Raw genomic sequence first — 115,343 nt, forward strand, 5'->3', positions numbered from 1 at the left:
TAGGGTATAGATTTCTTATAAAAATAGTATGAAGAATCTTTTTTTTTATACTTTTTATAGTAGATACCTTTTCTCTGATATGCTTTACCTATGTAAAGAGAATCATTATTCTTTTTTGATAATGCTAAATATTCGTCTAAAAATTTTAAGACACTATCTTTTTGTTTTATTTCATCATAAAGTTTTATTTTTTTAAAAATGCTCTTATACTCATTAGGTTTATTTTGGCATAACAACTTATTCGGAGCAAAAACTAAAAACAGAATGATTAGATTTTTTTTCATTCTACTAATATAAAAAAAGGCGCATTATATAATGCGCTTTTTTCTTTAATCTTCTTCATCATCCTCCACTGGTGTCGGATCTTCCTCCCCACCTGTATCAGTTGTTGTTGTCTCCGTAGAGTTAGTTTCTGGTACTACAGTTGTTGAATTTGTATTTATAGTATATAATCCATTTGTTACTAAAAATGTTATGATTAATAAAACCTTGTTCATTTTATTTTCTTTTAAAAATTGATAAAATTTATCCTGTCCAAGCACTTTGCTTAGGTACAGTTACACCTTGTGGGTGTAGAATTTTTAAAAGAGGTGCGCATCTCTTTTGCGGGAAGTGAAGATGAACATCGGTGTTTTTTAGTAGCTCCCCCTCTAAGAAAATCCACTAATGTTTATCTTATAATTAGAACCAATCAATTGTTTTGTTTTTTCTCTCTCGATTAATTCTGATGCAAATATTGGCAATGAAAAAGGTTTAAAATGAACCATTATTTAACCAATTTTTCTCCATATTGTATTTGTGCACATTATGGTTAACCGTAACCAAAAAGTGACCACTTTGGATACTTTTGGCCAAACACCAAATAACCATGATTAAACAACTTATAACCGATTTTTTTAATGCTATAGAGAAAAATGAGTATAAAACCAATAAAAATGCGAAGGCTGTTTTTTGGGCTAATGAGTTACAAGAAGTAGGCTATAATGATGAAAACTATATTAGTGAACGAAAGGCTAAACGTTATTATGAAAAGTATGTGGAAGAAAAAGAAAGAGTAAGTGTTAGTTTACCTAATAGCTACCAAAGAGATTTCATGGCTAACTACCTAAACTATGAGGGGTATGAAGATTATGTTAATAAACATACTTCCTCTAATAAGAAATCTTCTAAAAAAAATAATACGTTTGATAATAACGTTGGGGATACTTCTAGTAAAGGGAAAGTAAAAAAGCAAAAATCTATTATTGTCGTGGGGATTATTATAATTGTCCCTTTTTTATTTATTTATAGAGAATCATTCCTTGATAGTGGTAATTGTTTCGTTTGGAAAAAAAACCATTATAAAAAAACTTCTTGCACTACTGAAAATTCCATAAACAATAATATATTTTCTATAAATATTAATTCTTTTAAGAAAGTAATTCTTACTAAGGATATGGAGTTTTTTACTAACGGTAAGCCGAATTTTTGGTATGGAAATAATACGAAAGGAAAACGAGAGTTCTTTACGGCTAGGGGTGTACATCCTGAAACTTTAAAGGAATTAAAACCCATTACTGAATATATTTTAGAAAGTGAAGGGTTTACTATAACAAAAAGCGCTGTTGAATAGCTATTCAACAGCGCTTTTTTTATTCTTTAGCTTATTTAATTGATTAATATCTTCTGAATTATTCTCTGCTCTTTTGTTTCTGTTAATACAAAATATACTCCTGGTATTAAGTTCAAATTATAATCAACCTTATATTCATTAGATCCGTTCATAATTTTAGCATCTACTAAATTACCGCCTAACATTTCTAAAATCTTTATACTAACTAAATTTTCTTCTTTTAATTTAATATCAACCCTAAATTTACCTGAAGAAGGATTTGGGTATATCACCAATTCTCTAATCATTGGCGATACATTATTTTTTTCTTCTCCATCAACTTCTACCTCCCTATCAATAACAATTATTTTCTTTGTTTTTAGTGCTTCACAATTTCCTATTCTAGTTAACATTGTTATTTCGTATTCTCCTTCTTTTTCAAACTTTATTTCTGTATAACTATCATTACTTTCATTAATAATTGCTTCACTTGGTAATATCCATTCTACCTCATCTGGTGTTACATCACTAATATTTACTGCTACAAAATATTCGTTTGTAAACACCTGTGTTGATACTGCAAAGTCTGAAGAAATTTCTTGTTTTGAACGTTTAATCTCAATACTATCTTCTATCTCACATCCTTTGCTATCTTTTGCTATTACCGTGTAAACTCCTTCTTCTTGAACTTCTACAATAGCTTTATTACTTGTAAACCCACTTGTTGAACTCCAACTATATTCAACCCCATCTATTATAGTAGCATCTAAAATATAAGTTTGGTCTACACATAATGTTACATCATCACCTAAATCTAACGCTATCTGCTCTGGATCTTCAACTGTAAAAGATTTTGTTATAAAGCACCCCTTACTATCTTTTATTTCAACACTATACTCTCCTGAAGTTAGTCCAGTGACTACCTTACCTGTTTTAGAATTGCTCCAAGTGTATTCATAAGGTGGTGCTCCTCCAATAACCTCTAGTGCAATGCTACCATCATTACCTTGAAAACAAGTTGGTTTTGTTATAGTTTCACTTACTATTGATATCGCTTGTGGTAATGTTAACTTGATTGTCTCTGATGCTCTACAACCATTTGCGTCAACAACAGTTACATTATATTCTCCTATAACTACATCTTGTAACATAGCTTCGTTACTTCCTGTATTCCATAAATAGCTATATGGTGCAGTTCCTCCAGTCACTATTGTATTGACAGTCCAATCATTTCCTGTTCCGCATAAAGTATAATCTGAACTTAATTGTAATGCTAATACTTCTGGTTCTTTTAAATTATATAAAGCACTTTTTACCTTATTTCCATTTGAGTCTTCTACCTCAACATAATACGTTCCGTATCCTAATCCTGAGACTGATGATAATGTTCCTATCTGTAAAGGACTACTTAATTCCTTATACCATTTATACGTGTATCTTCCTACTCCTCCTGTAACTTTGGCTGTTAAAGCTCCGTCTTCTTCTCCTTTACAACTAATCACTGAAGTTCTTACTATATCTACTTCTAGTTTTAATGGTTGATTTACTATATAATCTTTGATTAAAACACATCCTTTATTATCTGTTGTAATTAATTGATAATTACCTGCTGGTATAGATGTTATTTGATTAGTTCCTCTTAAAATTGTTGTTCCTGAACCTTCTTTCCATTCATAGATATAAGGTGGAGTTCCTCCTACTACATCTACAGAAATTGATCCGTTTGATAATCCAAACCCTGTAACATCTTCTACCAATTCATTTGAAACTGACAATGGTAATGGTTGAGTGATTTCTATTGTAAAGTCTGAACTACCATCTGTATTTAATGCTAAACAGTTGTTCGCATCCCTTACTTGAAGTGTATAGACATTCTTCTCTAAATTATTAACCCTTATAATGTTACCTCCTACACTTGTCCAATCGCTAAAGCTTGATACATCTCGATATCTAAATTCATAGTTCCCTGTACCTCCTTGAACTTCTACTTCAAAACTTCCATCATTAGCATTGAAACAATTTAAATCTATTTCTTTAATTGCTAACTGAATTTCTGTAGGCTGCGAAACTATAAAAACGGAACTTCTTTCCTCTATTCCTTCTGCATTACTAACAACTACATAATAATTACCTGCTGAAATGTTTTTAAGCTGTTTTTCTATGCCTAGAAGCTCATTATTGTCTGCATTATACCATGCATAATTGTTTCCTCCTACTCCTCCTACAGTAATCACATCTAAAATACCATTTGAAGCATTATGACATTTTACTTCTTGTACCTGTGTTATTTCAACTAATAATTCTCCTGGACTTGCTAAATTGTATGTTTCTTCAATTACACAGCCTTCAGCATCTTTTATTTTAATTGTATATATACCTTCGGGTAGATTTTCTATTTTATCAGACAAATCACTTGACAATTTTGTAGAAACTATATCTCCTTTTTCATTCTTCCATTCAAATGAATAAGGTGCTACTCCTCCGACGAAAATAACTTCAATACTACCATCATCTACTAAATTTGATGAAGGTCTTATTAATTTTACATTCGTTATATCATACTTTTCTGGTTGATTGATTGTTATCTCTTTTGCTGTCGTACATCCATTCTTATCAGTAACTACAACTGAGTATGTACCTGAAGATAAGTTTTCCACTTTTCGAGCGTCTAAACTTGTATGATTCCAACTATATGTATAAGGTGCTACTCCTCCTGAAACAGTTATGTCTATATATCCGTCCGTACCTCCATAGCATGCAACATCAACTTTATTTATTCCTGTAATTTCAAGTAATGATGGTTCGGTTAATTCATATTCTTTAGTGGCTGTATTTCCGTTTTTATCTGTAATTGTTACTACATAAATTCCTGCTCCTATATCCTGAAGTACATTAGTAGTACTTAATACTGTTGAATTTCCTTTTAACTTCCATGAATACATATATGGTGTTACTCCCCCATTAACTTCGGCAGTTAGTATTCCTACTCCATTTTTACATAAAATTGAAGTCTCACTTACATTTACTGTCAACAATTCTGGTTCATTAACTGTATATGCTGTTTCTACTAAACATCCTTTAGCATCCATTACTTTTACCGAATATTCTCCTGCTTTAACTCCCGATAATTTAGAGGTTGTACTGCCTTGTACAATTCCACTTGAATTTTTCCATTCATAAGTATAGTTTGGCGTTCCTCCAACAACATTTATGCTTATTTCTCCATTTGATAATCCAAAACCTGTAACATCTTTTATTACTGAATTATCTATAGCTAAAACTGTTGGTTCTTGAATTGTAACTTTTCTTGTTACTTCACATAAGTTTTTATCTCTAACAACCACTTCATATATCCCAGCTTGTAAAGAGTTTAAACTACTACCTATTGTTCCATGCTTCCAACTATATGTATATGGTGCAGTTCCTCCTGAAACACTTACGTCCAAGGAACCATCTGCTCCTCCATTACAAGACACGTCTACTTTAGTTATTCCTGTAATTTCTAATTGTAGTGGTTCTGTAACTTCATACTCTTTCGTAGCAATATTACCGTTTTTATCTGTTACTGTTATTACATAAATTCCTGCACCTATATTACTAAATGTATTATTGGTACTCAGTTCTACTGCGCCTCCTTTTAATTTCCATGAATAACTATATGGAAGCACTCCACCACTAGCTTCAACTGTTAAACTTACAGTGTTATCTCCATAACAAAGAATATTACCTTGTTGATTTATGGCATCAATTACTAATAACTTTGGTTCTGTTACTGTATAACTTCCAGTTGTAATACAACCATTAGTATCTTTAACAGTTAATTCATATTCTCCTGCCGCTATATTTTCAAATGGATTGGTTGTTCCTAAAATAGTAGTACTTCCTTTTTGTCTCCATTCATATGTATAGCTTGGTGTTCCTCCAACAACATCAATAGATATACTTCCATTTTTTGTTTCAAAACCTGTTAAGTTATTTACCACATAATTAGATATCTCTAACACTGCTAAAGGCTGTTCTATCGTAAAGTTATTTGAAGTAAATGTACATCCATTACTATCAGTAACTTCTACGTAATAAGCCCCTTCTCTTAAATCTGTAATATCTTCCGTAGTTTTATTAAATGTTGTGTTATTGGTACTCTTCCAAGAAAAACTGTAGGGTTTAGTTCCTCCTAAAATAGTAACATCAATACTTCCATCTCCTCCTCCAAAACAACTCACATTTGTACTCGACGCTAAATTGACTTCAATTTTAGCTGGTTGATTAATTGTGATCTCTTTTTGTGTAGTAGCTCCTTTTATATCATTTACTACCACTCTATAACTTCCTGCTTTTAGGTTGTTTATTTTATTTTGTTTTAGATCTGAATTTAATAAAACCGGTGTCCCTGAAGTTATATCGTACCATTTATAATCAAAATCAATTGGAGTTGAATATATTGGATATCCTCCTGATACCTCCGCTAGCAGTTCTCCAGTTTCATCACCATTACATAAAATAGGTTTTGTTAGTTTTATGTCCACTTGAATAGGTTGTGGTTCCTTTACTTCATATGACTGGGTTATTTCACAACCTTTTGCATCTCTTATAACTACATGATAAATTCCTGCGAAAAGACTATTTATGTCTTTAGTATTACTAGTAAAAGAAGCATCTCCTTCTTTTGTCCATTTATAACTATGCGCTCCTTCACCTCCTGAAGTTTCAATTGTTATAGCTCCTTCATTATTCCCTGCTACTTCACAGTTTGTTATAGAAAAGCTATTAATAATTATTTGTGTTGGCTGTTTTATCGTGGTGGTCGCTGGTGTATTAACTATACATCCATTACTATCTTTAATCCAAACAGTAAAACTTCCAACTGTCAATCCATCAATAGTATTATCAACTAAGCTATTTACTGCTTGAAATGATGTTTGATCATCAATAGAATATTGATATGGTGGAGTTCCTCCTCCAATGGCAAGTTTTATTTTTCCATCCTCAGCTCCATAACATGAGATATCTGTTTTAGTTATGTTTAACGTAATAGCACTAGGCTCTGTTAATGTTATATTTTTAGAAATAGTGGTAAACCCATCATTAATGGTAACTGAATAACTACCTTGACTAATATTAGTCAATTGATTGGCTGTTTTTCCTATTAATTCTGTTCCTCCCCTAAACCATTTATATGAATAACTATTTGATCCTCCTGATGGATTTACTATTAATGAACCTACTCCTCCTTTACAGGCTATCATTTTACTAATAGTCAGTGAGGCTAATAATTGTGGATTTTCTCTTACTTCTATTTCATTAGAAGTTATCGTGCATCCATTGTTATCCCTAATAGTAGCTATATAAAACCCTGCTCTTAGCCCTGTAATTAGGCTTCCTGTCCTAGAAAAAGAAGTATCATATTTCTTTCTCCACGTTACAGTGTAGTTTGGAACTCCTCCATCTATGGTTAATGATATTTCTCCTTTAGCTTCTCCGAATACATTATTATGTTTTACAGAATTACCAATAATTTCAATTGGCAAAGGCTCTGTTATTGTTATTGACGAGGAAACTCTAGATCTACAAGTTGTTATATTTCTATCTCTTACTATAAACCTATACCCTATACTACTTGCTGGTAACGAAAACACATTACTATCTTGCCATAAAATTCCTGAGCTCTTATATATCGCATATTGATATACATTTGATTTTCCTCCAGTAGCCGTAATACTTACAGAAGCCCTACCTCCACTACATTTTATTGGAGTTGCTAAACTTACTCTTGAAATAGTTACCTCTGATTGTTGTATTACTGCTATAGATTTTTCTAAACTACCTTGTTTACTGTCTTTAACCAAAACAGTATAGTTTCCTGCTTCTATATTAAAAGAAGCACTATTTGTTCTTCCCGTCAATGTGCTTAGTACTGTTGAGCCTCTTTTTAAAATAACAGTATAGTTAGGATACCCTCCTGCAATACTTGTTACATTTATTGTCCCTTTACCTTGATAACAATCTGGTTTTACTGAACTAACAGAAAATGTAATTGGTTTTGGGTCTATAATCTTTGGTAGTGTATACTCTTGTGTACAATTATTTTTATCTGTATACCTAATTTTGTGAGTTCCTGCTGGTAAGTTAGGTATTACAAAACCACTTACATAAGCTCTACCACTTTTAATATTAGTAGTGCTTCCATTCAATAAAACTGTATAATTGTAATAATTACTAAAAGGCGTACCTCCACTTACACTATTAATTTTTATAGACGCATCATTGCTTCCTACTGCGCTAGGATGCGTAACTGCATTGGAAGGTAAAATATGTGTTATTTTATTTTTTCCACTTATTGTTATTGATTGTGAAGTCTTATTTTTATCTATACAACCTTTAGTATCTTTTATTCTTACTACATAATTAGCTGGTGATAATCCGCTAATTGTAATTTGACCTGAAAACGTTGAAGAACTCCAAGTAGATCCATTATTTAAACTATAGTAAAAACTACCTGACCCACCAGATCCCGTAATTTTTATTTTTCCATCTTTACTACTATAGCATGTTTCATCTTGTATCTTTGATGCACTAAAAACTACTTTTGGAGGTGACTTTATTTGAAAATCATACGAGTATTTTTCACACAAAGGAGAACCTGTACTTCTATTAAATCCAGTTACCTCAACCCTATAATCTCCCGATGTTAAAGTTCCTGATGTTGGTCTCCAATCATACATCCAGTATCCTCCTGAACTTACAAATGAGGTAATTCCTGTATTGTTATCAACAGCAACATATTCATTTGTTAATGTTTTCTTCAGAAGATTAAAATCTATTTTCTCATGACTAAAAATTTGCCTCGTAAAATACAGTTTAAAGTCTGCATCTGTACTATAAGAACAAGTAGGTTGTTTTATTGTTGGCGCTTTTGCTATCTGGGGTGCATCGGGTAAAAATTGTACTGTAACAGTATTTGTTGTAAAGGAGTTGTTACAACTTGGCTTTACACGTATGTTAATATTTTTAGTTAATGCTTTATTTCTATCTGTAGCGGAAGAGTACAAATTAGCTAACTTTAAATCAATTGTAGCTTGCCCCGTTTTATTCGTGATAGTTCTCCAAACACTTACTTGTATAGTTTTAGGGCCTGTGTAATTATTTAAATTCCTTTTTGCCTCAAATACAGCCATCATAAACCCTTCACATCTATCAAAATCCCCCGTTCTTCTAACACAACTATCATAAGCTGACTCTGCAGACGATACTGCGTTTAACAAAGCTTGATAGTCAGGATGTGTTCTAGTCTCTGTATTTACAGGGTCATAGAATTCCCATACATACACACTTGATGTAGGCATAAAACCTGAAGTTGCTTTAATTCTAACCGAACTACTTGCACAAACCGTTTTTACTCTTGAAGTACTTGACCCATCAGGATACGATAGAGAAGCATTTGGTTTTATAGAGATTCGTGCCCAACCTCTATTTATGTCACTTCTATATACTTCGTCTTTCTGATATTGTTTATAAAAACATGGTGAAGCTATATCTACCTTAATCTCAGATTCTTTAGAGCTTTCACATCCAAAAGTTCCATTTCTTCTAGTGATTGTATGAAACTCTACTTTCGTTACTTTTTTAGATACATTAAAAGTGTCTTCATGTGAATAGCTTTGATTAATAAAGCGTAATCCATAAATCGCAGGATCTCTTAAATATTTTGTCGTTCCATCAGAGAAAAACATTTTTATTCCTCCTAAACCATTTTTGTTAGAACCACAAGAAGACCTTCCTTGACCTATATACCCTTCAACTTTTATGGTATACGTTTGAGCTTGTGATATAATTGAAAAAAATAAGAATAAAATTAAGAGTATATTTCTTTTCATATAGCTTTCTTTTAATAGTTTATTCCAATTTTGTTAAGCGGAGATTTTGCTCCTGACTCAAAAATTGCTTGAATTAAAAATGTATATTTTGTATTTATTAATAAGTTTCTATCTTTAAACTTATTAGTATCTGCTTTAAAGACTTTATACATTGTTGGCTTTTTTCCCTCTTCAGCTTTGTATAAAACAAACTCTTTAGTATTTGTTTCTTTATAATTCCAATTCAGCTCAATATACCTCTCTTCTCTATTTACATACCCTGTAAATCTTTCTATACTTGGTTTAGGCGAATTATCTAAAACTGTTATTTTTAAAGGTGTTATAGGTTCCGATTCAAGTCCCGATTCATCTATAGTTAAAGCCGTGTACAAATACGTTTTTCCAATAACTCCTGTTTCATCTATAAACTTATTTTGTAATAATGGTAAACTCTTTAACATTTGCCATGGCTCTTTCACTCCTTTTTCTTTTCTATAAATTACTGTAGATTGAGCATCATTACTAGTACTTGATATCCACTTTATCTCAACTCTTCCTTTATCTGATTTGAACGAAGTGAAAACGGGTGCAGTTGGTGGTACTATATCGGGCCTATTTAATTCTAAAACCTCAGAAAATTCTGATGGATTATATCTTTTATCAAAAGCTTGAACTTTATAATAAATCTTTTTATTTAATGTCTTAATGTTAATGGTATCAATAAAAGCACTATTAGGTGTAGGTTCAAATGTTACTTGAGTAAATTCATCTGTTTTCAAATTAGCTTTAAATATCCTATATCCTAAAAAATCTATTTCAGTGTTTTGTTTCCATTGTAATCTAACTACTCCAAGGGAATCTATAGTTCCTTTTAACATAATTGGTACTGCAGGAGGAGTACTATCATCAGGTTGTACCATTTTTGGAAAAGATTCTCGGGTACCTCCATCGTTACCCACAGCTACAATTTTATAATAATTTATAGCTTGTAAACTTTCTAGTTTAACACTTCGTTTATTCTTTGATATGTTGTCTTTTACAGTAATATATTTACCTTTTGGGGTATTAGATCTAACTAGTTTAAACTCACTAAGCGTGCTAATACCTTCTGATGGAAACTCCCAACTTAAAACTCCTTCTTGATTATTCAATTTTATATCTGTAATAAATGGAGTATGGGTTAATGGCTTTATTCCTTTACCTGAAACAACTTTTGAGTATGGTCCTTCAATGCCGAAAGGAGATATTCCTTTAATTCTATAAGAATAGGTTTTATTGTTTTGTGAAAGGCTATCTATATACATCATTCTATTTGATGGATTCTTTTCTTTTTCTCCTAAAGTAGCTACTGGTGTACCTAGTAGTTTTTTAAAAGTTTTTCCTTCATCCTCAGATTTTTCAATAATGTAATTGGTATAGTACCTTTTTAAAATCGCTTGATTCCAACTTAGAATAACTGTTTTATCTTTAAAAACCCCAACAAATTCTTGTGGCTCAGGTAGCGGTTTTTTATCTAGTAATCCTAAATATACCCCTCCTGATTTGATCAAGTCTTTTTTCTCTTGTGGTAAAGCTACTCGTATGGTATATAAATAGCGTTCTGTAGGTTTTACCGTATCGTCGATAAAAGCCAATCCTGAAAACTTAGCTACTTTAAAGTCTTGATCGGCTGCATACAGAGCAAAAGTAAACCTCTGTTCTATTACTTGTGCCTTATTTATAATACTCAGTAATCCATCTCCTCCTTCATTCATTTCTACATCAAACTCCTCTCCATATAAGGCTTGCGCAGCTAATGCAGCATAATTATTTTCCTCTGAAAACTCTTTCCATTCCATCATTGGATAAGGCTTCAAAGGAATGGGAGTTAATTGCTTTATTACAGGCGTGGATAGTATCTCTTTATCAACTGCTATTGTTTTTCTTTCAATTATATAGCCGTATTTATTAGCATATTTCCAAGCTGTTGGGGTCGTTACTCCCCAACGTAATAATATTTTATTTTCAGATACTGTTGCAATTGCTTTTACCTCTGCTTTAATATTACCTATTTCTTTTTGGGCATAGGTTTTTACTGTAATACCCAACATCAGAAGCATAAAGATGATAGGTGTACTCTTCTTCTTAATCATTTAATGGGTTTAAATATTTTAATGAATTTATTCTGCTCTTTTTTACCTGACCTGGTAATACGTATTGTAACGTTGCTTTATATTTTCCTTGACGCATGTAAGGAAAAGCTTCCGTAATTAATTTTATATACTGTGACTTTGCATTCCAATTAATATTTGAACTAACTAATTGATATCTCAAATCTTCGTAATCTTCTAAATAATAATACGTGAGATTATACCTGTATGGGTTATATAAATTTATTTCTCCCGAATAATTATTCTCTAAATAGGTTACATACCAAGTCATCGGTTCCACTCCTTCTACTGGTGGTACTCCCACTTCATCAATTTCTCTACTTACCGAAATATCTCCTTCATATGGATAGTTGTTATAGATTAATGGATAAATCTGATTTCTATAGTAACTATCATCTAAAGTTGCTCTTGATACTACTAAAGGTTGATGTCCTGTATATTCATTTCCTCTCAACTCTGCTAGATCAAATGCTTCTTGGTAGTCAATACTTGATAGTAATGTTAATCCATAAGGATAAACAATGTGTTGATATAAATCTTTATTCTTATTCATATCTCGCATTTTACCGCTAAATGTTTCGTACTTACTTGTTCTGAAATTATAAACTAACAATTCTTTTTCTCCTTCTTTACTTACATTTCCTTCTGCTTTCCTTGATTTTACTTCAACTGTATTTTCAGAACTACCTCCAATATTTTTAGAAGTATATGTTTCTGATACATTATCATCCAAATCACTTGCTTCTGATGTTAGTTTTAAGCTTACATCATATTGTGTTTGTGTTTGCATTTGATTTACTGGCAGCGAATAAACTAATTGCTTTTTAGCAGAGTTATATGTGAATTGTTTGTATAAATTTTCTCCAGATGCACTGGTCATTATCATTTCTTTTTTCCAATCTGGGGCAGCGTCAAACAAGTATGTTTGACCTCTTTTTAATTTTACATAAGCTGTGCTATACTCATCAATAAAGAAGTTTTTTTGCCCTAGTACAGGGTACATATAATCTATATTTGTTAATGGTATTGTTTCTGGTGCTTCTCCTGTTGTAAAGTTTACTTCTTTTACTTCTGTAGCTACCTTTCCACCTGATTTAATTTTTTGCCAGCTTCCTCCTTTGTATTCTTCAAAATGTAATTGAACTTTAGCTTTTAATTGAGCGTATGGTGGTAAAATTTCATGTGAATAAAATACTGCTACATCATTTCTATCATTCCATTTTATCTCTCCTACAATATTTTGTCCATTCTTTGTTACAGAAAAATCATCTAATAAAATTTTATACTTTCTATCTCCCGTATCATCAGGAATTTCAAAAATTTTATTAATCTGTAAGTTGAATACTGCCTGAGGAGCTGCAAATACATCTACATCTGTACTTCCTTCTTTTGGTGTTAAATCACTAATTACAACAATACCATCTATAGGACTTCCTCCTATTATTTCACATTTATCTCCAAACTCAATTTTAAACCTAAACCTTCCTTTAATTAAGCCTCCTAACAAGTTATATTTTCCCGCTAAATATCCTCTAAACCATGCAGGGTTTGGCAACCTTGCTTGTAATAATACAGCTCCACCTCCTGCTATGATGGGTATCTTCTTTTTAATTCCAAAGAGTTTGAACTTTACCCCTAAAACACCTTGTAAATACGCATATGCTTGTCCGTTAGCGTACCACCCATTCATTCCTATAACTTCTGAAGATCCTTTACAATAAGCTTCTCCATAATCTTTTAGCATAATATCAAAACCTATTCCTGCATCAAATCGAGCATAGAAAATTAAAAACTTTAAATCTCCTGTTGAAACACTCATACTAGAACCAAAAGCCAATCCTTTTCCTGATTCTAACATATTAGCATCTCTCATATAGTTGAGTTCAGCAACATCAACTCCTAAGATATCAGCAACAATTGGAGGTGGTGGCGGACTTCCTGGTAAGTTTTCTCCAGTCATGAAGTAACTATCCATTTTTATCTTTAGGATTCCCAAATCAATTTTTACTCCTACTCTATCATCAGGTGTTCCAATGAGCATATGCCATTCATCAGGAGCTACATAAAAATCTAACCACCCCGCTCTACCAGAAGGCCCTACTCCTTTTAAAACTCCAAAGTTTATGTATACTTCAGAAGTAGAATGAAAAATATCATTGACAAAATCAAAACCAATAAAAACATTTGCTGAAATAGCTGCCGTAGGACTTTGTGCAGGAATTCCTTGTCCCCCAGCTGCTGCTATGCTAGACAAATTGCTGTTTACTGTATCGAAAAAGTCACCAGGCAAAGAGCTTATCAACTCTCCAAATCCTTTCATATATATTTCTTGTAGTCCTCCTGACTTTCTAAATGCCATACCAAACTCTACTGTGGCATGAAATAAATCTTCTGAGTTTTGGGTAATGATTCCTACTGATGCTTTCATCCCAAATGAGTTTTGCTCATATGGCTCATAAATTACTCCTGAAGTTGAAGCTCCAATTTCTGTAAAGGCAGCATCTTTTGCATTTGAATTACCTGCCATACGCATTTTATTGTAGAAACCTCCACCAAAAGCATTCAATGCAAAACCAGGGAAAATTGGAATTCCTTGTGGCAAAGTTACTTTGGCGTCTGCATACCAATATCTAAATGAATCTGTTCTTCCAAAAAGAGCTTTTGCTTCTACTTCTAGCTTTATTCCTGTAGAAAACTTAGCCCCAACAGCACCTGCAAACCCAGTTCCATAGGTTGGATCATCTTCAAAAATGAAAATTGCTCCTTTTAATTGCATACCAGCAACATCCATTCTTATGTACAGATGCTCTAATCTTATACCATCAAATTTCCATTTACCTTTAGCATCATCCATTTTAGCTTTAAAAGCTAATTTTGAAGCTCCTCCATTTCCTCCATCTGACTCTGAAGTTAAATTCACTGCAAAATCAAAAACTAATTCCGCTTTATTATCTGCAGGAGTTCTTAATCCTATTTCATTAATTACTATTGGAAAATTTGCAAGTTGTAACTTACCTTTAACTCCAAAATAATCAACTGAAAACTTAGGTGATTCGGTTTGTAAAACCATTTTTTGGAATGTTATTCCTTTAAATTGTATGATACTTTTTGATGTGTCGTTAGATGAGTTTTCATCCTTTTTCAACCCAGAAGCAAGACTCATTGATCCGTTTAAATTTGCTTTAGGTCTAAACTTTCCATCTTTAACCTTCATTTCTACATAAGAATCTTTGGTTAAATGAACATTTGCCTTCCAAACATTAAACTTGATATCTTTTTCTGTTTTTACTGCTAATTTATACTCTCCTGGCTGGAAAACAGCATTGTATTGCAGACTGTCTAATTGAGAAACTGGGAGTACTAGTTTTCCGTCAAACTCTCCTGCTTTTAAGTGATTTGTTTCTATATCTAACAAAAAGTAGTCTAATGAAAAATCCCATCCCGAAGCGGTTCCTTCATTTAAATCGATTACATTTTCTCCTGTAAACTTACCAGTTACTCCTTGCCCATCTATAATTAAATCTGTAGCACCAAAAGCAACTCTTTTATCATCATTTTTCTTTTTAAATTCAGGAGGTAAAACTACTTGAAGTGACTTTACATATACTCCTCTCCACAAATTTGGTTCAACACTATAAAACTTATCTAAATAGGCTTTTGGTGTTTCCTCATCATTTCTTAAATCACTAAAATCAAATACGGCTGTATTTAATTTGAACGTAGTTCCTTCTATACCTTTAATTCCGAATTCAGGTAACGATATATTCACAACCATATCATTCCAATCAGAAATCGAGGTTTTAAAATCTGCTTCTACATAGCCTATTTTCTTTTTACCTTTTTCATCAACAGGATGTAATAAGCCATTGGCAAATTTCACATTTGCATCTAAGCCCATTTCTTTAAAACCCGAGCAATCAATAATTGCATAGGTTCCTGGTTCTTCCATACTTCCATTTAAGGTAAGTAGTAATGTTCCACTATTGAAATTAACAGTAAATTGCGATATTAAATGTAGTTTTGCATCACCTATAATTCCTCCTTCATGAGATAATTTTACATTCGATGCTCCTAAAATTAAAACCTGTTCTCCCCTATCAGGATTTGTATTAGGCAATTCAACTTTTAAAAAAACTGTTAGTTCAGAATAAGCTGGTTTAAATACTGCTTTTGCTATTCCTACCGTATACTTTACATTACTAATACTTACAGGTTTTATGGCTACAGGAAGCTCACTTAATCCGTCTTTTGTTAAAACATCGATATAGTTTTCTGACTCTTCAATACTTTTAAATGTATTGGTAGCCATATCTAACCATTTTTTATTGACTAACGAATCGGCTGTGTTAAACTGAAAACCTTGCTGTGTAAACCGTTGTTTTATTTCTGGTCCTAAAGCTTCTTCTAGCTCATCAAATTTATCAAGCGAAGAAAAATTACGAAGTGTTTTACTTTTTGCTGTTAAGGTTGTTTTATCTACACGTTTACTTGCTGTAGTTATACTGTCTCGTTCTATAAAATTTGGTGTAGCGAACAACGAAACACTTATAAATAATAGTATTAAAAAACTTAGGGGTAATTTTTTATTCATTTAGTTTGGTTGGTTAATTGTTTCTTCTTCTAATATTGTATTTTTCCTTTATTTAATTATTATTCCTCTTTTTGATAAATAATTTTTTTCTCTTTTATTTCTTCAGGCAATGGTAAATCAAACTCACTCTTAGTTCTCTCTTCCCATATTTTTTCTATCTCACTTGGAGATACTTCTTTAATGTAACTATCTGATAACTTAATGAAATCATACTTTTTAGCTATTTCTTCATTATAAGTTATTAAACCTATTACATCTCGTTTTTCATTATAACCCCAGAGCAAAAATTCATCACCTTTATAAATCCCTTTAGTATCTACCCGATAAGCATTATTCAACTTATCAACTCTAATATCTTTAAAAAACCTATCCGAGTTATTATCTAATTCAAAACCTTTTAACTTTCCTAGTTCTTTAGAATATGATATTTCTCTGTGGTTTTCAATTTCAGGGTTTAAAATACCATGTCCGTAGTATTCGGTTATTACCATTTCTATTCCTTTATAAACAGTATATGTTCCTTTTCTTATCTTCATCATGGTAACTCTATAAATCTATTTTCTTTCGAATTAAATACTGCTCTTAATATCTCTGTTCCATCAGAATTAACCTCCCAAAGCTCTGCTCCTTCGTTAGGTGTATTGTAAGGTGTTTTCCACTCAGGTACTCCCAACCTACCATTATTCCCTCCTGTAAATCCATTTCCTGTATATGGTGCTTGCCCATTAGTAGTTGGTAGTTTAGGAACAGAAGCATTTGGTGTAAGTGTTTTGTATCTTATAACACCAAAACTTCCATCAGAAAGGTTAAAAAGAGTACCATTATAATCAAGTCTCATCCCATAAAAAACATCTTCAAAATTAGATAAGTGCTTTGCATCTTTGGCTGTGGTTACAAACCCACCTACAGCACTATAGTCTCCATCTAAGTATTTTTGAATATCTTTTTTGGGTAGCACTTTTTGCAAAATAGTATTACCATCTGGCAATGGTATTTCATTCCTTATAGCATCTATTTTAGACATCTCTACAGCTGACATTTCAGACAAATCATATCTTTTTTGTTGAAGTAATTTAAAATCATCAACACTTAAATTATGCTTACTTGCTAGTGAAGCAATATTGTCAGAAAAACCTGTTAAAGAATTTACATAAGATCTATTGAATTTAGCATTTTCCCCTAACCTATCTATACTTCTAAACCCTATTTCATCTCCTTTTTGTAAAATATCATTTTCTGGTATATCTCCTTTTTGTACAATTTGTGCACCATCTTCTTCAGGTATAACTTTCTTTTTCTCTAAAACACCATCAACATATCTTGCTACTTCATCTCCTCTACCATATTGATCAATTACTTTTGCATATTCTTCCTTTAAGTTTACTGTAACATCTCCTTTTTGTATCCCACTAAAAGAGACTGGAAGGTTTATATCGAAAAGCTTATCTGCTTCTTCTAATCCATTTATCAGCTTTTGTTTGCTCTCTGCTCCTGTAAATAATTTCTTTAATCCTTGATAAGAAGCTTCTCCTTTGTATGAAAACCTAGGGCTAACTTTAGCTAAAACTTCAAGGTTACTCTCTACGATTCTTATTTTTGGAAAATCTTCTAATACTTTCCATGCTTCTATTAAGTCTTGTCTTTGGAAATTCGTAGCTTTTTTAAAGAGGTCCTCTAACAGTTTATTTTCTGCCAAGTCATTTTTTAACTTACTAGGAAGATTCTCTAACCAGTTTGTTGAAACATTAATAGCAAAATGTTCATCTAATACTTTTTTTATCTCATCAGCATCATCTAAATCTCCTCTAGCTGATTCATATAATTCTTTGGTTTTAATTCTACTAGCTGTGATTTTGGCATCAATAATACCTCCTCCCATAAGTCCTAGCTGGAGATATGTACTATACTCTAGAAAAGTATTACAGAACTCTTTATTTTTTTGGCAATATTCTAAATCTCCATACTTAACCATCATAGAGAGGAAACTATTAGTTATATCAACTGTTCCCATTGTAACTCTTCCTACTTTATGTAAAGTGGATAAGTGCCTTAGTTTTGTAAAATTTCCTACTGCTGTTAGCGTAAGTGCTACATCAAACACTAACCCTGCCTGATCTAAACTTTTTGATAAATTATCTTTCTTTATAGTTCCTCCAAAGAAAATTGCAGGTATCTTTTTTGTTATTTTAGAAGTACCACTTCCTTCAAAAGTTACCTGAACAGGTTGAAAATAATTAAACTTTAAGTTAGCAATAATCTTACTTCCTCTCTTTTGTTTAATAGTAAAACCATCTGATAAAAAAACAGGATCTTCATAAGATACTTTTGGAAACCATGAGTTACCATCATAGTGTATCCAATATGGAGTTAAACTAGATTCTGTATCGGTTATTCTTTCTACATACTTAAAAGTATTAAGGCTTTCGTACTTACTTCCAATCCATAATTTATATATAGCCTCTATGAACCTTGTAAAGTTATCTTCATTTCCAACCCATAAGTTACCTGCAGTGTCATCACTTAATTGCATGAATAATTTTTGGAACACTTCTATGTCTTCTAATAAATACCCCAAAAACTCATTTGAGTAAGATGTTACATCTCCTTTTGGAGCTGTTTCTATGAGATCTAAAAATAAATCTTCATAATATTCGGTAACCCATTTCTTTTCTCTGTTAAGGTATTTTATAGTTCTTGCTATGATTTCAAACCTTTCTTTAGCAGTAAAATATTGTACGCCACAATTAGCTATACTTTTTATTTTTTCAAAGTCTTCCTCAGTAAACTCTTGCTTATTTTCATTTAATATTTCTACTAAAATTTGTTTTGATTCTTTCTCTATTTCAGACTTGTCTTCTGGAAATAAATATTTTCTTAATCTATTTAATGTTTCTGGAGAAGCTCCTGAATCATACCTTGGTGTATAGATTTCTACATTTTTATACAATAAACTAAAACGATCTCCTGGATTATGATTGTCTATTACAGCCTCTGTTAAACGTACTGGTTCATATACTGACTGTCCTTCAAAAGTTCCTTCTCCTATTATTATACCTACAAGACTACCTTTCCACCTAAAGGAATACTTTCCTTTCTTGCCAAATATATTGGTGTTAAATTTCATATATCCATCTTCTGAATTGATATATGCACATCTTATTATTTGGATAACCTTGTCTGTAAACTCTTCATCATTATACTCTCCATCTTCATCTCCTTGGAACCAATACAATTGTACATCTGGAGCATGCATTTTTTTCCAATCTAAATGATTTAGAACAGTTCCGCTACCATAATCCATTAAGAAGTTAGTTGCTCCCTGACCAAATTGATATTCATCCCAAGTATGTTCTAATCCAAAAATTCCGTGTCCTAATTCGTGTGCTAAAGTTCTTGATTGTTTTGCTACAGTAGTTGCATTTTGAGTAAACACAAAACCAAATTGTCTTTTTAACGGCATAAAACCTAACACATTAGCATCACTTATAGATAAATTGGTTACAAAAACATAGTATGTTTTGTCTGTATAATAGCTTTGCTGTTTTACATAGTTGTTAAACACCAATTGTTCATCTGTGTAATGTGATAAAACAGAACTATCCCCAATTTTTAAACTTCTATTTCCATCTATATCCCAACCATACACTTCATCTGGTAAAATACTTTGTCCTGTTTGAATATTTAATCGAACTCCTGCTTTTCTATATACTTCTGCTGCTTTTTCTTTTAATGCTTCGCTAATTTCAACACCTTCTCCAACTGGTATTAAAGTTATATTTATGCGTTCTAATTCTTTAGATGCTAAATGTGTTGTTATTAAGCTACCTGCTACATCATACTTCTCATTATCTTCTTTAGACTTTACGACCGCAAAAATTTCTTCATCTGCGTAATCGAACTTTCTCTTTAGTTTTAATGTTGCTTCAGTGTTATTATCATTCCAAGTAACTTCAACTTTAGCTCCATCTTTCGTTTTAAAAATGATGTCTTCTTTTGAAATGCCAGTATCATTAATAGTCACTTTAGCTGTAATAAAATCTTCGCCTTGTATATCTGATACTGCTTTATATGGTACTTTATACTTTGTACCGTTAGCTTCTAAAACTTTATACTCTTTTTCAAAAGTTACAGAAGTGTTTTCTGGTAATACATCAAAATAATATTCTCCAGATTTCTGAAAAACAACTGTAACTCCTGTTGCTGTTATTGAATTAACATTACCTTCTTCATCAATACCATTTGTTGTATTCTCTGTAACAACTCCTCCTTCAGCTCCTTCTTCTTTTGTAACAGTTCCATCTTCTCCTACCGACCATACATCTCCATTGGCGCTTTTTATACTTATATCATCATCACCTGGTATGATAGCTTCTTCTCCATTTGTTCCAGTAACGACGATTGCCCCGTTTGCATCTATTTTTACTTTATCTATTACAAAATCTACTTCTACTAAATCGTCCTTTATTCCATCATCTCCATTAATTCCATCAGAAATATCCACATCTACATCCACATCAGCTGATGCTCCTTTACCAAACTCTGGATCATACAATGTTACTATTTCTCCCTCAGCGAGTTGATTAGCTGTGTTTATTAAAATATTTGAAAATGTTACACCGAACTTAGCAAACTTTAAATAAGGTATTGCTACATAACCTTTTCCTGAAATTCTTCCATTTGATTGGCTTTGAATTTCACTTATAGTAATCTTAAAATCTCCTGCTGTAATTTCATCTCCTATATTTAACCCAGCATGTGGATTTCTATTTGAAATAGCAACCTCATCAGGTACTATACCGCAATTATAATTTGAGTCTTCATTTTGTATCAAATCTGTTGTTACGTATTGTAACTCTGAATAGTCACTAAACTGATAACTACATTTTCCTTTTACTTTGTACTCATAAGTAGTTCCTGGTTTTAAATTCCATATAGTTGCCCAACTACTGTTAGTTCTTTTGGTAAACCAATTAGCATTCGCCTTTCCGTTTTCTCTATATGCTATGATATATTCTGAAAAAACTGTTGGGTCTTGTTCCCAGAAAACATTGATCTTTGAAGTTCCTTTAGATTCAGCTGTTATATTTTCTGGTACCTGACATGGTGCTGTTCTTGAAAACCAAAAAACCTCACTATATCCTTGGTTTTTAAATAGCCCTATCTCTTCTAAACCTTGCAATGCTTTTGCTCTAACTCTCCATGCATATCTTCTTCCTGGCAATAGCAAAGGCTTGTCTGGTCCATAAATTAAGCTCGTTCTTCTAGTTGTTTCCTCATAGATAGGAATTTGTGACAAAAATGCTGTTTGAGGGTTTACTAAATTATCCCAAACTTCAACAATACTAAATTCGTACTCTACATTGCTAACATTAATATGACGGGGTGTCCATTGAAAAAAGATATTTTCAAAATCTTTAGGCTCAATATTACTTCCAGTTACCGGTGTATTAAGTATGGGCGGTTCATTTTTAAATACAAATACAACAGCACATTTCTTGGCTGATAATTTGGCTCCTGATATATAATCATACACCTCAAAACAAAAATTATAACTTCCTTCAGGTATTGTTTGCCCATAAACTGAAGAACTTATTCCTTGTATATTTTCAATTTTGTAATATGGTGCTAACTCTGTATTTCTTAACGTTAAAGGTATTCCTCCTTCTAAAAATAAATCTTGAGCACCAATAACAAAGTCTTTGCTTGAAAAACTTATATTACCTCCTTCAAAGTACGTTTTTAATCTTATTTGACGATTTGGTATTGTTAAATCATTTAAAAAAATTTGTACTGTTATCGGACTATTTAAACTAGTATCATCTGCATAATTATAAAAGTTAACTGGTGCAGGAGCTTTTACTCTTGGTATAATACTAACAGGAAACTGTTGAGCAAAAATGCTTTTTAAAAAAAACAATAAAAATGAGATAAGGAGTAGCTTTCTTTTCATACAATAAGGCAAAGGGTTAGTCTGTATATTTTAATTCATATTGACTCTCATCAATATGTTTTTCTGATTCTTTAGCAAAAAATTCTATTACAAAACCTTGCAAATATAATTTTATTTTCTTCTTTTTCTCATTCATTTTAAACATCTTATAAACTTTTGGTGCGTTTGACTCTCTAAACTCTTTGAGTACGTTTGAATCTTCTTCTACCATCTTAAAAGTTTTATATTCTTCTATTTTTGAAACAATCCATCTATGAACAAGTAACTTTTTGTGAGACCTTCTTAGTACTTGATTCATTTTGTTAAACTCAGCTTGTACGTCTTTTGGGTAAGAAGCTCTTTCTTTTGGAGTTTTATACCATAAAATATGTTTTCTTATTTCTTTCTTATTTTTCAAATAGTCTTGTTCAGTTGGATAATCTAAATAAATGGCGCTTTTATAAACATCTGTTAAAGCTTGATATATAAGTTCGTTATAATCTTTTAAATATTCTTTAGATTTATATATATCATCCAGTAATTGAATCACCTTTATCTTATATACTCTATTGTTTTTTTCTTTAGCTATTTTTATTCTTTCCTCTTGAAATCTCTTCTTTATTTCTTTAGGAATATTTTTAAAGTTTTTAGACTCTAATAATATATTAACTCTCGAACTTATCTCAGAAATTGTTCCTTCATATAGAGAGTCTTTATAAACAAACCTAATAGGCTTTTTAACCTTCTTTTCCTTTTTCTCTTTTTTTGTCTTTTCTCTTCTTTTAAATTTTAAATCCTTTGAATTAAAAATTCCAAAATTATAAGTATAACCAAATGTCATAGTTATACTTTTATTAGAGATATTAGTTGAATTTCTTAACTGAAAAAGTCCGTTTAAATTAAAATTATGTCTTTTGCGGTATACATACCTTCCTCCTACTCTTAAATTAGTTACTTGTCCTTCTCTATTTCCATTATGAATACTCTCATTATAACTTAATGAACTATTAAATTTTAACTTTTTTTCTAAAAACCCCTTAGATACTGATAGTGTTGGTCCAAAAATTAAATTTTCTTCTGATATACCTAATTCACTATAACTAGCATTAATAGCTCCTGAGACTATTAAATCTGAATCTGGATATCCCACTGTATACGCACCTGTTAAATTATAAAACGAAGAGGCATCTTCTTCTCTAACCTTATCTCCAATCTTATTTACAGCATCTTGAAAAGACAGACTTAAGTTTAAATTTTGTCTAATACTTGGTGTTTCTTTTAAAATATAATTTACATTCACATTTGCATTTTGCGAAACTTGGCTTATATTATCTTGATCTAACTCTTCTTCTATTTGAGATACACCATTAATAAAATCAAATTGATTTTTAATATTAGTAAAAGATTGAAAGTTAGAGTATCCTACATTAATATTTAATTTTTCACTCGCTATATACCCTAAGTTTAAAGAGCTTACCAATCTACTTAACTGAGTGGCTTTTTTATTATCAATATCATCATTTTGTAAACCGGCATTTAAATTTATAGATAGTTTATCTTTAAATATAGTTTGAGATGCATTTACTGTTAAATTCTCTAAATCATTATTAAAAAAATACCCTCCCAGTGTCCTGTAATTGGGGTCTATTAATTCATATCCTAACCCTACTGCTCCTCTTCCTACTTTATAAACTAAATTTAAATTATACGCTTTATAATATTGAGTTGTTGGATTACTTGACAATAAAAAAGATGCAAAATGATTACTTTCTCCTTCAACTCGAATATCTTCAGTTAAAGCTGATAAAGCCACTTCTCCTTTGAATTTTAAATCTTTTAAAAAATTTAGTTCTGTATTAAAACTTATTACCGTATTATCTTTAGGTAAAACTTCTTTTTCTATTGGGATTGGGTTATTTAGCGACTCCGTATCATCTTTCGCTCTAAAAAAAATAACTCCTGCTGTTAACTTATCAAACTTATATGAAGCTTTAATTCCATAGCCAATTCTCTTATAATTTGCTTCTCCATTTAAATTCTCTTCATTAAATTCTCTTTCTTTTAAGAACCTACCATACATTAAACTTATTTTTAGTTTGTCTTTAGGCGACAAATCAAAACCAACACCTGTAAACTGATGTCCGTTTAATGTATAAGGAGAAAAACTCATATTTATATCACCAATGTGTGCTGTTACCCATTTATAGCTTGGGTGAAGACTTAACCTATTAAAAGTAAATGGTGTATTTGCTTGAAATTTGCTGTTTGAATACGAAAAAGAAACTGGAATATTATAAACATCACTAATGTTTAGATTAACATTTCCAGACAAAAAATAGGTAAAAGGTTCTCTATTAGAGTTTCCATTATAATATATTGTATTTACCCCAACACCTCCTGTTACTTTAAATAATGACGACTTGCCTATCTTATCTAAATTTTGACTATAGATAAAAAGGGGAAACAATAAAAAAAATAGTAATGTATTTTTCTCTCTATTCAAACAATTTTAATTGGATAACAAAAGAAAGATTTTTTAATTCAAAAAACAATTTTACTCCTCACTTTTTAAAATATAATTAAAATACAACAAAAAACGCTGTAGAATTGACATTCAACAGCGTTTAAGTTTTTAGGTTATTTCCTCCCAAAATAGGGGTCGTAATAACTCTATAATTTATCTCCTACTATAGTTAGGTGCTTCTTTAGTAATCGCAACATCGTGTGGATGACTTTCGTTGATTCCACTTGCTGTGATACGAACAAACTTTCCTGTACTTTTTAAAGTTTCAATATCTTTTGCTCCACAGTATCCCATTCCCGCACGTAAACCACCTACAAATTGATGAATACTTTCTTGTAATTCTCCTTTGTAAGGTACACGTCCAACAATTCCTTCTGGAACTAATTTTTTAATATCATCTTCAACATCTTGAAAATAACGATCTTTAGAACCTTGTTTCATGGCTTCAACCGATCCCATTCCTCGATATGACTTGAATTTTCTTCCGTCATAAATAATAGTTTCTCCTGGAGATTCTTTAGTTCCTGCTAATAACGAACCTAACATTACACTGTCAGCTCCTGCAGCAATTGCTTTAGGTATATCTCCTGTGTAACGAATACCTCCATCAGCAATAACAGGTACACCTGTTCCTTTAATTGCTGCTGCAACTTCTACTACAGCAGAGAATTGTGGGAATCCAACTCCTGCAACCACACGTGTTGTACAGATTGACCCTGGTCCAATTCCTACTTTTACAGCATCAGCTCCAGCCTCTACTAAATATTTTGCTGCTTCTGGTGTAGCAATATTTCCTACCACAACATCTAATTGCGGAAATTTTGCTTTAACTGCTTTTAATACAGAAACCACTCCTTTGGTATGTCCGTGAGCCGTATCAATAATCACTGCATCTACTCCTGCATTTACTAAGGCTTCTGCTCTATCAACAGCATCATGTGTTACTCCTAAAGCTGCAGCCACACGTAAACGTCCATATGAATCTTTATTAGCTATCGGCTTTTGTGTCAATTTCGTGATATCTCTAAAGGTAATTAACCCAACTAATTTATCATCATCATTAACAACTGGCAATTTTTCAATCTTATTTTCTTGTAAAATAACTTCAGCATCTTTTAATGAAGTTCCTTCTGCCACTGTTACTAAATTCTCAGAAGTCATTACCTCAACGATTGGTCGTTCGTTATTTTTTTCAAAACGTAAGTCACGATTAGTTACAATTCCTATTAATTTCCCTCCTTCATCAACAATAGGTATACCTCCAATTTTATGCTCACGCATTGCTTGTTTAGCGTCTAACACTATTGAGTTTAACGATAAGGTTATCGGATCGATAATCATACCACTTTCGGCACGTTTTACTTTACGTACTTCAAGAGCTTGTTGCTCAATCGTCATATTTTTATGCAACACTCCAATTCCTCCTTCTCTTGCAATAGCAATTGCCATAGCAGATTCGGTAACAGTATCCATGGCTGCAGATACTATTGGAACATTGATTATTATGTTTCTTGTAAATTTTGTTTGGATTGAAACTTCTCTCGGAAGCACTTCTGAGTAGGCTGGAACTAATAAAACGTCATCATACGTTAATCCTTCTCCTACAAATTTAGATTGATGAGCTTGCATATGCAATCAATTTAGTGTGTTGTTAATTAATTGCATGCAAATATACTACAAATAATACAAAATAACCCTAAGTTATAGATTATATAAATGAATTTAACAAAAAAATAAAGAAACAGCTCTTTAAATAATTTTTAGCGAAATCCTTTTTTACTTCACTCTTTTATTTGATACGCTAATAACCAACTTTTATACGCTTATGGATTACACCTAATACCTTATTTAAAACATATTTAAATTTAATTATGCAAATGATTAATTATGGAAAATAGTGCTCCTGTAAAAGAAATAAAAAAGATACCCAATACAAACGATGTATATCCTAAAGTATCAAAAGAATTGATTACTGAAATTAACAATATGCTATCGTATGCTATATACAATGGTATCATAATCAACACAGAGGTTAACTCATTAATAGAAAGTAAAAGTTTAAATGATTTAATTAACGCTCATAATTTACTTGTTAAAAACATTGCCCCAGCAACTCCAAAATCTATTGAATATACTAAAACATTACGTTCTGAAGGAAACGGGAAATCTATTTTTAATAAACTTCCAGTGGTAAGGAATCTTATATTTTTAACTATTTTCTTTCTGGCTTTATTTATTATCACAGCACTTTCTCCTGAGGTTAACAATAGCTCATTAGATAAAGGTGTGATGGACAACTCTGGCCTTCCTTTACTATTAAATCTTTCTTTTTTAGCATCTATTTCAGGTTTGGGTGTTGTTTTTCATTTGTTAAAAAAAGTGAGCGATTCTATTAAAAAATCCACTATGGTTTCGGAAGAATCTATTTCATATATAGCACACATTATACTTGGTATCGTGGCGGGACTTATTATGTCAGAAATTATTTCTGTTTATACCTCCAATCCAGAAAGTATTGATCTTTTTAACAAGGGAGCTCTGGCTCTTATTGGCGGTTTTTCTTCCGAAGCTATTTTTAGTATTCTTCAAGGGGTTATAGATCGTGTTGAGTCTGTATTTATTTTACCAAAAAATCAAACGTGATAAAAACATATTAAATTGGGGAGAGAGAGGTTGAAACACCTATTGAGTAATATTTTCTAAAAGAAAATTATACTTATTTACAACTATACTAACCGAACTTAGGGTGTTACCAACCTCTCTTCATTTAAAAAAATTAAACCTATGAAACATTTTTATATAGTTATTTGTGCCTTCCTATTTTTCTCTTGTGCCAGTGTTCCTAGTTCTACGGCTACTCTTACGAAAGAAATTATTCAAGAAAGTGATAATATGCATCAATTAAATATATCATTGATTAATCAACTTTTTGAAGAACGCAAAGAGCGTATTAATTCTTTTATTGACAATAAATATACTCCTGCTCTATTAAAAAATTATGAAAAGCTACTTCCTGATTCTTTGGACTATAAGAAGGAACTTCCTAATATTTTAAACAGCATAATTCCTGTAATTAGTCATAAAAAAGATTCGCTTCAAAATGTATTGTACTTACAAAAACAGGACGTTTTAAATCAATTAGCTAATAATTATACAAATTATAACAAAGCGACTACTTCACTTCAAAATTTAATTAACTCTTTGGTCAAAATAAAAACAACAGAAAGTGATGCTCTATTAGCTATTGACAAGTTAACTGGAGATAAAGTTAATTTTAAAAAAGTTGAAAATACAATTACAAATAGCATTGATAAAACAGGAGATAGCTTAGATAAATTGATACAAATTGAAAAAGTAATTAATCAAAAATAACACATTTATGGATTCAATAAACTGGAATAATATAGCGCAGCAAGCTACATCACAAACCGATAATGAATTTAATCAGCAATTAGCTAACCTAACTAATTTGAAAGTGAGTGAAGTTGATGCTTTAATTAAGGAAAGTAAAATTACTAATGCTAATGCTGTTAAAACTTTAAAATTAATTGATGATGCCACAGCTTCTAACAACGAAAAAGCCAAGGCCTTATCAAATATTGAAAATGGCATTGGCTTTGTAATAAGTTTAGTTTCAAAACTAGTATAACACTATCTTACCTAAAGATAGTGTTTGTTTTAATAAATGCATTTTTATATCGTTCGCTAAAAAGTATTTTCTCTCCTTTCTCTAAGACAATCAAATTATCTTCAAAATAAATTTCTTTTATCCTTTTCATGTTTACTAAGAAATTTCTGTGTACTTGTTTAAAATCTGGGTTCGCCAGCATTTCTTTCAGCTTTACTAAAGATAATTTTATTAAGTAATTACCAGAATCGCATATTAAATTACAATATTTTTCTTTAACCTCCACGTAGTTTATCGAAGCTACATCAACTTTAACGACACTTCTTTTTTTCTTAATAAACAAATACGACGGACTTAATACTCCATTTTCTGATGTTAAACTAATGCTATTACCTTGTTGATAACACGACTCGATTGCTAACTCTAACGAGAAAAGTAATTCTAATTTATTATATGGTTTTAAAAGATAAATAAGTGGGTTGGTAAGTTTTGCTTCGTCAAAAACATCTTTTCCTTGCATACTCGTTAAAAACAAAAACGGAATATTAATTCCTTCTTTATTTAACCTCTGAGCCAAAGTTATTCCATCAGGTTTACCTTTAATCATTATATCTAATACAATGACATCAAAAAAACGATTTTTAATTAACTTTTCTGCTTCTTCTGCATTTTCTGCAACAGATACTTCATATTCATTTTCTTCTAAAAAAGAGGATAACTCAATAGCTTCTTCTTCTAAATCTTCTAACAATAATAATTGCAATTTTTTCATAATTCTATGCTTTTTGCATTAGGTAACAAAATTCTTATTGTAGTCCCCATATCCAACTCACTTTCTATGAGTAATGTTCCATGGTTTTTCTTTACCAGTGTTTGACATAATAACATCCCAAGCCCCACACCTTCGGATCTGTTTATTTTGTCAATACTAAGATTTTCTAATCTTTTTATTTTTTCTAATTTTTCTTTTGATATTCCATAACCAGTATCTTTTATTTCAATTACACTAAATTCTTCTGATTCTTTATAAGTACTTACATTAATTTGTCCGTTCTCTCCAGTATACTTTAAAGCATTGTCTAACAAATTTCGCAATACAATTTTTAACGATTCTTTATCTGCTTTCACTAAAATTGAAGCTTCAAACCTTGTTGTTAGCTCAATATTTTTAGCTTCTGCTATATTTTCAAAATTATAAACGGCTTGTTCAACTAAAGGTTTCAAAGGATACACTTCTGTATTGAACGATAGTTGATTATTTTGCTCTAACGACCAATGTAACACATTATTTAATAAATGACTTGTACTTTCTGTTAATGCAATAGCTTTATTGGTAGTTTCATCTATAGCATCATATTCTTTATTCTTTAATTGCCTTTTTAACTTTTCGTGTTGACGTTTAATCGTATTGATTGGTGAGCGCAAATCGTGAGATACTACGGAAAATAGATAGTCTTTCGTTTTATTAGCTACGTTAAGTTCTTCTTTTTGTTGAGTTATAAATTTATTTTTACTTTTTAGCTCTCTATAAATATAACTCAAAATTCCCAGAAAAACTAATAATCCAGAAGCTCCAATTACTAAACTCTTCTGTACTACTGCCTGACGTTTTAATTGTTCGTCTTGCAGTGCTATTTCTTTTTGCTTTTGTGCTACCGCTAATTGTTTGTCTTTTTCAGTAAGCTCCCAAATTTTATCGCGATTCCAAATAGAATCTTTCCAACGACCATATTCCATGTAATACTCTACACTTTTTTGGTAGTTCTTTCTATTCTTCTCTACAACCGCCATGTTTCTGGCAGAATTTTGCTTGAGCTCTAAATCAGAAAACTTTTTCGCTAAATCATATGCCTCTTTGAACAAGGGAATTGCTTCATCATCTAAATATTGATTATAATAAACATTAGCTAAATCCATTTTGGCAATTATAAATCTTGATGTATCCTTAAAATCAATAAACTTTAATGATTTTTCAAAATATATTTTTGCTTTATTAAATTCTCTTTTATGTAAATAACATAATCCTAAATTATGATATGCGTTTTCCTTTAAGTTTGAATTTTCTTTATTATTTGTTTTTTCCCATCTTAAATAATGCTCTATAGCTTTATTATATTCTTTCGTACTAAGGTAAATTAATCCTAACTTAGATTCCTTTACACCTCTAAACAACTCTAAATCAGATATATTATTTAAATTTTTTATTGCTTTTTTGTAAAATGATTTTTTTATTGCAGAAACTCCCTGAATATAGTTTAATATATCTCTCTTCATAAGATTTGTCTCAACCATCAATGTTTTGCCACTGAAAATATAACAAGAGTCATATTCTTTATTTTGATAAAACTTAAAAGATTTGCAAAACATGGATGATTTATTTTTCTTACATAAACTATCCACTTTTACTTTCAATAAATCTAGTTGAGACTGAGATTGAACTTGAAGATTAATATTAAAAACACTAAATACAATTAGCAGCAAACTTCTACTCATCGTCTTTAATAGGTGTAGTCACAGTACCTCTATCCGTTTCTGGATCATCATTTTCACTACGCACTAAAATAGCATCTACTGAAGGAGTTCCTTCATCTAATTGATAGGCAAATTGTACATAGTATAAATCGTATTGGCTTGCTACTTCAGCACAATTAAATTCTACTCTAAAGTCTCTACAGCTTACAGTATCATATCCACCATCTTTGTTTACAATTTGAGTTGGAGTAACTCCGTAGTAGTTTAAATACACTTCGTCTCCTTGTAGTTGTAATCCACTTGTGTTATCTACTGGATTTAATGTATTGTCTGGTAAATATGCTAAAACCGTTACGATATTTGGAGTTGCATTGTTTCCTGTTTCGACTCTAGACATGTTTACTAAAGGTCCTGTTGGTACATTATCTGCACTGATATTGGTATCAAACTTTCTAAAGTACTTTAACTCTAATGTAACTCCGTTAACGTTTACTGGGTTTTCCATGTTATTTTTTGTTTGGTTATTTGCTAAATTTACAATTATAAAAAGAAAAAAAAAATAGTTATTGATAAATTATCGGCCTATTAGATTGAAAATAGAATTTCCTATAACAATCACACCTCCTTATACTTTACCTATCAATAACTTACACATAAAAACATTTTACGACAACAACAAGAAAAACAATTTTTGCACCTAATATTTACGTTATACATTTTAGTTTACACTAAAAAATAAAAGGTGGGAGTAAATATTTACTCCCACCTTTTATTTTTTATCTTTTATCAATAACTTTAAAGTTATACACTTCCTTTCTAGTGTAAAAACATGTAGAATAAGCTCTATTCGATACTTCTTCTATTAAAGAATAACTGTTGTATTATAACAATTATTGAAACAGCATACACAGAAGTCATTAAAAAACCTGATATTATTACCACATACTTCATCCATGTAATACCAGTCCACATCAAATAAATTCCTCCAAACGTACAAATAATTGACACGAAAGGTTCTAACATTAAAAAAAGCTTGAGCTTCGTATGAACACCTGTAGTCACTAAAATAAGTGCCATTAAAAAGAATATAACAGACAATGATAAAATATGATTGTGTACTAATGTTTTTATTTCACCTGAAGATTTTTTAAACATCATTTTAGTAGCCTCTTCATCATTTTCATTTCCTAAATAACGTTCTTCTATCCCTTTTGGATTTGCATTTGTGGTATCTTTAACAAAAGAAATTCCTCCAAAAAAGCCAATACTTAATGTAGAGACAAAAACTAAAATTAAAAGTTTTAATTCTCTAGGAAACTGATGAATAACTCCGTGAATCTGCATTTACAGTACTTTATTTTGATGAAGAATAGTCAAATTTTGTAAAAATGTATTAATAGCAATTGTCATTGAAGAAGCTGAAATAGTTGCTCCTGAAATTGCTACAATATCTTTTTCATATTGCAATTTATCATTTAACGTTTTACCATTAAATTGTTTTAACCAACGTTTGCTTCCAATTTCTCCTCCGTAATCTTCACGGTAAATTAATACTTTTGCCTTAGCTACAATTAAATTCTTATCTAATAAAATTAAATAATCAAATTCATCTGTTTTACTAGGTGCTTTATCTATATAAACATACCCTATTAAATCATTAGTATCAGCAGTAATTTTAAACAACCTATCTCCTTCTATTTTACGAACCAATAAGTTGTTAACATCATCTGAAATCTCTATTTCATCTAATTTAAAGTTTTCAATATCAAAAGTTTTATTGATTTCTTTAGTTACTTTTTTTTGTAGTTTTTTAGGAATTGTAAATGATAATGTTCCTAAAATGGCTACAGCGCATAAAAAAGGAAAAAGTTTATGTATTTTCATGCTACAAAAATATTAGAATTGGTCTAAATAAAAAAACAAAAACGAACCAAATTAAAATAACTTGATTCGTTTTTATGAATTAACAAACTTCTAATTATACTAGAACCATACTCCGAAACCTAAGTTTAGTTGTTTTGTTGTCGTGCTTCCAGCTGCTGCGTTGTTTTTAAATTGGTAATCCGCTTTAAATGCTGCTCCTGGTGCTACTTTATATGTTAAACCAAATGTCCATTCATCACGATCATACTTAAGGTTCTTTACAGTTCCTTCAGCTACAGAAGCGTGTGTATTATAATCTTCATAGCGCGCGAAAGCAAATAATTGTTGCTTTTTATCAATTGGCAGTAAGTTATATGCTGCTTCTAAGTACCATCCTTGTAAAGCGCTTCCTAAATCAGCTGAATATAATGCATTATATTCTTTAGCGTCAGATATGTTAGCATGAATAAACTGACCACGAGCGGTAAAGCCTTGGTATGCATAACGAGCATCTAAACCTACCATAGCAATTCCTACGTCTGCACCTTCCATATCTTCAATCGCATTATCTGATTGCGTTCTACCAAAATATCCAGATAACCCTAAACGTAACCCTGGTAAGCCGTAATAATCTAATTTACCTGCAAAATTGATATTATTCATCATTGATTCAGCACCTTTTTGACGTCCACCACGTAAACCATCTTTCCCTCCTAATTTAGCAGTAAATCTATCAGCTACATCAACTGCATCAGGATTATATGTTCCTGAGTTAAATCCATTAAACATATATGCTTGATAACGTAATGAAGCTGCATCCCATTTACCAGAAACTCCTAAACCTAGTTCTCTCCATGTAGAAGGAATGATTGATTTATCCATACTTGGTCTTTCTACTCCGTTAAAAGTAGTTGGTTCATGATATTCGTTTACAATACCCATTGGTACTAACATTAAACCAGCTCTTAAGTTTACATTATCTGCCACCGTATACTGTAAGAAAGCTTGCTCAACATAAACCTCTTTTACGTGTTCAAATTCGATTTCTGTAACAAACTGTGTACGTTCATTAAATTTATATCCGAAAAGCATTACCAATCTATGAACGTCAAGCTTTGCATTTTCACCTGTTGCTCTGTTTAAATGAGCTTCAGCATAACCACCAACCGTTAAACCTTGTTGGTTTAAGTTTGAAGATAAAATACGTTGTGCTGCATTTTGCTGAGTTTGTGGGTTAGTTGGAATACTATCTCTTTGAGCTGTTTGCGCTGATGCAAATAATGATGCTCCTGCTAATAAACCGAAAAATATTTTTTTCATTTTATTTAGATTAATTTTAAATTACTTTTATTTTACGAGTGCAAAAGTAGTAGAGATAATTAATCTAACAAATTTTATTAAGATTTATTTTAAATAAATTTTAACATAAAAACGTATTCTTTTGTTTTACAGGAAATTACACCTATTTTTCTTCTAAATAATTGACTACTGCCTTACGAATATCATATGCCACTTCCTCTAATTCAGGTTTATAAACACTGAGAACTTCAGGTTTTTTATCTGATAAAATTGGAATATCTAATCCTCTTAATAAATAATCAGAAAAAGCAACAGTATACGTTTTATCTTCTTGAATTTTTTGCTTTTTTATCACCCACACACCATTAACTTTACTAGCATTATAACGCTGCAAATAGGCTCCTGTTCCAGCTGCTGCTTCTCCAAAATCTAAAACCCTTTTCAATAAACTTCCTTTAATGTCTACTTTTAAAACTTTACCTCCATAAGGAAGCACTCTAAAAATATCTATTGCGTTTACTTCTCCTTTTAAGATATCGTCAATTCTTACAGAACCACCATTTACTAAAGCACAATCAACTTTGTTATTATACGCAAAACTCATAGATGTTGCTATAATCTCCCCCATATTTGTTTGAATACTTCTAATCGTATTTTCTCTAGCATCTAACGGTTCTGTAGCTTTATACACTACTTTGTATGGTTCTGGTACAATCTCTTTGATTTTATCTTGTAAAACCACGCTCCATTTATTAACCACAGTCTCAACTTTTTTATCAAAGGGTATTTTATTGTTAATTTCTTTTAATTCTGATTTGAATTGAACTTCTTTTGTTTTTGAATCGTATTCAAAACGGTGGATATAGACTGTTTTTGCATTCGCATCAGCTTTAGTAATTACCACATTACCTACTTTATTGTAGCTATTTGTATGCTCGTGTCCTCCCATTATTAAAGGCACATTAGGTAAAATTTCTGCTATTTGTTTATCTTGAGTTAACGATGCATGGGTAATCCCAATAACAATATCTACCTTATCTTTAATTTCATTGTACGATCGCTTAATTTCTTCATACATATCACCATAATACACATAGCTCTTTGGATTTGATGGTATACAAACACTTATAAATCCTACTTTTAATTTTGTGCCCTCTGGGGTTTCAAACTCTTTTATATAAGCATCTTGTAAACTTTTTTTCTTTCCATCTACAACTTTGTAAAAATAGGAATGCTTTCCATTTTTATTGTGCAAGACGTTAGCTGAAATCCATTCAAACTTGCTTTCATTTAACCTGTCTTGTAAATGCGTATAACTTAAATCAAATTCATGGTTACCAAAAGCTACAACATCAAAATTCATTGCATTCATAACTTCTACCATTTGTTTTCCTCGAACACGTTCTCCGTTATATTTTATTGTTCCTAATAGAGACGGAGATAAGAAATCTCCTGCTAATATTAGCATGGTATTTTTATTTTCTTTTAGTAATTCTTGATGAACACTTTCTACCCTTGCCATTCCTCCATATTTTCCTCCTTGAATTGGTGCTATTTCATACACATCATTCAGTTGAATAATTGTAAAGTATGTTTTACTATTAGAATTAGATTGATTTGAAACTCCACAGCTAATAAAAAAAGCTGTGATAATAAGTAGTGATAGAACTCTAAACTGTTTCATTAAATTAAGTTTTTAACGAAACAAATCTACAAATTCTAATGAAGATATTGACGAGTGTTTTGACGTATCATTTTACGATACTCTACCAGTTCAGGGAATTGATAAAAGAAGTTTATTTTTTTGTGAGCAATGGTTCTTGGCTTTCTTATTCTAGGTCTTAAAACAAAAGCAGTCCAACTTTCAACAATATCTTCTTCAGGACTTTCAGCAGCATAATCTGTTAGAAATTCTGAGCGATTATTTTGATACAAATCATATAGTTTCTCTACACAATTTGCTTCTGTATAACAATACTCTCTTTGTATATAATCCCAGCGGTTTAATAACGCTCCTTTCCAAAATAAGTTAACAAACTTATTAATGTAACTTTTCTTGTAAGCTTCTCCTTCTTGGGTTAAATACAACTCACCTTCATTCTGTAAGTTTTTGTCTGTAGGTCTTATTTGAGTTCTATTTAATGTAAGTAGATGTCCAAATTCATGAACCAACGTATAAACAGACTCGTGTAATCTTCTCTTATCCTTTGTTTTAAAGTTTACATCTTTGATATCGATCTCTAACTGCCATTTGTCATTTTTTGAACTTAAGGCTACTAAAGCTCCTGTTTTTTCGTCAATCCCATCTGTCATTAAAACAATACGCTTAATATACTTCTGAGTCAACTCTTGCGGAAAAATTCTATTAAATTCATTCCAATAATAGGCTGCTAGCTTATCATTCTTCGATTGTTTTTTTTCTACTACTCCATTATTTATACGCCAAGAACCTATCCTCTCTCCTTCAGTTGATTGAAAAAAGGTAGATAAAAAGAAAAAAAGAGATATAATTTTTAACTTCATCACGTATTAAAAAACTTCTAGTGCTTTGTTATAGGCACTCTCAAAACTCATCGGTTTAATATTGGTTTCTACTTTCTTTGCTGTAAAATAAGACAGTAGTTTTTCGGTTGGCATATTACCTGTTAGCTCATCTTTTGCCATTGGGCAACCTCCATATCCTTTTATTGCCCCATCAAAACGACGACAACCAGCGTTAAAAGCACTATCGACTTTTTCATACCATTTGGTGGGTGTTGTATGCAAGTGAGCTCCAAACTCTATTTGAGGATAACTAGGTATTAAGTTAGAAAATAAATAATTAATATCTTCTGGTGTTGAACTCCCTATTGTATCTGACAAAGATAATATTTTAACTCCTAATTTAGATAATTTCTCTGTCCACTCTCCTACTATCTCAACATTCCAAGGATCTCCATACGGATTTCCAAATCCCATTGACAAATAAGCTACTACTTCTTTATTCGTTCTACTAGCAATAGCAAGAACTTCTTTTAACGTATCAATAGACTGTTCTATTGTTTTATGTGTGTTACGCATTTGAAAATTTTCAGAAATTGAAAAAGGATACCCTAAATAATCAATTTCCTCAAATTGAGATGCATCATTAGCTCCTCTAACATTGGCCACAATTGCTAAAAGTTTACTTGTAGTAGACGACAAATCTAGTTTAGACAAAACCTCTGCAGTATCTCTCATTTGAGGAATTGCTTTGGGCGATACAAAACTTCCAAAATCTATCGTATCAAATCCCACTCTTAACAGTGAATTGATATATGTCGCCTTAGCCTCAGTAGGAATAAAATGGCTTTTAATTCCTTGCATTGCATCCCTTGGGCATTCAATAATTTTAACACTGTTAACCATTGTGCCAAATATACATATTTTGATTTACTTTTCTAAGCCAACTACTCCTTGTTAAAAAGCACAAACTTATCAAAAAATCATAAACATTTAGTTACTAATTAATTACAAATAAAAACAAAATAAACATTTACATTTAATCATAAAAAATTATTTTTATTGAAATAAACTGTCACAATTTAAAAGTTAAATTGTCTCTAGTATAGAATGATTTCTTTGGAGTCGCATACAACACATATAAACCAACTAATCGAACGCTGTAAGAAAAACGATAGCACTGCACAAATGCAGGTGTACCAGAGCTACTATAAAGCTATGTACAATACGTCCTATCGTATTTTGAAAGATGAATTCGAAGCTGAAGATTTAATTCAAGAAGCTTTTTTAACTGCTTTCACAAAATTAAATTCTTTTAAAGGTGAAGTTACTTTTGGAGCTTGGTTAAAACGAATTGTTATTAATAAGAGTTTAACCCAACTAAAAAAAGTAACCCGTTACGACGAAGTTAAGATGGATGTGATTCCGAACTATGAAATTGAAGATGTAGAAATAGATTACAGTTCTTTAGAAGTAAAAAGAGTTTTAAACTGTTTACAAAGTTTAAAGGATAATTACAGAATTGCATTGACTTTAAACTTAATTGAAGGCTATGATTATGAAGAAATCGCTCAGATATTAAATTACACCAATGAAAATGTACGTACAACAATATCGAGGGCAAAAAAGAAGTTAAAACAAGTATTGGTTACCGATACTAATAAAACACAAGTATATGGAGGATAAACTACATCAGTTTTTTAAAGAAAATGATTTTGATGTTTTTGAACCTCATCAAGGACATTTAAATCGTTTTCAACGTAAGCTTAAACAACCCAGAAAGAAGAGGACTCCTATTTTTTGGATGAGTGCAGCGGCTTCAATTGTATTGATTTTAGGTTTCTACCTTGGTAGTTACCAACAAAAAAAGACTTACGATTTAGCCGATGTTTCACCTAAAATGGCAGAAGCGCAGAACTTTTTTGTTACAACTATTAATCAAGAATTGAAAGAAGTTGAGCAATACAGAAACATTGAAACTGAAACCATTATTGAAGATTCTTTAAATGAAATCGAAGAACTAGAAGACCAATATGGTTCACTTTTAAAAGAATTATCAAAACGAGAAAACAAACATCAAATCATAAGAGAAATGATACAAAACTATCAACAAAGATTAGATGTTTTAGAAAGACTTCTCTTACAATTAGAACAACAGCAAAACCCAGCTAAATTAGAATTAAAAGATGATGAAATTATATAAACTACTTTTTTTGTTCATACTTATACCTAGTATTATTGTCGCTAACGATAAAAAACACGAAAAAAGCAAAACCATTAGTAAAACATATACGGTTAACAAAAATGCTACTTTATACATTAATAATAAGTACGGAAATGTAAACGTAACTACTTGGAATGAAAATCGTATTAAAATAGACGTAAAAATAACTGTAAAAGGTGATAATTTATCTAATGTAGAACGTAAATTAAAAGATATTGATGTGCGATTTGAAGCTACTTCAAGTTTAGTAGAAGCTCGTACAATTATTGAAGACACTAAGTCTTCTTGGTCTTGGTGGGGTAATAATAATACCAATTATAAAATCAATTATTTTGTAAAAATGCCTATTACCAATAATGCTGATTTGAATAACAAATATGGTAATATAGAGTTAGACAAACTTGAAGGGAAATCAAATATTAGTTGTGGATATGGTAAAATTCAAATAGATCAGCTATTAAATGATTTTAACAATATTAACATAGATTATTGTAGTGCTTCTGAAATTAACTTTATCAAATCAGGAAATCTTAATGCAGATTATTCTAAGATAAACGTTAATAAATCAAATATTTTAAGAGTTAACTCCGATTATTCTACAGTAAGAATTGGTACAGCTGGTGATGTTACTTTTAATAGTGATTACGGAAGTATTTCTGCTGATGACGTTTCAAGTATTACTGGTAATTCTGATTATGCAAGTATAAAAATAGGAACTCTTAAAAAGGCTTTGAAGATTGATACCGACTATGGTAGTATAAGAGTTCAAAATATCTTAAAAGGGTTTGATTATATTACTATTGATGGTAGTTATGCTGGTATAAAACTAGGAACAAATAGTGATAACAACTTCAATTTTACTATTGACTTAGGCTATGCCGGATTTGGGTACCCTGAAGACCATGTAGAAGTCTTTAAGAGCATTCAAAAATCATCAAAAAAATACTACGAAGGCACCTTTGGTAAAGGAAAAGCTAACTCTACTGTAACTATAAAATCAAGATACGGAGGAGTATCTTTAAAGTTAAATGATTAAGCAACTTACAAATTATAATATCATGAAAAAATTAGCAATCTTATTATTAACACTTTGCTTTAGTATTCAATCACAAGCACAAAGCTGGTGGGGTTCAAAAAAAATTAAAGGAAATGGAAATGTCATTACACAAACACGTACTATTAAATCGTTTGACAAAGTAAGCGTTGGAGGTTCTTTTGATGTTTATTTAGTAGACGGAACCGAAGGTAAATTAACCATTGAAGGTGAAGAAAACATTTTAAAATATATTGAAACAGAAGTAAAAAATGGAAGCTTAAACATTCATTTTAAAGAAAATACTAATATTAGTACAACAAAAAAACTAGTAGTTACAGTTCCTTTTGAAAGTATTGAAGCTGTTGCCTTAGGAGGATCTGGAAATGTAATAGCAGAAAAACGTATAAAGGCTGATGAAGTTTCTTTTGGTGTAGGTGGATCAGGAAATATTACGGCAAGTGTAGATGCTAATACTGTAAAAACATCAATTGGAGGCTCTGGGAACATTAAATTAAAAGGAAAGACTGACAACCTTAAATGTTCAATTGCTGGATCTGGAAATGTAAAAGCTTACGATTTAAATACTAGTTCATTAAAAGCTAGCATCGCTGGATCAGGAGACGTACAAACCTCTGTAAGTAATAAAATTAAAGCTTCAATTGTAGGTTCTGGAAGCGTATATTACAAAGGTAAACCTTCACATATTGACAGTGACTCTGTAGGATCAGGAGATGTGATAGACAGAAATTAAAAACTCTAAAAAACAATTATAAAAAAAATCCGCTGTTTGATTACAGCGGATTTTTTTATCTTCTCTAATTTATTTCAAAATCAAAACAATATTAATCTACTAAACTTGCCTGCTTAAATGCTATAAGAGTTTCCCTTGTGTCTAAAACTTTTTCAACAAAATCTTTAAACTGAATATAATTTTCAGGCAAAATCAAATCTGAAGTTACATGAGATTCAATGTTTACTTCTAAGTGATTCTCTTTAATTAACTTATATGAAATTGAAAAAAAATGCTTTTTAAAACTATATGTAAGATTCTCTGGTAAGCTCACAAACTCTTCTCCTTCTTTAAGTTTAATTATTATTTTCTCACTATAATCATCTGTATTTTCATATTGTCTATAATCTATAGGATAGGAGCGTTTATCTAGTTGAATTACTAAATTATTATATGGATTTAAAAAATATGGTATTTTAAAAGTTTTAAGTCCTCCTACTTTACTTATCTTAATATCAGAACTTAAATTCGTTACATATGTCGTTTCTCCGCTTTCTTTATCTAAGTTTAGATTTTCTATATTGATAAGCTTAACAGGCTCACTTGCTCTATTAGAAAGCTCTTGATGAACTTCATCATTTAATAATTTATCTTTTTTATTTGTCAAAACATCAATATAATAAGACCCTAAATGACCTGTAACCCTTGTTGTTAACTTAATATTTGATTCATCTTTATCTAAAGTCAATTCGGCTATACTAACAAATCTAGTCTTTTCTCTAAGCACATCATCCAGCTTAAACAAATTATAATCTACCTTAGCTGAATTATCATATGGTATTTCTAAGGCTGTTGCTCCACGAAGAGACATTGGTAAAGATTTAAATGGAAGGTTTTTATCCGTAAGTTCTAAATACTGATCTTTTCCACTTATTTTAACTTTTACAATACAGTGATTAAAATTAGAACTAGGAAGAAGTAATTGGTCTCTTGCATAATCCGCTGTTAAAATTAAAACCATATTCACATTTAACTCTGCTTTTTGGGCTAACACCAAAAATAACGATGAAAAATCCTTACAATCACCTAATTTAGTTTTTAGTGTTTTAGATGGTTTTTGTGGCACATACCCTCCTTGCCTAAAACCTACATGACTATAATTTAAATTGTCTGTTATGTAATAATATATTTTTTTAGCTCTTTCATTTTCTGACAATTCTTTATAACCATTTTTAAAAATTTCGTTAAATACTTCTTCTACTGTTTTATCTACTCTTAATTGTTTTCTAACAATATCTGAGTACCAAATAGCTATATCATTCCAAGAATTAATTGAACTAACACTTAACCTCGTTACAACATCATTAAAAGCGGGCATGTAATCTTCTGTTACTGGAATACTAGGTATATTTTCTAACTTCCATTCATGAACGTAATAATCGCCTTTTTTATATCTATTATATTTGACTTTTCCTTTTTTCACAACATAATTAACCTCTTGATCTAAACTTATAAGCCTGTAAGTATTTTTTAGCACAGGGTGATACCCATTAAATCCATGACTTAAAACATAATCTTTATAAAACCTCCCATAAGTTGAATATGTCTTCATATAGTCCACATAAATAACATCTCCTATTTCTAATCCTGAAAATACTAACTTAGCTCCATTACGATCAGCTGGTATAGATTCTCCGTTAGGTTTAATTATTTCAGCTTTCTTTATTTGGTAATTTCCTGATAGACCTAAATCATATTCTTTAAAAATATTAACCCCATTCAAAGATGTTACTTCATGAATGAATGATTCTTGAAACTCTCCTCCCCCTCTTTTATAACTCAAAACCGTTACATCATTTAACAATGTATTTACACCATAATTATTCGGAATATTTTTATTTCTATTCTCTCTAATAAAATTATACACTTCATTTAAGCGAAATTCTTCCAGTACGTTTTTTTTATTTTCTAAATCATCTATCTTCTTTCTTAGCTTATGATCAGATGGGTTTCTTATTAAAGCTTTTTTATAAAGATTTACAGCTTCTTTCTTTTTACCTAACTGCACATAAACATCTCCTTTTGCTTTAACAAATGAATAAGAGTTGGGGTAATTTTCTAATCCTTTTTCTATAAAAGGTAAAGACCTTTTGTATTGTCCTGTATCATGAAGAATTTCAATTATTTTATATAAAAAATCATTATCATATTCAAACTTATTTATCACTTCTGTATATAAATTAATTACATCTTCAATTCTATTTTGCTTCTTATAGTAGTATGCTAGATACCTAATAATCTCTGAGTTAAACTCTACCTTATTATACTTTTCTAAAACATTTATAGCTGCATTATCATCATTGAAAAGCTTAGAATAAAATTCAGAAAAAATTGGTTTCACAGAAGAAGGTAATGTTGGATCGTCTAACAATTCATCTAATTTCTTTCTCATTTTTAGCCTATCATTGTGACGCAAAATGATCATGAACTCAGATACTCTCTTCATAAAAGAATAATCTACAGCATTTCCAATCTTCCTAAGTTTTTCTTCATAAGCTTTTATATCTAACCTCATTAAATCTTCAAAATTTTCATACTCCAAAAAAGATGACATGTAATATTTAGGGTCCTCTCTTTTTAAATTATCTTGTGTTCTTTTTAATGTACTCTGATCTCCTTTAGTTTTGTAACATTTCATTAAACAAGTTCTTATTAATGAACTCTGAGGATACTCCTTAAACCAATCTTCTAAGAGATTAATTGCCTTATTCACCTTACCATTTCTATGATACGAAAGAAACAAACAAAACTTAGTTAAATTAATATCATAATGCAAATCTTTAAGTTTTTGTTCAAAATAAGTTTCTACAGCATGAGGAATTAGTTTAGGGTTAACATCCTTTAAACTATTCTTCTTATAATTTCTATTCTTAAAAGAAACACTATAGTTATTTAATGGTTTACCTTCTATATTCTCTAGTCTTAAAATAAAATAGGGATTACTTCCATTAGTAGCCAACTTGAGTAAAACTCTATTAACGCCTTTTTGAAGATTTACTTCATATGTATAAGCATCTAACTCTGTATTGTATTGATCATCTTCTTCTAAAACTAATGCATCATTAAGCCAAAGACGTACTAATCCTCCTTTACCTAGCTTTAATCTAACTCTTTGATCTTTTGGAGAATTAATAAATGTTTGAGCATAATGAACTCCTGCCCCATACTCAGAATGGTTTGTAAAAAAGTTATATGCCTCTGTTTTGTTTGATGACATATACCATTGAGCATCACCATTGCTTTGCGCTTCAAAAACAACTTTGTTAGAAGTTTCTTCTTCTGGCGGGTACTGCATATCAATTCCACTAGAGTTTAAATTTTCAAAAACACCACAATATTCCCAGTCTCTCACTGCTTCAATATTATTCATTAAATCGGTATACGATTTCCAATCTCTCTGAGATCTTTTTGTTATTGATTGTAAATAGTAAAGTCCATTTTTAACTGTTGAGTTAGATATTTTAGAGGCATCTATTAAATGAGGCGACTCATAGGTTTCATTATTAAAACCAACTTCAAAATAATCACTAAAAAAATAGGTCATCGTCCAATTAGAAAACATATAGTTTTCACACCCTTCATAGCCTGATATTTTCTTTAAAAAATTGGAATCACTACGCATTTTCCCCCTCTCCATTTCCACTAGTTTCTTTAAAACTAAGTTTTCAATATCGTTTTCAGTATTCAGTTGGTTAACTAAACTAAACGCTTCATCTCTTTTATTATCTAATAAAGCGTTCCATACTTTAGCATTCTTTTGTGCATTTACAATTAGTACTAAAAAGAAAAAAAACATACAAATAAATATGTTTTTCATTCTTGAATAGGTAAAATAATAAGTCATAGTAAATTTAAATATATAGCATTTTTTTTTAAACAGATTCAAACCTAAACAAATAGAATAAAATATCCTAAAAATTCATAAAAAAAGTCCACTACTCATAAACAGTGGACTTTATATATTTTTTAAAATTGACTAACTATTGTAAAGAAGCTAAACTCGCTTTAATCGTTTCAATTTTAGCTAGGGTATCCGATTCTTTTTTACGCTCTAAAGTAATTACCTGCTCTGGTGCATTGCTTACAAAACGTTCATTAGACAATTTCTTTTGAATTCCTGTTAAGAAACCTTCTGCTCGTTTTAACTCTGCATTTAGTTTTTCAATTTCCGCTTCAACATCAATCGTATCTAATGAAATTGGAACAAAATATTCGTTTGACTTCACACGGAATGAAGCAGCCCCTTCTACTTTATCTGATACGTTTTCAATCTTAGAAACATTCCCTAATTTACATATTACAGAATTCCAATAATTAGTTCTTCCTGTACTATTTATCTCGAATAACTCAATTTCATCTTTAAAAGAAATATTCTTTTCTTTTCTAACTGTTCTTATACCAGAAATTATTTCTTGAGCTCTTGCAAAAGAAGCTAATAGAGTTATAGACTCTATATCTCCTTCATTCACTTCTCCAACTACAGGATATTTAGCAATAATTAGTGCATCTTCTGGAGTTCTTTCTGTAATATGCTGCCAAATTTCTTCTGTTAAGAAAGGCATAAAAGGATGTAATACTTTTAAGTTGTTTTCTAATACTTCTATTACAGCTTTGTATGTTTTAGCATCTATCGGTTGTTGGTACCCTGGCTTTACAATTTCTAATAACCAAGACGAAAAGTCGTCAGTAATTAATTTGTAAATAGCCATTAACGCATCTGATAAACGGTATTTACTAAAGTGGTCTTCAATTTCTAACAACACTTTATTAAACTTAGACTCATACCAAGCTAATCCTATTTTAGCTGTTTCTGGTTGCGGTAAGTTTTCATCAACTTCCCAACCTTTAATTAAACGGAAGGTATTCCAAATTTTATTTGCAAACCCTTTTCCTTGTTGACATAAATCTTCGTCAAATAATAAATCGTTTCCTGCTGCAGAACTCAATAACAATCCTACACGCACTCCATCAGCTCCAAAATCTTCGATTAATTTTAAAGCATCTGGTGAGTTCCCTAAAGATTTACTCATTTTTCTACGTTGTTTGTCACGAACTAATCCTGTCAGGTAAACATTTTCAAACGGACGCGCATCTTTATATTCATATCCAGCAATAATCATACGAGCCACCCAGAAGAATAGAATATCTGGTCCCGTTACTAAATCATTCGTTGGGTAATAGTACTTTATTTCTTCATTCTCAGGATTGCGAATTCCGTCAAAAACACTCATTGGCCATAACCAAGAAGAAAACCATGTATCTAACGCGTCAGGATCTTGTTTTAAATCAGAGGCTGACAACGAAGAGTTTCCTGTTTTTTCTTGAGCTAATTTAATTGCTTCTTCAATATTTTCAGCAACTACAAAATCTTCTTTTCCGTCTCCATAATAAAATGCAGGAATTTGTTGTCCCCACCATAATTGACGTGAGATATTCCAATCACGAATGTTTTCCATCCAATGACGGTATGTATTTTCAAATTTTCTTGGAAATAACTTCACCTCTCTATCTTCACCTAAAACAGCTTCGATAGCTGGCTTTACCAACTCTTCCATTTTTAAGAACCATTGATCTGATAATCTTGGTTCTATTACCGCTTTAGTTCTTTCTGATGTTCCTACTTTATTCATATGAACTTCTGTTTTAACTAAGTAACCTTTCTCTTCTAGTTCTTTCGTTATTTCTTTACGAACTACAAAACGATCTTTTCCTTCATAGTGTAATCCGAATGAGTTTAAGCTAGCATCTTCGTTAAAAATATCAATTACTTCCAACTTATGCTTATCTCCTAAAACCTTATCGTTTTCATCATGAGCGGGTGTTACTTTTAAACAACCTGTACCAAATTCAACATCTACATATTCATCTTCTATAATCGGGATTTCTCTATTACATAAAGGTACAATTGCTTTCTTTCCTTTTAAATGTGTGAAACGTTCATCATTAGGGTTGATACAGATAGCTGTATCTCCTAAAATAGTTTCAGGACGTGTAGTCGCAATGGTTACTTTTTCATCAGAACCTACAATATCGTACTGTAAATAGTATAAATTCCCTTGACGCTCTTCATAAATTACTTCTTCGTCTGAAAGAGTTGTCTTTGCTTCTGGATCCCAATTTACCATACGATATCCACGGTAAATTAGTCCTTTATTATATAAGTCTACAAATACTTTAATTACCGATTCTGACAACGCAGGATCCATCGTAAATGCTGTACGCTCCCAATCACAAGAAGCTCCTAACTTTTTTAGTTGATCAAGAATAATTCCTCCGTACTCATGTTTCCATTCCCAAGCATGTGCTAAAAATTCTTCACGAGTTAAATCGTTTTTATCTATTCCTTGCTCCTTTAACTTCGCTACCACTTTAGCTTCAGTAGCAATCGAAGCATGATCTGTACCCGGAACCCAACACGCATTTTTTCCTTGTAAACGAGCTCTACGAATTAACACATCTTGAATCGTATTATTTAACATATGTCCCATATGCAACACTCCTGTAACGTTTGGTGGAGGTATTACTATTGTGTATGGTTCTCTTTCATCTACTTCAGAATGAAAATAATTATGTTTCATCCAGTAATCGTACCACTTACCTTCTACTTCTTTAGAATTGTATTTTGATGGAATATTCATATGTTTGTGTATATCTTTACGGTTAATAATTTAACACTATTTAACCTTTGGCATTATTTTTGAAATTCGATTAGCAAAAATACAACTATCTATGAGGTACGGAAAATTAGAAGTTGTTTTTTTAAGAACTTAAATAAATAATACTAAATTTGTAACGGTTTTACCCCAAAATTAATCTTAACATTATGAAAACAATTTTATCATTTTTAGCTGTTTGTTTTATTACATTAACAGTAAGTGCCCAAGAATTTAAATTTGAAACTGAAACTATTGACTACGGAAAAATAGCTCTTGGATCAGAAGGAAAACGTGTATTTGAATTTACCAATGTAGGTGATGCTCCTTTAATTATTAAAGATGTAAAATCTACTTGTGGTTGTACTGTTCCTAAAAAACCAGAAAAACCAATTATGCCAGGAGAAAAAGGACAAATTGAAGTTTCTTATGACACAAAAAGACCAGGAGGTTTTTCTAAAGCTATTACTGTAATTTCTAACGCTAAGAAAGAAAGAAAAATGCTTAAAATTAAAGGTTTTATTGCAAAAGACGCAGCTCCTGCTAAAGAAAAAAGTATGATGAATAGCGATAGCTAAACTAAATTACTCAATATAAAAAAAGCTCAACACATGTTGAGCTTTTTTTATATTCTTTTTTCCAATCTAAATTCGAACTTTAATCTAACCCTTGCTCTTTCTACTTCTATTTTAATTTTTCTATTAGGTTTATGATGAAACATATCCATTATCTCTCCTAATTTATATTCATGTACAGCTTTTCCATTAATTTTTTTAATAATATCGTCTACCATAAGACCAGCTTTAAAAGCTGGTGAATCTTCTACAATTTTGTCTATTTTGTATTTAGGTTTAAAACGATAAAAATAACTATCTATAAATGAGATAACATCCTTTTGTTGTGTTTGATTATTATTGTTATTATAACTATCGGTAAATTTAGTAGTTGCTTTTTCTTTAATTAATTCCTGACCATCATGCACAATATGTAATCCACTCATATTATAATAGAACCCTTTTTTTAGAGATGCATTTTTCTTTAATATAACTCTGTTATTAGGATAATCAATCCAAACTTTGAAACGTTTTAAAATCCCTCCTCCAATACTTCCATTTCGCTCCTTATATTGTCTTGCATTAAATGTTGACGAAGAATCTAAAAACGATGCTGTTGGTTCTTCTATCTTAAATTTTCCTATTGATATTTTCTGAATCCTACTTCTATTCCCATAAATAGTGCCACTAAATCCCTCTCCTACAATATCTTTAAAGAACTTTTTTGGTGTCTTTAACTCATCTTTAGTTCCTTCAAATAACCAAATCGCATCACTCCCTCCTGTATCTATCAGCAACTTTACAGGTATCATCTTATTTGAAAACTCATCTATCTGTATTTTTGCATTTATATAAGGTTTATTCCTATAAAACTGTAAAGGAAAAATTTCACATCTATTACAAACAGATTTGTTGTATGTTTTAGGGTTATAAAAATCTATTTTTTTGTTTACATAGTTAATTTTAACAATGACATCTTTTAATAAATCATAGCCTATAATACCATGAATTGTAGTTCCCATTTTAGCAGAAATATCGAAAGCATCTTTTAAAATAACATATAAGTGCTGGTTAGAACTTGCTATATTTTTAATTCTGAAAGTATTATTTCTAGATAATAAAGCTTCTACTGGTTCTCCGCTACCCAATCCTCTAATAAAAACTTTTTTAATATCATTTAAACCTACTTTATCTTCTGAGGTAAGATTAAATAATATTGTTTTATTTACTCCTGTATCTAAAATAAACGATAATTGGTGTCCATTAATTTCCAAAGGAATCACTATCAAATTGTTTATCAACTGAAATGTTAACGATTGTTTGTCGGTGTCTTTACCAAAAAAAAGAAAATTTTGTTGTGAAAAAACTGAAGTACTTAAAAAAAAAGTAAAAAAATATGGTAGTAGTCTATTCAAGAGAAGGTGTTTTTTAAAATTTAAATCTCAATATACAACCTTCATTTTAGTTTTACATTTTTTTGTGATTTTTTTAACCCTTATTTTCATTAAAAACTCCCTTAATTTATCAAATATATTTCGCAAATTTGCCATTCAAACAACTAATTTAATACAAGATGCCATCTATTTCTAGTAAAGGAAATGCTATGCCTCAATCACCAATTCGTAAATTGGTTCCTTTTGCAGAGGCCGCTAAAAAAAACGGAACAAAAGTTTATCATTTAAACATTGGACAACCAGATATAAAAACTCCACAAGTTGCCTTAGATGCTGTTAAGAATAATACTATTGAAGTATTATCATATGCAAGATCTGAAGGATCTGAAGAATACAGAACTAAACTAGCTGATTACTATGCAAAAAACGACATTCATGTAACTGCTAATAATATTATTGCAACTACTGGAGGTTCAGAAGCATTATTATTTACTATTGGTAGTATTACTGACCCAGGAGATGAGATCATTATTCCTGAACCATTTTATGCTAACTATAACGGTTTTTCTACCGCTTCAGGTGTAACAGTGGTTCCTGTAATTTCTAAAATTGAGGATAACTTTGCTTTACCAGCTATTGAAGATTTTGAAAAATTAATTACTCCAAAAACAAAAGCAATCTTAATCTGTAATCCAGGAAATCCAACAGGGTATTTATACAGTAAAGAGGAGATTGAAAAATTAAAACAAATTGTATTAAAGCATGATTTGTTTTTAATTGCTGATGAAGTGTATCGTGAGTTTACTTATGATGGTGAAAAACACAATTCGGTAATGGCTTTAGAAGGACTAGAACAAAACGCTATTATGATTGATTCTGTATCGAAGCGTTATAGTATGTGTGGTGCACGAATTGGTTGTATCGTTTCTAAAAATGAAGAATTTATCGGAACAGCTATTAAATTTGCACAAGCTCGTTTAAGTCCACCAACCTATGCTTTAATTGCAAGTGAAGCTGCTTTAGAAACTCCTCAAAGTTATTTTGATGAAGTTATTGAAGAATACGAAGATCGTAGAAATACCTTAATTTCAGAGTTACAAAAAATAAACGGAGTAAAAGTTGCCAATCCTAAAGGGGCATTCTACTGTGTTGCTGAACTACCTGTTAAAGATAGTGATGATTTTGCTCAGTGGATTTTAGAAAAATTTAGCGATAATAATGAAACAGTAATGGTTGCACCAGCTAGCGGATTTTATTCTACCGAAGGTGAAGGAAAAAACCAAGTACGTATCGCCTATGTTTTAAATAAAACTGATTTAAAACGTTCAGTTGAAATATTAAAAATCGCCTTAGAAAAATATAATAGTTAATTGAATATTCAAGAAAACATATCTTTAAAAGAGTACAACACGTTTGGTATTAATGTTAATGCCAAACGTTTTGTTTCTATCACCTCAGTATATCAGCTACAACAACTTTTAAAAGAAGAAAAAGATATCTTTTTAATTTCCGGCGGAAGTAACATGTTACTTACCAAAGACATTGACACTTTAGTTGTGCATATTGATATCAAAGGAATTTCTATTGATAGAGAAAATCATAACGACATTCACCTAGCTGTAAATGCTGGTGAAAACTGGCATGAGTTTGTATTGTGGTGTGTTTCTCAAAACTACGGCGGACTGGAAAACTTATCTCTAATTCCTGGAAATGTAGGCACCTGCCCTATCCAAAATATTGGAGCCTACGGTGTGGAAGTAAAAGATACAATTACAAAGGTAGAAGCTGTTGAAATTGAAACAGGAAAATTGATTTCTTTTTCTGCGGAAGAATGCCAGTTCGGGTATCGTAATTCTATCTTTAAAAACGAAGCTAAAGGAAAATTTGTGTTGACTTCAGTAAGTTTTCGACTAACTAAAAACAATCACAAGCTTAATACTTCTTACGGAGCTATTGAGTCTGAGTTAACTTCAAAAAATATCACAAATCCGACCATTAAAGATATTTCTGATGCTGTTATTGCTATTCGTCAATCAAAATTACCAGACCCGAAGGAAATAGGAAACAGTGGTAGTTTTTTTAAAAACCCTGTGATTTCAAAAGAGCATTTTGAAAAGCTTCAAACCTCATCTCCTAATATTCCTAGTTATGTAATCTCTGATACTGAGATTAAAGTACCTGCTGGTTGGTTAATTGAACAAAGCGGATTTAAAGGAAAGCGTTTTGGTGACTACGGAGTACATGAAAAACAAGCTCTAGTTTTAGTGAATTATGGAAATGCTACAGGGAAAGAAATTTATGATTTAGCACAACAAATTCAGAAAACTATCAAAGATAAATTTGATATTGATTTAGAAATAGAAGTTAATATTATTCAATAAAAGACAAAAGGAAGGTAAAATTACCCTCCTTTTTATTTTTTATATCTATTCTTTATCAAATAACACCTTGTAAATAAACCCTCCTACAACCGCTCCTGCAATTGGTGCTACCCAAAACAACCATACTTGAGATAAATACCCTCCACCAGCAAACAATGCTTGACTCATAGAACGAGCTGGATTTACAGACGTATTGGTAATTGGAATACTTATTAAGTGGATTAACGTCAATCCTAAACCAATTGCAATTGGAGCAAAACCTTTCGGTGCGTTTTTGTGAATACTTCCTAAAATAATTAGCAAGAAAAACATGGTTAATAAAAACTCTGCTAAAAAAGCTGCAACTATATTATATCCTCCTGGTGAAAATTCTCCATAACCATTGGCAGCAAAACCTCCAATGGATTCAAATCCGCTATTGTTTGTTACAATTAGATACAAGCAGGCTGCTGCTAAAATCGCTCCTATTAGTTGAGAAATGATATACGGAACAACTTCTTTAGCTGTATGGTTACCTCCAACCCACAAACCAATTGTTACTGCTGGATTAAAATGTGCCCCTGAAATGTGACCAACGGCATATGCCATCGTTAACACTGTTAAACCAAAAGCCAAAGCTACACCAACAAACCCAATACCCAAATCAGGAAAACCTGCAGCAAAAATAGCACTACCACATCCGCCAAAAACTAGCCAGAATGTTCCGAAAAATTCAGCAAAATATTTTTTCATATTCAAAATTTTTGATTAGTTGATTATTAATTATGACCCTTAAATAAATAAAAGTCACACTGTTATAAATCTACAATAATAAATTCTAAAAAAAAATGGGAAGTTCGTATCTTTGTAGCACAAAATAATACATCATGAAATTAGTTTTAGTTACCATCGGATTATTAGCCTTAGCTTTTGCAGGAATTGCCATTAAAATTTGGGCAAAAAAAGATGGTAAATTTGCAGGTACTTGTGCGAGCCAAAACCCTATGTTAAATGAAAGTGGTGAAGCTTGTGGTTTTTGTGGTAAAACTCCAGATCAGTTTGATACTTGTAACGAGCCTCAGCACAATTAAGTACAGTACTCAACTAACCCTTTTAACTTTTTTATGATATTTACTATACTGTTCTACACTTTTGTAGTGGTTACAGCCATACAAATAGTATATTATTTATCCTTTTCTCTTTTTGTTTTTCAAAAACAAGAAAACACACTATCAAATACAAACATTCCAGTTTCTGTAATTGTTTATGTTAAGAACAATGCGAAAACTTTAGCAGAATACATTCAAAATTTAACCAAGCAAAAACACCCTAATTTTGAAATTGTTATGGTTAATAATGCTTCTAATGATACCACTCTTGAAATTATAGAAAACTTACAACTAGAATACCCTAACATTAAAGTTGTAAATGTTAAAAATACAGAAGCTTTTTGGGCAAATAAAAAATATGCTTTAACCTTAGGTGTTAAAGCTGCTACTTATGAATATCTATTATTTACAGAATTAGGTAGTAAAGCTTTATCTAAAAACTGGATTGATGAGATAACTTGCTATTTTTCACAAGAAAAATCCATAGTTATAGGATATCAAAAACTAAAACGGAAGAAAAAATCATTCAGTAATTTACTCTTCAGATTTGACCACTTATCAAATACTATTCAAGCTTTTTCTTACGCCAAATTTGGAGCTCCATATAAAGCTACCAACCATAATTTAGCGTACACAAAAGAGGAGTTTTTTAAAGTAAACGGATACATTAATCACCTTGCTCTTTTTATGGGTGAAGGAGATTTATTTTTGAAAGATGCAGCTACCAATCAAAACACTATTGTCGCAACTACACCAAATAGTTTTGTTTGCTCAACCAAATATCTTTCTTTTAAAGAATGGTTTTTACAACAAAAGAAACAGTCAATTCTATTTTCATTATACAAACCAAAGCATAAATTTCTATTAAGTTTCTTTAAACTTTCTAAATTTCTATTTTATGTTTTAGCCGTTTGTATAACTTATATTAACTGGAAAATAGCATTACCCTTAATAATAAGTTATTACCTTATACAATATATAATCGTAGGAAAATTAGCTACTAAATTACAAGAACGAAATACAATTTTGTTGTTACCTCTCCTTGAGGTTTGTTTAGTATTACTACAAATCATTATATTTATATCAAATCAAATATCGAAACCTAAGCATTGGAAATAAACAAAGAAAAAGTACTTACCCATATTCAACAGGCAAAAAAAGGAAATCAAATATCATTTAACTATTTGTTAGATACTTTTTGGGGAAATGTGTATGCTTTTCAATTAAAACAAACACAAAACGATAATGATGCTGAAGATATTACCATCCAAACTTTTTCAAAAGCTTTTGATAAGATTGATAGTTTTGATGAAAACTATCAATTTAAAACTTGGTTAATTACCATTTCAAAAAATGTGTATATTGATTTTCTCCGAAAGAAGAAATCTTCCATTTATACTCAAACTACCGAAGAACAAGAAAAAGAAGTATATGCTGTGGCAGATGATGCTCCTTCTCCTGAGGATAAAATTATTACCGAACAAAACTTAGCTAAGCTTCTAAAAAACATAAAAAAACTCAAACCAAAATATCAAGAAGTAATCAACCTTCGCTATTTTCAAGAGTTGAGTTATAAAGAAATTTCCGAGCAAATAGGAGAACCTATAAACAATGTAAAAGTAAAATTACTGCGTGCTAAAAAATTATTAGCTGAAATAATAAAGAAATCATAAATTGCGAAACCTTTAAAATTCAAGTTTTTATGATTTTACAGTTTCATGCAAGTGGAAAACATCTACACAAAAAAGAACTTTATTCAAAAAATACGCAAAAATTCGTTGGTGAGAAATTCACTATAACGTATGTAGAAATTTTAAACTTTTAAGCTCTCCTCTCGCATGAAAAAATCCCTTCTAAACTTATTAGGTCCTGGATTATTATTTGCTGGAGCCGCTATAGGTGTTTCACATTTAGTCCAATCAACTAGAGCTGGGGCTGATTTTGGTTTTGGTTTACTTTGGGCTTTGCTCATTGTTCATATTTTTAAATACCCTTTTTTTCAGTTTGGCCCGAGGTATGCCACTGCAACTGGAGAAACACTTTTAGATGGCTACAAAAAGCTTGGAAAAGGTGTTTTGGCTACTTATTTTATCTTAAATATTGCTACCATGTTTACCATTCAAGCAGCTGTAACTATTGTTACCGCTAGCTTAGCTTCTAACCTTTTTGGCTTTACCCATGATTTGGTTATTTGGTCAGTAATTATCATGTTTATTAGTATAATTCTTTTAGGTATTGGAAAATATAAGCTTCTAGACAACTTAATGAAATACATTATTGCTATACTAACAGTAAGCACAGTTATTGCCGTATGTATTGCTTTGTTTAAAACCGAAAAAGGGTTTAGCTATCAACAAATAATTCCAAGCGGAACAGCACAAGTAACATTTTTAATTGCTTTCTTAGGGTGGATGCCTGCCCCATTAGATATTTCTATATGGCATTCGTTATGGTCGGTCGAAAAAGACAAAACAACCTTTGAGAAAACAAAGCCAAAAGAAGCTATTTTCGATTTTAACATCGGTTATATTGGTGCTTTATCTTTAGGTGTTTGCTTTGTAATATTGGGCGCATTGGTAATGTATCAATCAGGTGAATCTTTTTCTAACAAAGGAACTATTTTTGCTTCTCAACTCATTAATTTATACACCAAAAACCTAGGCGAATTCTCTGCTGTATTTATAGGAATTGCAGCTTTTACAACTATGTTTAGTACTACTATTACAACCTTAGATGCTTCTCCTAGAGCTATGGAAAAATCATCTTCTTTACTCTTTTCTAAAAAAATAAAGTTGAGTTATTGGTTTTGGTTGTTACTCTTAGCCTTAGGCACTTATATTATTCTTCATTATTTTTTGGCTGACATGATTTTTTTAGTAAGAATAGCTACAGTTTTATCATTTTTAACCGCTCCTTTTTATGCCATCTTAAACTATGTTTTAATTACTGGAAAACATACCCCTGAAAAATATCGCCCTAAATTAGGCTTGCGCATTTTAAGTTTTACTGGTATTGTATTTTTGATTGGGTTTAGTATTTGGTTTTTACTTAGTTTATAAATCTTTTCTTTGTAAATTTGCAATTCAATTTTTATGGAATGGCAAACGAAACTTTAGTAGCAACAGAAAGAACAAAAAAACCTAAATGGTTACGTGTTAAATTACCTGTTGGTAAAAAATACACAGAGCTAAGAGGATTGGTTGACAAATACAAATTGAATACTATTTGTACTAGCGGAAGCTGTCCTAACATGGGTGAATGTTGGGGAGAAGGTACCGCTACCTTTATGATTTTAGGTAACATTTGTACACGTTCTTGTGGCTTTTGCGGGGTAAAAACTGGAAGACCTGAAACTGTTGAATGGGACGAGCCTGAAAAAGTTGCACGTTCTATTAAGTTAATGAATATTAAACACGCTGTAATTACTTCTGTAGACCGTGATGATTTAAAAGATGGTGGTTCAATTATTTGGGCAGAAACTGTACAAGCAATTCGTAGAGCCAATCCAAATACTACATTAGAAACATTAATACCAGATTTTCAAGGAAACGAAAAATTGTTAGATCGTATTATTGAAGTAGCTCCAGAAGTAGTTTCTCATAATATGGAAACTGTACGTCGTTTAACTCGTGAAGTTCGTATTCAAGCAAAATATGACCGTAGCTTAGGTGTTTTAAAATACTTAAAAGATAACGGAATGCGTACCAAATCTGGAATTATGCTTGGTTTAGGCGAAACTGAAGATGAAGTAATTGAAACTATGAAAGATTTACGCAACGTTGGTTTAGATGTAATTACTATCGGTCAATATTTACAACCTAGTAAAAAACACTTACCCGTTAAGGAATTCATAACTCCTGAACAATTCAAAAAATATGAAACTTTAGGCTTAGAAATGGGCTTTATGTATGTAGAAAGCGGTGCTTTAGTTCGTTCTTCTTACAAAGCTCACAAACACGCTAGCTAATTTCAACTTTAAAAAATTCTTAACTTTTTAACTGTTTAATGTTAAAAAAATGTCAAATATTTAAAAAACGCACATATGTGCGTTTTTTCTTTTTAATTTTGGCACAGATATTGGAAACAATATTTTGTAAACAAGTAACATTGTTTTCATTGTGTAAATTATTTGAATTAGTTGATTAACAAAAGCCCACTCAAATTTGAGTGGGCTTTTTGATTTTAATTAATTAACTAGAAACTCTAGTTGATTGCTCTAATTATATCGTACTTAGTAATGATATGGTGCTTACCGTTATCTAAATCTACTAATACAGCCTGATTTTCTTTGTTAATCAACTTAGATACTTCCTCTATAGAAGCAGATTTTTTTACTACTGGATACCCTTTCCCCATTACTTCTTTAATAGACTTGTGTGCTACTTCCTTGTCTTCCAAATAATTACGTAATAAAACAGACTCATCTACAGACCCTACAAACCCACTAGCATCTCTTACTGGTATTTGTGATATTTTAAATGTACGCATTCTTTCTATAGCATGCGATACCAATTCTTCAGTTTGAGCAGTTACCAATGGCTTGTCAATATGATCTTTAATTAAATCTTCAGCTGTTGTAATTTCTTCTTCTAAGAAACCTCTATCACGCATCCAATCATCATTAAACATTTTACCTACATAACGACTTCCGTGATCGTGAAATAACACTACTACTACATCATCTGGTTTAAACTCGTCTTTTAATTGTAATAATCCTTTGATAGCTGAACCTGCCGAGTTTCCAACAAAGATACCTTCTTCCTTCGCTATCTTACGTGTATAAATAGCCGCATCTTTATCAGTAACCTTAGTAAATCCGTCAATCAATGAAAAATCAACATTCTTAGGTAAAATATCTTCTCCAATACCTTCAGTAATGTATGGATAAATCTCATTTTCATCGAAAATACCCGTTTCGTGATATTTTTTAAATACCGATCCGTATGTATCAACTCCCCAAATTTTAATATTTGGGTTCTTTTCTTTTAAATACTTCGCAGTACCAGAAATAGTTCCTCCAGTTCCTACTCCAACTACAAAGTGTGTGATTTTACCGTCGGTTTGCTCCCAAATTTCTGGTCCAGTTTGTTCGTAATGTGCTTGTGAATTTGACGGATTATCGTACTGATTCACATACCACGAATTAGGTGTTTCTTCTCCTAAACGCTTAGAAACTGAATAATATGAACGAGGATCATCTGGCTCTACATTCGTAGGACATACAACTACCTCTGCTCCTACTGCACGTAGGATATCCATTTTTTCTTTTGATTGTTTATCAGAAATTACAAAAATACACTTGTATCCTTTTACAATAGCAGCTAACGCTAATCCCATTCCTGTGTTTCCTGAAGTACCTTCAATAATAGTACCTCCTGGCTTTAAACGACCATCTGCTTCGGCATCTTCAATCATTTTAAGAGCCATGCGGTCTTTTACAGAGTTTCCTGGGTTAAATGTTTCTACTTTGGCTAATACCAAGGCATCTACTTCTTTGGTTACAGAATTTAATCTTACTAAAGGTGTGTTACCAATAGTTTCTAATATATTTTTTGCGTACTTCATATCTTATAAATCTATAGCAAAATTAAGCAAATCGAATGGATTTTGAAGGACGGATTTTAGTAATGATATATGAAGGTATGATCAACATTAAAAAACATAAAGCTAACGTCCCCATATTTAACAATAAAATAGCTAGCACGTTAATATCTACTGGAACAGTAGACACATAATACGTCTCTGGATCTAATGTTATTAGTTTACTGTATTTCTGAATTAAGAGAATACTTAAGCCTATTAAATTTCCCCAAAACAATCCTTTTAAAATTAGGTACGAGGCATTGTATAAAAATATCTTTCGAATGCTCCAATTTAAACTTCCTAATGCTTTGAGTATTCCTACCATTTGTACACGCTCTAATATCAACACCAACAATGCTGTTACCATATTAATCCCAGCAACTAACACCATAATTCCGATAATGAACCATACGTTATTATCTAGTAGGTTTAACCATTCAAAAATAGCAGGGTAATTATCTATAATTGTAATACTATTGAGTGTAGAACCTATACTGGTATACACTTCATTCCCTTTTTCACGCAGCTGATCAAAATCATCAATTAACACTTCAAAACCTCCTACTTGATTATCTTCCCAACGATTTATTTGTTGCACTTCTCTTAAATCACCCAACAACATAATTTTATCAAACTGCTCAAAACCTGTATTATATATACCTACAATTACTGGTTTTCTGGATTTGAATTTTAAACTGCTATTTTCTGCACCAAACCAGGTTTGTATAGTATCATTCAGTTTAAATTGCAATCTGTTAGCTATTGATTCAGAAATTAAAATTTCACGATTTCTATCTTGGTCAAAATTAGGTAAACGCCCTTCTTTTAAATATTCATTGAAAAATGTAAAATCATAATCAGACGACACTCCTTTAAAAATAATTCCTTCAAAATCCGTAGGAGTTCTAATAATCCCACCTACATTAGCAAAAGGTTGTACTTTTCGAATACCTTCGATATTCTTAAATTTTGGATAAAACTCTTGATTGATATCAATAGGGACTGTAGAAACATCTGAATTGTTATTATCGTAATTTATAATTTGAATATCTCCTTTAAATCCTGTCATTTTATCCCTCACTTTCTTTTGAAATCCAGAAGTAATGGATACCGCAATTAACATGATAGCTACACCAAGTGCTATTGCTATGGTTGCTATGGTAATAATTGGTGATGAAATACTGCTCTTATACTGTTTCCCAGCAATGATTCGCTTTGCTATAAATAGTTCGAAATTCAAATGTTTACATTTTTACAAATCCAAAAGTAATTAATTCTTATGGATTCAAAGAAGAAGAATACTCAGGATTTAATTCTCTTATTTTTTTTGTTGTTAAAAAATAGAAAACTGTAACTTTATACATTAATTATTTAGGCAAATGAAGTTTTCTTTTAGTTATATTTTTATTTTTTTTCTAGTATCCTGTTTTCATTTTTCTTCTTGTGCACAGCAACAGAAATCGACAAAAAAAACAGTAGAGAAAGAACAAGCACAAACCATTAAAACAGGAGCTGATAGAACTTCTTTATACCTACCACTTTTAAAAAACAAAAACATAGCCATTGTTGCTAATCAGACCTCTATTTTACAAGTCTTACAAAGAGCTGAAGTAGCTCCCAACATTATGGGCTCTAAAACAGTAACTCATCACTTGGTAGATTATTTACATAATTACGAAGGAATACATGTAGAAAAAGTTTTTGCTCCTGAGCATGGTTTTCGTGGAAAAGCCGATGCTGGCGAGGCAATCGCTGATGGAAAAGATGTAAAAACAGGCATTCCTATTATTTCTTTGTATGGAAAGAACAAGAAACCTTCTCCTGAACAATTGAATGGAATTGATGTTGTTGTTTTTGATATTCAAGATGTAGGCGCTCGTTTTTACACCTATATTTCAACATTACATTATGTGATGGAAATTTGTGCTGAACTCGGAATCCAAGTGATATTACTTGACAGACCGAACCCAAATGGACATTATATTGACGGACCTGTCTTAGAACCTGAGCATAAAAGCTTTGTAGGGATGCACCCTGTACCTGTTGTTTACGGAATGACCATTGGTGAATACGGACAAATGATTAACGGAGAAAAATGGTTAGCGAATGGTATTAAGTGTGACTTAACCGTAATTCCATTAGAAAATTACACCCATCAATCACAATACAGTTTACCCATAAAACCTTCACCCAACCTACCGAATGATACTTCGATAAACTTATACCCTAGTTTATGCTTTTTTGAAGGTACCAATGTATCTGTTGGAAGAGGAACCAACAAACAATTTCAAGTGTATGGTTCTCCATATTTAGAAAAAACAACCTTTAATTTTACGCCACAACCCAACGAAGGTGCTAAACAACCTAAACACAATAAAAAATCTTGTTTTGGAGAAGATTTAAGCGCTTCTGAAAGTTTGGTTAACCTAAACCTTAGCTGGTTATTAAAAGCGTATCAACAGTCTCCTAAAAAGGAGTTTTTCAATGCTTTTTTTACCAAACTAGCAGGAACAAAAAAACTACAAGAACAAATTGAAGAAGGACTTTCTGAAGAGGGAATTAAAGCAAGTTGGCAAGAAGGTTTAGAAAGTTTTAAAAAAGTACGTGAGCAGTATTTGTTGTATGAGTAATATCCATATAGCAACTTATTAACAGTTAACTATATTTTTATTTTGTATTTAATTTATATGAAAAAGATTTTTAAAAATAACAGAAGATTAAAATGTATTGATTTTATCAAACAATTTTTTATAGTTATCCCCATAGCTTTATTCTGGTCTCTACTAATTAATTTAATTACATGGTCAAAACCAGAGGTTATGGATATAGTAAAATTTATAATGATCTTTGAATTTGCCATCATTATCAAAATATTTATCTACATCTCTAGAGTAAAATTAGATAGTATTTATGTCGATTATGATAACCAAACTTTAGTTATAAATAAATTTTTAGGTTTTAATTCTTGTAGAAAAGCATCTTTAAAATTAGATGAATTAGTAGTTTCTAAAATAAACCATTCACCTTTTACAACTTTCACATTGTTTGTTTTTTTTACCATTAAAGACAATCAAAATCAAATTAGGATATCCTCAGATGGATATGGTATTAAGGAAGAGGACATCAAACAAATTTATGAAGAACTAAACACAACACCAGCTACAATTCGTTGCCAATAAACCTATAAAACTCCTAGTTATCAGAACAAATCTTAAATCACTTATCCTTACATACCAATTGTCTATATTCAATTCCCCAGTTTGCCAACGTATCAATTAAAGGAGCTAGCGTTTTACCATACCCTGTAATAGTATATTCAACTGTGATTGGTTTGGTATTTTTAACCGTTCTGTTAACCAAACGATTCATTTCTAAATCTTGCAATTCTTTTGAAAGCATTTTCGATCCAATTCCATCTATTTCTCGTAATAATTCCATAAAGCCTAATTTATTGCCTTCTATCAAAGTACCTAAAATATGGAACTTCCATTTTCCTGATAATATACTCATGGCATCACTAATAGCCTGCATCCTAACCTGACAAACAGGTGTATTGTTAATTACTGATTTTTTCACTGATGTAAACTCAACAATTTATTCTTTAAACACTAAGGTAGTTTCCTACTGGAAAGTACTTTCCTTTATGAAACCTATAGCAAATATACTAGTAATTCATTTTAGTTTTGTCTTATAAATCAATAGTAAAACAGATAAGAACATGGTTAAAAATATTAATGTACTAATAGTATTTATTGCCTTGTTGAATCTTGCAGCTTGCAGCTTGCAAAGGACAATCAAAAACAAACAACATGAACGAACAAACATCGAATGTAAATCCGCTTTTATGTGATCCACAAACAGGAATGTGCGAGGTGACTACTAATGAAACCAAAACTCCTACTGAAAAAAAAGAACAACCTAGTAAAAACAAAATAAAGGTGGTTTACTTTACCGATCCTATTTGTTCTTCTTGTTGGGGTATTGAACCTCAACTGAGAAAATTAAAACTTGAGTACGGACAAGATATTAAAATTGATTATAGAATGGGTGGTTTGTTACCAGATTGGAGCTACAACAGCGGAGGGATAAGCAAACCTTCGGATGTTGCACATCATTGGGACGAGGTTAGCACTTACTACGATATGCCCATAGATGGTGATGTATGGTTAGAAGATCCTTTAGATTCTTCTTACCCTCCTTCAATTGCTTTTAAAGCAGCCCAATTACAAGATAAAAACAAAGCTATTCTCTTTTTAAGAGAAATACGAGAAATGGTGTTCTTAAAAAAGAAAAACATTGCCAAGTGGGAACATATTGCCACTGCAGCAAAAAATGTGGGACTTAATGTTGATTTATTAAAAACTGACTATGAAGGAAAAGCTAAATTATTATTTGAAGAAGATTTAAAATTAGCAAGAATTTATAGAGTAAGAGGCTTTCCTACCATGTATTTTGAAGACAATTCTGGCAACCAAGAAATCGTATACGGATCTAAAGCGTATGCGTTCTACGAAATGGTCATTTTAAAAATTCAGCCTACAATTTCTAAAAGTGAATATGCTAAAGATTGGAAAACATTATTCACTAAATATAATTCACTTACAGCTAGAGAATTTTCAGAGTTATCGGGAATTCCTAGAAGCCAAAGTGAGCAATTATTAAATAATCTTACGAAAAAGGAGTATTTGGAAAAAATTGCTACTAAAAATGGTGCAATGTGGAAGATTAAAAAATCTAACTTCTAGCACTGAACATAAGCAATAGCAACGCCCCCAAATGAATGATATTTTATTTTAAAAGCTAAATTATTTATTCCGCTATTGCTTATGTATAAAAACAAAAGCGAAACTTTTTAGTTTTGTTGTACAAAGTGGCTTAAAAAAAACTTGCTCTTTCATCCAGTTATTCGAATAAATTTTATTCATATAACGTAAGTCATTTAAACCTAATTAATCTAATAAAGACAACGCTACTTCAACAGTATTCTTTAGTTCCTTTTCTTTCGGATTAACTTTTGAAACTACCCGAATACCATTGTATAAAGTATAAAAAAGAGAAGTAATAGACTTCAAATCTTGATTCGTTTTTAATTGCCCTTTTTCTTTCCCACTTTCAAGATATTCATAAAAAAGCTTTTCTATATCTTGTTTATTACTTTCCAAAACTGCGAGTAGATTTTCGTCATTCGGAATAAGTTCTGTAGTTGTGTTTACTACAAAACAACCTTTTTTATCTTTATCGAAAATGGCTTCTTTAATTGCAATACCAAAAAGTTCTTGAACCCCTTCTTTCACATTTGGTCTACTTTGAAAAAAACGAATTAATTCTTCTTTATTTGATACTCGATATAGTTCAAATGCCTTTTTAAAAAGCTGTTCTTTCCCTCCAAAAGTATCATACAAACTTGCTCTATTAATACCTAAATGGTTTACCAACTCTTGAATAGAAGTTGCTGCATATCCTTGTTTCCAAAACAAGTTCATTGCTTTGGTTAGCACTTCTTTTTCGTCAAATAATTTTACTCTTGGCATATAAAAAATGTGGAAGCGTTAAACACTTCCACAAAAGTAGGTTATTGGAACTTTCATTCCAAATATGATTAAAAAAAATTATCCCAAAAGAGGATTAATATTTATTCCTCCATCTATATTGTATTCACTACCTGTAATGAAAGCAGCATCATCTGAAGCTAAAAAGCCAACTAACTTAGCAATATCTTCAGGAGCTCCAAATCGTTTTAAAGGAATGCGATTTTGCATTGCTTCTGCAAATCCTTTTAATTGCTCCTCTTCCATTCCTATTTTTTCAAAAATTGGTGTAGTTACTGGACCTGGATTAACAGAATTAACTCTAATTTTTCTTGGAGCCAGCTCAGTTGCAGCGGTTCTTGTATATGAATTTAATGCTGCTTTTGATGCTGCATAAACCGCTGTATTAGGCATTCCTGTATACGCATTTACTGAAGATAAGTTAATAATTGATGCACCATCATTTAATATTGGAAGAAATTTTTCAGTCGTAAACACCGCTCCTTTAAAGTTAATTCCCATTTGATGATCAAACATTTCTTCACTTATATTTCCCACAGGTGCTGGTTGAAAAATACCTGCATTTACAAATAAGATATCAACTTTATCAAATTTTTTTTGAACCTCATCTACTAAGCTTTCTATTTCAGAGATATTTGCTACATCAGCAACAATTCCGTGAACACCAAGTGTTTCTGCTGCAGATTGCACCTTTTTTTTGTTTCTTCCTGTAATTACAACATTAGCTCCTTGACTTTTTAATTCTTTTGCAGAAGCATAGCCAATACCACTATTACCTCCAGTAACCACCGCTACTTTCCCGTTTAATTTACTCATTTTTCTGTTTTTTAATTATTTTCAAATACTAGAACGATCATTCTAAATACAAACATATAAATAACAGAATGATTATTCCAAATAAAATAAATTTATTGTTTTATAAAAAATTGTATTGCGAATTTTATCAAAATAAGTGTGGTTAGTTTACATTGAAACCAATATAGTTGTACTTCTATACTTTTTACTACAAAAACTAAGTTTTTGGGTTTTTGAAAATAGTAAATATAGGCTTACAACGTGGTATCTCCTGAAAATGGAGATTATCGTGAAATGTGTTGAATTAAATCTTAGTTAAAGAACGTTATCTTAAAAAAAACCTTGCTCTTTCATCCAGTTATTCGAATAAATTTTATTCATATAACGAGAACCATGATCTGGTAAAATCACTACCACTACACTATTTTCATCAAAATAGTTTTTATCTGCATACTGTTGAGTTGCTTGTAATGCTGCTCCTGAAGTATACCCTGCAAAGATTCCTTCTGTCTTCACCAATTCTCTGGCTTTTAAGGCAGCTTCTTTATCCGATACTTTTTCGTACACATCTACCACATCAAAATCGGTAGAAGTTGGTATTAAATTCTTTCCTAAACCTTCAATTTTATAAGGACTAATTTCTGTAGCATCAAATTCCCCTGTTTCATGGTATTTTTTAATGACAGATCCCATAGCATCTACTCCTAAAATTTTAATCTCAGGGTTTTGCTCTTTTAAGTATCTCGCGGTTCCAGAAATCGTACCTCCTGTTCCACTAGCCGCTACTACATGGGTTACCTTTCCTTCAGTTTGCTTCCAAATTTCTGGTCCAGTACTCTTATAATGCGCTTCAATGTTCAATTCATTAAAATACTGATTGATATATATAGACCCAGGATTTTCTCTATGCAATCGTTTGGCAACTTCGTAATACGAACGAGGATCGTCTGGTGTTACGTTTGCAGGACATACGTGCACCTCTGCTCCCATCGATTTTAACATGTCTATTTTATCTTGAGAAGATTTATCGCTCACTGCTAGAATGCATCGGTAGCCTTTCACAATACTAATCATTGCTAATGAAAACCCTGTATTTCCTGAAGTAGTTTCAACAATAATATCTCCTTCTTTTACAATCCCTTTTTCTTCTGCTGTCTCTATAATATGCAATGCAATCCTATCTTTAGCAGAGTGTCCCGGATTAAAAGCTTCAACTTTTGCATAATAAGTACCCGGTAAGTTTTGGGTGATTCTATGCAGTTGAATCATGGGAGTTTGACCTACTAAATCTAATATTGAATTGGTTATACCTTGATGTCTTTTCATTATAGTTTGTAAATAAGAAAAAAAGTGTCATTACGAAAACGGACACGAATAAATCTGTTGAGATTGTTCGTTGCATTCGCAATGACACTCACACTCAATCGAGCGCAAAAATATGATTATTTTTTTAACTTATCCTCCAACATTAAAAAGAAGGTGTATTCTTCGGCTGTTTCTTTTAATGCATCAAATCTTCCTGATGCTCCTCCATGACCTGTATCCATATTCGTATGCAAGAACAACATATTGTCATCTGTTTTAACTTCACGTAGTTTAGCAACCCATTTTGCAGGTTCCCAATACTGCACTTGACTATCATGCAATCCCGTTGTAACTAACATATTAGGATAGGATTTTGCTGCTACCTGATCGTATGGAGAATATGATTTGATATAATCATAGTACTCTTTATTATTCGGATTTCCCCATTCATCATATTCACCCGTAGTTAATGGAATACTGTCATCTAACATCGTAGAAATAACATCAACAAATGGTACAGCTGCGATTATTCCGTTATACAACTCTGGATTCATGTTGATTACAGCCCCCATTAATAAGCCTCCTGCAGAACCTCCCATAGCATATAAATGCTCTGGTGATGTATAGCCGTTATCTATTAAATATTTAGAACAATCAATAAAATCGGTAAACGTATTTTTCTTTTTCAACATTTTACCATCTTCATACCAATCACGCCCTAAATACTGGCTCCCTCTAATATGTGCTAAAGCATATACAAATCCGCGATCTAATAAACTTAAACGTGTGGTTGAAAATCCGTCATCAATAGTATATCCGTAAGAACCATACGCATATTGTAATACAGGAGTATTTTTATCAATCTTAGTATCTTTATAATATACAATTGATAAAGCTACTTTTTTACCATCGCGTGCAGGTACCCAAATACGTTTGCTTACATAGTTATTCTTATCAAACTTTCCTCCTAAAACCTCTTGTTCTTTTTTGATTTCTTTTGATTTGTCTTTCATATTGAAATCAATTACTGAACTTGGAGTTGTCATCGAATTGTATGAATAACGAATTATATCCGTATCAAATTCGGGGTTCCCATGTACACCTGCTGAATAGGTTTCTTCTTCAAAAGGTAAATAGTAATCTTCAGTTCCATCCCAACGCTTAATTCGTATTTTATTCAATCCTTCATTTCTTTCTTCTAAAACTAAGTAGTCTTTAAAAATTGAAAAATCTTCAAATAAGGTATCTTCTCTGTGTGGAATTACATCTACCCAATTTTCTTTTGTTGTTTTATGTTCAGGAGTTTTCATCAACTTAAAGTTGGTTGCTCCATCTTTATTCGTTTTGATGTAAAAATGATCTCCGTAATGCGCAATATCATACTCTAAATCACGCTCACGTGGCTGAATCACCCTTAACTCTCCATTAGGATTATCAGCATCCAATACCTGGTATTCAGTAGAAACCGTACTATAAGAACCAATAATGATATATTTTTTTGATTTTGTTTTAGAAACAAAGGTTCCAAACGTATCGTCTTTCTCTTCATATACTAATTCATCTAATAACGAATCTGAACCTAAAGTATGCTTGTAAATCTTTGAAGAACGTAAGGTTACAGGATCTTTCTTAGCATAAAACAACGTTTTATTATCGTTTGCCCAAACAGAAGCACCTGTAGTATTTTCAATAATATCTTTATAAATCTTACCTGTTTCTAAATTTTTAATTCTAATGAAATACTGGCGACGACTTACTGTATCTGTTGCAAAAGCAACTAATTTATTATCTGTTGATACCGCTAATCCTCCTAACTGAAAATAATCATATCCTTTAGCTTCGTCATTCACATTGAACATGATTTCTTCTTCAGCCTCTAAGGTTTTCTTTTTTCGACTATAAATTGGATATTGCTGTCCTTTCTCATAACGAGTTATATAAAAGTACCCATTCTTTTTATACGGAACCGACTCATCATCCTCTTTAATACGTCCTTTCATTTCTTGAAATAACGTCTCTTGAAACTCTTTGGTTTCTTTGGTCATTTCATCATAGTAGGCGTTTTCAGCATTTAAATAATCGTATACTTTTTGGGTTTGTTCATCTTTAACTTTGGCATTTTTTTGCTCGTCAGTTAAACGCATCCAAAAGTAATCATCAATACGTACATCTTCGTGTTTCTCTAACTTAGTTGGTTGCTTTTCAGCAACTGGGACTTTGATATCTTTCTTCATTTCCTGTTTTTTGCAGGAAGCAAAAATAAGACTAAATACCAAAGCAGATAGCATTATTTTTTTCATTTTATTTGGTTGGTTATATTCTTTGTGAAAATACTAAATTTGTGATTATAAAAATTTTAAAATAAGAATCGATGTTTGGAGATATTTCTGGAATGATGGGGAAATTACAAGAAGCCCAACAAAAAGTAGAGGAAACAAAAAAACGATTAAACACAGTTTTAATTGATGAGGCTGTTGCTAGTGGAAATGTAAAAGTTACCGTAACTGCAAATCGTGAAATAAAAGCTATTAGTGTTGATGAATCTTTACTAGAAGATAAAGAAGAGTTAGAAGATTACTTAATTTTAGCTTTAAACAAAGCATTGAAACGTGCTGGAGAAATTAATGAACAAGAACTAGCTATTGCAGCTAAAAGTGGAATGCCAAACATTCCTGGAATGGACATGTTCAAATAATGCGTATGTTTTTAAAGCTAGAAGATTATATGCTCCCTTGCTTAAACAAAAAATTCTTTGGAATTGATTGTTTAGGTTGTGGAATTCAGCGTGCGTTAAATTTAGTATTACAAGGTGAATTTGTTGCTGCCTTTAAAATTTATCCTGCCATATACACCTTACTTCTTTTAGCTGTTGTTATTGGAGTTAACTTCTTCTACAACATAAAATATGCCCAAAAAATAATCAGTATATTGGCTATTATTAATATTGCTATTATTGTGATTAGCTATATTATAAAAATGAATCAATTAATTTAAATCATAGTAAACTATGGAAAAACAAAAACTACCAAATTCAACTACAGCATTAGTTTTAGGTATTTGTTCTATAGTAACCTTCTGTTGTTATGGAGTTATTGGGCTACCTCTCGGAATTATTGCTCTTGTTTTAGGTAACAAAGCTATTAAGTTAAATAACCAAAATCCAGACTTATATGAGGGAGCAAATAATGCTTATACTGGTAAAATACTAGGTATTATTGGTATTGTATTAAATATTGTTTTTATTGCTTATATTTTATGGTTTATATCTATGATTGGTTGGGATGCATTAGGAGATCCTGATTTAATGATGGAAAGAATAAATGAGTTTAAAAACAGGTAATCTCAAAAAAAATATTCTATAAAAATAAAAAAAGGTCAGAAGATATCTTCTGACCTTTTTTATGTGCATTCTATGGATATTTAAAATGAAGCAGAAGATACTGCTGCTACACCACGAACTATTGCTATTAAAAACATAACAGCATAAACACTTAACATTACGATGGTTAACACACCTATAAACTTATAGTGCGATTTCAAATTAGTAAAAGCCTCTGTAAGTTCCTCTTCATTATTTCTTAACAATGCTGTCTTTGTTTTTTTGGCAAACTTATATAAATACATAACTGGAAAAAAGTATAATGCTGCTCCCAATAAATAAATAATGGTAAAACCTACCCCTCCTATAACTGTCTCATAACCAGACGAAGGCAGTGCACTAAATATTGTACCTGCGAATAACGCCATTAATACCATAAAACCAACACCAATAAAACCTATAATAGCTAAAAAGTTAGCCCATTTAGAAGCTTCTTTTAAAACTTCTTTTGCTACATTGTTTAATCTAATTCCTGATGAATTGTTTACTTGAAGATTCTCTTCCATAATTTTTAATTTTGTTTTGATTAGCACTCAAATATATAATTATTTAACCGAGTTAAAAATATTTTCTACATCACTGCAACTTCAGAAATGTAAATTCTTTAATTTATCCTTCCTGTTTTATTTATCAATAATTTTTCTACATTTATTTTACTGAAAACAAATCCTCTACCCTCTCCTCTCTTTTTTCGTTAATAAAAAGGTTTAAAAATCTATTTTTTCAGACTTTGAATACCTTATTTTCGCACCCTTTCTTACAGAAAAAAATCACATTTCAAGGGTACGAGAACAACTATGAACGACGAAAAAAACTGGTTACAATATTATAAAAACAGCTTATCAGATAGTGAAAACTTAGCTATCGACATTAGTAAAATAAAAAACCTTTTTCATCAAAAATCATCCGATTTAAGCAATGCACTTATCAACTCTAAACAAGCAAGTCAACTATTAGATGTTGAAGAACGTAGAATTAATCGATTAAAAGGAATTACCAAAAAAGACAATCCTAAATGGCATAAGGTAGAGGAAACTAAAATATTAATAGCGCCTTTTCATTTAGTATATCAAACCGACAACACTAAATTCAAACAACGTACTATTCATCCATTTTGGATTAGTGCTATTGTAAATCGTTCAGGGCAATTATCAGCTCCAAAAGATGGCTTTCCTTTAATTGTTCGTAACTATCTAACTCCTATCGCAGATATTAAGAACGATTTTATCTTTTCTTCTATCGACACCGTTTTAGATGCCAAAGACCTAGATGCTCCCGATTTTGAGAACAACGAAGACCCTATACCTTGGGATGAATACTGGAACTATATTAACGAAGTATTTTCTGCGATAACTTTTAGCAACTTATATCGTTACCAAGTAGAACGCTATACCACACAATATGAGCTTACTTATTTCGCATTAAGTTCTAAAATCTCTACCGCAAAAAGTATTTTATTTCTGTACGAAAACCTACTTAAAAACACGGATGAATTACCTGTACTTTCTAAAATTATCAATCCATATACTAGAGAGCGACAAGAGGCCATTACCGATAACGGATTTTTAGTCTATAATCATTTGCATTTAGGGCAAATGTCGAATAAATTCCCGCTTTCTGTTAGTCAGCGAAAAACATTATTGTCGTATTTAGTAGCCGAAGAAAATGCAGTTACCGCTGTAAACGGACCTCCAGGAACTGGAAAAACTACACTATTGCAAAGTTTAGTTGCTACCGAGTTTGTAAAAGCTGCTATTAACGGAGAAGAAGCACCTATAATTTTAGCCTGCTCTAACAACAACCAAGCAGTAACCAATATTATTGATAGTTTTATCAATTCTGAAAGTACAATGGGAGTATTGGCCAATCGTTGGATTCCTGATTTTAACGGATATGCTACCTACCTCCCATCCAGTTCAAAAAGTGAGAAAAAACTAGCCAATATCAATTATTTAAAAGGAAATTTATTTGGTCATGAAGGAACACTCTGTAATCTAGAAAATGAAAAATATATCTCTGAAGCAGAATATTACTTTTTAACAAACTACTGTCAGTACTTCAATACCCAAACAAATTCACTTGACGATGTGTGTAACCATCTACAAGAAGAAATTATTGGTATTCAAAATATTTTAGCTGATGGTGTTGATTTCTCTAGAAACTATATAAATGCTGTAAACTACATCAACAGCATACTTGTACATGAAGAAGATTTCATCGAAAAAAGTACGTTTAAAATCTCCAAACTACAAGAATGGAGAACTATTTTAAACGATTTAAAAGCATCAACAAAAGATACCGATTTTATTGATAAAGTAAAACGCTATTTTATTGATGAAACTCAGTTTGAATCAAGAAATGCTAAACACATTTTTAAGACCACAGCAGAAACACTGTTAGATGCTAAAAGAGCAGCAGCATATATCAAAGAATGCACAAACAATGTAAATCTGTTACTACAATCACATTTAAACCTAAAAAATTGGAAGTACGAAAATAACATTAAAGGATTTCCTTTTGTTTCAGAAGAACAAATGTGGGCATACGAATATGAAAAAATAAAATCTAACGATGCAACACAGCGTTTCTTTTATGATGAATTAGATATTGATTTACGCCATAAAGCGTTCTTATTAGCAACCCATTATTGGGAAGCTCGTTGGTTACTAGAAACCCGAGAGATGTTAGAGGAGAACACCGAAAAAGGAACTGGAGAATATGCTATTAAAGCAAAATGGAAACGAAGAGCTATGCTTACTCCTTGTTTTGTAGCTACTTTTTACACAGCACCAAGTCACTTTTTATACAGTCAGTTTCAAGGAGAAAACGAAAACGGAAAGCCTATTTTCGAATACTTACCGCTATACAACTTTTTAGATTTGTTAATTATTGATGAAGCAGGTCAAGTCACACCAGAAGTAAGCATTCCTGTATTTTCATTAACTCAAAAAGCCTTTGTCGTAGGTGATTTACAACAAATTGAGCCTATTTGGTCTATTCCTAAAAAAATTGACAAAGGAAACTTAACAAGCCTTGATATTATTGAAAATCAAAATGATGCACATTTAGACGAGTTAGGCTTTTTAGCCTCTAGCGGAAGTATTATGAAAATGGCTCAAAATGCCTGCGAATTTGAAACTCCATTACCTGCAAAAAAAGAACAAGGATTGGTTTTATTAGAGCATAGACGATGTAATGATGAAATTATTAGTTTTTGTAACGAATTGGCGTACGATGGTATTTTAAAACCTATGAAAGGAAAAGCTAAAGAAAATCAGGCATTTCCATCAATGATGGCATATCATATTGAAGGAATTAGTGAGCGCAAATACAACAGTCGCCAAAACATTAGCGAAGTAAAAGCTATTATTTCTTGGTTACAACAAAACAAAGAAACCATTCAAGAAGCATATGATGTAGAAGCTATTGAAAGTGTTTTAGGAATTATCACCCCCTTCGCAAGTCAGAAAGGTGAATTATCAAAAGCATTAACCGATGCGGGCTATAAAGTTAGTGACATTAAACTAGGTACTGTACACGCATTACAAGGTGCAGAACGAAACATTATCTTGTTCAGCTCTGTATATTCTAATGATGATGAAGGTACTTTGTTTTTTGAAAAAGATAACAAACCCAACATGTTAAATGTAGCGGTTTCAAGAGCTAAAGAAAGTTTTATTCTTTTTGGAGACACTCGAATTTTTGATGAGACAAAAGACACTCCATCTGGAATTCTGAAGAGACATTTAAATATATATGAAATGGCTAACTAAATAAAAGAGGAGCGATTAATCGCTCCTCTTTTTTATTATATGTTTTTCGAATTTTACTTCTTAAACTCTGTAATCGTTTTCTTGATTATTGCAATACAATCTCTTAATTGCTCTTCGTTCATTACTAATGGTGGTGCAAAACGAATAATATTTCCATGTGTTGGTTTTGCTAACAATCCGTTGTCACGTAATTTTAAACAAATATTCCAAGCTGTTTCACTTTCTTCAGAATCATTAATTACAACTGCATTTAACAACCCTTTACCACGAACTAAGGTTACTAACTCATTCTCCTTAGCAAACTCAGATAACTCTTCTCTAAATATCTTACCTAAACGCTCAGCATTTTCAGCTAACTTTTCTTCTTTAACTACTTCTAAAGCCGCTATAGCTACTGCTGCTGCAACTGGATTTCCTCCAAAAGTAGAACCGTGGTTTCCTGGTCTAATAACATTCATAATGTCATCGTTTGCTAATACTGCAGATACTGGATACGCTCCTCCACTTAATGCTTTTCCTAAAATTAAAATATCTGGTTGTACATCTTCATGATTTACTGCTAATAATTTTCCTGTACGTGCTATACCTGTTTGTACTTCATCAGCAATGAATAATACATTATGCTTTTCACATAAGGCTTTTGCTGCTGCTAAATATCCTTCAGAAGGCACATACACTCCAGCTTCCCCTTGAATTGGTTCCGCCATAAAACCAGCAATATTGTCATTGTTTTCTAAAGCTTCTTCTAAAGCTTGTAAATTATCATATTCAATTTTGATAAACCCTTCGGTAAATGGTCCAAAGTTCTTACGAGCTACAGGATCGTTTGAAAATGAAATAATCGTCGTTGTTCTTCCATGGAAGTTGTTTTTACAAACAATAATTTGCGCTTGGTTTTCATCAATACCTTTTACTTCATACGCCCATTTTCTACAAATCTTTAAGGCAGTTTCAACAGCTTCTGCCCCAGTATTCATTGGTAACAATTTATCAAAACCAAAATACTCAGTAGCATATTTTTCATACTTCCCTAGCATATCGTTGTAAAATGCGCGAGATGTTAACGTTAAAGTTTGCGCTTGATTCACCATTGCACCAACAATTTTTGGGTGACAATGCCCTTGGTTTACCGCAGAATACGCCGATAAAAAGTCGTAATATTTTTTTCCTTCTACATCCCACACATATACTCCTTCTCCTTTACTTAACACTACTGGAAGTGGATGATAATTATGTGCTCCGTATTTGTTTTCTAAGTCGATCGCTTGTTGCGAAGTTAATTGGTCTAAAACAGCCATTTTTCTTAATTTTTAAAATTTATAAAATAACCATTCCTTATCTACCTTTATCCTTTCGAAAAGAAGTTTCGAAAATTCAGCGTGGGAAAGAAATCATCCCTAAAAACAAAATTATTAAAATTAAGTGACTTTAGAGGCCTTTACGTGTCTAAAAAGATAAACTACTTAACTTTTTTAAACAGCCTTAAAATAAAACCTTAGTTGTTTAGTTTTTTTTTATCTTTAAAGGAATTAACTAAATATCACTTTTATGAAAAGAATCTTTTTTTTATTACTGCTTTCAACAGCTGTGATTGGATGTAAATCTACATCTGTAACTAACACTAAACTTGACAACAAAACTGAGAGAATGCTTAAAGGTAATTGGACTATTGCTTCTGTATATTTTTCTGGATCAGATTACTTAAAAGTAAATTCATTTAATTTAGAAGATTCTAGCTGCTTTATTGGTAGCGATTGGAGCTTTGTTTCAAACAATAATAAAGGAGAAATGAGTTTAAACAACCCTAGTACAGATTGTAAAGGTTTTAGCTCTCCAATAACCTGGTATGTTAACAAAGATGGAAATTTTGTTTTAAAAATTATCAATAATCATAAAGCAAAAGATGTTAATACCGGATACATATTAAAATTAAACAACGTAACCGAAACTAGCTTTGAGTTAATTGACAAAATTAACGTTGCTGGACAAGTTAAAGACATTACTTATACATTTCAAAGACAATAAATCAATAAAATATTATGAAAAAAGCAATTATATATAGTGTATCAATCCTATTTTTAACAGGAACAACTTTATTTACTTCATGTAAATCTGTTCAAAATGCAAACAACACTCAAAAAGGAGCTGTAATTGGTACAGCAGCTGGAGCTGTAATTGGAGCTGTGATTGGTAACAACGTTGGAAACAAGAAAAACTCAGAATTAGGCGCCGTTTTAGGTGGTGTAATTGGTGGTGTTGCTGGTGGTGTCATTGGTAACCAAATGGATAAACAGGCTCGTGAAATTGAAGAAGCATTACCTGGAGCAGAAGTAGAAAGAGTTGGTGAAGGTATAAAGCTTACTTTAGGTGAAAACGCCGTTAGATTTGACACTAACAAAGCTTCTTTAACTTCTACTGCAAAAGCAAATTTAGATAAATTAGTTCCTGTGTTTAAAGATTATCAAAATACAAATATCGTAATTTATGGTTATACAGATATTACAGGTAGCGTTGAATACAATCAAACTCTTTCAGAAAAAAGAGCAAATTCAGTAAAAAACTACTTAGCTAGTAAAGGATTAGAAAACGGTAGATTCAAGACTAAAGGGTTAGGTGTTAAAGATCCTATTGCTACAAATGAAACTGTTGAAGGAAGAAGTAAAAACAGACGTGTTGAGTTTGCAATCGTTGCTAATGAAAAAATGATTCAAGAAGCTAAAAAAGAAGCAGGTCAATAAACAAACGTTTACAATATCAATATCAAAAGGCTACCCTAAATGAGTAGTCTTTTTTTTATCATCAAACCATATCTTTTCCTAATTTTGCATACCATAAATTTTTAGTAGAAAATGCCAAGAAGAGAGCGAAATAAGTTTGTAAAAAGAGGACAAATCATTGAAATTTTAATTGAAGATTATGCCTTCGGCGGAAAAGGAATAGGAAGAATACGTTCTGAGGAAGGTGTTTTTGTGGTTTTTGTACCAAATACATTACCAGGGCAATTGGTAAAAGCACGTGTAGAAAAATCAAAAAAGAAATACGCTGAGTGTAAATTAATTGATGTTTTACAACACTCAAAAGATGAAGTTGAAGTTCCGTATCAAGATATTCCTGGTGCTCCTTACATCCAATTACCTATCGAATTACAACATCAATACAAACAAGAAAGCACCTTATCACTATTTAAACGTATTGGTAAAGTTGACAATATAGAAGATTTGTTTGATGAATTTATCGCTTCTCCTAATGTATTCCATTACCGAAATAAAATGGAGTACGGATTTTCTGCCATCGGTTACGATCGTGAAAATAAAACTGATATTGATGAATTTACCCTAGGGTTTAAACGTCGAGGTGTTTGGTGGATGGGAGATAATTTAGAGAAAGACTCAGGGTTGTTTGACAAACAAGTAGAAGACAACATCAAAAACATTAGAGAATACTGTAAAAAAACAGGTCTACAACCTTGGCACGGACCTAAAAAAGAAGGTTTCTTTAGGTATTTTGTAGTACGTAAATCTTATAAAACTGATGAGTTATTATTCAATTTGGTTACTACGTCAACTGGCTTATCTGATTTTGATCTAGAAGATTTTGCTAACTATTTAGTAGAATTATTTGGCAATAGAGTTGCTGGTTTACTACATACCATAAATGATGAAACTGGCGACAGAACTATCGCAACTTCTGGAAGCATCAAATTAATATACGGTAAAGATAAAATCGTTGAAGAGTTGTTGGGGTTAAACTTTGAAATTAGTATGAAAAGTTTTTTCCAAACCAATCCAAAATCTGCCGAAAAACTATATACCAAAGTGGTTGATTATGCGTTAGAAAACAAAGAAGCTATAGACAATACTGTTGTTATGGATTTATTCTGTGGAACGGGAACTATTGGTCAAATCATCGCTTCAAAAGCAAAAAACACTAAAATTGTTGGTGTAGATATTGTTACTTCAGCAATTGAAGATGCTAAGAAAAATGCTGAGCGAAATAATATTGAAGGATTACAATTTTATACAGCTGATGTAGGAAAGTTCTTAAACGAACATCCACAGTATCAAAATAAAATTAGAACTATTATTTTAGATCCTGCTCGTGCAGGTATTGCGCCAAAAACGCTCAAGAAAATCATAAACTTAAATGCAGATAGAATGGTTTATGTATCTTGTAACCCAGCAACACAAGCTCGTGACACAGAAGAATTGATAAATAACGGTTATCAGTTAAAAAAGATTAGTTTGGTAGATCAGTTTCCACATACATCACATATAGAAACTGTTGTTTTATTTGAAAAATAAAGATTGATGAAAAAATACATTGCGCTATTCATAATCATAGCAAGTTTAACAGCTTGTGAAAAAGATGATTTTTGTACACAAAACCCTGTAACTCCAAACTTAGTCTTACGTTTTTATGACAAAGACAATACCAATGACCTTAAAAATGCAGAGCGTCTGTCGGTAATTGCAGAAGGAAAAACAGACAGTCTTTTTACAAATAGAACTACTGATAGCATTGCCATTCCATTAAATAGCCTATCACAAAAAACAGTATATACTTTAAAAATGAATAATGTAGATGGTAATGTAGCCAACAATCAGACCGCTACACTTACTATTGAATACATCCCTGAAGACGACTATGTGTCTCGTTCGTGTGGTTTCAGAGTTATTTTTGAAGATGTTAACTTAAGTCATTCTGGTTGGATAAGCAGCTTATCTACCAATCAAATTCCTTTAATCGATAATCAAGCTAGCGCCCATGTACAAGTATTTCATTAGTCTATGTTTTATATTTGTGTTTGTAAACGGATATTCTCAACAAACCACATCTAAAGAAAAGTCCGAAGAAAAAAAAGATACTGTAACTTATAAAACTGGATATGGTTTACGCTTAGGAATAGATATTAGTAAACCGGGTCTTGCTATTATTGACAAAAGTTATAGTGGATTAGAACTTGTGGGAGATTATCGTATTTCTGAAAAATGGTATGTTGCTGCTGAATTAGGTCATGAAGAAGAAATAACTTTTGAAGACTTTACTTCTTCAACCTCAAAGGGAAATTATATTAGACTTGGTGCCAATTACAATGCTTACGAGAATTGGTTAGACATGAATAATGAAATATATGTAGGTATGCGTTATGGCTTTGCTATGTTTGACCATACTTTAAACAGCTACACACCTAACGTATCTTCAGGTTCAGAAGGCACACCACCTTATTTCCCTTCAAATCCTTCTATACAAACTCCAATAACAGACACTGGTTTAACAGCGCATTGGACTGAATTACAACTAGGTATCAAAGCCGAAACTTTTAAAAACTTGTTTGTAGGGTTCAGCTTTTCATATAAGATAATGCTAAGTGTTGATGATCAAAAAGGGTTTAAAACCTTATATACTCCTGGTTTTAATCGTGTTTTTGAAAGTAATACAGGCTTCGGATTTAATTACACAATATCATACTTAATCCCTTTTGTTAATAAATAAATTATCAGCATACGCTTGATTTCACTAACTTTACAGCCTAAATAATAAAACTTATTAACAATGAATAAAATTCCAAGCGTAAACTTAGCAGATTTTTTATCAGACAATGCTGAAAGAAAACAAAAATTCATCAACGAGATTGGTGACGCTTATGAGAATATAGGATTTGTAGCATTAAAAGGACATTTCTTAGATGATGAGTTAGTAGAAAATTTATATGCTGAAATCAAGAAGTTTTTTGATTTACCAAATGAAGTTAAAGAGAAATATGAGATTCCTGGTATTGGAGGACAAAGAGGATATGTTTCTTTTGGTAAAGAAAGTGCTAAAGGGAAAAAAGAAGGTGATTTAAAAGAATTTTGGCATTTCGGTCAATATGTAGATGCTGATTCAAAATACGCTAAAGAATACCCTGAAAATGTAGTGGTTGAAGAATTACCTAAATTTAACGAAGTAGGTAAAGAAGCATACAAAATGTTGGAAAAAACAGCTAAATACGTATTGCGTTCGTTGGCATTACATTTAGGCTTAGATGAAACATATTTTGATAACTATATCAAAAACGGAAATAGCATTTTACGTCCAATTCACTACCCTCCTATTACTACAGAACCTAAAGGAGCTGTAAGAGCTGCTGCCCATGGTGATATTAACTTAATTACATTGTTAATGGGGGCTCAAGGTAAAGGCTTACAAGTTCAAAATCACAAAGGTGAATGGATTGATGCTATTGCTGAACCAGACGAGTTAATGATTAATGTTGGTGATATGTTATCACGTCACAGTAACAACAAATTAAAATCTACGATACATAGAGTAACAAACCCTCCTAGAGAATTATGGGGAACGTCACGTTACTCAATTCCATTTTTTATGCACCCTGTTTCAGATATGAAATTAGATGTCTTAGAAAATTGTATTGATGAAAACAATCCAAAACAATTTGAAGATATTACTGCGGGTGAATTTTTAGATGAACGTTTACGTGAGTTAGGATTGAAAAAATAAATTTAATGGATTTACAAGATCAATTAAAAAACCTGTTTCCAGACCATCAGTTTGAAGAAAAACCAGTTGAAGAAAAGCCTGAAATTTGGTTACAAGAAGACCCTATTTTATGTAAATATGAAAAAAGAAAAGGGAAACCTGTTACCATTATAGATGGATACAACGGAGCTACACAAGATTTTAAAAAGCTTGCTAAAGAAATTAAAACCAAACTAAGTGTTGGTGGTAGTTTTAAAGATGATAAAATTATTATCCAAGGAGATTATCGAGACGATATAATGCAGCTTTTAAAAGACAAAGGATTCAATGTAAAACGCGTTGGTGGATAAATAAAAAAATGTCGAGAATATGATTCTTCGACATTTTTTTTATATTTACAGCTTTTGTAAAATGTTAAATATCAACTAATAAATAATAACGTATAAAATAAAACGTTTATTTTATATAAATAAAGAAATTACTAATTCCCCAAAATTATGAAACATTCTTTATTGCATATTACTAACGGAGACAGTACTACTCATAAACTACAAAAGCTAAATATTGACGGAGACATCATTACATGGCGTGAGATGTTATGTGAAGGAAAAACTATAGTAGATGTAGGTAGTGAGAGCTTTTGGAAAATACGCTTCGACTTTTTAAAAGATTCATATAAAGTTACCAAGAAAAAATTTATAGATTACACATTAAAAGAATACCGTAACCTTTGTAACCATAAACAACAAGATGAAATTGTTTTATGGTTTGAATACGATTTATTTTGCCAAATAAACATGGTTGCTGTGATTAGTTGGTTGAAACGATATCGTAAAGGACATAAAGTTTCTTTAGTTTCAAGTGGAAAAATCTCTGGAAGTGATAAAATGTTCGGCCTAGGTGAGCTAACTACAGAGCAATTAAAACAGCATTTTGAAAACAGAATTGAGCTAACCAACGATGATATTGAGTACGCTGATTATATTTGGCAATTATATTGCTCTGATAGTCCATTACCTCTTGAAAATGCCCATAAATTTAATCCTAAATCACCTTTTGTTTATTTAGAAAAAGCCTTAAGATCACATTTACTTCGCTTCCCTTCTATTGAAAATGGATTAAACCATATTGAAAACAACATTTTAAACGCTATTAACGACAACGAATTTGCAAATCAAGATCAACTAGTTGGTTACCTATTAAAGCATCAAGAAAATTACGGATTTGGTGATAGTCAATATTTTAACAAATTAGAACAGTTAAAAAAACTATTTAGTCCTTTTGATCCTATTAAGTTAACTAAAACAGGAAAAAAAGTATTACAAAACCAAACTAATTATTACGGTAAAATTCGTTCCGATTTTTCGTATCTTGGCGGCGCAAAAAAATACAGCTATTTATATGTGAATTCTACCAATAAGCTGTTAAAAATTACATCGTAAATGAGTATACAACATTCTGAACTCATCTTAAATCCTGATGGTAGCATATACCACCTGAATTTAAGACCTGAGCATATTGCCACCGATATTATTTTTGTTGGAGATCAATATCGTGTAGACAAAGTTACCCAACATTTTGATACTATAGAATATAGTACCCAAAAAAGAGAATTCAAAACTACTACCGGAACTTATAAAGGCAAACGTCTTTCAGTAATTTCCACTGGTATTGGTCCTGATAATATAGATATCGTTTTAAACGAACTTGATGCCTTAGTAAATATTGATTTTGAAACTCGCAAAGTAAAAACCGAGTTTACAAAACTAAACATTACCAGAATTGGTACTTCTGGCTCATTACAAACTGATATCCCTGTTGATAGTTTTTTATTAAGCACACATGCTTTAGACCTTAATGGAATGTTACAAGCATATCAAGTAGAAGAAATTTCACATCCTGAACTTGAACAAGCTTTTATTAAACATACAGATTGGAGCTCTAAAAAATCATATCCACTAGTTGTTTCAAACGGAAAATCTTTAGAAGAACAGTTAAGTTCTAATAAAGTTTACAAAGGAATAACTGCTACGGCTGGTGGTTTTTATGGCCCTCAAGGAAGGGTATTACGCCTACCTTTACAAGACGCTAATTTAAATAGTAAAATAGATAGTTTTAACTATAACGATAACAGAATTACCAATCTTGAAATGGAAACTTCAGCTATCTACGGACTAGCTAAGTTATTAGGACATGATGCAGTTTCTATGAACGCTATTATTGCTAATAGAGCTAACGGAACATTTAGTGAAGACCCTTACAAAGTAGTAAATGATTTAATTCTTTATACTTTAGACAAATTAATTGAATAAATGCTGGATTTAAAAATAGGTGGTGTGCCAGAACATTTTAATTACCCTTGGTACATTACCCTAAAAAATAAAGAATACACCAAAGAAGGTGTTAATTTACGCTGGAAAGACTATCCAGGAGGTACCGGTGCCATGTCAAAAGCGCTTCGTTCTGGTGAAGTAGATATTGCTCTCGTGCTTACCGAAGGTATTATTAAAGATATTATAAACGGAAATCCATCGAAAATCACACAAACCTTTGTAAAAAGCCCACTAATATGGGGAATTCACGTTAGTGCCAATTCTCAATTTAAAACGATTGCCGATTTAGAACATGCAACTGTGGCTATAAGCCGATTTGGGTCAGGATCACACCTAATGGCTATTGTAAATGCTCATAATAATGGCTGGGATGTAAACAAACTTCAATATAAAGTAGTAGGAGATTTACAAGGCGGAATTGATGCCTTAACCAATGGAGACGCCGATTATTTTATGTGGGAACATTTTACCACCAAACCTTTTGTTGATAACGGCACTTTTAGACGAATTGGTGACTGCCCTACTCCTTGGCCTTGTTTCGTGATTGCCGTACGTAATGAAATACTAGAAAATCATTTCGAAGAGGTTAAAAAAGTACATGATATTATTAATAATTGTACTAAAGACTTTAAAGACTTTGATAATATCGACGAAATTCTTTCCGACAGATATGAACAGCAATTAGATGATATTCAAGAATGGCTATCTATTACTGAATGGAATGACGGTGAACCTATTACTGAAAATTTAGTTACCACCATACAAAATAAAATGGTAGAGTTCAACGTTATTGAAAAGAAGGAAAATTCTGGAGACTTAATCAGAAATATGTATATTTGATTTTTTAAAACTAAAAAAATGAAAAAAGTAGTATTTATTGCAATTTGTACTGTTAGTTTATTAGGTTTTTCTTCTTGTGGAAGTACGAGTCCATGTGGTTTAGCAAAAACTAATCAAAATAAACAAGAGCAACATCAACAACAAGAGGTAGTAGTTGCTGATGCAACTGAAATAGCGATTGCTGAATAAGTTGATGTATCTTTATTCAAATTCAATAAATCCGCTTTTTTAGGCGGATTTTTTATTTTACAAAAAATTGAGTACAAAAAACCCTATACTAATTTTAGTATAGGATTCACTAACTACTTTTATTCAAAATTTTATTTTGCCTAATACTTCTGCTTTTTTAAAAACTAACTTTATCATAAATAGTAACAAATTACTACTCCAGTAATCACGTAGTACTTTATTTCTTTTCTTTTTAATTCTTCTTTTTCAACATCGGTACAAATCTAAAAGCACCTAACTCATGCTTTTCAAACTCTTTTGGTGATTTTCTAATAAACAAAGTCATGACCTGCTCTTTATCACCTACCGGGATTAATAACCTACCTCCTACTTTAATCTGCGCCAACAAAGCTTTTGGCACATACGGAGCTCCAGCTGTCACAATGATTTTATCAAAAGGTGCTTCTTCAGGTAATCCTTTATAACCATCACCAAAAATAAAACGCTTAGGTTTATACCCTAACTTAGGTAAAAACATAGATGTTTTTTTAAATAACTCATGCTGGCGTTCTATTGAGTACACTTCAGCATTTAATTCTAACAATACCGCTGTCTGATACCCCGAACCTGTACCAATCTCTAAAACTTTGTCTCCTGGCTGTATTTCTAAAACTTCCGTTTGAAAAGCTACCGTATAAGGCTGAGAAATTGTTTGTTCTGCTGCAATAGGAAATGCCTTGTCTTGATACGCGTGCGCTTCAAAACTACTATCCATAAACAAATGTCTAGGAATTTTACGTATCGCCTCTAACACCTTTTTATCGGTAATTCCTTTTGCTTGTAAAACACTTGCTAATTGATTTCTAAGTCCTTGATGTTTGGTTGTATCTCTCACTAATGATAAAATTTCAGCAGGTTAAAAGTAGTAATAAATCTGGATAAAAGTGTATCTTTGTTAGCGTTGTTTTTTTGTGGGAATACATTCTTTTCCCACCAACTAATCAAATAACTAATAATCTTTCACTTATGTTAAAAGCTGGAGTTTTAGGCGCAGGTCATTTAGGAAAAATCCATTTGCGTTTGTTACAACAATCAGAAAAATATGAACTAGTTGGGTTTTACGATCCTTTTACCGAAAATGCGCAAAAAGTAGCCGATGAGTTTGGTTACAAATTATTTGACTCAATAGAAGAATTGATAGATGCTGTAGATGTGGTAGATATTGTTACCCCTACACTTTCTCATTTTGAATGTGCTAAACAAGCTATTGAAAAAGGAAAACATATTTTTATTGAAAAACCAATTACCAACACAGTACAAGAAGCTGAAGCTATTAGAACATTAGCTAGTCAACATCACGTTCGTGGACAAGTAGGACATGTAGAACGTTTTAATCCTGCTTTTATGGCTGTAAAAGATACGATTGACACACCAATGTTCATTGAAACACATCGTTTGGCCGAGTTTAACCCTAGAGGAACAGATGTACCGGTTGTATTGGATTTAATGATTCATGATATTGATATTATCTTATCTGTAGTAAATTCTAAAGTAAAAAGCATACATGCTAGTGGTGTTTCTGTAATTTCTGAAACTCCTGATATTGCTAATGCTCGCATCGAGTTTGAAAATGGATGTGTTGCAAACTTAACATCTAGTAGAATTTCGATGAAGAACATGCGAAAAAGTCGTTTTTTCCAAAAAGATGCTTATATCTCAGTTGATTTCTTAGGAAAAAAGTCGGAAGTAGTAAAAATGAAAGATGCTCCTAAAAGACCTGATGAATTTGCAATGATTCTACAAAATGCTGAAGGTATAAAAAAGCAAATTTATTATGACAATCCGAAAATTGTTGCCAACAACGCTATTTTAGACGAATTAGAATCCTTTGCTGATGCTATAAACAATAATACTACTCCAATAGTGTCATTACGCCAAGGTACCGAAGCTTTACGCGTAGCACATCAAATCATTGAGTGCTTTAAACATTAAAAAATAAATATAAAATAACGAGCTAGGAATTGAGTAACTTATTGGAACACTTTTACTGTTCTTATCAAGTAACAAAAAGCCCTCCTCAAAAGAATACATATCAAAACACAACAAACATGAAAAATATTGCCGTAATTGGAGCTGGAACTATGGGTAACGGGATTGCACATACTTTTGCTCAATTTGGATACAATGTTCAACTTATCGATATTTCTCAAGCTTCTTTAGATAGAGGTTTAGCAACTATTACTAAGAACTTAGATAGAATGGTAGCAAAAGAGAAAATTTCTGAAGACGATAAAAACAATACATTAAACAATATTACTACCTATACTTCTATCAAAGATGGGGTTCAAAATACTAGTTTGGTGGTAGAAGCAGCTACTGAAAATGTAGATTTAAAATTAAAAATATTTAAAGATTTAGATGAAGTTTGTGCTGAAGAAACCATTTTAGCAACCAATACCTCTTCTATTTCTATTACACAGATTGCTGCAGCTACAAACCGTCCTGAGAAAGTAATCGGAATGCACTTTATGAATCCAGTACCAATCATGAAGTTAGTTGAAATTATTCGAGGATATAATACTTCTGATGAAGTAATGGAGTTTACCGTTGATTTGACAAAAAAAATCAACAAAGTTCCTGTTGAAGTAAATGATTACCCTGGTTTTGTTGCCAACCGTATTTTAATGCCAATGATTAATGAAAGTATTGAAACTTTATACAACGGTGTTGCTGGTGTTGCTGAAATTGACACGGTAATGAAATTAGGTATGGCTCACCCAATGGGACCATTACAGTTAGCTGATTTTATTGGGTTAGATGTTTGCTTATCTATTTTAAATGTAATGTACGACGGATTTAAAAATCCTAAATATGCGCCTTGTCCGTTATTAGTAAACATGGTAATGGCTGGAAAATTAGGAGTAAAATCTGGTGAAGGTTTTTACGATTATTCTGAAAGTAGAAAAGCTGAAAAAGTAGCGAAAATGTTTTCGTAAAAAACTAAGAAAAATATAAAACAAAAAGAAGCCTTTTGGGCTTCTTTTTGTTTTATAACTGTAATACTTCACCTTCATTAGGTATTAGAGTTTTACCTTGAATAGATTTTTCTTGCTCTTTTAAAAACAAGCGAAGCTCCTCTTTCGTTAATCCACAATGATTTATTGCGTCCATATGAATTGCTATTAAAATAGCCTTCTTATTCTCTATAGCTATCTTTAGTAATTCTTCTTTAGTTAACGTCATATGCTTACCTGGTTCTAAAACAGGATTTGGTTTGCTAAAAGTACATTCTCCTGTGTTTGCTATAATACAAGTAGGTTTTTCGCTTTTCAAAGCTCTCTTTAAGAGACTATCTAAAATAGCATCTCCTGTAATAAATATTGTATCTTCTTTAAATGCTAAAGAAAAAGAAGATGATTCGCCAAAAGGCATTGCTCCCGTTGCTCCTTCATGATGATGTGCCTCATAGCGTTTTATTGATATTCCAAACCAATTTACAACCTGCTCTATACTTTGCAAATTTGTAAAACCTTTTGATTTTAATTTTTCTACATCGAAAGGCTGACAAAAAATAAGTATATCTTTAGGAAGTAATTTTTCAGCGTCGGCATCAAAATGATCTGGATGATAATGTGTTACCAAAACAGCATCGGCTTGTTGTATAATTCTATCTTTAGGTATAGGTAAATCATTCATTGGAATCCGTTTTTCATTAGAAAAAGGAATTGGGTCTTGTGCTCCTTTATCAGACAAAACAGGGTCTATTAATATTTTTTTTGAATTTACTTCTAAAAGCACAGTAGCCTGTCGTACATATTGCAGTTTTGTTGTGTTTTCTCTTCTAGTTCTATTTGTTGTTTGACACGCACTAATCACGGTTAAAATTACTATTAGTAACTGATAAAATTTCCTCATTTTTATATGTTTTTTTTTCTTATAAAGCAACGAAACTAAAGCTCTTTTTAACAAGAAACAATACGTTACATTTTTGTACCTTACGCACCTTTTGGTTAGTTTTTTTAGTACCAAAAAGATAGAATTGAAAAAAAATGAAAAACTTTTCACCTGATTATTGCCCATTAACTTATGCTACAAAAGTTATAAGCGGAAAATGGAAGTTATTTATTATTTCTAGACTTGTTGAAAAACCACTCAGGTATGGGCAAATCAAGACTGCATGTGAAACAATTTCAGAGAAAATGTTAACTAGCCAATTAAAAGAGTTAGAAGCTGATGGAATTATTGTTAGAAAAATATATGCTGAAGTACCACCAAGAGTTGAGTATTCTCTCACTCCATTTGGCAATGATCTAGTCAATGCTTTAGCTCCATTACATGCTTGGGGAATTGACTATATGGAGCATAAAAAAATTCCTTTTCCTGAACATAACTAAAAAGATGATTACAAAACATCATCAAAGCAAACTAAGTACTATTTTCCTAAATTATAAGTTTATCTAATAGCTTTTTTTCGTTTAACACGAAGTAATGACTGAAAAATTAGGAGTTAAATCTGATGAAGCTTTTTACGATTATTCTGAAAATAGAAAAGCTGAGAAAGTAGCGAAGATGTTTTCTTAAATAAAAACTTAATACTATATATAAAAAGAAGCCTATATAGGCTTCTTTTTATATATGAGTCATTCCTTTACTTCTTATGATTTCTCTAAATTATTTATAAGCTTGAATGCTAAAGATGGAGCTATTCTCGCTAATCTGTAAAAAACTTTAACTCCTCCTACTCTAACCTCAAGCTTTCCTTTTTCTACTCCTTTAATCATCTCCTCCGCTGCTTTTTGCGGCGTTATGGCTATTTTAGGTGGACTTCCTTTATGCCAAGGTGTATCAACTACAGGAAACATTACCTCCACGACCTTAATTGTTGATTTTTCAAGTTGTTTACGTATCACTTGTGTAAAAGAATGAAGAGCAGATTTCGTAGAATTATAAAAAGGGTAATCTGCTCTAGGTGCATAAATTAAACCCGTTGTAATATTAATAATCATTGGGCTTTTATTACTAATTAATTGGCTATATAACATATGAACTAATCGTAAAGGCCCCATAAAATTAACCTCTATTTCTTGATTCGCTTTACATATAGCATCAGTCGTATCAAAGAAGTTCGTTTTATGAACAATTGCTGCATTATTGATTAATACATTAATTTTAGGGTGATATTCTTTAATCCAATTAACCAATCGCTTACAATCTTCTTCTTTAGCTACATCACATTGGATTATTTCTAGTGCTGGATACTGCTTCTTTGCCGCTGCTAATCGCTCTTTTGAACGCCCACAGATGATTACAGTATTGTTTCTTTTAAGAAGTTCTTTACTTAGCTCTAAGCCTATACCTGAACTTCCTCCAGTTATTAAAATTGTATTTTGTGTAAGTTTCATAAAATTACTTTTGTGTTTTTAACAAAAGTAATTTTGAAGACTCCCTCACGCATTGACCTATGTTAAGTCGCTATTTTTTTTCTAATTCTACTTAACGATTCTGGTTGAATTCCTAAGTACGAAGCTATGATTGTTTGATGTATTCTATCTTCAATATTTGGATACTCTTTTAAAAAATTAACGTATCTGGTTTCAGCATTTAACAAAAGTAATTCTCTTTCTCTTTTTTCTTTTGTTATAAATCCTTTCTCTACTAGTTTTAATAAAAATTTCATCCAAAAAGCATCTGTTTCTACTAAATTTAACCAACTTTTATGTGGAATAGAAAATACTTCAGAATCTTCTAACGCTTCAATAAAAAAATAGGATGGCTCATTTGATATCATTGCTGAATATGAAGCTATAAATTGATCTTCTAATATAATACCTTTGGTAAATTGCTTTCCCAAGCTATTAATGTAAACATACCTAAAAAGCCCTTTTTTAATGAATCCTATTTTTTTAGGTATAGCCCCTGCTCGGATGAAATAGTCTCCTTTTTTTAAAGTTTTTATTTTCCCTATCGCTAATAACTCATTAGCTTTTTCAACAGGAAGTAATTCTTTAAAAATTGTGTTCATTAATTTTTAATTTAACACGAAGTGTCTGCAATAATTTTCCACTCACCTTGTATCTTCTTAAAAATAATCATGAAAACACCGTCAGCATCACCTATCGTTCTCTTTAAATGATATTCTCCCATTACAGAATAAGCTCCGTCTGTAATTTTAGAAATATCGTTGATTTTAAATGTCAAGGTTCCTGAATGTTCTTTTGTGGGGTACCCTTTTTTGTAGTTATCTAAAGTTTTCTGCCAACCAAAAGTAATTCCGTTACGACCATAAAATTTTAACGAATCACTTTTCCAATACCCTTGCATAAAGCCTTCTAAATCGTGATTAGACCAAGCTTCTTCTTGCGTCTTCATCACCGATAAAATCTCTTGCTTTTCAACTTCTTCTGAAACCGTTTTAGCAACTTCTTGCTTACATGAAACAAATAGTATCACTAAAAAAACAACACTTAATAGTTTTTTCATTTTAAAATAGAGAGTTTATAATTTCTTTTACTGTGATTCCTTCTGCTTCTGCCTTATAATTTTTCACAATCCTGTGTGATAAAATTGGAATAGCTACCGCTTGCACATCTTCAATATCAGGAGAATATTTTCCATTAACTGCAGCGTGTGCTTTGGCCGCTAAAATTAAGTTTTGAGAGGCTCTTGGACCTGCACCCCAATCAATATATTTTTTAATCAATTCTGTTGCTTTCTCAGATTTAGGACGCGTTTTTCCAACCAAATTAACAGCATATTCAATCACATTATCCGCTACAGGAACTTTACGAATCAATTTTTGAATTGCTATAATTTCTTCAGAAGAAAAAATTGCATCTACTGTTTGATCTACTGTAGAAGTTGTATTCTTTACTACCTGCACTTCTTCTTCAAAACTTGGATACTCTAAATTGATAGAGAACATGAAACGATCTAACTGAGCTTCTGGTAACGGATATGTTCCTTCTTGTTCAATTGGATTTTGTGTTGCTAATACAAAAAACGGTAAATCTAGTTTATAATGGTGGCCTGCCACAGTTACCGACTTTTCTTGCATAGCTTCTAATAAAGCTGCTTGCGTTTTAGGCGGTGTTCGGTTAATTTCATCCGCTAAAATAATATTGGAAAAAATAGGTCCCTTTATAAATTTAAAATGACGTGTTTCATCTAATATTTCACTACCTAAAATATCAGAAGGCATTAAATCTGGGGTAAACTGAATTCGATTAAAATTCAACCCTAAAGCACTTGAAATAGTATTCACTAATAAGGTTTTAGCCAAACCTGGAACTCCTATTAAAAGTGAATGACCTCCACAAAAAATAGACAATAATGTATAATTTACAGCTTCGTGCTGTCCGACAATAATTTTTCCTATTTCTTGTTGTAGTTGGCTATACTTTTTAACTAGAGTATTTACTGCTGTTACGTCAGACATATATTAAATTTTCTTTGTTCAAAAATTCTTTAATTACAAACTTTTATAAAACGAAATTCCCGCTTTCGCGGGAATCACAATATACTAAATTTATTACTTCTTACTTACTTTCTTTCTTCCAATCTTTTTTGAAAGTACATTTCTTATAATCGTTACCTAATTTTATGTAAGTTTCTTCTATTTTTTGCTTTGTCCATTTCGTCACTTCTTCTTCTTTTTTCTTAGCTAAAGCAAATTGCTGCATTCTAACATAATCCTTCACCAAATCAGCAGTATGATTTTCTGTCTTATCTTTTAAGAAGATTACTTTATACATTTTTTCTCCTTCTCGTGTCTCATCATAAAAAACATCCGATAAATCACCTTTTTTTAATTCACTAATTCTAGCAAATAAATCTGGTGGCATTCTTGTCAACTCAAAAGTAGTTTCTTGTGTATAAGGATTTACTAACAGCCCTCCACTATTCTTTGTCTCTTCGTCTTCAGAATATTTTTTTGCTGCCTCTTCAAAAGTTATTTTTCCTTCTTTTATATCGGCTACTATTTTCTCTATTTCTTCTTTTGTTTCTTTAAGTTTTTCATCAGAAATTTCAGGCTGAATTAAAATATGAGATACTTCACGTCCATTTCCTCTAATCTTACTTAAATAAACAATATGGTACCCAAAAGGTGATTTGAATGGTTCAGATATTTGTCCTTCATCTAACGAAAAAGCAGCCTCTTTAAATTCTTTTACAAATCCTGTTTCTTTAGTTATTATCCCCATGTTACCTCCATTTTGGGCTACACTCGGGTCATCAGAATTAATAATCGCTTTTAATTTAAAGCTTGCCCCATTTTCTACTTCTTTTTTAATTTCTTTAAGCTTATTGAGAACACGCTCTTCTTCTTCTTTCGTTGGTTCAGCCTTTAATACAATTTGCTCTAACTGAACTTCTGCTGGAATTTCTGGAAGCTCTTTCTTATCTTGCAATCCTTTAAAATACACTCGTATTTCCTCTGGAGTCACATCAATATCTTCTGTGATTTTCTGTTGTTCTTTTTCTATTAAAAGATTTTCTTTTTGAACATTACCTAGCTCTTTTTTCAAATCTTCAATATCATTAAACCCATAAGCAGCTACTACTTTTTCTTCACTTCCATATTCATTTGTAAAAAAGGCTATACTTCTTTGTACTCTACTATCTATTTCAGATTGAGATATCGTAACACTATCAATAATCGCATGGTGAGCTAATAATTTTTGTTGCATTAACTCCTCAAGCATTTCGCAATCAGAAATTTTCACTTTCCCTTCACTTCTTAACTCAACCTCTTGTTTAAACTTGTCTATATCTGAATCTAAAACAATGTTTTTACCCACAACAACAGCAACACCGTCAATTTTAGCAGTTTGTTCAGAGTTTTGTGCATTTAAGGTTGTTAAACTTGCTAGAAAGAAAGTAAATACTATACTAGTATTCTTTAAAATTTTTGTTTTGAATTGCATCATTTATCAGCTTTTTTTCAATATCTCGTATTAATTCTAGTTTTCTTTTATGTAAAATAATCTGCTTTATTCTAAGACTTACATAGCTTAATGGAGCCGTAGCGTTTTGTGGCAACACATTTTTTACAGCGACCAAATATACTCCTAAACTATCTTCTTTTTGTATGAATTTTGATATTTTTAACAAATTTTCCTTAGTTTCAGTACGTAAAGGCGGTATTTTTTTCTTTAAATAATCAAAAGTTACCCATGTCGAATCTTGTAAACGATACGATTTAAAATTTAGTAAATGCCTTTCTAAATCTTCTTTATCTTCTTCTTTATCCGATTTGAATTGCGCAATGGTCTCTTTTTTATCTAAAAAGTTTTTCCCAAAATGTACATATTCAAATTGTACAAGTTCTTCGCTTACCTTAAAATTTTCTTTATTTTCTTCGTAATATAATGCTATTTCTTCCTCAGTAACAATAGTATCTAGTTGCTGCTTTATCAACCGTTCTTTATAGCCATTAATATACAAACTCTTTCTATAATCATTTACCAAATTCTGAATCTCTTCACTATTTACTTCAGAGATATTCTCTTCTGCTTTTATGTATAATAATTCTTGTTTAGCCCAAGAGTTGATAAGTCCTTTAACAACGACTAAACTGTCTTTTGACGAAAGATTCTTAGGTAATAACACCTCTATATCTTTCATATACAAATGCTTGTTATATACTGTTGCTATTGGTTTATCATCTCTAGTCTTTTTTGTCTTTAAACTGACTAAATCACATGAAGAAGCAATAATTAATAATACTATTATTAAGCTATATTTTTTCACTTTAATTACTGATTATATGTTCTCTTTAATTTCCTCAAAACTCGTTCTTTTACCACAACAGTATTATTCTTTCTTAAGTTTTTTATCCATTCTTTTTCTAATTCATCTTGGTAATCACTCATCACCTTTCCTCTTACTTTATCAAATTCTTTACCATACTTTACTTGATTTGAACGATAGTATGCTTTTACCCCCAAAGTATCTTGTGATGCTTTATTCCAAATTTTCTCTTGCATCAAATCAAACAACAACAACCCTTCTCTGTATTCTTGTAGCGTACTCTTATATACTGGATCAGTATTTGCTAATTGCTCTTTAAAATAATTTACGAGTTCTATATTTTTAAATTCTTCAAACAAACGTTGAATACTAGCCTGTTTTTTGAGCTTGATATACTTTAGAAAATCTTTTTGTAAAAACTTTTTTTCGTTTATAGAAAGTACTACAGCATTCAATTCATTCTCTTTTACTGCTTCTCTCTTATTCTTTGTGAAAATTTCTAACGCTTTAGGATATTCTTTAATTTGATATTTCTCTTTGAGCTTTTTTAATACTATTTGATTTGATATGCTTGCTCTTTTAGACCTTTTTACCTTTCTCCTCAATTCATCTTGCATTTCTTCAAAAGAAGCAACCGGATAGTTTTTTAATAACTTAACAATATGCCATCCATATTTAGTTTTAAAAGGCTTGCTATACTCTCCCTCTTTAGTTAAAGATCTAACACTATTTTCAAACTCCTCTACCATTTCCCCTGTACCAAACCTAGGTAACTTACCTCCAACTTTAGCCGAACCAAAATCATCTGAATACTTAATTGCCATTTCTTCAAAAGACGCTCCCGATTGTAGTTTTTGATATATTGAATCTATCTTCAATCGACTCTTCGTTGAATTCTTAACCAAGATATGAGCTACATCAAACTCTCCTCTAGATTGTCTAATACCTGTAACTTTTAGAATATGAACTCCAAATTTTGTTTTAAATGGCTCTGATATTTCTCCTAGTTGAGTTTTATATGCAGCTTCTTCTAACGGATATAACATAGCAAAGGCTGAAAAATATCCTAAATTACCTCCGTTAACTCTTGCAGAAGGGTCTTCTGATACTTCCCTAGCTACTACATCAAAATCTTCTCCAGAAACAATACGTTGTCTAATTCGAGTAATTTTCTCTAATAAAAACAGAGTATCAACTGCTATTCCATTACTAGGGTAGCGTATTAAAACATGACTAGCTTTAACCTCTTTTCTAGTACGATTATAAGCCTGCTGTACTAACTCGTTTAAAGTTTCTTCATCGTACAGGTATGGAGCTATTAATTGTTGCTTATAACCTTCAAATTCTTGCTGATAAGCTTTAACCGTATCTAACTTTAAGTCATATGCTTCTTTTACCTTTAGCTTATAGTTGATAAACAACTCAAGGTAGTTATCAATATCTTTAGACTCTTTGTCTTCTACTATAGGTAGGTTCTTTTCATACACTTGCTTAAACTCTGAAACCATAACAGGAACATTGTTTATACTAAATAACTCCTGATCTTTCTGTGAAAAAGACGGCAACACACTACAACAAACAAATGATATGAAAAGAAGTTTTTTCATGCTATAAATTTACAAAGAAATAATCCCTTTTATAGCTTCTGCTTTTTTGTAATACGAAATAACCTCATCAGAACTTTTAACTGTTAAGTGTATTGATACACTTACATACTTTCCTGTTTTCGATTTTTTAGTATCGATAACCGCTCCTCCTTCATTAAACAAATCTTGTACTTCTTGTACTTGATTCCCATCAGTTGGAACAATAAATTTATATAAATACTTAGCAGGAAAGGTTGTTGTATCTTCTAACTGTGATTTTAATTTTGCGTAAAAAGCTTCTCTATCTTGCATAACTCAATAATTACTGTTTTTATTAAAATTCATCAAAAAATTATGGAATATATATTGATGAAGCACAAAATTACACTATTTATTATATTTATAACTTGAAACTTTTATTTTTGCCCCATGCAACAAAAAATAGTTTTAATAGGTGGTCCTGGTACTGGTAAATCCTCAATTTTAAGAGAATTTATCAACCGTGGATATGAATGTATGCCTGAGATTTCAAGAGAAGTAACTCTAAAAGCTCAAAAAGATGGAATAGATCAACTTTTTTTAGAACAACCTTTACTATTTAGTCAGCTTCTATTAGAAGGAAGAGAGCAACAATATTTAGATGCTCATCAAAGTGATGCTGAAATAGTTTTTTTTGATAGAGGAATTCCAGACGTACATGCTTACATGAATTACTTAGGGTCTGATTATCCTGATATTTTCATAAAAAAAAGCTATAAATATATCTATACAAGAGTATTTATGTGTGCTCCTTGGGAGGCTATCTATAAATCTGATAACGAACGTTACGAAACTTTTGAACAGTCTGTTAAAATTGACACCTTTTTAAAAGAAGCCTACGAAGAAATAGGGTATAATATTATTGATGTTCCTTTTGGAGCAATACATGAACGCTGTGACTTTATCTTACATTCGTTAAAACACAATGTATGATAAATCGCTGCAAATATTAAAACATTACTGGGGGTTTAACTCGTTTAGAGAGCCTCAACAAGAAATAATTACTGAGATTTTAGCGGGGAACAATGCAATTGCTTTACTTCCTACTGGAGGTGGAAAGTCTATTTGTTTTCAAATACCAGCTTTAGTAAAAGAAGGTGTTTGTATCGTCGTTTCTCCTTTAATTGCTTTAATGCAAGATCAAGTAAGCAACCTTACTGATAAAGGTATAAAAGCTACCCTGATTCCTTCTGGAAGTAGTCAAGACGAAATCATTACTCTTTTTGATAATGTCAGATTTGGTAACACCAAATTTTTATACATTTCTCCTGAGCGATTACAATCACGTTTTATTCAAGAGAAAATTAAACAATTAAATGTCAATTTAATTGCAATTGATGAGGCTCATTGTATTTCTGAATGGGGACATGATTTTCGTCCATCCTATCAAAACATCACCGTTTTAAAAGAATTACAACCTTCAGCTACGATTATTGCTTTAACAGCCACCGCTACTCAAAAAGTAATTTCTGATATTGCTAGTTCACTTGAGTTAAAAAATCCAACAGTTTTCAAACAATCATTTTATCGCAAGAATTTAGCCTATCAAATTTTTCAAACAGATGATAAACTTGGTAAACTCAATCAAATTTTCACCAAAACGAAAGCTCCTGCTATTGTATATGTGAACACTCGCAGCAAAACGAAGGAAATAAGTAGTTACTTAAATGCTCAAGGATTTAAAAGTTCATTTTACCATGGTGGATTGTCTTCCGTAGAAAAAAAAATGACTTTTGATAATTGGATGCAAGAAAAAACACCCATCATAGTTGCAACCAATGCCTTTGGAATGGGAATTGACAAACCGAATGTTCGTGTGGTTGTACACATCAACTTACCTTCTTCAATTGAAAATTATATTCAGGAAGCTGGTCGTGGTGGACGTGATGGATCTAAGTCTTTTTCTGTAGTATTAACAAATAATAGTGATATTTCTTTAAGTAGCGAGTTGCTAAAAAAATCACTTCCTAGTGTTAATGAAATAAAAGTTGTTCATCAAAAACTATATCAACATTTTCAAATTGCCAAAGGAGAATTAATCGAATCATCTTTTGACTTCAACTTTTTAGACTTTTGTAGTAAATATGGTTTTATCCCTAACAAAACCTTTAACGCACTTCAAATACTAACCAATAACGGAATTATAGAACTCAATCATAATTTCCAACAGAAATCTACCGTTCAGTTTCTTGCATCAAGTAAACAAGTAATTTCTCAAACACACCAACACAAAAAGCTCAAAAATTTCGTTCAACAAGTTTTACGCATGTATGGTGGTATCTTTGAAAGTCCTGTAAAAATTGATGAATTTTATATTGCTAAAAAACTAGGCACTACTTCATGGTTTGTCATTGATATGTTAGAAAAATTAGCCCAAGAAGAATTGATTACATATACAAAATCAACTAATAATTCAGAGCTTTTCTTTTTGCTACCTAGAGAAGATGATAAAACCATTAACCGAATTTCAGTAAACATTCAGTACTATATTAAACAGAAAGAGCAAAAAAACAACGATTTACTTCAATTTATTCAAAATGATGCTGTTTGCAGAAGCGTACAACTACTCTCCTATTTTGGTGAAAATAACACCCAAAATTGTGGAATGTGTGATGTATGCTTACAGAAAAAAGCAACAACGAGCGTAAGTGTACAAGATCTATTATCTGTATTTGAGAATGAAAAAAGCTACACTATTCCCGAAATCTGTGCAATCCTAAACGAAAAAGAAGCGAACATTTTAATACTTTTGCGTAAGCTACTTGCTGAAGAAAAAATACACACAAATAACAACAAATACTATTTAATATAAATGAGAGATTTACGCATTGTTTTTATGGGAACCCCTGATTTTGCTGCTACTATTCTACAACACTTGGTAGAAAATGATTATAATGTCGTAGGGGTTATTACTGCTGCAGACAAACCTGCTGGTAGAGGTCGTAAGCTAAATCAATCTGCAGTAAAAAAATATGCGTTGTCTCAAAACTTACCTATTCTTCAACCTAAAAATTTAAAAAGTGAAGAATTTCAAGAAGAATTAAAAAAGTGGAATGCCAATTTGCAAATAGTTGTGGCATTTAGAATGTTACCGAAATCAGTTTGGGCAATGCCTGAATATGGTACCTTTAATCTACACGCTTCGTTATTACCAGAATATCGTGGAGCAGCTCCTATTAACTGGGCAATCATTAATGGTGAAACCAAAACAGGTGTTACGACTTTCTTTATTGATGATAAAATTGATACGGGTGAAATTATCTTACAGAAAGAAATTGATATTAAAGAAGACGAAATCGTTGGTGAATTACATGACAAACTAATGTATTTAGGAGCTGGTTTGGTTGCTGAAACTGTCGACTTAATTGCAAAAGGAAATGTAACCACTACCAAACAACCAGAATTGGAAGAAAAATCAGCACCAAAACTATACCCTCATAATTGTAAAATAGATTGGTCTAAATCTTTAGACGCTATATACAATCATATTCGTGGATTAAATCCATATCCTGCTGCATGGACAACAATTATGAATGGTAATGATGAAGTTTCTGCTAAAATTTATGAAGTATCTAAAGAATGCTCTTCACACACTTTAGAAATTGGTACAATTATCACAAGTAAAAAAGAGTTAAAAATAGCAGTTACAGACGGTTACCTAAACATCCTTCAAATTAAAATTTCTGGAAAAAAATTAATGGATACTCAAAGTTTATTAAATGGTTTTCAATTTGAAAAAGGAGCTAAAATGCTGTAGCCCTTTGTTTATAAGGTTTTAGCGTTTTCAACAAAAAAATAATAAGGGTTATTAACAATTCTACATAACTTATTAACAAAAGAGTGTTTTTTTGGGAGCAAATCTTGCACAATACCGCATTCCGTCTATATTTGTTGAGCTATTGAAGCAAAAAATATTAATTAATTTTTAAAATCTATTAAAATTATGAACAAATCAGATTTAATCGATGCGATGGCTGCTGATGCAGGAATTTCAAAAGCTGCTGCTAAAGCTGCATTAGATTCTTTAACTGCTAACGTAACAAAAACTTTAAAGAAAGGTGATAAAGTTGCTTTAGTTGGGTGGGGAACTTGGTCTGTTTCTAAGAGAGCTGCTAGAACTGGTAGAAATCCTCAAACTGGAAAAGAAATCAAAATTGCTGCTAAAAATGTAGTTAAGTTTAAAGCTGGTGCTGGTTTAAGCGATTCAGTAAACTAATATTTTCCTCGAAACATATTACAACAGCATTTAGACAGCTAAATGCTGTTTTTTTATACCTAAGTGTCACAAAAAATATATGATTGTTGTCTATTATATAGAACTTAAAACAATTATACAATGAAAAATATAGTTACCGCAATTGCTCTTTTATTTTGCTTTTCAACTGCTTTTGCTCAAAAAACCGTAAATGCTTCTGACATTATGAGAGATGTTAAAAACGGAAAGGCAGTAGAAATTTCTAACGCTACTATTAAAGGAACATTAGATTTTACTTTTATGGAAGAAGCTCTCCCCAAATTACCAACAAGAAAACGTTGGTGGAATAATGGTGGATCTAATACTATTGAGAAACAAATCACCAATAAAGTTTCGTTTGTAAATTGTGTTTTTAACGATGATGTGTTAGCTTATATTCCTGATGAAAAAAGTGGATATACTTTTGTAGCTAATTTTGAAGATATAGTCATATTTAGAGATTGTACTTTTGAGCAAAAGGCCATGTTTAAATATTCTGACTTCGAAAAAAACACTGACTTTTCTAATACTAAATTTAAAGGGAATTCTACTTTTAAATACGCAAAATTTGACAGAGATATTTCTTTTAAAAATACTTTATTCGAAGAACCTTCTACCTTTAAATATGCTAACTTTAAACGTTTTGTAAGTTTTGAAAACTCAGTTTTTAACGAAAGTGCTATTTTTAAATATACTGAGTTTAAAGATGGTGTATCGTTTAGAAATGTAAAATTTGAAGAAGATTTAAATATTAAATATACCAAAGTATCAGGCGAATTTGATATTACTAATATGGAAGTTGCCTTCGATATCGATTCAAAATACACCAAAATAAACGGAAAAAGCTTTAATAAATATTTGATTAAAAAATAACCGTAAAAAACTTTTCTCTTAAAACTATAATAAAATAAAACTCGGAATGTATATTCCGAGTTTTTGGTTTTTAAAATTTAAGTTGCTCCATAAAATTAATTACACTAACTTAGTATTCAACTTCTTACCCTCAAAAACCAACAACTACAAATGGAGTCCAGAAACCATTTAAAAACGGGGTAAATCCGAAAAACCAAACGAGTAGGAACTAAATTTTAAGATTATGCCAAAGTATGTTATTGAACGAGAACTTTCAGGAGCTGGTGAATTAACTTCTGACCAATTAAAAGAAATTTCGCAGACTTCTTGTGATGTATTGGATGAACTAGGCCCAAAAATACAATGGGTTCATAGTTATGTTACAGATAATAAAATATACTGTATTTATAATGCTCCTAACGAATCGAAGATTCGTGAACACGCTGAAAAGGGTGGATTTCCTATAAATAAAATTAATAAAGTTTCAACTATTATAGATCCTATTACAGCTGAATAAAGCATATTAATTAACACATTATCTTATTAAATTATTAATAAAATCCTTGTTTATTTTACGAGGATTTTGTTTTAAAATTCATATTCTTTTATTTCATTTTAATTTTAAACAACCACAAGCAATACCTTATAAGTACTATTGTAAAAACTTTTATTATTTATAATTTACAATTGGTATTTATCCTGATTTTGATAACTTCGCTATTAATAGATTTAAACCTCTCTCGACCAACATTGACTAACATCTTAAAATAATGATATAGCCAATTAATTAACTGATAAACATGAATAAAAATATATTAATAAGAAGAATCTTAGTATCATTAACCATATTTATATCTTTACTAGTATCTTGTAAAGGATCAACAATCAAAAAAAGTACTCTCAATTCCTTTAAAGCTGTACACCTACCTGACAATTCAATTGCTTTGTTAAACAATAATAGTTCTATAGAATTTGATCAAGATTTTAATGAAAGAACAATAAAACAAACAGGGGAAGTATTCTATATTGTAAGAAAAGGCAATACTCCTTTTATTATTGAAACTGAAAAAGGAAAAATTAAGGTCATAGGTACTGAATTTAATGTTAAATCTTTAGAGGAAGAATTAGAAGTTGAAGTTGAAAAAGGCATTGTTAAACTAAAAACAAATACGCTCGAAAAAGAAGTAAAAAAAGGGCAAAAAGCACTTGTTAATAATACTGAAAAAGGTATAAAAATTGGAAAAGCAGAATTCAAGTATAAAAAGTGGAAAAAAAACTTAGACAAGGATTTAAAGAAAATATACAAAAAGATTAAAAAGACTTCTAAAAAAGTAGGTAAAGAAGTAAAAAAGGAGTTAAAAAACTTAAAAAAATAGACCTTTAGAAGTATTGATTATACTCAATTACATCACTTAACTATTAAAAACCAAAAACTCCACTTAAAAGCGGAGTTTTTTTATTATTCTTCATCTTTTAATAATGGATTCTTTGCTTGAATTCATAAACTTATAAAACCTAATTAGCAATAAGTTTTACTAAATTCAAAACAACAATATTTTGTTGCTTCTTATTAGTTCATTCAAATTACATATTTTTCTCCAAAAAAAACACTTGATATATCAAGTACAATTATATATTTGCTTTACATTTTTAACACTATGAAATTTAATACTCCTACGACTACTGTACTATACTATATAGAGGAAAGTATAAAAGCATATCGTAAACTAAGCCAACATAATATCTCACAAATTGTTCCTAATATTACAGTAGACCAAGCATTAATTTTGTTGCTACTTGAAAGTAATGATAAAGAAAGATTACCTAAATAAAACAATTGATAATCAAGACAAACGAAAAGCTAAACTAGAAGTTACTGAAAAAGGAAAAGTTATTATCCAAAAGCTTAAACCTATAATACAAAGAAATAGAGAAATTGCCCTAAATAGTGTTTCTAGTAAAGAAGTAGAACAACTATATAAAACCTTAAAAAAAATAACTAAAAATTGTAATTCTTAAAATGAAGAAATTAACCTATTTACTAGCACTTGTAATCATTTTTTCTTGTGCTAAGAAGAAATCTAATACTTTAAAATATTCAAAAATAACTCAAATTGCTAACTATTTAGATTCTTTAAATGGATTTAGTGGAGCTGTTTTAATTTCCAAAAATGATAGTATTTTATTCAAAAAGGCATACGGTTTTGCTCATATAGGTCATAAAATTAAAAATAGAACAGATACAAAATTTAATCAAGGTTCAATTGGTAAATCATTTACCGCAGTTGCTATATTACAGTTAATACAGCAAAAAAAAATAAAATTAACAGACAAAATAGGTGACTATCTTCCAAGCTATCCAAATAAAACTGCTAGAGATTCAGTGACTATTGCTCATCTTTTAACACATACAAGTGGGTTACCTCATTTTTTTGCTAGAAAAGCCTTTATTGAGGGATCGAAAGATCTATATAGATTTACAAATAACTTTAGTTCTCTTTATGAAAATGAACCAATGGAATCTAAACCTGGTGAAATATTTTCATACCGTAACACAAATTACCTGATACTCGGTAGAATAATTGAAGTTGTATCTGGTATGAAATACAATAACTATTTAGAAAACAATATTTACTCGATTGCTTCGATGAAGAACACTGGAAATTATGATTTGGATCACCCCATCGACAATGCTGCAGAGGGCTATACTACCTCTGAAGTTTATCCCAACAAACTTAAAATAAATGTTCATACATACCCTGTAAGAGGTGGTGCTCATGGAGGAGGATATACCACCATAGATGATCTGTATCAATTTTCTCAGGCTTTACAAGACTATAAACTCCTTAACAAAGAATACACTAGCCTATTTACCACTCCCCTAAAGAAAGACAGTCATTATGGTTACGGAATGCAATTTCCAAATCCAGAAGAGGGTACTATATTTGGACATTCTGGAGGCCATTATGGGGTAGGTAATGAATGGCGTGTTTATAAACAAAAAAGTTATTCAGTTGTAATTCTAACAAATAAAGACGCTGATAAAGGCTTTTTAGATGCTCGTTATTTTATAGAAAAAACTATTTCTGGAAACACTCCAAAACTAGAAAATTACTTTTTCACAAAAAAAGTAATTAAAACTTGCCTAAATAAAAACTTAGAAGAAGCTAAGTCTTTAATAAGACAATCAAAATTTAAAATTTCTGAAATTGACTTAAATACTAAAGGCTATGATATGATAAAAAGAGGTTTTTATAAAAAAGCTATCGATTTATTTACACTAGAAGTATTCTCTTTTCCTAAATCGTATAATGCTTATGACTCTATAGGAGAAGCCTATATGAATGACGGACAAACAAAAAAAGCTATCGAAAATTATCAAAAAAGCTTAGACCTAAACCCTGAAAATACGAATGCAGTGGAGAAACTAAAAACATTAAAACTTTCAAATTGCAATTAAATGAAATACATATCAATTCTATTCATGTTAATTACAACGCACACCTTTACTCAAAAAAAGTTGGCTTTAGAAAATTATATGGATGCTCAAGCAAGTATAAATAATTTTTCAGGAACAGTATTGGTTACAAAAAATGATGCTATTTTATTAAAAAAAGCATACGGATTAGCCGATTATGAATGGAAAACAACAAATACAATAGATACTAAATTTAGTTTAGCCTCCGTTTCAAAACAATTTACAGCTGTTGCCATTATGCAGTTAATCGAAAAAGGGAAAATGTCACTCAACGATAAACTTGTTAAATACTATCCTGATTTTCCTAAAGGAGACCAGATAACAGTAAAAATAATGTTGACTCATAATGCTGGATTTCAAATGGATTACGACGAGTTATATCTTGCCAAAACATCTTTAAATAAAGATTCTGTAGCAAATTATATCATGCAAAAACCATTATTGTTTAAACCAGAAACCAATACATTATACAGTAATATTGGGTATTATTTACTTGCTCGTATTATCGAAAAAGTTTCTAATCAGTCATATGCAACATATCTTAAAACAAATCTATTTGATAAAGCTAAAATGTATAATACAGGTGTAAGCACCAATGATTCAATTGTTTTAAAATCTGCTAAAACCTACTATAAAAAAGACAATAAACTCATAAAAAACCCATACATAAACTGGAATTTTAATATTGGACACGATGGAATTTACTCTACTGTAGAAGATTTATATCTTTGGAATAAAGCATTGTTTGACAGTACTATTTTACTTAATGAAGCTTCTAAAAAGAAAGTATTTACATCATACAATGACCAAGATTTTGGATTTGGTCTAATAATCAATCCTTTCTATAATCAAAATCATACATTAATTGCCCATGATGGAGGTTTCTATGGAGCTATGACTTCTTTTAACAAATATACAGATGATGATATTTTCATTACTGTTTTATCTAACAATCAATCTCCTTCGTATTTAATAGCCTACGCACTTGCAGCAATTGTTTTCGACAAACCTGTTGAACTTCCATACAAACATCAACTAGTTAATGTTGATCCTGTAATATATAATGAGTATGCAGGGAAATATGAAAATATTACAATTCTTAAAAAGAATGAAAAGCTATACTACGACAACTATGAATATGAATTATTACCAGAATCGGATGTGAAGTTTTTTCGTTCTGATAACAATGATAGAACCGTTGAATTTATTAAGAACAAAAAAGGAAAAATCACTCAAATTATAATTAGAAAAGCTGGAGTTCCAGAAGTTAAAAAGAAAAACAATTCATAAAACCTAATCTGCTATAAGTTATGCTTAACTCTAAACGACAACATTTTGTTGCTTCTTGTTAGTTCATTCAAACTTCATATTTTTTTCTTTAAAAAATACTTGATATATCAAATAAATTTATATATTTGCTTTACATTTTTAATACTATGAAATTTAATACTCCTACGACTACTGTACTATACTCTATTGAGGAAACCATAAAAGCATATCGTAAACTAAGCCAACATAATATCTCACAAATTGTTCCTGATATTACTGTAGACCAGGCATTAATTTTGTTGCTACTTGAAAGTAATGATAAAACTCAAACTGAAATTGCCGATTTAGTTTTTAAAGACTACGCATCAATGACACGTATCGTAAAATTAATGATAAAGAAAGATTACCTAATTAAAACAACTGATAATCAAGACAAACGAAAAGCTAAACTAGAAATTACTGAAAAAGGAAAAATAACTATAAAAAAGCTTAGACCTGTAATACAAATAAATAGAGAAACAGCCCTTAACACTATTTCAGAAGAAGAGTTAGAGCAATTGTACAAAACTTTGCAAAAAATAACTAAAAATTGTAATTCTTAAAGTGAAGAACTTAATCTTTTTCTTGTACAAAGAATAAACCCAGATCATTTAAAGGTTTGAAATTAAAAAAGCTATGGAAAATCGTCAGAAAAGTTTAGAAATAAACTCTGGGAAAATAAATGAAAAAGAGAAGTTATGCGAGTTATTTAATAAAAATAATTCGTACTAACAAAAACTCCGCTTTAAAGCGGAGTTTTTTTATTATTCTTCCTCATCATTAAAAGAGGAATTCTTTTTTTCTTTCTTACTACCTTCGTACAATTCGTATTTTACAAAACGACAATCTAAATCGGCATTCTTCAGTGGTATTCTTTTAGAAGTTCGTAATCCCACATGTTTTAAAGCTTGAATATCTGAAGTGATTAACCACGCTGTTGAATTTGGATAGTTATTCTTTAACGTGTCTCCTATTTTTCTGTAAAACTCTTCTACATCAATATTTAAACGCTCACCATAAGGTGGGTTGAATAAAATCGTTGTTTTACCAAACACTTCTTTTTTTGAATTGAAGAAGTTTACGTGATGTACTCCTATAAACTCATCTAAGTTTGCATTGATAATGTTTTGTTGCGCTTTTCTAACAGCCGATGGAGCTTTATCAAAGCCCATAATTTTAAAATGAGAACTTCGTATTTTCTTTAATAACGAATCTTGAATAACAAAATACAGATCTTCATCATAATCCTTCCAGTTTTCAAAAGCAAAATGCTTACGATTAATATTTGCAGGAATCTGATTCGCAATCATTGCTGCTTCAATCAAAATGGTTCCCGAACCACACATCGGATCGATAAAATTCTCTTCTCCTTTATATCCTGAAAGCAACAACAATCCTGCTGCCAACACTTCATTAATTGGTGCAATATTCGTAGCACTACGATATCCACGTTTATGTAAGGATTCACCTGAAGAATCTAACGAAATGGTTAACCATTCTTTCTGTATGTGAATATGAACTTTTACATCAGGGTATTTTAAATCTACATTCGGACGCTTTTTATACTTATGCATAAAATAATCGGCAATGGCATCCTTCGATTTTAAACTAATGTAATGAGAATTTGACGTAAAGTTTTTAGAGTTTACTACTGCTCCAATAGCAAAAGTACCATCAACATCTAAAAAACGTTCCCATTTTACACGTTGAATAGCTTCATATAAATCTTCTTCGTCAAAAATTTTACTGAGTTTTATTGGTTTTAAAATACGAATAGCTGTACGTAAAGCAATATTAGCTTTATACATAAAACCTTTATCACCTCTAAAAGCAACGCTTCTAATCCCTTCTTTCACTTCCATCGCTCCTAATTGGCGTAACTCATCTGCTAAAACTCCTTCTAAACCTGCCATGGTAATAGCAGTCATTTTAAAATCTTTTTCCATGTAACTGTAAAATTTCACTGCAAAAGTACAGCTAATTTTGTGTTGTTATGAATCTTTTCTACTTTGAATCTAAAAAACATAAGTTTTCCGTACTTTTGCTGTTCTTATAGTTATGAATACAACAACAGATTGGTTTACTTCTTGGTTTAACACGCCATACTATCATATTTTATACAAGCATAGAAACGATGCCGATGCGCAGTTTTTTATGCGAAACATCACTTCTTTTTTGCGATTACCAAAATTGAGCCGTATTGCTGATTTACCCTGCGGAAAAGGACGTCATGCGGTCTATTTAAACTCGTTAGGATATGATGTTGTAGGCGGTGATTTAAGTGAGAATAGTATCGCTTTTGCAAAACAATTTGAAAATGACACACTTCATTTCGAGGTTTGGGACATGCGTAAACCTATAGAAAACAAATATGATGCGGTATTTAACTTGTTTACTAGTTTTGGTTATTTTGAAGATGATAATGAAGATATTGCTGTTTTAAAAAGTATTAAAAACGGATTAAAAAAAAATGGTGTTTTTGTCTTAGATTTCTTAAATGTTGAAAAAGTAAAAAATACTCTAATTAAAGAAGAAATAAAAACTATTGACGATATTGAATTCCATATTCAAAAGGAAATTAAAGATGGTTTTATTTTAAAACACATTTCTTTTACTGCTGAAGGAAAATCACATTCGTATACTGAGCGTGTAAAATTTTTAACTTTAGAAAAGCTTCAATCGTATTTTGAACAAGCTAACTTAAAAATTATGCATGTTTTTGGCGATTATAACCTACACGACTTCAATTCACAATCGTCTGACCGTTTAATTATTGTTGCAAAATGAGTTACACCTTATTAATTTTAGCTGTTTTAGTAGGCACTCTCATAGTTTTTTTACTAAAACCTAGCAATACCTTTGTTCGTTTATTATTAGCCTTTAGTGGGGCTTATTTGCTCTCGGTAACCATCTTACATTTATTACCCGAAGTATATCATCACACCGATAACACAGAACTTATAGGAATATTAATTTTAGTTGGAATTATTATTCAATCAGTATTAGAGTCGTTCTCAAAAGGTGCAGAACATGGACATATTCATATACATACAGATGCCTCTAAATTTCCTTGGTTATTGTTTGTAAGTTTGTGTATTCATGCTTTTTCTGAAGGATTGCCAATTCATCATGCAAATGACAATTTATTATGGGCAATTATTGTGCATAAAATTCCGATCGCTATCGTATTAACCTCTTTTTTACTACATGCAAACTACTCGAAACAAAACATCTTTTTGTTTTTAACAGTATTTGCTTTGATGAGTCCTTTGGGAATTTTAGTTTCAGACAAAGCTCCTGTTATTTCACAATATCATACAGAAATTACAGCATTAATTATCGGGGTGTTTTTACACATCTCTACTATCATTCTTTTTGAAAGTACCGAAAATCATAAGTTTAACTACAAAAAATTTGCAGCTATTATTTTAGGAGTTTTATTAACTATCTTCTCTATGCACTAAATCTATTGAAAAAGCAGGCAAACAAACAGCTAAGTACTCACAAGGCTCTGTAAATGGATTTGAATATTGAATTCGCACATTTTTTTCAATTTTGATAGATTGCCCTGCTTCTAATACGACAATTTCATCATCAATATTGAATTGTTTTCTCCCTTTAATAATATAAGTATACTCCTCAAATTCTGGAGTTTGAAAAGGTTCACTCCATCCTGGAGGCGCAATCATATGGGCAATACTTACTTTTGAACTCCCATTCGTAGCATTTCCAAAATGCTCTTCTATTAATTTTCCATCAGTTGTTGGTACTACAAATGGAGTCTTTTGAATTGTATATTTTTTATTCATACTATTTTATAAATTAAAAAGCCGAAACAAATGTTTCGGCCTCGTATGTTTTAGTTAAACCAAATGGTAAATGATTTTATTTTTGCTAAGTCTGGAATTTGCTCAACAGTTACTTTTTGTGTACTAAAATCTTTCAACCCTAAATCTTCATTATCAATCGTAATAGTTGCATTTAAATCATCAATAAATAAAGTTGCTGATGAAAATGACGATTCAACTTTGCTTACTTTATTATTCGCATTAATTTCTTGAAACGTAGATTTGATGTTTAATCCTGTTTTTGTTTTAAAACGATCGTCAAAAACCTCAATACTTTTAATCGTTGAAGTAGAATCTAACTGTTCTTTTGGAGTTATTGTTAATAAGTGTTTCCCTCCCTTTTCATACACTAAATATTGATCGTCTTCTTGGAAAAAGTTATTTCCTTTAGCTCCTTCACTTAAAATTTTAACAACTGAATCTTGTTTGAAAATATCATCAATCTCTTGCACAGTTGTTTTGGTTGTCAACTTTCCAACTTTTCCTTTCGCAATATCAAATTTACTATTTCCACATTGTACAAACATGATTGACATTACAGCAATTGCTAAAGGTTTCATTAATTTTCTCATTGATCTTCTTTTATATTTAAAACGTCTATTCTTTCTATTTGTTATTTTATTACTTTTTTTAAAATTCCAAAAGCTGCTCTGATAAAAGTAGCGCTGGTTAACACTTTTACAACAGGATTCATACGAGTACTACTGCGTGATGAAGAAGATCTTCTTCGTGATTTCTCTTCTTCTTTTCTTTCTGTTTCTTCCTGTTGCTCTTTGTTTAGTTTTTCAATCTTCTCATTCAATAACTCATAGGCACTCTCTCTATCTATTGTATTATTATACTTCGGAATCAATCTCGAATTATCCAATACTTGCTTTATTTCTTTCTCTGTCAACACATCCATTCTACTCATCGGAGCTCGCAACATGGTTCTTGCCAACGGAGTCGGAATTCCTTTTTCATTCAATACCGAAACTAAAGCCTCTCCTATTCCTAACTGCGTTAATACTTCTTTAGTATCGTAATATTCAGAATCTGGATAATTTTCTGCAGCTAATTTAATTGCTTTTCTGTCTTTGGCTGTAAATGCACGTAAAGCATGTTGGATTTTCATTCCTAATTGCGCCAACACATCCTCTGGAACATCCTTTGGATTTTGAGTAACAAAGTATAATCCAATTCCTTTAGAACGAATCAACTTCACGATACTTTCTATTTGATTTAATAAAGCTTTTGAAGCTTCGTCAAATACCAAATGAGCTTCATCTATAAAAATGATTAATTCTGGTCGACCACTATCACCTTGCTCAGGAAAGGTTTCATAAACCTCTGCTAATAACTGTAACATAAAGGTTGAAAACAACTTAGGTCTGTCTTGAATATCTGTTAAACGTAGTACAGAAATCACTCCACGTCCGTTTTCATCTATACGAGTTAAATCATCTACATCAAATGATTTTTCTCCAAAAAACAAATCTCCTCCTTGCTGTTCTATTTCAACTACTTTTCTTAAAATAGCTCCTGTACTTGCTGTTGAAATTCGTCCGTATTCTTCTTGAACCTCTTCTTTACCTTCGTTCGTTATGTATTGAAGAATCTTTTTAAAATCCTTTAAATCTAGCAAGGGTAACTGATGATCATCACAATACTTAAAAATGATTGCAACTATACCCGATTGCGTTTCAGTTAAATCTAAAATTCGAGATAATAACACAGGTCCAAACTCAGAAACAGTAGCACGTAAACGTACTCCATCTTGTTCTGAAATTGATAAGATTTCAATAGGAAATTTTGTTGGGGTAAACGGAATTCCGATTTTTTCGTGACGCTCATCTATTTTAACATGTCCAGGACTTGGTTGTGCCAATCCGCTTAAATCACCTTTTACATCCATCAACAATACAGGGATTCCTTTTTCAGACATATTCTCTGCCAATACCTGTAAGGTTTTAGTTTTTCCTGTTCCCGTTGCTCCTGCAATTAATCCGTGGCGATTTAAGGTTTTTAAAGGGATATTTACCAAAGCATTGGTTACTGTTTCTTCACCTAACATTCCTGCTCCCAACGTAATAAACTCTCCTTTAGTTGTATACCCTTCGTTAATGTAATTGAAAAACTCTTCCGTTTTACTCATTCTTTTCGAACTTTTTTGTGATAAAAACACGTAAAAGTAACAAAAATCATCCATTAAATTTTAATGTTGCCTATCTTTGCACCCTTATGTTGATAAAAGAAGTACAAGAGTTAATTAATACGGGAGAAATGCTTCCGTTGATGGAGGAATTTTACACAATTCAAGGAGAAGGTGCGCATACTGGTACTGCTGCATATTTTATTCGTATTGGTGGTTGCGATGTTGGATGTCATTGGTGTGATGTAAAAGAAAGCTGGGATGCTAATTTACACCCTCCAACAAAAACAGACCTCATTGTTGAAAATGCAAAAAAATATGCTGAAACAGTCGTTATTACAGGTGGTGAGCCCTTAATGTGGAGTTTGGATTATATTACTAATAAACTTCAAGAAGAAGGAATTAAAACGCATATTGAAACTTCAGGAGCTTATAATTTTTCTGGAGTTTGGGATTGGTTTTGTTTATCTCCTAAAAAAACAAAACTACCTTTAGAGCGTGCTTACCAAGAAGCTGATGAATTGAAAATGATTATTCATAATAAAAATGATTTTCAATTTGCCGAAGAACAAGCTGCTAAGGTTGGTAAAAATTGTAAGCTGTTTTTACAACCTGAGTGGAGTAAAAAAGAAAAAATGACTCCATTAATTATTGACTATGTGATGGAAAATCCTAAATGGAAAATATCCTTACAAACACATAAATATTTAAATATACCATAAACAAAAAGCAACCTAGTTTAGGTTGTTTTTTTCATTTATATCTAATACTCATTAGGCTCAATATGAATCAACACATGCCCTAAATCTGGGAGTTTTTCTCTTAAATAATCTTTTAGTTTGTGTGCGATTTCATGTCCTTCTTTTACGGTTATATTACTATCTACAATCGCATGTAAATCTACATGATATCGCATCCCTGCTTTACGAACAAAACATTTTTCTGTTCCTAAAACACCTTCTACCTCTAACGATTTTTCTCTTATTTCTTCTATTAAATCATCATATACATGTTCATCCATTATTTCTCCCAAGGCTGGTCTAAAAATCAGGTAGCTATTGTATAAAATAAAAACAGAAGCAAATAAAGCTGCCCAATCATCGGCAGTTTCATATCCTTCTTTAAAAATAAGTGCTATAGAGATTCCAATAAATGCCATTACGGATGTAATCGCATCACTTCTATGATGCCACGCATCTGCTTTTAGGGAAGAACTATTCGTCTCTTTACTTTTTTTGATTACAATTTGGAATGATATTTCTTTCCATATAATAATTCCACCTAGTACAAGTAAAGTCCATGGTTCTGGAACCTTATGTGGTGTTTGAATATGTAGAATACTTTCATAGGCTATAACTGTTGCTGAAGTCACCAAAAATGCCACAACAATAAAGGTGATTAATGGTTCAATTTTTCCGTGTCCGTAAGGGTGGTTTTTATCTGCTGGTCGTTTTGCATATGTTAATCCTAATAATACTAAAATAGATGAAAATACATCGGTAGTAGACTCAATGGCATCGGCAATAAGTGCGTACGAATTCCCTAAAAAACCAGCTAATCCTTTAATAATTGCTAAACCCGCATTACTAAGAATACTAAAATAAGTAGTTCGTATGGCTGATTGCTCTTTGCTCATTAAAAATAGGATGTTATAATAACTATTGCAGCTACAACGAAAATACTTGAAAACCTTTGTATATTCAAAAAAAACTCGCCAATTGGCGAGTTTTTTATTAATTATGTATTTAAGAGTCTATTCTTTATACACTCCCATGTTTGAAAACTTGTCCATACGTTGAGCCACTAAATCTTCCTCATTTAAATCTTTCAACTCTTTATACGCTTCTAAGATTTGTTTTTGTACCGCTTTAAAAGCCCCTTCTCTATCAGAATGTGCACCTCCAATTGGTTCTTTTATAATACCATCAACGATTTTTAGTTTTAGACCATCTTCTGCTGTTAATTTTAAAGCTTCTGCTGCTCTTTCTTTTTCTGACCAACTACGCCATAAAATAGATGAACAGTTTTCTGGTGATATAACTGAATACCATGAGTTTTCTAACATATATACTCTATCACCAACGCCAATACCTAATGCTCCTCCTGATGCTCCTTCTCCTATGATTACAGTAATAATAGGAGTTTTCAAATAGGTCATTTCAAAAATATTACGCGCAATAGCTTCACCTTGTCCACGCTCTTCAGCTTCTAATCCTGGATATGCACCCGGAGTATCTACAAAAGTTACCACAGGAATTCCAAATTTTTCAGCCATACGCATTAAACGTAATGCTTTACGATATCCTTCAGGATTGGCCATACCAAAATTACGATATTGACGTGTTTTGGTATTGTACCCTTTTTGTTGACCAATAAACATAAATGATTGATCTCCTATTTTTCCTAAACCACCAATCATAGCTTTATCGTCTTTTACGCTACGATCACCATGTAACTCCATAAAAGTATCACCACAAAGTGCTTTTATATAGTCTAATGTATAAGGGCGATTTGGATGACGAGACAACTGCACTCGTTGCCATGCAGTTAAGTTTTTGTATATATCTTTTTTAGCCTTTTTTAGCTTTTCTTCAATCTTCTTACATGTCTCTGTAACATCAACCTCACTTTCCTTTCCTATATCAAAACATTTTGCCAACTGATCTTCAAGTTCTTTAATTGGCATTTCAAAATCTAAATATTCCATTGTTGTATATAGTTTGATTTTCTAATTTTATAGTTAGTCGTTTGTAAAGGCAAACATACTAAAAAATTATACAGCTTGCCTTGATACACTTTCTTAAAATACTATTTTTTCTTGATTTTATTTTTTATTGAAGAGGCATTTTTTAAAACTCCATTAAGTAATACCACTGATAATACCATGAGGGCTCCGTAATAAAACCCTATGTTCATTTGCTCTTTTTCTCCAAAAACTATTAAGGCTAAGATAATAGCATAGACAGGCTCTAAATTAATAGTTAACATTACTGTATAAGGAGTTAAGTATTTCATTACATGCACAGAGGCAATAAATGCATAAGCTGTACATATACTACTTAATATAAATAAGTATATACAGTCGGTTAATTGTATTTTAAAAAAGTTTAGTGAAAACTGTTGGGTAAATAACAAGTATAATGTTACTGCTAATACACCAAACAATAGTTGATAAAACGAAATTACTTCTGCATTGTGTTTTTTTATGTATAATCCATTCAATACAGCAAATAAAGCGGATAAAAAAGCAGAAATTAGAGCATAAATAATTCCAAGTGTATATTGACTTTCAAAATTAAATATGATATATAAACCAACAATGACCAATAAACCTAAAATAATCTCAATTAGTTTTATTCTTCTCTTAAAAAAGAAAGGTTCTATTAGTGAAGCAAAGAATGCTCCTGTACTCATTGTAACCAAAGCTACAGAAACATTGGATACTTTAATTGCTTTAAAGAAGGTTATCCAATGCACAGCAATAATTACTCCTGAAATAGCAAACTTGATTAGAGACTTTTTCTCTACTTTGAATGATTTTTTCTTGATTATAAAATATAGCGCTATAAAAATTACAGCCAACAACATACGATACCAAACTAACGGAACTGCATCAATAGATATTAACGCTCCAAGTATTGCCGTAAACCCCCAAATAAAAACGATTAAATGTAGGTGTAGGTAGTTTTTAAGTTTTTCTCCTTGCATTAACATATAAATAAATAGCATATAGCCCAAAAACAACATTAGGTACCCAAACATTTAGTAGGGCATTAGCGCCTGCTACAGCTCCTAAGACTTCTGCTACTTTTAAAAAGAATACATATATAAACATTACTGAGATACCTATAGCTAAATTTACCCCAATACCTCCTCTAGCTTTCTTATGAGCTAATCCGACTGCAATTAGAGTTAATATATAACTAGCAATAGGTAAACTAGTACGCTTATACAGCTCAACTAAATAAGCATTAAGATTTTTTATTCCTCTTTTTCTAGACACATCTATAAATTTAATCAGTTCAGGAGAACTCATTTCTTGTGCCATGATATTTTTATAATTAAAATCACTTGGTGTAAATGTAAAAGTAGTATCTAAACTTCTTCCTGAAAAGATACTATCCCTCTCTTTATAAATTTTTCGATGTTTCCATGTACTTAATTTAAACGTACTATCATTTTCATTCCAGTTGATATGATCTGCTGTAAATTTACTTTTTAGCTCAATACCATCATATACATCTACAGAGAAATTATACCCTGAATTTCTTTTTAAATCAAAATTCTGGATATATACATAGGTACTATCATTTAATTGCAAACTAAATTCTCTTATTGATGTATCTGCATACTTCTTCTTTTTTAAATACTCCTTTTCAAATGCTTTTCTTGTTTTACTACTTGTTGGCACAAAAAAGTGATTCATGGATAGCGCCACTAAACAAACAATGGTTGCACCAATAAAATATGGGTACAAAAACCTAGTAAAGGATACTTGTGAACTATTAATAGCTACAATTTCAGTATTACTAGCAAGTTTTGAAGTAAATAAAATGACTGCAATAAACAATGCTAATGGCATAAACGTATTAGCATAATAGATGATAAAGTTCTTATAATAATCGTTAGCGATTTCAAAAAAAGTTAAATTTTCATGTCGCAAAAACTTATCTATTTTTTCAGCAATATCAATAGCTACTGCAATGGGTATTAAAATTAATAAGGTAAACAAAAAAGTTACCAAATAGCGTTTTAATATGTACCAATCAAGAATTTTCAAAAAACCTTAGTTTTATATTAAAATTTACAAACGTTTATCCATTTGTTTTACCATTTTGTCTTTCCATGTAGCAAAATCACCTGCTATAATATGTTTACGTGCTTCACGTACTAGCCATAAATAGAACCCTAAATTATGAATAGAGGCGATTTGCTTACCTAACATTTCTCTTGAAGCAAATAAATGACGTAAATAGGCTTTAGAATACATAGTATCTACATAAGTAATATCCATTTCATCAATTGGAGAAAAATCATTTTCCCACTTTTTATTTTTGATATTGATACTACCATGTGCTGTAAATAACATACCATTACGTGCATTACGTGTTGGCATTACACAGTCAAACATATCTACCCCTAGCGCTATATTCTCTAAAATATTAATCGGTGTTCCCACTCCCATTAAATAACGTGGTTTATCTTCTGGTAAAATTGCAGTGACCACTTCTGTCATAGCGTACATTTCTTCAGCTGGTTCTCCTACAGATAAACCACCAATCGCATTTCCTTCAGCTTCAACAGAAGCTATAAATTCAGCTGATTGTTTACGTAAATCAGTATAGGTACTTCCTTGTACAATTGGAAATAGTGTTTGATTATATCCGTATTTAGGTGGAACTTTTTCTAAG

Annotated in this window: 102 protein-coding genes and 1 pseudogene (2 of these 103 cut by a window edge); 53 read left to right on the top strand and 50 right to left on the bottom strand. The window is 31.2% G+C overall.

All coding sequences use genetic code 11. The features are described 5' to 3' along the window. Positions 1–284: the start of a tetratricopeptide repeat-containing sensor histidine kinase gene (locus DFQ07_RS00265; protein ID WP_133534286.1), read on the bottom strand. 1,498 nt of this gene lie to the left of the window's left edge; the window shows 284 of its 1,782 coding nt (coding positions 1–284); its start codon is at positions 282–284; its stop codon lies off the left edge, out of view. 45 nt (positions 285–329) lie between these two features. Then, entirely contained in the window at positions 330–497 is a 168-nt protein-coding gene (locus DFQ07_RS15440; protein WP_166627682.1) for a hypothetical protein, read from the bottom strand. Between the two features lie 371 nt (positions 498–868). On the opposite strand from DFQ07_RS15440, the gene DFQ07_RS00270 reads away from it, so the two are divergent. Beyond that, the gene (locus DFQ07_RS00270) at positions 869–1,612 is read left to right on the top strand and encodes a hypothetical protein (protein ID WP_133534287.1); all 744 of its coding nucleotides are present in this window, start codon (positions 869–871) and stop codon (positions 1,610–1,612) included. Positions 1,613–1,647: 35 nt separating this feature from the next. On the opposite strand, the gene DFQ07_RS00275 is transcribed toward DFQ07_RS00270, so the two are convergent. From DFQ07_RS00275 to guaB, 7 genes are all read right to left on the bottom strand, one after another. After that, positions 1,648–9,465: a T9SS type A sorting domain-containing protein gene (locus DFQ07_RS00275; RefSeq protein ID WP_133534288.1), complete on the bottom strand. Its 7,818-nt coding sequence runs from the start codon at positions 9,463–9,465 to the stop codon at positions 1,648–1,650. Between the two features lie 11 nt (positions 9,466–9,476). Beyond that, positions 9,477–11,576 (bottom strand): fibronectin type III domain-containing protein, encoded by a 2,100-nt coding sequence (locus DFQ07_RS00280; RefSeq protein WP_133534289.1) that lies wholly within the window; start codon positions 11,574–11,576, stop codon positions 9,477–9,479. Beyond that, positions 11,569–16,185, bottom strand: a complete 4,617-nt coding sequence (locus tag DFQ07_RS00285) for a hypothetical protein (RefSeq protein WP_133534290.1) — start codon at positions 16,183–16,185, stop codon at positions 11,569–11,571. Before DFQ07_RS00285 ends, DFQ07_RS00280 begins: the two co-directional genes overlap by 8 nt. Positions 16,186–16,244: 59 nt before the next feature. Continuing rightward, on the bottom strand, positions 16,245–16,721 hold the full coding sequence (locus DFQ07_RS00290) for a hypothetical protein (protein ID WP_166627683.1): 477 nt from the start codon (positions 16,719–16,721) through the stop codon (positions 16,245–16,247). After that, positions 16,721–22,135 carry a fibronectin type III domain-containing protein gene (locus tag DFQ07_RS00295; protein WP_133534292.1) on the bottom strand — a complete coding sequence of 1,805 codons (5,415 nt, stop codon included), beginning with the start codon at positions 22,133–22,135 and terminating at the stop codon, positions 16,721–16,723. The genes DFQ07_RS00290 and DFQ07_RS00295 overlap by 1 nt, the downstream gene beginning before the upstream one ends. A gap of 16 nt (positions 22,136–22,151) precedes the next feature. After that, entirely contained in the window at positions 22,152–24,617 is a 2,466-nt protein-coding gene (locus tag DFQ07_RS00300; protein WP_133534293.1) for a TonB-dependent receptor, read from the bottom strand. 174 nt (positions 24,618–24,791) lie between these two features. After that, complete coding sequence (gene guaB, locus DFQ07_RS00305; RefSeq protein WP_133534294.1) at positions 24,792–26,267, bottom strand: IMP dehydrogenase; 1,476 nt, start codon at positions 26,265–26,267, stop codon at positions 24,792–24,794. A 258-nt stretch (positions 26,268–26,525) separates the two neighbouring features. On the opposite strand from guaB, the gene DFQ07_RS00310 reads away from it, so the two are divergent. The 3 genes from DFQ07_RS00310 to DFQ07_RS00320 all read left to right on the top strand — a co-directional run bounded on the left by DFQ07_RS00310 (position 26,526) and on the right by DFQ07_RS00320 (position 28,287). Then, positions 26,526–27,281, top strand: a complete 756-nt coding sequence (locus DFQ07_RS00310) for a hypothetical protein (RefSeq protein ID WP_133534295.1) — start codon at positions 26,526–26,528, stop codon at positions 27,279–27,281. A gap of 141 nt (positions 27,282–27,422) precedes the next feature. Beyond that, positions 27,423–28,010: a hypothetical protein gene (locus DFQ07_RS00315; RefSeq protein WP_133534296.1), complete on the top strand. Its 588-nt coding sequence runs from the start codon at positions 27,423–27,425 to the stop codon at positions 28,008–28,010. Between the two features lie 7 nt (positions 28,011–28,017). After that, positions 28,018–28,287 (top strand): hypothetical protein, encoded by a 270-nt coding sequence (locus DFQ07_RS00320; protein WP_133534297.1) that lies wholly within the window; start codon positions 28,018–28,020, stop codon positions 28,285–28,287. A gap of 7 nt (positions 28,288–28,294) precedes the next feature. Here DFQ07_RS00320 and DFQ07_RS00325 read toward each other — a convergent pair whose 3' ends face one another. From DFQ07_RS00325 to DFQ07_RS00365, 9 genes are all read right to left on the bottom strand, one after another. Then, on the bottom strand, positions 28,295–29,038 hold the full coding sequence (locus DFQ07_RS00325) for a LytR/AlgR family response regulator transcription factor (RefSeq protein ID WP_133534298.1): 744 nt from the start codon (positions 29,036–29,038) through the stop codon (positions 28,295–28,297). Beyond that, positions 29,035–30,540, bottom strand: coding sequence for a tetratricopeptide repeat-containing sensor histidine kinase (locus DFQ07_RS00330; protein WP_166627684.1), 1,506 nt, complete (start codon positions 30,538–30,540; stop codon positions 29,035–29,037). The genes DFQ07_RS00325 and DFQ07_RS00330 overlap by 4 nt, the downstream gene beginning before the upstream one ends. A 211-nt stretch (positions 30,541–30,751) precedes the next feature. Continuing rightward, a complete protein-coding gene (locus DFQ07_RS00335) occupies positions 30,752–31,243 on the bottom strand; it encodes a hypothetical protein (RefSeq protein ID WP_133534300.1) in 492 nt (163 codons plus the stop codon). A gap of 338 nt (positions 31,244–31,581) precedes the next feature. Next, complete coding sequence (locus DFQ07_RS00340) at positions 31,582–32,082, bottom strand: hypothetical protein (RefSeq protein ID WP_133534301.1); 501 nt, start codon at positions 32,080–32,082, stop codon at positions 31,582–31,584. Beyond that, positions 32,083–32,622, bottom strand: a complete 540-nt coding sequence (locus DFQ07_RS00345; RefSeq protein ID WP_133534302.1) for an FMN-binding protein — start codon at positions 32,620–32,622, stop codon at positions 32,083–32,085. A gap of 99 nt (positions 32,623–32,721) precedes the next feature. Beyond that, positions 32,722–33,921, bottom strand: coding sequence for a porin (locus tag DFQ07_RS00350; protein WP_133534303.1), 1,200 nt, complete (start codon positions 33,919–33,921; stop codon positions 32,722–32,724). A 142-nt stretch (positions 33,922–34,063) separates the two neighbouring features. Continuing rightward, positions 34,064–35,584 carry a bifunctional metallophosphatase/5'-nucleotidase gene (locus DFQ07_RS00355; RefSeq protein ID WP_133534304.1) on the bottom strand — a complete coding sequence of 507 codons (1,521 nt, stop codon included), beginning with the start codon at positions 35,582–35,584 and terminating at the stop codon, positions 34,064–34,066. Between the two features lie 35 nt (positions 35,585–35,619). Beyond that, complete coding sequence (locus tag DFQ07_RS00360; RefSeq protein ID WP_133534305.1) at positions 35,620–36,423, bottom strand: hypothetical protein; 804 nt, start codon at positions 36,421–36,423, stop codon at positions 35,620–35,622. Between the two features lie 6 nt (positions 36,424–36,429). Further along, a complete protein-coding gene (locus DFQ07_RS00365; protein ID WP_133534306.1) occupies positions 36,430–37,287 on the bottom strand; it encodes a hydroxymethylglutaryl-CoA lyase in 858 nt (285 codons plus the stop codon). Positions 37,288–37,491: 204 nt separating this feature from the next. Here DFQ07_RS00365 and DFQ07_RS00370 point away from each other — a divergent pair, with 204 nt between their 5' ends. The 4 genes from DFQ07_RS00370 to DFQ07_RS00385 are packed head-to-tail and all read left to right on the top strand — an operon-like array spanning position 37,492 to position 40,392. Further along, on the top strand, positions 37,492–38,067 hold the full coding sequence (locus tag DFQ07_RS00370) for an RNA polymerase sigma factor (protein ID WP_133534307.1): 576 nt from the start codon (positions 37,492–37,494) through the stop codon (positions 38,065–38,067). After that, a complete protein-coding gene (locus DFQ07_RS00375; RefSeq protein ID WP_133534308.1) occupies positions 38,057–38,584 on the top strand; it encodes a hypothetical protein in 528 nt (175 codons plus the stop codon). Before DFQ07_RS00370 ends, DFQ07_RS00375 begins: the two co-directional genes overlap by 11 nt. Before the next feature lie 10 nt (positions 38,585–38,594). Then, positions 38,595–39,641, top strand: coding sequence for a hypothetical protein (locus tag DFQ07_RS00380; protein WP_166627685.1), 1,047 nt, complete (start codon positions 38,595–38,597; stop codon positions 39,639–39,641). Positions 39,642–39,663: 22 nt separating this feature from the next. Next, positions 39,664–40,392: a head GIN domain-containing protein gene (locus DFQ07_RS00385; protein ID WP_166627686.1), complete on the top strand. Its 729-nt coding sequence runs from the start codon at positions 39,664–39,666 to the stop codon at positions 40,390–40,392. A 91-nt stretch (positions 40,393–40,483) separates the two neighbouring features. Here DFQ07_RS00385 and DFQ07_RS00390 read toward each other — a convergent pair whose 3' ends face one another. Both DFQ07_RS00390 and DFQ07_RS00395 read right to left on the bottom strand, forming a co-directional pair. After that, a complete protein-coding gene (locus tag DFQ07_RS00390; protein WP_166627687.1) occupies positions 40,484–44,248 on the bottom strand; it encodes a transglutaminase domain-containing protein in 3,765 nt (1,254 codons plus the stop codon). 163 nt (positions 44,249–44,411) lie between these two features. Then, entirely contained in the window at positions 44,412–47,069 is a 2,658-nt protein-coding gene (locus tag DFQ07_RS00395; RefSeq protein WP_133534312.1) for a valine--tRNA ligase, read from the bottom strand. A 185-nt stretch (positions 47,070–47,254) separates the two neighbouring features. Between DFQ07_RS00395 and DFQ07_RS00400 the strand changes: the two genes are divergently transcribed. Further along, positions 47,255–47,662 (top strand): DUF1573 domain-containing protein, encoded by a 408-nt coding sequence (locus tag DFQ07_RS00400; protein WP_133534313.1) that lies wholly within the window; start codon positions 47,255–47,257, stop codon positions 47,660–47,662. Between the two features lie 47 nt (positions 47,663–47,709). Here DFQ07_RS00400 and DFQ07_RS00405 read toward each other — a convergent pair whose 3' ends face one another. Beyond that, positions 47,710–49,053 carry an aspartyl protease family protein gene (locus DFQ07_RS00405; protein WP_133534314.1) on the bottom strand — a complete coding sequence of 448 codons (1,344 nt, stop codon included), beginning with the start codon at positions 49,051–49,053 and terminating at the stop codon, positions 47,710–47,712. 158 nt (positions 49,054–49,211) lie between these two features. Here DFQ07_RS00405 and DFQ07_RS00410 point away from each other — a divergent pair, with 158 nt between their 5' ends. After that, a complete protein-coding gene (locus DFQ07_RS00410; protein WP_133534315.1) occupies positions 49,212–50,402 on the top strand; it encodes a pyridoxal phosphate-dependent aminotransferase in 1,191 nt (396 codons plus the stop codon). Next, a complete protein-coding gene (gene murB / locus DFQ07_RS00415; RefSeq protein WP_133534316.1) occupies positions 50,403–51,413 on the top strand; it encodes a UDP-N-acetylmuramate dehydrogenase in 1,011 nt (336 codons plus the stop codon). It begins immediately after the preceding gene. Between the two features lie 45 nt (positions 51,414–51,458). On the opposite strand, the gene aqpZ is transcribed toward murB, so the two are convergent. Next, positions 51,459–52,145, bottom strand: coding sequence for an aquaporin Z (gene aqpZ, locus DFQ07_RS00420; RefSeq protein WP_133534317.1), 687 nt, complete (start codon positions 52,143–52,145; stop codon positions 51,459–51,461). A gap of 134 nt (positions 52,146–52,279) precedes the next feature. Here aqpZ and DFQ07_RS00425 point away from each other — a divergent pair, with 134 nt between their 5' ends. The 5 genes from DFQ07_RS00425 (at position 52,280) to lipA (ending at position 56,468) form a co-directional block, all read left to right on the top strand. Further along, a complete protein-coding gene (locus tag DFQ07_RS00425; RefSeq protein WP_133534318.1) occupies positions 52,280–52,483 on the top strand; it encodes a membrane or secreted protein in 204 nt (67 codons plus the stop codon). 33 nt (positions 52,484–52,516) lie between these two features. Next, positions 52,517–53,620 carry a glycosyltransferase gene (locus DFQ07_RS00430; protein WP_133534319.1) on the top strand — a complete coding sequence of 368 codons (1,104 nt, stop codon included), beginning with the start codon at positions 52,517–52,519 and terminating at the stop codon, positions 53,618–53,620. Next, positions 53,611–54,174, top strand: a complete 564-nt coding sequence (locus DFQ07_RS00435) for an RNA polymerase sigma factor (protein WP_133534320.1) — start codon at positions 53,611–53,613, stop codon at positions 54,172–54,174. Before DFQ07_RS00430 ends, DFQ07_RS00435 begins: the two co-directional genes overlap by 10 nt. Positions 54,175–54,339: 165 nt before the next feature. Beyond that, positions 54,340–55,560, top strand: coding sequence for an Nramp family divalent metal transporter (locus DFQ07_RS00440; protein ID WP_133534321.1), 1,221 nt, complete (start codon positions 54,340–54,342; stop codon positions 55,558–55,560). A 38-nt stretch (positions 55,561–55,598) separates the two neighbouring features. Further along, positions 55,599–56,468 (top strand): lipoyl synthase, encoded by an 870-nt coding sequence (gene lipA / locus DFQ07_RS00445; protein WP_133534322.1) that lies wholly within the window; start codon positions 55,599–55,601, stop codon positions 56,466–56,468. Between the two features lie 236 nt (positions 56,469–56,704). Here the strand turns inward: lipA and DFQ07_RS00450 are convergent, their stop codons facing one another. After that, positions 56,705–58,066 carry a pyridoxal-phosphate dependent enzyme gene (locus DFQ07_RS00450; RefSeq protein ID WP_133534323.1) on the bottom strand — a complete coding sequence of 454 codons (1,362 nt, stop codon included), beginning with the start codon at positions 58,064–58,066 and terminating at the stop codon, positions 56,705–56,707. A gap of 22 nt (positions 58,067–58,088) precedes the next feature. Further along, positions 58,089–59,324, bottom strand: a complete 1,236-nt coding sequence (locus tag DFQ07_RS00455; protein ID WP_133534324.1) for an ABC transporter permease — start codon at positions 59,322–59,324, stop codon at positions 58,089–58,091. A 139-nt stretch (positions 59,325–59,463) separates the two neighbouring features. On the opposite strand from DFQ07_RS00455, the gene DFQ07_RS00460 reads away from it, so the two are divergent. Together DFQ07_RS00460 and DFQ07_RS00465 are read left to right on the top strand one after the other, a co-directional pair. Continuing rightward, a complete protein-coding gene (locus DFQ07_RS00460) occupies positions 59,464–60,714 on the top strand; it encodes an exo-beta-N-acetylmuramidase NamZ family protein (protein ID WP_133534325.1) in 1,251 nt (416 codons plus the stop codon). Between the two features lie 189 nt (positions 60,715–60,903). Continuing rightward, complete coding sequence (locus DFQ07_RS00465; protein ID WP_133534326.1) at positions 60,904–61,263, top strand: hypothetical protein; 360 nt, start codon at positions 60,904–60,906, stop codon at positions 61,261–61,263. A 37-nt stretch (positions 61,264–61,300) separates the two neighbouring features. Here the strand turns inward: DFQ07_RS00465 and DFQ07_RS00470 are convergent, their stop codons facing one another. Next, on the bottom strand, positions 61,301–61,660 hold the full coding sequence (locus tag DFQ07_RS00470) for a winged helix-turn-helix transcriptional regulator (protein WP_243743903.1): 360 nt from the start codon (positions 61,658–61,660) through the stop codon (positions 61,301–61,303). Positions 61,661–61,893: 233 nt separating this feature from the next. On the opposite strand from DFQ07_RS00470, the gene DFQ07_RS00475 reads away from it, so the two are divergent. After that, positions 61,894–62,829 (top strand): ClpXP adapter SpxH family protein, encoded by a 936-nt coding sequence (locus DFQ07_RS00475; RefSeq protein WP_133534327.1) that lies wholly within the window; start codon positions 61,894–61,896, stop codon positions 62,827–62,829. Between the two features lie 204 nt (positions 62,830–63,033). On the opposite strand, the gene DFQ07_RS00480 is transcribed toward DFQ07_RS00475, so the two are convergent. The 4 genes from DFQ07_RS00480 to DFQ07_RS00495 form a co-directional block, all read right to left on the bottom strand. Continuing rightward, the gene (locus DFQ07_RS00480; RefSeq protein ID WP_133534328.1) at positions 63,034–63,615 is read right to left on the bottom strand and encodes a TetR/AcrR family transcriptional regulator; all 582 of its coding nucleotides are present in this window, start codon (positions 63,613–63,615) and stop codon (positions 63,034–63,036) included. A 78-nt stretch (positions 63,616–63,693) separates the two neighbouring features. After that, a complete protein-coding gene (locus tag DFQ07_RS00485) occupies positions 63,694–64,449 on the bottom strand; it encodes an SDR family NAD(P)-dependent oxidoreductase (protein WP_133534329.1) in 756 nt (251 codons plus the stop codon). Between the two features lie 309 nt (positions 64,450–64,758). Beyond that, positions 64,759–65,754 carry a PLP-dependent cysteine synthase family protein gene (locus DFQ07_RS00490; protein ID WP_133534330.1) on the bottom strand — a complete coding sequence of 332 codons (996 nt, stop codon included), beginning with the start codon at positions 65,752–65,754 and terminating at the stop codon, positions 64,759–64,761. Positions 65,755–65,870: 116 nt separating this feature from the next. Next, positions 65,871–67,967 (bottom strand): S9 family peptidase, encoded by a 2,097-nt coding sequence (locus tag DFQ07_RS00495; RefSeq protein ID WP_243743904.1) that lies wholly within the window; start codon positions 67,965–67,967, stop codon positions 65,871–65,873. A gap of 137 nt (positions 67,968–68,104) precedes the next feature. On the opposite strand from DFQ07_RS00495, the gene DFQ07_RS00500 reads away from it, so the two are divergent. The 3 genes from DFQ07_RS00500 to DFQ07_RS00510 are packed head-to-tail and all read left to right on the top strand — an operon-like array spanning position 68,105 to position 69,073. Further along, positions 68,105–68,428 carry a YbaB/EbfC family nucleoid-associated protein gene (locus DFQ07_RS00500; RefSeq protein ID WP_133534332.1) on the top strand — a complete coding sequence of 108 codons (324 nt, stop codon included), beginning with the start codon at positions 68,105–68,107 and terminating at the stop codon, positions 68,426–68,428. A gap of 5 nt (positions 68,429–68,433) precedes the next feature. Next, entirely contained in the window at positions 68,434–68,727 is a 294-nt protein-coding gene (locus DFQ07_RS00505) for a DUF2752 domain-containing protein (RefSeq protein WP_243743905.1), read from the top strand. Between the two features lie 13 nt (positions 68,728–68,740). Continuing rightward, positions 68,741–69,073, top strand: a complete 333-nt coding sequence (locus tag DFQ07_RS00510) for a CCC motif membrane protein (protein WP_133534333.1) — start codon at positions 68,741–68,743, stop codon at positions 69,071–69,073. Between the two features lie 80 nt (positions 69,074–69,153). Here the strand turns inward: DFQ07_RS00510 and DFQ07_RS00515 are convergent, their stop codons facing one another. After that, complete coding sequence (locus DFQ07_RS00515) at positions 69,154–69,618, bottom strand: DUF5362 family protein (RefSeq protein ID WP_133534334.1); 465 nt, start codon at positions 69,616–69,618, stop codon at positions 69,154–69,156. A gap of 291 nt (positions 69,619–69,909) precedes the next feature. Here DFQ07_RS00515 and DFQ07_RS00520 point away from each other — a divergent pair, with 291 nt between their 5' ends. After that, positions 69,910–72,885, top strand: a complete 2,976-nt coding sequence (locus tag DFQ07_RS00520) for a DEAD/DEAH box helicase (protein ID WP_133534335.1) — start codon at positions 69,910–69,912, stop codon at positions 72,883–72,885. A 53-nt stretch (positions 72,886–72,938) separates the two neighbouring features. Here DFQ07_RS00520 and rocD read toward each other — a convergent pair whose 3' ends face one another. Then, positions 72,939–74,183 (bottom strand): ornithine--oxo-acid transaminase, encoded by a 1,245-nt coding sequence (gene rocD, locus DFQ07_RS00525; protein ID WP_133534336.1) that lies wholly within the window; start codon positions 74,181–74,183, stop codon positions 72,939–72,941. Between the two features lie 250 nt (positions 74,184–74,433). On the opposite strand from rocD, the gene DFQ07_RS00530 reads away from it, so the two are divergent. The 11 genes from DFQ07_RS00530 to DFQ07_RS15445 all read left to right on the top strand — a co-directional run bounded on the left by DFQ07_RS00530 (position 74,434) and on the right by DFQ07_RS15445 (position 82,727). Continuing rightward, the gene (locus DFQ07_RS00530; protein WP_133534337.1) at positions 74,434–74,910 is read left to right on the top strand and encodes a lipocalin family protein; all 477 of its coding nucleotides are present in this window, start codon (positions 74,434–74,436) and stop codon (positions 74,908–74,910) included. 14 nt (positions 74,911–74,924) lie between these two features. Continuing rightward, positions 74,925–75,623 carry an OmpA family protein gene (locus tag DFQ07_RS00535; RefSeq protein WP_133534338.1) on the top strand — a complete coding sequence of 233 codons (699 nt, stop codon included), beginning with the start codon at positions 74,925–74,927 and terminating at the stop codon, positions 75,621–75,623. 111 nt (positions 75,624–75,734) lie between these two features. Beyond that, entirely contained in the window at positions 75,735–77,186 is a 1,452-nt protein-coding gene (rlmD, locus tag DFQ07_RS00540) for a 23S rRNA (uracil(1939)-C(5))-methyltransferase RlmD (protein ID WP_133534339.1), read from the top strand. Positions 77,187–77,192: 6 nt separating this feature from the next. After that, positions 77,193–77,669 carry a DUF6452 family protein gene (locus DFQ07_RS00545; protein ID WP_133534340.1) on the top strand — a complete coding sequence of 159 codons (477 nt, stop codon included), beginning with the start codon at positions 77,193–77,195 and terminating at the stop codon, positions 77,667–77,669. Then, positions 77,650–78,378, top strand: a complete 729-nt coding sequence (locus tag DFQ07_RS00550; protein ID WP_133534341.1) for a DUF6048 family protein — start codon at positions 77,650–77,652, stop codon at positions 78,376–78,378. The genes DFQ07_RS00545 and DFQ07_RS00550 overlap by 20 nt, the downstream gene beginning before the upstream one ends. Before the next feature lie 60 nt (positions 78,379–78,438). Beyond that, the gene (locus tag DFQ07_RS00555) at positions 78,439–79,386 is read left to right on the top strand and encodes an isopenicillin N synthase family dioxygenase (protein WP_133534342.1); all 948 of its coding nucleotides are present in this window, start codon (positions 78,439–78,441) and stop codon (positions 79,384–79,386) included. A gap of 5 nt (positions 79,387–79,391) precedes the next feature. Further along, complete coding sequence (locus DFQ07_RS00560) at positions 79,392–79,715, top strand: translation initiation factor (RefSeq protein ID WP_133534343.1); 324 nt, start codon at positions 79,392–79,394, stop codon at positions 79,713–79,715. A gap of 147 nt (positions 79,716–79,862) precedes the next feature. Next, the gene (locus DFQ07_RS00565) at positions 79,863–80,807 is read left to right on the top strand and encodes a DUF1835 domain-containing protein (RefSeq protein WP_133534344.1); all 945 of its coding nucleotides are present in this window, start codon (positions 79,863–79,865) and stop codon (positions 80,805–80,807) included. Further along, positions 80,808–81,677 carry a nucleoside phosphorylase gene (locus DFQ07_RS00570; RefSeq protein ID WP_133534345.1) on the top strand — a complete coding sequence of 290 codons (870 nt, stop codon included), beginning with the start codon at positions 80,808–80,810 and terminating at the stop codon, positions 81,675–81,677. After that, a complete protein-coding gene (locus DFQ07_RS00575; RefSeq protein ID WP_133534346.1) occupies positions 81,678–82,538 on the top strand; it encodes a substrate-binding domain-containing protein in 861 nt (286 codons plus the stop codon). It begins immediately after the preceding gene. An 18-nt stretch (positions 82,539–82,556) separates the two neighbouring features. Beyond that, positions 82,557–82,727, top strand: coding sequence for a hypothetical protein (locus DFQ07_RS15445; RefSeq protein ID WP_166627688.1), 171 nt, complete (start codon positions 82,557–82,559; stop codon positions 82,725–82,727). A gap of 232 nt (positions 82,728–82,959) precedes the next feature. Here DFQ07_RS15445 and DFQ07_RS00580 read toward each other — a convergent pair whose 3' ends face one another. Continuing rightward, complete coding sequence (locus tag DFQ07_RS00580; RefSeq protein WP_133534347.1) at positions 82,960–83,601, bottom strand: protein-L-isoaspartate(D-aspartate) O-methyltransferase; 642 nt, start codon at positions 83,599–83,601, stop codon at positions 82,960–82,962. A 131-nt stretch (positions 83,602–83,732) separates the two neighbouring features. On the opposite strand from DFQ07_RS00580, the gene DFQ07_RS00585 reads away from it, so the two are divergent. Further along, entirely contained in the window at positions 83,733–84,698 is a 966-nt protein-coding gene (locus tag DFQ07_RS00585) for a Gfo/Idh/MocA family protein (RefSeq protein WP_133534348.1), read from the top strand. A 116-nt stretch (positions 84,699–84,814) separates the two neighbouring features. Then, positions 84,815–85,702, top strand: coding sequence for a 3-hydroxybutyryl-CoA dehydrogenase (locus DFQ07_RS00590; RefSeq protein WP_133534349.1), 888 nt, complete (start codon positions 84,815–84,817; stop codon positions 85,700–85,702). Positions 85,703–85,754: 52 nt separating this feature from the next. Here the strand turns inward: DFQ07_RS00590 and DFQ07_RS00595 are convergent, their stop codons facing one another. Further along, a complete protein-coding gene (locus tag DFQ07_RS00595) occupies positions 85,755–86,621 on the bottom strand; it encodes an MBL fold metallo-hydrolase (protein WP_166627689.1) in 867 nt (288 codons plus the stop codon). A gap of 134 nt (positions 86,622–86,755) precedes the next feature. On the opposite strand from DFQ07_RS00595, the gene DFQ07_RS00600 reads away from it, so the two are divergent. Then, positions 86,756–87,100 (top strand): winged helix-turn-helix transcriptional regulator, encoded by a 345-nt coding sequence (locus tag DFQ07_RS00600; RefSeq protein ID WP_133534351.1) that lies wholly within the window; start codon positions 86,756–86,758, stop codon positions 87,098–87,100. Positions 87,101–87,191: 91 nt separating this feature from the next. Then, a pseudogene (locus tag DFQ07_RS15855) lies at positions 87,192–87,287 on the top strand (3-hydroxybutyryl-CoA dehydrogenase); the annotation flags it as partial. A gap of 74 nt (positions 87,288–87,361) precedes the next feature. Here DFQ07_RS15855 and DFQ07_RS00605 read toward each other — a convergent pair. The 8 genes from DFQ07_RS00605 to DFQ07_RS00640 all read right to left on the bottom strand — a co-directional run bounded on the left by DFQ07_RS00605 (position 87,362) and on the right by DFQ07_RS00640 (position 94,354). After that, positions 87,362–88,108 carry an SDR family oxidoreductase gene (locus tag DFQ07_RS00605; protein WP_133534352.1) on the bottom strand — a complete coding sequence of 249 codons (747 nt, stop codon included), beginning with the start codon at positions 88,106–88,108 and terminating at the stop codon, positions 87,362–87,364. A 62-nt stretch (positions 88,109–88,170) separates the two neighbouring features. Continuing rightward, entirely contained in the window at positions 88,171–88,728 is a 558-nt protein-coding gene (locus DFQ07_RS00610) for a Crp/Fnr family transcriptional regulator (protein WP_133534353.1), read from the bottom strand. An 11-nt stretch (positions 88,729–88,739) separates the two neighbouring features. After that, entirely contained in the window at positions 88,740–89,186 is a 447-nt protein-coding gene (locus tag DFQ07_RS00615; protein WP_133534354.1) for a YybH family protein, read from the bottom strand. 1 nt (position 89,187) lies between these two features. Then, the gene (locus tag DFQ07_RS00620) at positions 89,188–90,141 is read right to left on the bottom strand and encodes an AAA family ATPase (RefSeq protein ID WP_133534355.1); all 954 of its coding nucleotides are present in this window, start codon (positions 90,139–90,141) and stop codon (positions 89,188–89,190) included. Between the two features lie 100 nt (positions 90,142–90,241). Further along, a complete protein-coding gene (locus tag DFQ07_RS00625; RefSeq protein WP_243743906.1) occupies positions 90,242–91,633 on the bottom strand; it encodes a peptidylprolyl isomerase in 1,392 nt (463 codons plus the stop codon). Then, on the bottom strand, positions 91,596–92,456 hold the full coding sequence (locus DFQ07_RS00630) for a hypothetical protein (RefSeq protein ID WP_133534356.1): 861 nt from the start codon (positions 92,454–92,456) through the stop codon (positions 91,596–91,598). Before DFQ07_RS00630 ends, DFQ07_RS00625 begins: the two co-directional genes overlap by 38 nt. A gap of 5 nt (positions 92,457–92,461) precedes the next feature. Continuing rightward, on the bottom strand, positions 92,462–94,063 hold the full coding sequence (locus tag DFQ07_RS00635; RefSeq protein ID WP_133534357.1) for a peptidylprolyl isomerase: 1,602 nt from the start codon (positions 94,061–94,063) through the stop codon (positions 92,462–92,464). A gap of 9 nt (positions 94,064–94,072) precedes the next feature. After that, positions 94,073–94,354, bottom strand: coding sequence for a DUF493 family protein (locus DFQ07_RS00640; protein ID WP_133534358.1), 282 nt, complete (start codon positions 94,352–94,354; stop codon positions 94,073–94,075). Positions 94,355–94,471: 117 nt separating this feature from the next. Here DFQ07_RS00640 and DFQ07_RS00645 point away from each other — a divergent pair, with 117 nt between their 5' ends. The 12 genes from DFQ07_RS00645 to DFQ07_RS00695 all read left to right on the top strand — a co-directional run bounded on the left by DFQ07_RS00645 (position 94,472) and on the right by DFQ07_RS00695 (position 104,516). Beyond that, positions 94,472–95,014 carry an AAA family ATPase gene (locus tag DFQ07_RS00645; protein ID WP_133534359.1) on the top strand — a complete coding sequence of 181 codons (543 nt, stop codon included), beginning with the start codon at positions 94,472–94,474 and terminating at the stop codon, positions 95,012–95,014. Next, positions 95,007–96,893, top strand: coding sequence for a RecQ family ATP-dependent DNA helicase (locus DFQ07_RS00650; protein ID WP_133534360.1), 1,887 nt, complete (start codon positions 95,007–95,009; stop codon positions 96,891–96,893). Before DFQ07_RS00645 ends, DFQ07_RS00650 begins: the two co-directional genes overlap by 8 nt. After that, the gene (gene fmt / locus DFQ07_RS00655; RefSeq protein WP_208107658.1) at positions 96,894–97,838 is read left to right on the top strand and encodes a methionyl-tRNA formyltransferase; all 945 of its coding nucleotides are present in this window, start codon (positions 96,894–96,896) and stop codon (positions 97,836–97,838) included. 186 nt (positions 97,839–98,024) lie between these two features. Then, a complete protein-coding gene (locus DFQ07_RS00660; RefSeq protein WP_133534361.1) occupies positions 98,025–98,297 on the top strand; it encodes an HU family DNA-binding protein in 273 nt (90 codons plus the stop codon). 120 nt (positions 98,298–98,417) lie between these two features. Continuing rightward, positions 98,418–99,188 (top strand): pentapeptide repeat-containing protein, encoded by a 771-nt coding sequence (locus tag DFQ07_RS00665; protein ID WP_133534362.1) that lies wholly within the window; start codon positions 98,418–98,420, stop codon positions 99,186–99,188. Between the two features lie 223 nt (positions 99,189–99,411). After that, the gene (locus DFQ07_RS00670; protein ID WP_133534363.1) at positions 99,412–99,684 is read left to right on the top strand and encodes a DUF4242 domain-containing protein; all 273 of its coding nucleotides are present in this window, start codon (positions 99,412–99,414) and stop codon (positions 99,682–99,684) included. A gap of 283 nt (positions 99,685–99,967) precedes the next feature. Beyond that, on the top strand, positions 99,968–100,543 hold the full coding sequence (locus tag DFQ07_RS00675; RefSeq protein ID WP_133534364.1) for a FecR domain-containing protein: 576 nt from the start codon (positions 99,968–99,970) through the stop codon (positions 100,541–100,543). 282 nt (positions 100,544–100,825) lie between these two features. Beyond that, complete coding sequence (locus DFQ07_RS15450; RefSeq protein ID WP_166627690.1) at positions 100,826–100,999, top strand: hypothetical protein; 174 nt, start codon at positions 100,826–100,828, stop codon at positions 100,997–100,999. Further along, positions 100,974–101,186, top strand: a complete 213-nt coding sequence (locus tag DFQ07_RS00680; protein WP_133534365.1) for a MarR family winged helix-turn-helix transcriptional regulator — start codon at positions 100,974–100,976, stop codon at positions 101,184–101,186. Before DFQ07_RS15450 ends, DFQ07_RS00680 begins: the two co-directional genes overlap by 26 nt. Position 101,187: 1 nt before the next feature. Then, positions 101,188–102,627 carry a serine hydrolase gene (locus DFQ07_RS00685; RefSeq protein WP_133534366.1) on the top strand — a complete coding sequence of 480 codons (1,440 nt, stop codon included), beginning with the start codon at positions 101,188–101,190 and terminating at the stop codon, positions 102,625–102,627. Further along, the gene (locus tag DFQ07_RS00690) at positions 102,628–103,935 is read left to right on the top strand and encodes a serine hydrolase (protein WP_133534367.1); all 1,308 of its coding nucleotides are present in this window, start codon (positions 102,628–102,630) and stop codon (positions 103,933–103,935) included. It abuts the gene before it with no gap. A gap of 146 nt (positions 103,936–104,081) precedes the next feature. Beyond that, complete coding sequence (locus tag DFQ07_RS00695; protein ID WP_133534368.1) at positions 104,082–104,516, top strand: MarR family winged helix-turn-helix transcriptional regulator; 435 nt, start codon at positions 104,082–104,084, stop codon at positions 104,514–104,516. Positions 104,517–104,717: 201 nt separating this feature from the next. Here the strand turns inward: DFQ07_RS00695 and DFQ07_RS00700 are convergent, their stop codons facing one another. Next, positions 104,718–105,899, bottom strand: coding sequence for a THUMP domain-containing class I SAM-dependent RNA methyltransferase (locus DFQ07_RS00700; protein WP_133534369.1), 1,182 nt, complete (start codon positions 105,897–105,899; stop codon positions 104,718–104,720). A gap of 112 nt (positions 105,900–106,011) precedes the next feature. On the opposite strand from DFQ07_RS00700, the gene DFQ07_RS00705 reads away from it, so the two are divergent. Both DFQ07_RS00705 and DFQ07_RS00710 read left to right on the top strand, forming a co-directional pair. Beyond that, positions 106,012–106,740: a class I SAM-dependent methyltransferase gene (locus tag DFQ07_RS00705; protein ID WP_133534370.1), complete on the top strand. Its 729-nt coding sequence runs from the start codon at positions 106,012–106,014 to the stop codon at positions 106,738–106,740. Further along, positions 106,737–107,417, top strand: coding sequence for a ZIP family metal transporter (locus tag DFQ07_RS00710; protein WP_133534371.1), 681 nt, complete (start codon positions 106,737–106,739; stop codon positions 107,415–107,417). Before DFQ07_RS00705 ends, DFQ07_RS00710 begins: the two co-directional genes overlap by 4 nt. Here DFQ07_RS00710 and DFQ07_RS00715 read toward each other — a convergent pair. Genes DFQ07_RS00715 through DFQ07_RS00725 form a run of 3 tightly spaced genes read right to left on the bottom strand, consistent with a single transcriptional unit; the run spans position 107,394 to position 109,935 of the window. Continuing rightward, the gene (locus DFQ07_RS00715) at positions 107,394–107,762 is read right to left on the bottom strand and encodes a cupin domain-containing protein (RefSeq protein WP_133534372.1); all 369 of its coding nucleotides are present in this window, start codon (positions 107,760–107,762) and stop codon (positions 107,394–107,396) included. The two genes, DFQ07_RS00710 and DFQ07_RS00715, sit on opposite strands and share 24 nt — an antisense overlap. A 50-nt stretch (positions 107,763–107,812) precedes the next feature. Further along, the gene (locus tag DFQ07_RS00720) at positions 107,813–108,373 is read right to left on the bottom strand and encodes a hypothetical protein (RefSeq protein WP_133534373.1); all 561 of its coding nucleotides are present in this window, start codon (positions 108,371–108,373) and stop codon (positions 107,813–107,815) included. 41 nt (positions 108,374–108,414) lie between these two features. After that, on the bottom strand, positions 108,415–109,935 hold the full coding sequence (locus DFQ07_RS00725; RefSeq protein ID WP_133534374.1) for a helicase HerA-like domain-containing protein: 1,521 nt from the start codon (positions 109,933–109,935) through the stop codon (positions 108,415–108,417). An 86-nt stretch (positions 109,936–110,021) separates the two neighbouring features. On the opposite strand from DFQ07_RS00725, the gene DFQ07_RS00730 reads away from it, so the two are divergent. After that, on the top strand, positions 110,022–110,654 hold the full coding sequence (locus tag DFQ07_RS00730) for a 7-carboxy-7-deazaguanine synthase QueE (RefSeq protein ID WP_166627691.1): 633 nt from the start codon (positions 110,022–110,024) through the stop codon (positions 110,652–110,654). Between the two features lie 41 nt (positions 110,655–110,695). Here the strand turns inward: DFQ07_RS00730 and DFQ07_RS00735 are convergent, their stop codons facing one another. The 5 genes from DFQ07_RS00735 to tgt all read right to left on the bottom strand — a co-directional run. Beyond that, a complete protein-coding gene (locus tag DFQ07_RS00735) occupies positions 110,696–111,568 on the bottom strand; it encodes a cation diffusion facilitator family transporter (RefSeq protein ID WP_133534375.1) in 873 nt (290 codons plus the stop codon). Between the two features lie 117 nt (positions 111,569–111,685). After that, on the bottom strand, positions 111,686–112,639 hold the full coding sequence (locus DFQ07_RS00740) for an acetyl-CoA carboxylase carboxyltransferase subunit alpha (RefSeq protein ID WP_133534376.1): 954 nt from the start codon (positions 112,637–112,639) through the stop codon (positions 111,686–111,688). 101 nt (positions 112,640–112,740) lie between these two features. After that, a complete protein-coding gene (locus tag DFQ07_RS00745) occupies positions 112,741–113,640 on the bottom strand; it encodes a DMT family transporter (protein ID WP_133534377.1) in 900 nt (299 codons plus the stop codon). After that, positions 113,621–114,712: an LptF/LptG family permease gene (locus DFQ07_RS00750; RefSeq protein WP_133534378.1), complete on the bottom strand. Its 1,092-nt coding sequence runs from the start codon at positions 114,710–114,712 to the stop codon at positions 113,621–113,623. The genes DFQ07_RS00745 and DFQ07_RS00750 overlap by 20 nt, the downstream gene beginning before the upstream one ends. A gap of 24 nt (positions 114,713–114,736) precedes the next feature. Then, positions 114,737–115,343, bottom strand: partial view of a tRNA guanosine(34) transglycosylase Tgt gene (gene tgt, locus DFQ07_RS00755; RefSeq protein ID WP_133534379.1) — the 3' portion only. The gene runs 524 nt beyond the window's last position; the window shows 607 of its 1,131 coding nt (coding positions 525–1,131); the start codon falls outside the window, past its right edge — the gene reads right to left on this strand; it ends in the stop codon at positions 114,737–114,739.

Origin of the sequence: Tenacibaculum caenipelagi (assembly GCF_004363005.1) — a bacterium.
Classification (GTDB): domain Bacteria; phylum Bacteroidota; class Bacteroidia; order Flavobacteriales; family Flavobacteriaceae; genus Polaribacter; species Polaribacter caenipelagi.

What these genes read in the sequence shown, in the direction of transcription:
- DFQ07_RS00560 (WP_133534343.1), top strand. Translation starts at nt 79,392, where the DNA reads ATGGATTTACAAGATCAATTAAAAAACCTGTTTCCAGACCATCAGTTT.
- DFQ07_RS00665 (WP_133534362.1), top strand. Translation starts at nt 98,418, where the DNA reads ATGAAAAATATAGTTACCGCAATTGCTCTTTTATTTTGCTTTTCAACT.
- guaB (WP_133534294.1), bottom strand. Translation starts at nt 26,267, where the DNA reads ATGCAAGCTCATCAATCTAAATTTGTAGGAGAAGGATTAACGTATGAT.
- DFQ07_RS00400 (WP_133534313.1), top strand. Translation starts at nt 47,255, where the DNA reads ATGAAAACAATTTTATCATTTTTAGCTGTTTGTTTTATTACATTAACA.
- DFQ07_RS00670 (WP_133534363.1), top strand. Translation starts at nt 99,412, where the DNA reads ATGCCAAAGTATGTTATTGAACGAGAACTTTCAGGAGCTGGTGAATTA.
- DFQ07_RS00485 (WP_133534329.1), bottom strand. Translation starts at nt 64,449, where the DNA reads ATGAGTAAATTAAACGGGAAAGTAGCGGTGGTTACTGGAGGTAATAGT.
- DFQ07_RS00625 (WP_243743906.1), bottom strand. Translation starts at nt 91,633, where the DNA reads ATGATGCAATTCAAAACAAAAATTTTAAAGAATACTAGTATAGTATTT.
- DFQ07_RS00600 (WP_133534351.1), top strand. Translation starts at nt 86,756, where the DNA reads ATGAAAAACTTTTCACCTGATTATTGCCCATTAACTTATGCTACAAAA.
- aqpZ (WP_133534317.1), bottom strand. Translation starts at nt 52,145, where the DNA reads ATGAAAAAATATTTTGCTGAATTTTTCGGAACATTCTGGCTAGTTTTT.
- DFQ07_RS00610 (WP_133534353.1), bottom strand. Translation starts at nt 88,728, where the DNA reads ATGAACACAATTTTTAAAGAATTACTTCCTGTTGAAAAAGCTAATGAG.
- DFQ07_RS00730 (WP_166627691.1), top strand. Translation starts at nt 110,022, where the DNA reads ATGTTGATAAAAGAAGTACAAGAGTTAATTAATACGGGAGAAATGCTT.
- DFQ07_RS00355 (WP_133534304.1), bottom strand. Translation starts at nt 35,584, where the DNA reads ATGAAACAGTTTAGAGTTCTATCACTACTTATTATCACAGCTTTTTTT.
- DFQ07_RS00645 (WP_133534359.1), top strand. Translation starts at nt 94,472, where the DNA reads ATGCAACAAAAAATAGTTTTAATAGGTGGTCCTGGTACTGGTAAATCC.
- DFQ07_RS00690 (WP_133534367.1), top strand. Translation starts at nt 102,628, where the DNA reads ATGAAATACATATCAATTCTATTCATGTTAATTACAACGCACACCTTT.
- DFQ07_RS00450 (WP_133534323.1), bottom strand. Translation starts at nt 58,066, where the DNA reads ATGAAGTACGCAAAAAATATATTAGAAACTATTGGTAACACACCTTTA.
- DFQ07_RS00505 (WP_243743905.1), top strand. Translation starts at nt 68,434, where the DNA reads ATGTTTTTAAAGCTAGAAGATTATATGCTCCCTTGCTTAAACAAAAAA.
- DFQ07_RS00705 (WP_133534370.1), top strand. Translation starts at nt 106,012, where the DNA reads ATGAATACAACAACAGATTGGTTTACTTCTTGGTTTAACACGCCATAC.
- DFQ07_RS00740 (WP_133534376.1), bottom strand. Translation starts at nt 112,639, where the DNA reads ATGGAATATTTAGATTTTGAAATGCCAATTAAAGAACTTGAAGATCAG.
- DFQ07_RS00290 (WP_166627683.1), bottom strand. Translation starts at nt 16,721, where the DNA reads ATGAAGATAAGAAAAGGAACATATACTGTTTATAAAGGAATAGAAATG.
- DFQ07_RS00620 (WP_133534355.1), bottom strand. Translation starts at nt 90,141, where the DNA reads ATGTCTGACGTAACAGCAGTAAATACTCTAGTTAAAAAGTATAGCCAA.
- DFQ07_RS00370 (WP_133534307.1), top strand. Translation starts at nt 37,492, where the DNA reads ATGATTTCTTTGGAGTCGCATACAACACATATAAACCAACTAATCGAA.
- DFQ07_RS00350 (WP_133534303.1), bottom strand. Translation starts at nt 33,921, where the DNA reads ATGAAAAAAATATTTTTCGGTTTATTAGCAGGAGCATCATTATTTGCA.
- DFQ07_RS00530 (WP_133534337.1), top strand. Translation starts at nt 74,434, where the DNA reads ATGAAAAGAATCTTTTTTTTATTACTGCTTTCAACAGCTGTGATTGGA.
- DFQ07_RS00535 (WP_133534338.1), top strand. Translation starts at nt 74,925, where the DNA reads ATGAAAAAAGCAATTATATATAGTGTATCAATCCTATTTTTAACAGGA.
- DFQ07_RS00520 (WP_133534335.1), top strand. Translation starts at nt 69,910, where the DNA reads ATGAACGACGAAAAAAACTGGTTACAATATTATAAAAACAGCTTATCA.
- DFQ07_RS00440 (WP_133534321.1), top strand. Translation starts at nt 54,340, where the DNA reads ATGAAAAAATCCCTTCTAAACTTATTAGGTCCTGGATTATTATTTGCT.
- DFQ07_RS00335 (WP_133534300.1), bottom strand. Translation starts at nt 31,243, where the DNA reads ATGGAAAACCCAGTAAACGTTAACGGAGTTACATTAGAGTTAAAGTAC.
- DFQ07_RS00385 (WP_166627686.1), top strand. Translation starts at nt 39,664, where the DNA reads ATGAAAAAATTAGCAATCTTATTATTAACACTTTGCTTTAGTATTCAA.
- DFQ07_RS00695 (WP_133534368.1), top strand. Translation starts at nt 104,082, where the DNA reads ATGAAATTTAATACTCCTACGACTACTGTACTATACTCTATTGAGGAA.
- DFQ07_RS00605 (WP_133534352.1), bottom strand. Translation starts at nt 88,108, where the DNA reads ATGAAACTTACACAAAATACAATTTTAATAACTGGAGGAAGTTCAGGT.
- lipA (WP_133534322.1), top strand. Translation starts at nt 55,599, where the DNA reads ATGGCAAACGAAACTTTAGTAGCAACAGAAAGAACAAAAAAACCTAAA.
- DFQ07_RS00480 (WP_133534328.1), bottom strand. Translation starts at nt 63,615, where the DNA reads ATGCCAAGAGTAAAATTATTTGACGAAAAAGAAGTGCTAACCAAAGCA.
- DFQ07_RS00310 (WP_133534295.1), top strand. Translation starts at nt 26,526, where the DNA reads ATGGAAAATAGTGCTCCTGTAAAAGAAATAAAAAAGATACCCAATACA.
- DFQ07_RS00330 (WP_166627684.1), bottom strand. Translation starts at nt 30,540, where the DNA reads ATGAAGAGAGATATATTAAACTATATTCAGGGAGTTTCTGCAATAAAA.
- DFQ07_RS00550 (WP_133534341.1), top strand. Translation starts at nt 77,650, where the DNA reads ATGTACAAGTATTTCATTAGTCTATGTTTTATATTTGTGTTTGTAAAC.
- DFQ07_RS00745 (WP_133534377.1), bottom strand. Translation starts at nt 113,640, where the DNA reads ATGCAAGGAGAAAAACTTAAAAACTACCTACACCTACATTTAATCGTT.
- DFQ07_RS00430 (WP_133534319.1), top strand. Translation starts at nt 52,517, where the DNA reads ATGATATTTACTATACTGTTCTACACTTTTGTAGTGGTTACAGCCATA.
- DFQ07_RS00710 (WP_133534371.1), top strand. Translation starts at nt 106,737, where the DNA reads ATGAGTTACACCTTATTAATTTTAGCTGTTTTAGTAGGCACTCTCATA.
- DFQ07_RS00495 (WP_243743904.1), bottom strand. Translation starts at nt 67,967, where the DNA reads ATGAAGAAAGATATCAAAGTCCCAGTTGCTGAAAAGCAACCAACTAAG.
- rocD (WP_133534336.1), bottom strand. Translation starts at nt 74,183, where the DNA reads ATGGCTGTTTTAGACCAATTAACTTCGCAACAAGCGATCGACTTAGAA.
- DFQ07_RS00490 (WP_133534330.1), bottom strand. Translation starts at nt 65,754, where the DNA reads ATGAAAAGACATCAAGGTATAACCAATTCAATATTAGATTTAGTAGGT.
- DFQ07_RS00570 (WP_133534345.1), top strand. Translation starts at nt 80,808, where the DNA reads ATGAGTATACAACATTCTGAACTCATCTTAAATCCTGATGGTAGCATA.
- DFQ07_RS00650 (WP_133534360.1), top strand. Translation starts at nt 95,007, where the DNA reads ATGTATGATAAATCGCTGCAAATATTAAAACATTACTGGGGGTTTAAC.
- DFQ07_RS00475 (WP_133534327.1), top strand. Translation starts at nt 61,894, where the DNA reads ATGAACGAACAAACATCGAATGTAAATCCGCTTTTATGTGATCCACAA.
- DFQ07_RS00270 (WP_133534287.1), top strand. Translation starts at nt 869, where the DNA reads ATGATTAAACAACTTATAACCGATTTTTTTAATGCTATAGAGAAAAAT.
- DFQ07_RS00275 (WP_133534288.1), bottom strand. Translation starts at nt 9,465, where the DNA reads ATGAAAAGAAATATACTCTTAATTTTATTCTTATTTTTTTCAATTATA.
- DFQ07_RS00700 (WP_133534369.1), bottom strand. Translation starts at nt 105,899, where the DNA reads ATGGAAAAAGATTTTAAAATGACTGCTATTACCATGGCAGGTTTAGAA.
- DFQ07_RS15445 (WP_166627688.1), top strand. Translation starts at nt 82,557, where the DNA reads ATGAAAAAAGTAGTATTTATTGCAATTTGTACTGTTAGTTTATTAGGT.
- DFQ07_RS00325 (WP_133534298.1), bottom strand. Translation starts at nt 29,038, where the DNA reads ATGAAAAAATTGCAATTATTATTGTTAGAAGATTTAGAAGAAGAAGCT.
- DFQ07_RS00465 (WP_133534326.1), top strand. Translation starts at nt 60,904, where the DNA reads ATGGATATAGTAAAATTTATAATGATCTTTGAATTTGCCATCATTATC.
- DFQ07_RS00595 (WP_166627689.1), bottom strand. Translation starts at nt 86,621, where the DNA reads ATGAGGAAATTTTATCAGTTACTAATAGTAATTTTAACCGTGATTAGT.
- fmt (WP_208107658.1), top strand. Translation starts at nt 96,894, where the DNA reads ATGAGAGATTTACGCATTGTTTTTATGGGAACCCCTGATTTTGCTGCT.
- DFQ07_RS00555 (WP_133534342.1), top strand. Translation starts at nt 78,439, where the DNA reads ATGAATAAAATTCCAAGCGTAAACTTAGCAGATTTTTTATCAGACAAT.
- DFQ07_RS00365 (WP_133534306.1), bottom strand. Translation starts at nt 37,287, where the DNA reads ATGGTTAACAGTGTTAAAATTATTGAATGCCCAAGGGATGCAATGCAA.
- DFQ07_RS00295 (WP_133534292.1), bottom strand. Translation starts at nt 22,135, where the DNA reads ATGAAAAGAAAGCTACTCCTTATCTCATTTTTATTGTTTTTTTTAAAA.
- DFQ07_RS00720 (WP_133534373.1), bottom strand. Translation starts at nt 108,373, where the DNA reads ATGAGAAAATTAATGAAACCTTTAGCAATTGCTGTAATGTCAATCATG.
- DFQ07_RS15440 (WP_166627682.1), bottom strand. Translation starts at nt 497, where the DNA reads ATGAACAAGGTTTTATTAATCATAACATTTTTAGTAACAAATGGATTA.
- DFQ07_RS00375 (WP_133534308.1), top strand. Translation starts at nt 38,057, where the DNA reads ATGGAGGATAAACTACATCAGTTTTTTAAAGAAAATGATTTTGATGTT.
- DFQ07_RS00285 (WP_133534290.1), bottom strand. Translation starts at nt 16,185, where the DNA reads ATGAATAAAAAATTACCCCTAAGTTTTTTAATACTATTATTTATAAGT.
- DFQ07_RS00735 (WP_133534375.1), bottom strand. Translation starts at nt 111,568, where the DNA reads ATGAGCAAAGAGCAATCAGCCATACGAACTACTTATTTTAGTATTCTT.
- DFQ07_RS00565 (WP_133534344.1), top strand. Translation starts at nt 79,863, where the DNA reads ATGAAACATTCTTTATTGCATATTACTAACGGAGACAGTACTACTCAT.
- DFQ07_RS00510 (WP_133534333.1), top strand. Translation starts at nt 68,741, where the DNA reads ATGGAAAAACAAAAACTACCAAATTCAACTACAGCATTAGTTTTAGGT.
- DFQ07_RS00715 (WP_133534372.1), bottom strand. Translation starts at nt 107,762, where the DNA reads ATGAATAAAAAATATACAATTCAAAAGACTCCATTTGTAGTACCAACA.
- rlmD (WP_133534339.1), top strand. Translation starts at nt 75,735, where the DNA reads ATGCCAAGAAGAGAGCGAAATAAGTTTGTAAAAAGAGGACAAATCATT.
- DFQ07_RS00685 (WP_133534366.1), top strand. Translation starts at nt 101,188, where the DNA reads ATGAAGAAATTAACCTATTTACTAGCACTTGTAATCATTTTTTCTTGT.
- DFQ07_RS00315 (WP_133534296.1), top strand. Translation starts at nt 27,423, where the DNA reads ATGAAACATTTTTATATAGTTATTTGTGCCTTCCTATTTTTCTCTTGT.
- DFQ07_RS00725 (WP_133534374.1), bottom strand. Translation starts at nt 109,935, where the DNA reads ATGAGTAAAACGGAAGAGTTTTTCAATTACATTAACGAAGGGTATACA.
- DFQ07_RS00585 (WP_133534348.1), top strand. Translation starts at nt 83,733, where the DNA reads ATGTTAAAAGCTGGAGTTTTAGGCGCAGGTCATTTAGGAAAAATCCAT.
- DFQ07_RS00515 (WP_133534334.1), bottom strand. Translation starts at nt 69,618, where the DNA reads ATGGAAGAGAATCTTCAAGTAAACAATTCATCAGGAATTAGATTAAAC.
- DFQ07_RS00390 (WP_166627687.1), bottom strand. Translation starts at nt 44,248, where the DNA reads ATGAAAAACATATTTATTTGTATGTTTTTTTTCTTTTTAGTACTAATT.
- DFQ07_RS00410 (WP_133534315.1), top strand. Translation starts at nt 49,212, where the DNA reads ATGCCATCTATTTCTAGTAAAGGAAATGCTATGCCTCAATCACCAATT.
- DFQ07_RS00395 (WP_133534312.1), bottom strand. Translation starts at nt 47,069, where the DNA reads ATGAATATTCCATCAAAATACAATTCTAAAGAAGTAGAAGGTAAGTGG.
- DFQ07_RS00340 (WP_133534301.1), bottom strand. Translation starts at nt 32,082, where the DNA reads ATGCAGATTCACGGAGTTATTCATCAGTTTCCTAGAGAATTAAAACTT.
- DFQ07_RS00320 (WP_133534297.1), top strand. Translation starts at nt 28,018, where the DNA reads ATGGATTCAATAAACTGGAATAATATAGCGCAGCAAGCTACATCACAA.
- DFQ07_RS00280 (WP_133534289.1), bottom strand. Translation starts at nt 11,576, where the DNA reads ATGATTAAGAAGAAGAGTACACCTATCATCTTTATGCTTCTGATGTTG.
- DFQ07_RS00680 (WP_133534365.1), top strand. Translation starts at nt 100,974, where the DNA reads ATGATAAAGAAAGATTACCTAAATAAAACAATTGATAATCAAGACAAA.
- DFQ07_RS00460 (WP_133534325.1), top strand. Translation starts at nt 59,464, where the DNA reads ATGAAGTTTTCTTTTAGTTATATTTTTATTTTTTTTCTAGTATCCTGT.
- DFQ07_RS00615 (WP_133534354.1), bottom strand. Translation starts at nt 89,186, where the DNA reads ATGAAAAAACTATTAAGTGTTGTTTTTTTAGTGATACTATTTGTTTCA.
- DFQ07_RS00500 (WP_133534332.1), top strand. Translation starts at nt 68,105, where the DNA reads ATGTTTGGAGATATTTCTGGAATGATGGGGAAATTACAAGAAGCCCAA.
- DFQ07_RS00575 (WP_133534346.1), top strand. Translation starts at nt 81,678, where the DNA reads ATGCTGGATTTAAAAATAGGTGGTGTGCCAGAACATTTTAATTACCCT.
- DFQ07_RS00590 (WP_133534349.1), top strand. Translation starts at nt 84,815, where the DNA reads ATGAAAAATATTGCCGTAATTGGAGCTGGAACTATGGGTAACGGGATT.
- DFQ07_RS00345 (WP_133534302.1), bottom strand. Translation starts at nt 32,622, where the DNA reads ATGAAAATACATAAACTTTTTCCTTTTTTATGCGCTGTAGCCATTTTA.
- DFQ07_RS00635 (WP_133534357.1), bottom strand. Translation starts at nt 94,063, where the DNA reads ATGAAAAAACTTCTTTTCATATCATTTGTTTGTTGTAGTGTGTTGCCG.
- DFQ07_RS00660 (WP_133534361.1), top strand. Translation starts at nt 98,025, where the DNA reads ATGAACAAATCAGATTTAATCGATGCGATGGCTGCTGATGCAGGAATT.
- DFQ07_RS15450 (WP_166627690.1), top strand. Translation starts at nt 100,826, where the DNA reads ATGAAATTTAATACTCCTACGACTACTGTACTATACTATATAGAGGAA.
- DFQ07_RS00675 (WP_133534364.1), top strand. Translation starts at nt 99,968, where the DNA reads ATGAATAAAAATATATTAATAAGAAGAATCTTAGTATCATTAACCATA.
- DFQ07_RS00545 (WP_133534340.1), top strand. Translation starts at nt 77,193, where the DNA reads ATGAAAAAATACATTGCGCTATTCATAATCATAGCAAGTTTAACAGCT.
- DFQ07_RS00640 (WP_133534358.1), bottom strand. Translation starts at nt 94,354, where the DNA reads ATGCAAGATAGAGAAGCTTTTTACGCAAAATTAAAATCACAGTTAGAA.
- DFQ07_RS00425 (WP_133534318.1), top strand. Translation starts at nt 52,280, where the DNA reads ATGAAATTAGTTTTAGTTACCATCGGATTATTAGCCTTAGCTTTTGCA.
- DFQ07_RS00360 (WP_133534305.1), bottom strand. Translation starts at nt 36,423, where the DNA reads ATGAAGTTAAAAATTATATCTCTTTTTTTCTTTTTATCTACCTTTTTT.